Consider the following 115343-nt stretch of genomic DNA (forward strand, 5'->3'; position numbering starts at 1 on the left):
ATCAGATCAAGTAACAGAGATCACCGTGGTTGCTGATATATATGCTGAAGAACGTAATGCAGATGACTATGAATTAACCTTAACTAAGTCAGGTAAAAATGCGACTTTAGTGGCTAAAATTAACAGCAATGGTTTTTGGCAGGGTGATTCGCCACATATTGATATTAAAATAATAATGCCAAGCCACTTAATGTTGAACGTAGACGATGGCTCTGGCGCCATAAACATCAGCAACATTGCTAGCAGCGTTGAAGTGAAGGACGGCTCAGGTGAACTGACCATCAAAAACATTAAAAGTGACCTTGATATTAACGATGGCTCAGGTGGACTTTATATTAGTCAGGTCATTGGGAATGTAACTATTATTGATGGCTCTGGGGAAATAGAGATTAATGACGTTGATGGTGATATTGATATTGACGATGGTTCCGGCGGTATTGTTGTAAAAGGTATATCTGGTGATGCGGTTTTTGAAGATGGTTCAGGAGACTTAACGGTTAGCAAAGTTGATGGGGTAATAACTATCGATGACGGCTCTGGCGATATCGATGTTGAGCAGGCTGGCGGCTTAAAAATACTTGAAAGTGGCTCAGGTAACTTACGTATCAAGCAGGTTAAACAAAGTGTTGAAATCGATAGCTAAGCTATAAAAACTTAAGTCATCACATCGAGTTAAGAGCAGCCTAAAATATCATTTTTAGGTGTTTTAAGCTGTTTTTAACGTTAAGTAGCGCTAAATGTACATTATAACTTGTATAAATTAGTAGTGTCTGTATAATGCGCGGCTCTGTAATCGTGAATCGAAATAGTTTCTAAGAGAAACTCAGATAATTGCAGAATTTTTAAAATGAGTGGGGTATATCCGCCCATAGACTTGCCCAGTTAACTTTTCAACGTTAACGTAATGAATGTGCCTTAAGTCTTCCTGGTGGTTTCCTCGTATATGTACGTAGGAGCTTTGGCGTATAGCCAGTTTCTACCATGAGAAGACAAAATTATATGACTGATCTTAACAATGCCTCTGTAGGCTTTGACGCCCTTGGTTTGCCTGAAAACTTAGTATCTGCTGTAAAAGCACTAGGTTTTGAATCATCTACTCCAATCCAAGCGCAAACAATTCCACCTTTACTTCAAGGTAAAGACGTTCTTGGTGAAGCACAAACCGGTACAGGTAAAACTGCTGCTTTTGGTTTGCCTGCACTAGCAAAAATAGACGTAACTATACGTAAACCACAATTAATGGTGCTAGCGCCAACACGTGAGTTAGCCATTCAAGTAGCAGAAGCGATTGAAACTTTTGCCAAAGACATGAAAGGTTTGAAAGTTGCGACTTTATACGGTGGTCAATCTTACCAACCACAATTTCAACAACTAGAACGTGGTGCACAAGTTGTTGTGGGTACGCCGGGTCGTTTAATGGATCACTTACGTCGTAAGAGCCTTAAATTAGATAACTTATCATTTTGTGTGCTTGATGAAGCCGATGAAATGTTAAACATGGGCTTTTTAGAAGACATTGAGTGGATCCTTGAGCATCTACCTAAAGAAACACAAATGGCGTTGTTCTCTGCAACCATGCCACCGCAAATTCGCAAAGTAGCGAATCGCTTTTTGAAAAATCCTGAGCACATTAAAGTTGCTGCAGTGAAAAAAGAAAAAGCCAATATTACACAATACGCTTGGAAAGTTAGCGGCATTAACAAAATGACCGCTTTAGAGCGTATTGCTGAAACTGTTGAATATGATGCAATGCTAATCTTCGTTCGTACTCGTAACGATACTATTGATGTTGCTGAAAAATTAGAACGTGCAGGCTATGCCTCTGTTGCTTTAAACGGTGATATGAACCAAGCACAGCGTGAACGTACTGTTGACCAACTTAAATCAGGTGTTTCATCAATTCTTGTAGCGACTGATGTTGTTGCTCGTGGTCTTGATATTCCGCGTCTTTCATTAGTTATTAACTATGATTTACCGGGTGACAACGAAGCTTACGTTCACCGTATAGGCCGTACAGGCCGTGCTGGTCGTAGTGGTACAGCGATTTCATTTGTTCGTCCACGTGAAATGTATTCTTTACGTCATTATGAGCGTTTAACCTCTGGTACGATTGCAATGTACGACTTACCAAATATTCAAGAAATTGGTAAAGCCCGTATTGAGCGTACTTGTAATGAGTTAGCGTCTATTGTTGCTGATAAAGAATTAACTGCAATGCGCGAAATTATTGAAACTATGGCAAGTGAGTCAGAACTTTCAATGACAGATTTAGCGGCAGCGTTACTTTATCAAAAACAGTTAAAGCAACCATTACAACCGAAAGAAGATCCTAAGCCTCGTCGTGATGCACGTGAAAGAAATGATCGTGATAGCAGTGGTCGCAATGATGCACGTGGTGGTCGTAACGATAGTCGTGGCGGTCGTAACGAAGCTCGCGGTGGTCGTGCGGATAGTCGCAACGAAGGTCGTGCAGAGCGCGCTCCTCGTAAAGCGAAAGTGGCACGTTCAGATGTTGATTGGCAGACTTACCGCTTAGAAGTGGGTAAAGAGCATGGTGCACGTCCTGGTGATATCGTTGGCGCAATTGCTAATGAAATATCATTAGACAGCAGCTACATCGGTGCTATCAACTTGCATGACAAACATAGCTTTGTACAGTTACCTAAAGGTATGCCTGAAAAGTCTTTTACACAATTAAAGCGTGTTCAAGTTCGTCGTCAAGCACTTGCTATTACGGTATCAGATGTACAGCCAGCTGCTGAGCGTCCAGCACGCGCACGTAAAGAGCAACGCACTAACTAATCATTTGTGTGACTAGGATTCTGAAACGCCAACTCTTCATTAGAGTTGGCGTTTTTTTTCGTCTGATGAATGTAAAGCCCAAACGAAGGAAGATGACTTTTAACCGTTTGTTTGATAGATAAATAACACCATAGCTTTTCAATTAGGCATTATGTTAATAAATACGGTTGTTATACCAAGTTGTTGAATTAGCTTTAACACTGACTAGGAAATGGAACGGGTGCAGTTAAGGTTATTGGCGTTTATCAATATTATTAGCGGTCTGTTTTGACGAAGATTTTGAGGGTTATCTGAACGATTTGTAGCAGCATAAATTTACTGTAAATATAATGTTACACCTGTGAGCGGCGCTAGCTATAGCTTAGATCATCAGCGCTGACAATTCGTCCGCTTTGCACGTAAAAATAGATTTACGCTGCAAAAAATGTCAGTTTTTTCATTCACTTCCTCTATGTTGAATTCACGGTAATAATCGACTTATTGAGACAGTGAGAGAAACAGCTATGACAGAAGTATTAAACCCACTAAATTTACGTGGTATCGAATTTATTGAATATGCATCGCCAGATTCTGACTTTATGGCAGATGCGTTTTATGGTTTCGGCTTTTCAAAAACAAAAAAATTCAAAGGCCGTGATATTGATTATTTTAATCAGAATGATATCCATTTTTTCTTAAATAATGAACAAGCCGGATTTTCAAAAGAATTTGCGAAAAGCCATGGTCCAGCCATTTGTTCAATGGGCTGGCGTGTAGAAGATGCTGACTTTGCTTTTGAGCAAGCGGTTGCTCGTGGCGCAAAGTCAGCAGAAAACGTTGATAAAAAATTACCTTACCCCGCTATTTTTGGTATTGGCGATAGCTTAATTTACTTCATCGAAAAATTTGGCGCTAAAGGCTCTATATATGAAGATGACTGTGAAGATATTGCTGAACCCGTTTTAGTGAAAGACAAAGGCTTTAAAGCTGTTGATCACCTAACTAATAACGTTTACCAAGGTACAATGGAGCATTGGGCTAATTTCTATAAAAATATCTTTGGATTTACTGATATTCGCTATTTTGATATTAAAGGTGAAAAATCTGCCTTGGTTTCATACGCTTTACAGTCGCCTTGTGGCACCTTCTGTATTCCCATTAATGAAGGTAAGGGGCAAAGTAACAACCAAATTGACGAGTATTTAGATGAATATAATGGTCCTGGAGTTCAGCATTTAGCTTTTATCTCAGATGACTTATTAGGTTCATTAGACCAATTAGATAAAGGTATTATTGACACTTTGAATATTGTGCCTGAATACTATGACGATGTATTTGACCGTATTCCTTGGGTAAAAGAAGACCAACAACGAATTCGTGATCATCAAGTGTTAGTCGATAGCCAAAAAGAAAATTCGTACTTATTACAAATTTTCACTAAGAATATCTTTGGGCCTATCTTTATCGAAATGATCCAACGTGTTGATGACCAAGGTTTTGGTGAAGGCAATTTTACGGCTTTATTCAAATCAATTGAATTGAATCAAATAGAACGTGGTGTGCTTTAAACGCCTGTTCTTTTCATAACTTCCAGATGATTTAAAAGCCAGCTTATGCTGGCTTTTGGCTTTATGCTTCAGGTAAAGCTATATGAGCGTAACCGCCCTTATAATCAATAGTAATTAAAAAGTGTTTAAGGACGTCATAACCGATTATGCCTTGAACCTTTTTTCCTTTGATTCGAGACCCTGCTTTTTGATATTGGCTCTCTAAATTAGAGTTATTTCCTTCAGCTGGAATAGTGACAAGTACATTTTCTAATTCGAACGGACCAAACTTTAATGATGGAATTCTAAAGCTTTCTGTTTCTACCACAGAGTTGACTCCCATTGAGACAGTTGCTTGACTATCTAACTCGTCTAACCAGCCCATTTTATTGGCTACTTTGCGCTCAATAACCATGCCTCCAGAATTTCCAGTATCAAATAAAAGCCATAAGTGTTTATCATTAGGCAGTCCAATTTTTACTATAGGCATACCTGTACCTTTTTGACTTTTTATTTCGATGTTTTTAAATTTAGCTACATCGATAGAATCTGGACTAATTATACGCATTCTTTTATTTGGATAATCTAGTTGAGTGACAAACTGATCAAAAAATCCACCCCCTAATAAAAAGCCATTAGTATGGTAACCCAAACTCACTTCAGTCATTTTATCTAGCTCAGTTTCTATACCGAAAAAGCCAACAGGGACATTATTAAAAGTAGTTTTATTATCAGTACCGAAAACGCCTTTTACTCTTATTTTGCTACCTTTATCAAAAGTTAAGTTATGCTTGGCGATGAAGGCTTTATTAATGGCATTGAGTTGAGCACCGGTATCAAGAATGGCATAAGTATCAATTCCTGCGATAGTAGCAGGGATTTTTACATGACCTCCGTCTAAATTAAAATCAATCCATTGAGTAACACCTGCAGTAGATTCAAGTGTTAATAATAAGAAAGTCAGAGATAATAATATTTTCAAAAATAATCCTTTATTTTTAATCAATTTAAATTATTTATAATAAGAGCTGAGCTTTGTATTAGAAAGCTTAGTGTCTGTTACTCACTTTACAGACCATAGCAATATCAATCTATTGAGTCAAAAAGTGCTATTAGCGTTTAGTGACTAAATTTCAATGCTAGTAATGAGCTTGCCGCTAGCTGTCCGATAAAGTTAACACCCGATATTTCTCATCGTTAGTTTTAGTCTCAGTGGACTTCCCATATTTCAATTAGCTGAGTAAATTCATTTATTACAGACATAAAAAAAGCGCCAGAAGGCGCTTTTTAACGGTAAGCATTAACTTTACTTGCTTAATGCTTCACCTAAGTGAGGACGAATATCTTTTAAGATTTCTTTGGCTAAACGTGGGCTACTTGCAACAATGTTACCCGAGTTGCTGTGATTATGACCGCCAACAAAGTCAGTGACTAAACCACCTGCTTCGATGACCATTAATTCACCGGCAGCTGTATCCCATGGCTTTAAGCCAATTTCGAAATAACCGTCAACGCGTCCAGCAGCAACATAAGCTAAATCTAACGCGGCAGAGCCAGCGCGACGCATATCTGATGTTTTACCGAAAAGTGTTTTAAACATTTCTAAATAAGCATTAGTGTGTTGCTTATGTTTGAAAGGGAAGCCTGTCGCCAAAATAGAACCTTTAAGTTCTTTAGATTGTTTCACGCGAATACGGAAACCGTTTAATTGAGCACCTTTACCACGACTTGCCGTAAATAACTCACCACGGATAGGATCGTAGATCACTGATTGATCTAATTTTCCTTTAACTTTTAAAGCGATTGAAACCGCAAAGTGTGGAATACCTTTAACGAAGTTAGAAGTACCGTCTAATGGATCAATAATCCACTGATAGTCACTTTCTTTACCTTCTATAACGCCACACTCTTCACCAATAATGGTGTGGTGTGGGTAAGATTTTTGAATTGTTTCAACAATAGCTAGTTCAGCACTTATATCAACATTAGTAACGATATCGTTAGTACCCTTAGATTCAATTTCAATCTTATCTACTTGTTCAAAAGCGCGCAGAATTACTTTGCCCGCAGCACGTGCAGAGCGCACGGCAATATTTAGCATCGGATGCATTATCGACTACCCTATATGTTGTAAAATGTCATAAACAGCTATGTAAAAGAACGAGGTTAATTTTAAAAGTCATACTGGGATGAACCCCCAAAATTAAGCGCGCGAATTATAGCAAACTAATTATCAATTTGCGACACTCTTCTTTACTAATAAGCAACGGATGTTGATGAGACTAAATAAAGTAATAGCATAAGATGTATAAGTTACTAAGTTTTCGTTAGCTTATAAGAAAAAGAACTAACCCAGATTGATAAACACGCAAAAGGGCTGATTTTTTCGCAGTACAAGGATAATGTTCTGTGTTAACATTATCGACAATTTTAGCCGTCTAGATAGGTAATAACGTTAGCTAATAAAATAATGCTAATGGAATATTGCCTTCGAATTAAGTAAGTGTAGATAATGTCAGATTCTTTATTAAGTAAAGTACGTATAGTTCTCGTTAATACCTCAGATTGTCGTAATATTGGCTCGGCCGCTCGTGCCATGAAAACAATGGGTTTAACAGATCTTGTTTTAGTTGATCCGATTGAAATGCCTAATGGCCAAGCACAGGCTTTAGCCGCAGGTGCAACCGATGTGTTAAAAAATGCCAGAGTAGTATCGACGCTTGAAGAGGCGATTGATGATTGTGGTTTAGTGGTTGGCACAAGTGCTCGGTCGCGCACACTACCTTGGCCAATGTTAGAACCACGCGGTTGTGGCGAAAAACTGATCACAGAAGCACAAGAGTACCCTGTAGCGTTAGTCTTTGGTCGAGAGAGCAGTGGTTTAACGAATGAAGAATTACAGCTATGTCACTTTCATGTACAAATTCCAGCTAACCCTGAATATAGCTCATTAAATTTAGCGATGGCGGTACAAACGTTAAGTTATGAAGTGCGGACTAGCTTCTTAATTCATCAAGAGCAAGCTTTCACGTCAAATGACAGCGAAGAGTATCCACTTGTTGATGAAACAGAGCGCTTTTATCAACATTTTGAAAATGCACTAAAGTTAACCGGCTTTATTGTGCCTAGTCATCCAGGCTTGGTGATGACTAAGCTGCGTCGTTTGTTTAATCGCGCACGACCAGATGTAAAAGAATTGAAAATGATGCGTGGTATTTTAGCCTCAGTTGATCGCGCTGCGAAAAGATCTAACACTGAAGAAAATAAAGATTAATCATAGCTTTGGTTGGAAATTTAATTAAGTTATTCACCATGGCTTTTGGCTAGAGAATTAAGGAACGTTGTATGTTTGACCGCATGAAAGAAGATATAAACAGTGTATTTGACCGAGATCCTGCAGCACGCAATGTATTTGAAATTTTAACAAATTACCCCGGTTTACATGCTGTCTGGTTTCATCGCATAAGCCATCGTTTGTGGAAATATAATTGGAAATGGTTAGCGCGTTCGTTGTCGACTTTTTCTCGTTGGTTAACCGGCATTGAGATCCATCCGGGTGCTACGATTGGTCGACGATTTTTTATTGACCATGGTATGGGCGTAGTTATTGGTGGCACAGCAGAAATAGGTGATGACGTAACACTCTACCAAGGCGTTACGTTAGGCGGCACAAGTTGGAAAGAGGGTAAACGTCATCCGACCTTAATGGATAATGTTGTTATTGGTGCAGGCGCTAAAATTTTAGGTCCAATTACTATTGGTAAACACGGAAAAGTGGGCTCTAACTCTGTGGTAGTAAAAGATGTACCTGAAAACGCAACCGCGGTGGGCATTCCAGCGCGTATTGTTAATTCAAGCAAGGATAAAGGTGACGCTGATAAACGTGAGAAAGTAGCAAAAAAATATGGCTTTGATGCTTATGCTGTTGCTACCGATAACCCTGATCCGGTTGCTAAAGCTATCGGTCGTTTACTTGATCATATGCATTTAATGGACAATAAAGTCTCTGACTTATGTCGAGAAGTTAATCAACTCGGTGGTGAAGTTTGCCAAGAAGCATTACCTGAATTAAGGGTTGGTGAGTTTGACGAAGATGAAAAAGCAGCAGCAAAGCGTCGAGAAAGTGTTACGGAATCTTTTGACCCAACAATTTAGCGAAATATTGTTATTTGCAAGGTAAATATATTTTGACTAGTGTCAGTATATTTTCCTTGTGAAAGCACTATTTATGCACAGAACACTTAAATATTAGGATGATAAAAACCCCTAATTTTATTCCTTTTGATTGACTAATTATTTAACCCGAGTAGAATACTTGAGTAAATCACTCGGGTATTTAGTTGACTATTTTATAGGGATATGTAAAATTGCGCAGCAAATTGATAGGGGTAATAAATGAAATTGACGTCTAAAGGCCGATATGCAGTAACAGCGATGCTTGATGTGGCTATACATGCCGTAACAGGTCCTGTGCCATTGGCTGATATTTCTGAACGCCAAGGCATCTCTTTATCATACTTAGAGCAACTGTTTTCTCGGCTTAGAAAATACGGACTTGTTAATAGTGTCCGTGGCCCCGGCGGCGGCTATCGTTTAGGCCAATGTTCAGCGCAAATTACAGTGGCTGATGTTATCAACGCTGTAGATGAAAGTATCAATGCCACTAAATGTGGTGGTACAGGTAACTGTCAAGACGGTCAACAATGCTTAACGCATTATTTATGGACTGATTTAAGCGATAGAATTGAAGATTTTTTAAAAAGCATTTCACTTGCCGAGCTCGTCGAGCAACGAAATGTAAAGATAGTGTCACAACGACAAGATGAAGCCACAGCGAAAGCTCGGAAATCACCTTCGTTAGAGACCTTAATTACCACCCGCAATATTATGAATGACTGGCATTAATGGCTAGTACAATTGGAGAATATTAATCAATGAAGCTTCCTATTTATTTTGATTATTCAGCGACCACACCGGTAGATAAGCGTGTAGCTGAAAAAATGATGCAATACATGACCACTGATGGTTTTTACGGAAACCCAGCATCACGTTCACACAAATTCGGCTGGCAAGCAGAAGAAGCGGTTGATATCGCTCGTAATCAAATTGCTGATTTGATTAATGCTGATCCACGTGAAATTGTTATTACCTCAGGTGCTACAGAGTCAAACAACTTAGCCATTAAAGGTGCAGCTAAGTTTTACAGCAAAAAAGGTAAGCACATTATTACCTGTAAAACAGAACATAAAGCTGTTTTAGATACGTGTCGTGAATTAGAGCGTCAAGGTTTCGAAGTCACTTACCTAGACCCAGAGTCAAACGGTTTAATTGATTTAAATAAATTAAATGACGCGATCCGCGAAGACACTGTGTTAATCAGCATTATGCACGTGAATAATGAAATTGGTGTTATTCAAGACATCGCTGAAATTGGCGAGATGTGTCGTGCTCGTAAAATTATATTCCATGTTGATGCCGCGCAAAGTGCTGGTAAAATTAACATCGATTTACAGCATTTAAAAGTTGATTTAATGTCGTTTTCTGCCCATAAAATTTATGGTCCTAAAGGCATTGGTGCACTTTATGTTTCTCGTAAGCCTCGTGTGCGTTTAGAGTCACAAATCCACGGTGGCGGTCATGAGCGTGGTATGCGCAGTGGCACATTAGCAACACACCAAATTGTTGGTATGGGCGAAGCATTTAGAATTGCCAAAGAAGAACTAGCACAAGACGAAGCACACGTAACAAAAATGCGTGATCGTTTATGGGCTGGTTTAAACGATATGGAACAAGTTTTTATTAACGGCGACGCTGACAAACGTTACCCAGGTAACTTAAATGTTAGCTTCAACTTTGTTGAAGGCGAATCGTTAATTATGGCGTTAAAAGACTTAGCGGTATCTTCAGGTTCTGCCTGTACTTCTGCAAGTTTAGAACCGTCATATGTACTTCGAGCGTTAGGGCTAAATGATGAAATGGCGCACAGTTCAATTCGTTTTAGCTTCGGTCGTTTTACAACAGAAGAAGAAATAGATTACGCCATTGACCTGATTAAAAAGGCAATTGGCCATTTACGTGACATGTCACCGCTTTGGGAAATGTTCAAAGACGGTATCGATTTAGACTCAATAGAGTGGGCTGCTCATTAGAGCACTAGGAGAAATATTATGGCTTATAGCGAAAAAGTAATTGATCATTATGAAAATCCACGCAACGTTGGTTCTTTAGATAAAAACGATCCACAAGTTGCAACTGGTATGGTTGGCGCACCTGCATGTGGTGACGTAATGAAGTTACAACTTAAAATTTCAGCTGACGGTATTATCGAAGATGCGAAATTTAAAACTTACGGTTGTGGCTCTGCCATTGCTTCAAGTTCATTAGTAACTGAGTGGGTTAAAGGTAAGTCTATTGATGAAGCGGGTGAAATTAAAAACACCGCTATCGCTGAAGAACTTGCTTTACCACCAGTGAAAATTCACTGTTCAATCCTAGCGGAAGACGCAATTAAAGCGGCAATCGAAGATTACCGTAGTAAGCAAAAAGCTTAAGCTGGAGACTAACTATGAGTGTAACGATGACACCTGCCGCTTCTGACAGGGTAAAATCGTTTATCGAAAACCGAGGCAAGGGCCTTGGTTTACGATTAGGTATTAAAACAACAGGTTGTTCTGGTTTAGCTTATGTACTTGAATTTGTAGATGAGCTAAATGAAGACGACACCCTGTTTTCTATCAATGATTGTAATATTATTATTGATGGCAAAAGCTTGGTTTATCTTGATGGTATCGAACTTGATTTTATCAAAGAAGGTTTGAACGAAGGCTTTAAATTCACCAACCCAAACGCTAAAGGCGAATGTGGCTGTGGTGAAAGTTTTAATGTTTAGTGATCAGTTGACTTCACTGGAGTTGTTGTGAATTATTTTGAATTATTTGGCTTAGACATTCAATTTGATATTGACTTGGCTAAGCTTTCAACACTTTATCAAACATTACAAAAAAAAGTACATCCAGATCGCTTTGCTCATGGCTCAAGCCAAGAGCAAATGCTTGCCGTGAAGAAATCTACGCTGATTAATGATGCATACCAAACGCTAAAAAAACCACTAAAACGCGCGCAATATCTATTAGAATTGCGTGGCGTTAATATGCCTAGCGAGCAGTCATCTTTTGGTGATGTGAGTTTTTTAATGCATCAAATGGAATTGCGAGAAATGCTAGATGAAGTCAAACATGCTGATGATGTTGATGCCGCTGTATCAGAGGCGTCAAAAGTGTTTGATTCAGAATTCCAGCAGCTATTTAATCAACTGCAAACTCAATTGGCAGATAACACGGCCGAGTCAAATAGCTTAGCTTGTGACAATTTAAGAAAACTTAAATTTTATCAAAAGCTTCATGTCGATCTCGATAAACTCGAAGAGCTTTTACTTGATGACTAGGCTAGATAACTAAGCTAGAAAATTAAGACGTTGATAACTGCATGTACTTTTCTATTAAAAACAATGTAGTTATTAATAAAAAATCCGTAAAACTATTACCTAACGAGCTTTTACAATGGCATTATTACAAATCGCTGAACCTGGGCAAAGTACAGTTCCTCACGAGCATCGGCTAGCCGCAGGTATTGACCTCGGTACGACCAACTCTTTAATTGCTAGCGTAAAAAGTGGCTTAGCTGAAACTATTGTTGATACTAATGGTCTTGATATTTTACCGTCAGTAGTGAGTTATCAAAGCAATGGTATTCTAGTTGGGCATGACGCAAAAGCGTTCGCTGTGAGTGATCCTGAAAATACCATCGTATCGGCAAAGCGTCTAATTGGTCGCTCTAAAGCCGATATTACGACAAAATATGCATCACTTCCTTATGCTTTTTGTGGTGATGAAAATCATCCATCAATAGCTACCCGTACTGGTGACGTGAACCCAGTACAAGTGTCGGCAGAAATACTCAAAAGTTTAGTGCAACGCGCTGAATCATCGTTAGGCGGCGAGCTTACCGGTGTGGTCATTACTGTGCCTGCTTATTTTGATGATGCACAACGTCATAGCACAAAAGACGCAGCTAAATTAGCTGGCGTTAATGTACTTCGTTTACTGAACGAGCCAACAGCGGCTGCAGTTGCTTATGGCTTGGATACTGGACAAGAAGGCGTCGTGGCTGTTTATGATCTTGGCGGCGGCACATTTGATATTTCAATATTACGTCTAAATAAAGGTGTATTTGAAGTGCTAGCGACCGGTGGCGACTCTGCACTCGGTGGTGACGATTTTGATGGCATTCTGGTTGAACATCTTATTAATAAAGCTGGTTTAGTGCGTCCATTATCGACGTCAATGGAGCGACAATTAACCCAGCAAGCGTGTTTGGCCAAAGAGCAATTGTCGAACATCGATAATGTTGAAGTTACGCTATCACTTGCAGAAAATAAGTCGTGGACAGGTAGTTTAACAAGAGTTGAGTTTGAGCAACTTATTGCACCATTGGTAAAGAAAACATTGCGAGCATGCCGTCGTGCAGTTAAAGACGCAGAGCTGGTTATTGATGATGTGATTGAAGTTGTGATGGTTGGCGGGTCGACACGCGTGCCATTAGTGCGTGCTGAAGTAGAAAGTTTTTTCAAACAACAACCCTTAACCTCAATTGACCCTGACAAAGTGGTTGCTTTAGGTGCGGCTATTCAAGCGGATATATTAGCGGGCAATAAGCCAGATAGCGATATGCTGTTGCTAGATGTTATACCTTTATCATTAGGCCTAGAAACTATGGGCGGATTAGTTGAAAAGGTCATAACGCGAAATACCACCATTCCAGTCGCTAAAGCGCAAGAATTTACCACTTTTAAAGATGGTCAAACTGCAATGGCAGTGCATGTACTTCAAGGCGAACGTGAGCTAGTTGACGATTGTCGTTCGTTAGCACGTTTCGAGCTTCGTGGTATCCCAGCAATGACCGCGGGTGCTGCTCATATTCGTGTAACTTTTAAAGTAGATGCCGATGGTTTGCTAGAAGTATCGGCTATGGAAAAATCAACCGGTGTAGAGTCGAGTATCACTGTTAAACCAAGTTTTGGTTTAGAAGCTGATGAAATCACGAACATGTTGAAAGACTCTATGGAAAATGCTGAACAAGATATGCAAGTGCGTATGTTGAAAGAGCAGCAAGTTGAAGCTTTACGCGTTATTGAGTCGATTCAGGCAGCGCTTTTAGCTGATAGTGCTTTATTAGATGTCGCAGAGAGTAGTGCAATCAATAATGCTATTGCAGCACTTAAAAAGATAAGCGAAACAGGTAATGCCGATGAAGTTGAAGCGGCAATAGAGAAATTAAATAATAGTACTGCCACATTTGCTGAACGTAGAATGGATTCTTCTATCAAAACAGCACTTTCTGGCCATTCAGTAGACGAGGTTTAGTTAAATGCCACAGATTATATTTTTACCCAATCAAGAACTTTGCCCAGACGGCGCAGTAGTACAAGCCGAAAAAGGTGAAAGCGTGTTAAATGTAGCGCTTAGAAATGATATTAACGTTGAACATGCGTGTGAAAAAGTTTGCGCTTGTACTACTTGTCATATGATCATTCGCGAAGGTTTCGAGTCTATCGAAGAGGGTGATGAACTCGAAGAAGATATGCTTGATAAAGCTTGGGGATTAGAGCCTGAGTCACGCTTAAGTTGCCAAGCTTTAGTTGGCGATGAAGACTTAGTCGTCGAAATTCCTAAATATACTGTTAATATGGTTTCTGAAAACCACTAGTATTTCAGTTAATAAAATATAATTAAAGGGTAATAACAGTGATGTTATTACCCTTTTTTGTTTCTGATCAAAACGGCTGACAAACCATGTTGTATTTGCGCTTTTGAAAAATTAATGGCTATTAATACCAAGTTGATTAATTAACGGCTCATTTTTAATGGTTAAAATTACTAATGACAGCGTTAATTAATTTATAAGTAGCATAACTATTGAGTAAATTTTATGCCTTGTAATTATCCATTTTCCCTCATGAAAAAGTAGATCACTTAATGAATCAAATTGGTATGAAATAGTCTAAGGATAGGCTTATATTTTATTAGCGATTAAGTGTTACTTAACCGCATAAATTACTCGTTTTAAAAAGTAAGGCCCGATGACTAAAATTGCCTTTTTAATGGTAATTAACTATTCCATTGATATACTTTAACAAGTAATTAACAATCTGGTAGTATAAAAATAATACCAAATAATAAGGAAAGTTTATGCTAGGAAAATGGTTCAAGCCAAGCACAATTGCTATTGCTGCTACACTAAGTATTACGTCATTAAGTTCAGTGGCCTTCACACAAGAATTAAAAAAAGTTACCGAAGTAGAAGGGATAAGTGAGTACCGTTTAGATAACGGTTTACAAGTATTACTCTTTCCTGATCAAACCAAAGAGACAGTAACGGTGAATGTCACTTATCATGTTGGTTCAAAGCATGAAAATTATGGTGAAACAGGCATGGCGCATTTACTTGAGCATTTAGTGTTTAAAGGTACGCCTAAGCATAAAGATATTCCAGCAGAGCTGAGTTCACATGGCGCTCGTCCAAACGGTACAACATGGACAGACCGAACTAACTACTTTGAAACCTTTGCCGCCACAGAAGAGAATATTGATTGGGCATTGAGCATGGAATCTGATCGTATGGTCAATTCATTCATTGCCAAAAAAGATCTTGATAGTGAAATGACGGTTGTCCGTAATGAATTTGAACGAGGTGAAAATAACCCGTTTCGAATTACATTACAGCGCATGCTTGCTGCTTCTTATGAGTGGCATAATTATGGCAAATCTACGATTGGCTCTCGTGCCGATCTAGAGAATGTGCCAATTGATCGCTTACAAGCGTTCTATCGTAAATATTATCAGCCAGACAATGCAACATTAACGGTAGCCGGTAAGTTTGACTCTGAAGAGATGCTGAAAAAAATTAACGCAACTTTTGGTCAAATAAACAAGCCAGAGCGCGTTATTAGTCCCTTGTATACGGCTGAGCCCGCGCAAGATGGCGAGCGTGAAGTAACGGTTCGCCGTGTTGGTGATGCCCAGATGATTGGCTCTATTTATCACGTACCTGCAGGGTCACATCCAGATTTTTCTGCTATTGATGTGTTAAGAGAAATACTTTCTGCTGAAGCAACAGGTCGTTTACATAAAGCACTGGTAGAAAATAAACTTGCCAGTACTGCTTTTGGTTTTAATTTCCAATGGGCGGAGCCGGGTGTCGCTATTTTTATGGCTGAAGTCGATAAAACAGGCGATTTAGCTAAAACAGAAGCGGCATTAATTAATACCTTAGAGAATGTTGCCGCTAAACCTGTGACAGCAGAAGAAGTAGAAAAAGCTAAACGTACGTTGTTAAAAAATACTAAGCTAGCGTTTAATTCATCAGAGCGCACTGCCATGGAGTTAAGTGAATGGCTGGGTATGGGCGACTGGCGTTTAGTATTCTTAAACCGTGACCGTGTTGAGCAAGTGACGGCTGAAGACGTGAATCGTGTGGCTAAGAAATACATTACACGTAACAATAGAACATTAGGTAGGTTTATTCCTGCCGACAAACCAGAGCGTGCTGAAATTCCACAAGTGGACAGTGTTAAAGCAATGGTTAAGGGTTATAAAGGCCGTGAGCAAGTTGCTCAAGGTGAAGCTTTCGACCCATCTCATGACAATATCGACGCGAGAGCTGGTATCAGTAAATTAGATACCGGTGTTAAAGTCGCGTTATTGCCGAAGAAAACACGTGGAGAATCAGTTGTTGTTCGTATGTCTATGCAAATGGGGGATTTATTATCTCTGCAAGGCTTAAATATGGTGGGCGATGTAACGGGTGCTATGTTAATGCGTGGTACTGAAAATTACTCACGTGAGCAGCTAAAAGAAGCATTTGATAAATTAGAAGCACAAGTCAGTATTGGAGGTGATAACACTAGTGCTTTTGTGACGGTTAATACAACTCGTAAAAACTTAAACGATACCTTAAAGTTAGTTGCTGAAGTATTGCAAAAGCCTACTTTTGATGAGAAAGAGTTTGAGTTATACAAAAGCGAGGCGAAAGTTGGCATTGAACAGCAATTACAAGACCCACAAGCGATTGCATTTCGCGCTTACAGCCGTCATCAAAGCCCATTTCCAAAAGGACATCCTAACTATACAGGAACTTTTGAGGAAGATTTAGCTGCATTAAATGCAACAACCTTAGCTGATATTAAACGTTTTCATGACGACTTTTATGGTTCAAATAGCATGCAAATCACCATTGTTGGTGACTTTGATAAAGTTGAATCTACTAAAGTATTAGATGAAGTAACGGCTAATTGGCAGAGTTCAAATGCATATAATCGTATTGATGCTCCGTATAAAAAGCTTTCAAACGCAGCGATGGACTTTAATACACCAGATAAAGAAAACGCCACTTTTGTCGCTTCAATAAGTCTTCCTGTTGGACAAGAGCATGTTGATGCACCGGCTTTGACTATTGGTAACTATATGTTAGGTGGTGGTTTCTTAAATAGCCGCTTAGCGATGCGCTTACGTCAAAAAGACGGTCTAAGCTATGGTGCTGGGTCATTTATCAATATCAGTGATTTTGACGAGCGAGCTTCATTAGGTGCATATGCTATCTGTGCGCCACAAAACTTAGCGAAAGTTGAATTAGGCTTTAAAGAAGAAATTGCACGTTTATTAAAAGACGGCTTTACTGACAAAGAAGTAACCGCTGCTAAGTCTGGTTTATTACAAGGGCGTAAAGTTAGTCGCTCGCAAGACCGAGAATTAGCTGGCGCTTTAAACTCTAATTTACGTTTAGATCGCACCATGCAGTTTGCTAAAAAGTATGAGCAGAAAATTGAAAAACTATCTGCTGACGACATCAACAAAGTAATGCGCAAGTATTTATCTGTTGAAGCTTTTGCCATCATTAAAGCTGGTGATATGAGTAAAGTTGAGCAGTAATTAATTCAATGTTTAAGAACAAAAGGGAAGCTTCTGCTTCCCTTTTTTTTTGGTTAAATATTTTTACAATTAATAGTCGTTTGTAAATATAAAATATAGCCATAGCGTAAAATACAAAAGTTAATATATTGTAAATTTTTAATGTGTGGTTAAATAGACACCAGATAAAAAATTTGCTCTAATTGAAAAAAATAATAATTCGCACGTTGAGTTTGTAAATATCGATAAAGCGAAGTAAGTGTATACATAACTTAGGCATAATAATTTGTCCGAACTCTCTAAATCACAAACGATAAAAAGCTTAACTATTACTAATCAGTTTGCGACTGATATTTTGTTACTAAATACGCCTAATGAAGTCTGGCAATATTTAGCACAAAATATTATCGAAAAGCTTGGCTTTGACGATGCTGTTATTTATACCTTAGACGAAGGCGGCAAAACACTAAGTCGAATGTCAGGCTTTAAAAAGAATAAAGTCATTAACAATGATAACACCCGTAATACCCAGCTAAATGATACTTCGGCTAACTTGATGGTTATTCCTTTTAATCAAGGGGTTATTGGTAAGGTTGCGGCGACTAAGCAACCCATATTAGTTAGAGATACTCGAGAATTTGAAAGCTATATTGCTGATGGTGAAGTAACGTTGTCGGAATTAGCCGTACCTATTTTATTTAAAGATCAATTATTAGGCGTAATAGACACTGAACATGCTCAGGTTGATTTTTACACTGAATATCACCTAAAAACACTGACCGCGTTAGCTTCTATTGCGGCGATGAAAATATCTCATATCATTAGAGAAGATGGTTTAGCTGAGATTATTGAAAATTTAGAATATGCCAATAAAATTCAAGATGCCTTATTCGAAATAGCCGAACTGACTTTTAAAACCAACACTATGGGGGAGTTTTATCGGAGTTTGCATCAATGTATTGGGCGTCTTACTTTTGCAAAAAACTTTTTTGTTGCCTTGCTTAAAGACGATGGAGAAACCATTGAATTTCCTTATGCGGTTGACGAACTTGATCAAGATGCTGTTGATGAGTTTGATCTAGGTGAAATCTTTGAAAAAGTTAGGATTGATCCGGAAAATTTAAGTATTACTGGTTATACCTTGTCAAAAGATACGCCTTTTTTATTGTATGAAAAAGATATTCAAAAAATGTTGGATAACAAAGAGCTTTATATTCTAGGTAGCATTCCAAAAGCATGGTTAGGCGTACCTTTTGGCTCGGGCGATAATAAAGGTATTGTAGTTGTACAAAGTTATAGCACTGATTTTTTATTCCAAGAGAAAGATAAACAACTTCTATCATTTGTCGCAAAGCATATTAACGATGCGATAGAAAGAATGGAGGCTAAGCAGAAACTTGAGTTTTTAGCATTACATGATCCACTTACCGACCTGCCTAATCGATCACTTTTTAAAGATAGGATCCAACATGCTTTTTTACATTGTCAGAATAATCGTCAGGACAATATAGCGATTTTGTTTATTGATGTGGACAGGTTTAAACAAGTTAACGATACTTATGGTCATCATGTTGGCGATAAACTTCTTATTGAGATTGTAAAGTCTATAAAATCCACATTAAGAAATACGGATACATTGGCACGTCTAGGTGGTGATGAGTTCGCTATATTACTGGATGGTAAAATTGATCATGATACTATTTGTCGCATAACTGAAAGTTTAATTGCCGCAATGGCTGAGGCATTCAATATTGATGGCTTGAATATTTCTAGTAGTCTTAGTATCGGCATAGCAACCTATAATAATTCCACTGAAAATGCAGAGCAATTATTGATTGATGCCGATCATGCGATGTATCAAGCCAAGTTGAAAGGGCGTAATCAGTATGTGTTTTTTGAATCACTACAAGAGACAAATAAATCAACCAATATTAAGCTTGAATATGACTTTGAACATGCGATTAAGAACCAAGAATTTATTGGCCGTTATCAACCTTTAATTGGTTTTGATAGCGACGAGGTAGAGGGGGCGGAAGTTTTAGTCCGTTGGCAACATCCTAAATTAGGACTTTTACAGCCAGATACTTTTATTCCTATTTTAGAGAAATCAGGACAAATAGTTCAACTTGATCTTTATATGCTGAAGTTGGCGATAAGTAATTTAAACCTTTGGACTGATTGGTTACCTGATAAATTTAAGCTTAATGTTAATGTTTCAACTGCCGGTTTTGCGTCAAAAGAATTTATTACCTATTTACAAGAGCAACATCTGAAATCTGCAGAGATCACCAGCCGCCTATGCGTAGAAATTACTGAAGAAAGCTTAATTTTAAACGTTGATGCAGTGAAAAAGCATTTAGAGATTTTAAAAAGTCTCAATATTCTAGTCGCATTGGATGATTTTGGTACCGGTTATTCGTCGTTAAGTTACTTACATCAATTCTCTTTAGATTATTTGAAAATAGATAAAAGCTTCGTTGATGATCTAAATGAAGTGAATAATAAAGTCTTGATATTAGATGCTGTGGTTAATCTAGCCAAAGCATTAAAGATAAAAACTACCGCAGAGGGTATAGAAACCGTAGAACAATATCAAAAGCTTAAAGAAATTGGTTGCGATGTAGGTCAAGGATACCATATTTCAAAACCGCTGCTTGATACCGATTTTAAATGTTTTATTTTTCATAGAGGTAATCCAAGGAAAATCGCTTAGCCTTTAATCCATTTACTTTTTAGTGCTCAGAAATTACTGAGATGAAGCAATAATAGTGCATTATTTATAATATCTCCCTGCCGGTAATGATTGATAACATGGCGTTGGGAGCATAAATAATGCATTAAATTTTTTACTGAAATAATGTTGAATGTATCGTTCAACAAGTAAGGCTAATAACAGTGACGTTATCAGCCTTTTTTATGACAGTTAACAGCGTTTACCTATTTTGTCACTTTAACTTGTTCAATTAAACTTTCCCGCTTAGCTGAATTTTCATTCATGGCAAAATCTAATTGAACGAGGTTATTTTTGTGATACGAGTTTGATGGCTCATATTGCCATTGCTCTAGTGCAGTTTTTGCGACTTTATCGAACACGTAGGCGGGTGAGCCGTTAACCACTTCAACATTTTTCACCATGCCAGTGCGGTCAATATCGAACTTTAATACTACTGAACCTTCAATACTTTCTGCCGCAGCCTTAGCAGGATATTTTGGCTCAACTCTGTAAATAGGTTTTACCGAATTTTCCTGCTTAGGTGGCAGTCTTCGTATTTGATCTTTTCCAGACAGGTCTTCACGATATTGTTGTTCTGTCGACTGACCTTGGTTACCTGTAAAACTAACGCCTGATAGATTAGTCTATGCTGACTTTTACCACTTGTTTGCCAGTGAAACCACCGGCTAACTGAGTTTTCAGCGCTGTAGAAATATGCTCTGCATTAAATTCGATGAGATCAATTTCCGGTACTTTTAACTCATCTTTAGCGACACTTTCAAGCAGTAAATTACTCATAAAACTCATTCGCTGTTGTGCACATAAACTATTGGCTAGCCATGCACCAGCAAGCGATACTATGCTAATGTTAGGTGCCTTTCTAAACAGTAATTCTTGTTCAAATACAGGTAATGGTTTTAAACAAGCAATGCGACCACAAAAACGCATGAGTTCGATATTGCGGGCGGTAACTTCACCACCAAGGGAGTCGAGTACCGCATCAAAACCTTGTGGTCCCAGTTCTCGGCGAATTTTCTGACAAAGGTTTTTATCTTGATAATCAAAGACGGTGTCAGCCCCTAAAGACTTGACTAATTTATGATTTCGTTTCGCTGCAGTGGTAAATACATCGGCACCACGTTGTTTAGCAAATTGAATCGCAATTTGGCCTACTGCGCCAGCACCTGCTTCAATTAATAAAGTATCACCCTCCGTAATTTGTAATTTGTCGAGTGAAATCAATGCAGTCATACCAGCACAAGGTAGTGCTGCTGCCTGTTCTGGTTTGACACTTTCTGGCACAACAGATACGGCATAGTTAGGGACTTTGGCGTATTCACTGAGTACGCCTTGTTCACCCATACTCGCATGCCACATAACACGTGCGCCGATATTGGGATAAATACCTTTCGGCGCGTTAACGACTATACCAACAGCGTCTAAACCAAGCACATGTGGATATTGCCAATGACAAAACCCGGTTTTTGCATATTGTGCATCTAGAGGATTTAGGCCAACATACTCTACTTTTATTAAAAGTTCGTTTTCACTGCATTCAGGTACTTTTAGCTCAGCATTATTTAACCGAATTGCTTCGTTAGCTTCGGGTAAAACAATGGCTCGCATAGTTTTAGGTACTTTGAGTGCTGGTAAAATATCTGTATTTGGCATTAATTTAACTCTATTTATTCGTATGATTTAAAGCATAGCTCCATTGCCCGTTAAACGACTGGTAGGCGTTTACTTTCGCAAGCATGGATGAAATGGTTAAATCAACTGCATTTTCTTGTGCTATTAAAACATCCTGACGTGCATCTAACAACTCTAAGTAAGGAATTTGCCCTTCTTGGTACATGGCTTCTGCTTGTAAAAATGCATTGTTAGCAAAGCCATAGCGTTCATCGGCAAAGCGTTTTTGCTGGGCTTGATTAACCAACAATTGTAGAGCAAGTTCGCTCTCACTGAGTGCCTTAAGCACGACTTGTTGGTAATCACTATAAGCGGCTTCACTTAAAAATTGTTGTGCATCTCGTTGTGCTAAAAGCGCCGGGTAACTGAGAATTGACCACTGAAGTTGCGGCGCTACTTGCCACTGCTGTTGTGTATCGCTAAAGCCTGTGCTGTTTATACTCAGAACGCCGGCAAATCCGCTCAAGCTTATGTCTGGTAATAATGCTTTGCTTGCTGAAACACTTAAGCTATTCGCTTGACTAAAGTCATAAATTGCACGGCTAATATCAGGTCTAAGGGCAATGGCGTTATTAGGTTCACTAAGCGTTACATTAAACTCATGCGCTAAAATAGCTTGTTCATCAGCTAACTTAACATCTTGCGCTAAACGGCCGGTAAGTACGGCTAAGGTCGATAAATCGCGATATTTAGCGTATTTAATCGCCGGTATTAATGCTTGCTGCTGCCTAAGTTGGGCCATGGTTCTGTTTAAATCGAGATCGTTAGCTACGCCTTCATCAACCCGTGCTTGCAATACATCAATGCCTTGCGTAAGTGCATCAATTTGCATGGCAATTATGTGCTGCTTTTCAACATTACCTTGATAGCTCACGAAACCTTTTACTACAGAAGATACGACTTCTATTTGTAATAAACGTACTTGTTCCGCTTGGCTCATGGCCGATGCATTTGCTGCATCAACCAAGGCGGTAATTCGTCCAAATAAATCTAATTGCCAGTTAAGTGCTAAATTAGCGCTTGATTGACGATCATAAGTAGAAATCACATCACTACGTTTTGCACCAATGGCAACACCACCTTGCGGTAAGTATTGCGCTTTTTGTTCGCCTAGTCGTGCTAAGGCACTTTTCAACGTTAATTGACTGGTTTGTAAATCGTAGTTATTGGCTAACGCGTCTGCTACTAATTGGTTTAGCTGACTTGAATCAAGCTTTATCCACCAGTTTATTTCATCTTCAGCGCTTAACTTGCCACTTAACTCGCTCGCAATGTTGGCTTTAGCGATTAACTCGCTAACAAGGTTTTGCTCTTGAACAGTGTCAATTTTACTCGCACAGCCTGATAAAAACACAACGGCTAAAATCGCACTTGCTGTAAAGCTTTTTTTAAGCAGTTTTTGTCCTAATTTAGTCATGAGATATCTCCTGCACTTTAGCTTTTTTACTTGTTACAAGCATATAAAATACGGGGGTAAACAATAAACCAAATACAGTGACACCAATCATGCCAGAAAACACCGCATTACCCATGGCGTGACGCATTTCTGCACCGGCACCGGTTGCTAACACTAATGGCACTACACCAGCAGTAAAGGCAATTGAGGTCATTAAAATTGGGCGTAAACGCATACGACAAGCCTCGAGTATCGCTTCTAAATGCGACAAACCGTTATCGTGCCTATCTTTGGCAAATTCGACCATTAATATAGCGTTTTTCGAGGCTAAGGCCACCAGCACGATTAACGCGATTTGGGTAAATATGTTGTTGTCAGAGCCGACAAACCAAACCCCTAATAACGCGGAGAAAATAGTCATGGGCACGATTAATATAATCGCCAATGGCAAGCGCAAGCTTTCGTACTGTGCAGCAAGCACCATAAATACCAGTAACACGACTAATGGGAATATATAAACCATAGTATTACCTGCCAGCACTTGCTGGTACGTAACTTCTGTCCACTCATATTCAATACCAGCGGGTAATGTGTCAGCGAGTACTTTTTCAATAGCGAGCTGTGCTTGGTCAGAGCTGAAACCTGGCGCAGGGCTGCCGTTAAGTTCTGCACTTGGGTAACCGTTGTAATGCATTACTCGGTCGGGGCCAATGGCCGGTGTTACCGTTAATACCGAGCCTAATGGCACCATGTTACCGGCACGATTACGTACTTTTAAGTTTAGAATCTGTTCTGGATCTAACCTAAAGTCAGCATCGGCTTGGGCATTCACTTGATAAGTTCGACCAAACAAGTTGAAGTCGTTTACATACACTGAGCCTAAGTAAATTTGCAACGCGTCAAATACTTCATTTAACGGAATGCCTTGAATAAGTGCTTGCTCACGGTCAATATCAATATCCATTTGTGGCACTTGAATACGAAAGCTTGAGTAAAGTCCCATTAATGCAGGATCTTTTTGCGCTTTACCAATAACGGCTTGCAAGCTATTAAATAAGGCTTCAAAGCCTTTGTTAGCTCTGTCTTCAATTTGGAGCTTAAAGCCGCCAGTAGTTCCTAACCCTTGAATTGGCGGTGGTGGGAATACCGCAACAAAAGCTTCGTCAATGGCAGCAAAACGTTGGTTTAATTGCGCCGCTATAGCTTGAGCCGATAGGCTTGGATCGTTACGTTTATCGAAGCTATCCAGTGGCGTAAAGACAATGCCGCTGTTAGGACTATTGGTAAAACCGTTCACCGATAAACCAGGAAACGCGACCGTGTGCGCTACACCCGGCACATCTAAAGCAATACGTTGCATTTGTGCCAAGACATCTTGAGTACGATCTAGACTTGCCGCATCAGGTAACTGGGCAATCGCGACTAAGTATTGTTTGTCTTGTTGTGGGATAAAGCCACCAGGTACCGCGTCAAATAACTTAATCGTGCCGCCAACTAAGGCGATGTAAGCGACCATCACAACAACAGTCATACGGATAAGTTTTTGTACTAGCTTTTCGTATCCTTTAGCACCACGGTTAAATACGCGGTTAAATGGTGTAAACAACCAACGACCGAATAATTTATTCAATAAGCGGGTAAAGGCATCTGGTTTTGCATCATGCGGTTTTAATAATAATGCCGCTAACGCTGGCGATAACGTTAATGAGTTAAAGGCTGAAATAATGGTTGAGATAGTAATGGTCAACGCAAATTGCTTATAAAATTGACCTGATAAGCCGGTAATAAACGCAGTCGGAATAAATACCGCACACAATACAAGTGCAATCGCAATAATAGGTCCGGTGACTTCAGTCATGGCAACGCGGGTTGCTTCAAGCGGTGATAAGCCTTTTTCGATGTTACGCTCAACATTTTCTACTACAACAATGGCGTCATCAACCACAATACCGATGGCGAGCACTAGGCCAAATAGTGACAGAGTATTTATCGATACACCTAGCCATTGCATGACAGCAAAGGTACCAATCAATGAAACAGGTACGGCAATTAATGGAATGATAGACGCACGCCATGTTTGCAAAAATACAATAACAACTATAACAACAAGCGCAATAGCCTCTAGTAATGTGGTGATAACCGCGTCAATAGAGCCACGTACGAATACTGTTGGGTCGTATACAATGTCGTATTCAACACCGGCAGGAAAATCTTTTGATAAGCGCGCCATGGTTTCACGTACTTGATCAGACAGTTCGATAGCATTTGAGCCCGGACGTTGAAAAATAGGCATAGCTAAAGCGGGTTGGTTATCAAGCTCAGCTCTAAGCGAGTATGAGTCTTGGCCTAATTCAACACGAGCCACGTCAGATAAACGGGTTAACTGACCTTGCTCACCGACTTTAATAATAACTTGTTCAAATTCTTCAATGCTATTTAATCGACCTTTAACATTTAATAATATTTGAAATTGGCTGTCATTCGAAATAGGTTGCGCACCTAAACTACCTGCAGCTACTTGTTGGTTTTGAGCACGTAAAGCCGTAACAACATCCGTCGCGGTAAGTCCACGTGATGCCAGTACATCTGGGTTTAACCATACACGCATTGCATATTTACCACCGCCAAATAAGCGGATGTCGCCAACGCCCGGTAAACGCGCAATTTCATCTTTAATGTTTAAATCGGCATAGTTAGATAAATAAGCGGTATCGTGCGTTTTTTCAGGTGAATATAAATGTACTACCATGGTTAAGTCAGGTGATGACTTCTCGGCGACTACACCTAAACGCTGAACTTCTTCAGGTAAACGCGGTAATGCACTGTTTACACGGTTTTGTACTTGCACTTGTGCTCGGTCTAAATCGGTACCTAATGCAAAGGTAACCGTTAAGGTCATGCGGCCATCACTGGTGGCTTGTGAAAACATATACAGCATGTTTTCAGTGCCGTTAATCTCTTGCTCAAGTGGTGTGGCTACTGTTTGTGCAATAACGGTTGGGTTTGCGCCAGGATAACTAGCCGATACAACAACCGTAGGCGGTACAACTTCAGGGTATTCACTGATCGGTAATTGGAATAATGAAATACCACCACCGATCAAAATAATGAGCGATAGTACGGCCGCAAAAATAGGGCGCTGAATAAAAAAGTGAGAAAAATTCATGATCAGCTCTTAGTGTTTAGCTATAAGGCTTACATCGTCCATTGAAGACAAAGTAAAGGCTATATCGGTTGTATCAATGGTGACGGTCGTCGGATTTATTGGCATGCCAGGTCCAACGCGAGCGGGGCCGTTGACAGCGATAATGTCGCCTTTATTTAAACCTGAAGTAATCGCACGTAATTTTCCGTAACGTTCACCAACTTCGATAAGCTTATATTCCAAAACGTTGTTTTCACCGACCGTAAGTACAAAGCGATTTTTCAAGTCTGTACCTATGGCACGTTCAGGAATAATAATTTGCTTCGTTATCGCGTTAGCAGCGAGCTTAATACGAGCAAATGATCCAGCACGTAATTGGTCGTTTACTTCACTATGTTGCCCCTCAAAAATAGCACGAACTCTTAAAGTACCTGTTGACGCATTAATACGGTTATCAATGAAGTTGATGTAACCTTCATGGGTAAAGGCTTGTTGTCCTATTTTTTGCATAACAACTTGCTGTTTGCTTGCCGCAGTAACATCAGCAAATGAATTATTCCAAGTACGCTCATCAATATCAAAATAGGCATACATTTCATGATTAGAAACGATTGACGTTAGTATGCTTTGACCCGCAAGTACGTTATTACCACGGGTGATATTTGCTCTTGAAATAACACCATTTATAGGTGAACGAATAGCCGTAAATTCTAAATCAAGTTGTGCTGAGGTTAGCTGAGCTTGTAATGCCGCTAATTGTGCTTCACGCTGATGTAAAGTTGAAGTGCGAGCTTGTGCTTGTTCTGTTGATATAGCATTGCGTTCTGTTAAGCGTATGGCACGTTTGGCTTCACTTTTTGCTTGGTCTAATGCTGCATTTGCACTAAGAATTTGAGCTTCTAGGCTCGCAACTACAGCTGCAAAAGGGCGGTTATCAAGTTGAAACAATAAATCGCCTTGTTTTACGTTATCACCTTCTTTAAAAGCAATACGGTCAATAACACCAGACACACGTGGCATTAACGCTACTTCTTCAGGAGACTCTAGACGGCTAGTATAAACATGCCAGTTTTGTACGGGTTTAACTAATACCTCGGCAACATCTATAGGTTGTAATGGCTGCGATGCTGTCTTTTTCTCAGGCTCTTCAGTACAGCCTGTTACAGCTAAACTAATGGTGATGATAGCGGCAATAAAAATGTGTTTGTTCATAAGAGTTCTCGTCTGGCTCGAAATAATATACTTAAGTTTCATGGCGTGCATGATACGGAACCAATGTGTGGATAAAAAGCATAGATTTTTAATTTCATTAGTGCCAGAATGACACCAATAAGATTATTAAAGAGTGGGTAATGGATACTACAAGTCGGTTATTAATGTTGTTAGATGTAGTTGAATTAGGATCATTCTCCAGTGCTGCAGAAAGCAGAAACATTGACCGCTCGGTGATTTCAAAGCAAATAAGTCGACTGGAAGATGACTTGGGCGTAAGGCTGCTAAATAGAACAACACGTTCTTTTTCGCTTACGGCTGCTGGCGCCGAAATGATAAAAAAATCTCGTGAATTACGAGAACTGCTTGGGCATACCATCAGGTTAGCTGAAAACTATCATCAAGAACCACGAGGGGTGTTAAAAATCACCTCGTCTACCATCATAGCAAAACTCTATTTACAACCGGTTATTAATGATTTTCAGAAACGTTTTCCTCAGGTTGAAGTCGAATTACGTTTGGAAGACCGTGTTGTTGATATTGTTGCCGAAGGCTTTGATTTGGCTTTTCGTGTGGGAGAACCCAAAGACTCGACCTTAATTGCGCGAAAGCTAGCCCGTAATCGTCTGGTTATTCTTGCATCTCCCGAGTTTATTGATACTTATGGTTTACCTAATACCATTGACGATCTCGCATTACTACCTGCAGCAACTTATACCAGCAATGCTTTGCGAGTTACAAGTATCAGCTATATAGATAAAAAAGGTGATAGAAATGAAAAAATGATAAAAAGCGTATTTCGTGCCAATGATGGTGAGGTACTGTTATTAAAAGCACTTTCAGGTACTGCTTTTGTTGTACTGCCGGCGCTTATCTTAGGTAATGAAGTTATAGATGGGCAACTAGTCCCACTGCTCACGGACATACAGTTATCAGACTTCAGTGCCATGTACGCAATATATCCACATCGAGACTTGCCCGTAAGAACTCGGTTATTTTTTGATGCAGTGCAAGAATATATTGGTAAAGATACGCCCATTTGGGAAAGTAATATTCCAGACTTCGACTCTTTATATCAAGGTTAGTATAAGTATAGTAAAACCCACCTAGCAAATATCTCATGAACAAAGCTTTTATAAAGTTCGCATTTAAATTTTTATATTTAAATAAAAACATATGCTAAATACCCCATTTGTATGAATGCTGACTACTGCTAGTAAACAGATAGAGCTATATTTTCCGTGAAAGTAAGCAAATTTTTGATGAATATTACCAAATAATAATCATTTGAGGTTGATGGTTTATTGTGCAAGTATGGCGAGGTAAGTAAAGTTTAACGTATGATAAAAATAATAGAAGTTAAAGGGAGTTTATTTTGAATTATTCAATAAAAAATACAATAAAGCCTATTTCAATCATAGGGTTAATTTCAGTATTATCCGCATGTGGAGGCGGTGATTATACCTATATAGGAACGCCAGAACCTGAAATTCCTACGCCAATTGCGCCACCAGTAGTCGCTACACCTGTGCCATCATTTGATGATGACGGCGTATTATCGGCAAATATTCGTTGGACAGATTATGGTGTGCCTCATATTAAGGCCGACAATCTAGAAAGTATGTCCTATGGTGTTGGCTATGCTTTCGCTAAAGATAATATTTGTGTGCTAGCCGACCAAATTATCAAATATAATTCACAGCGAGCAAAATATTACGGCCCAGACTTGGTGCCTGCTTCGGGTGATTCTGAGCACTTAATTAATGACTTTGGCTTTCTAACATTAGGCATAAGAGCGCATGCAGAACAAAATATAAATGCACTTTCAGCTAATAGCCAAGCGTTATTATCGGGTTATGCGCAAGGTTATAATAAATACCTAGCCGATACCGGGGTAGCTAATATAGACGCTGCATGTGCCAACATGCCTTGGGTTCAGCCGATCAGCAATATCGATATGATGACATACTCGCTTGGTATCGCTTTGTTGCCAGGGGCTGCAAATTTTCTTGGTCCAATGTTTTTAGCTGCTCCTCCAGGAGAAAGCTTCGCACCTTATGCGCAAAATGTTGCGGCTAATAATTATGTTGTTAATGCCAAGCCTGTTATTACAATGCCTGAAAAAAATCCAAGTGATTTAGGATCAAACGGCTGGGGCTTAGGTAAAGATAAAACAGAAAACGGCAAAGGAATGGTGTTGGCAAACCCACACTTTCCACATACAGGTAATTTACGTTTTTGGCAGTTTCATATTACTATACCTGATCATTTAAATGTGATGGGCGGTTCGCTTACCGGTGTTCCTGGTGTGGTAAATATTGGTTTTAATGAAAATGTTGCTTGGACACATACCTTTTCATCGGCTGAACATTTCGTGGTTTATCAGCTAACATTGAACCCGAACGATGCTGCGCAAATGTCGCAAGTTATAGATGGAACCAATCGTTTAATCACCAGTAAAGAAATTTCCATCGATGTTGCAGTTGCACCTGGCCAAACCATCAAGTTATCGAAAATGACTTATGCTACTCATCATGGTCCTATGGTGGTTGTACCAGGGAGTTTTGAATGGGGCCCCGGTGGTAATGCTTTTGCTATTAAAGATGCTAATTTGGGTAATGTCGATATAATTGATCATTGGTTAGCGATGAATTTAGCCGGTAATATTGCTGAATTTAAACAAGCTTTTAAAGACTACGACGGCGTAATTTTTAACAATACAATGTCGGCCGATAGCGAAGGTAATGTTTTCTATATTGATGATTCAACGGTGCCCAACTTAACCGCTTCAGCAATTAATGAAATGACCACTAACCCTTTACTTATTGGCGCAAAACAAGCCGCTGGCTTTACTATTTTACCGGGTTTTTTATCTGCATTTGATTTTGAGCGTGCTGTTCCTTATGAAAATGCACCACAATATTCAGGTACTGATTATGTACAAAACTCAAATGACAGTTATTGGCTTACCAATATTAATGCACCAATAACCGGCGTTTCTCCTTTATATGGTGACGTAGATAACCAACAGTCATTACGCTCTCGTATGGCACACAAGTTATTAGTGGATGCTGCTGGCAGTGATGGTTTATTTAATCCTACAGAGGTTGAACAAGCCTTATTCAGTAATCGAAATTATCTTGCTGAAAATATACTGACAGAACTATTAGCTATATGCCAAGCGCAAGGTAGCACAGCTGTTACTGTTGGTGCTGAGAATGTCGATATAAGCGCAGGTTGCACAGCTTTGTCGTTATGGGATGGCACTATGAATAAAGATAGTAGTTCAGCGCATTTATTTAGAGAGTTTGCTTTTCTATTCGATAAAAACCCACAATGGCTTAATAACTTCAATGTTGAAAACGCAACAAGCACTCCGAATGGCTTAATGAATAACAACACAACGTTAGAGCAATTTGCACAAGCTATTCTCAATGTTGAATCAGCGGGCTTAGCTTTAGATGCAACATTGGGCTCTGTGCAGTTTGTTGAACGTAGTTTACCTGATGGTAGTGCATCGGGCGTAAAAATACCTTGGGCTGGCGCGCACAATATAGAAGGCGGTTTTAATGTCTTTAGTACGAGAACAGGAAATGATGGCTCATTAATCCCCCGTCATGTTTACCCAGCACAAAATAGCGACTCTATTTTAAGTGCTGAAGGTAGCGGTTATCACATTAATTATGGCAGTAGTTGGATGACAGTAGTCAACTTTACCGATGAAGGCCCAGTAGCTAGGGGTTTATTGAGTTACTCACAGTCATCAGAATACGGCAGCGACCATAACTTAGATCAAAGCTTACTCTATTCACAACAACCGCAACTTAGGCCTTTACGTTTTACTGAAGCGGATATTGAAGCGAATAAAGTGACGGAAATGACGATAAGCTCAGCTCCAGAATAATACTTTTACATCGTGATCAAAAAAGCCCGCTTAACTTTACAGGTTATGCGGGCTTTTTATTCGCGATAGTTTGCTAAGTATTAACTTGCGATTGAAGCAAGTTCGAGGGTGACTTGGTCTAAGCCCAAATCAGATATTCTACGGTTCAACTCAGATTGTTTACTGCTAATTAAGGATATACCTTCAACAATCATATCGTAAGCCTTCCATTCTTGTGATTGTGTGTCTTTGCGCATTTGAAAAGTAATTTTTATATCAGGCTTGCCTGAATCGATAATTTTAACATCAACAGAAGCTGATTTTGCATTCTCTTTTAACTTAGCTTCCGGTTCAAATAATACTTTTTGGTTGCTGTACTGTGTTAATGCATTCGCGTAAGTGCGAACCAAGTATGAGCGCATGGCGGTAATAAAGTTTACGCGTTGCTCTTTGGTTGTATTTCGTAAATGTTTACCTAGAATTTTAAAGGCTGCATATTGGTAATCAACCGATGGCATTAATTCTTCTTCAACAATATCTCGCATTAGTTCAGGGAATTTTTTTAAAGCATCTTGATTACTAGCAATTTTAGTGAATAGGTTATTACCTGTTACTTCTATTACTTGATAGGGCGAAACTGCTGGCGTAGTCTCAGCTGCGATACTACTTTGTATAAAGTTAGTGAGTAATACAAACAGTACTAAGAGCTTTTTCATGATGGTCCTTGGGAAATACAGTTAAATTAAAGTGATTCAGAATTGTGGTTATTATACATACCGACCGCTCGGTCTGTAAATAGCATTTAGGATTAAGATAGTCGATAAAGTGTTAAGAATTGTTATCTATAGGTGGAGTTAATTTTAACTTAGCGTTTTAATTGTCGCATGTAACGACAAAGCTCTTTAATGACTTTGACAAATAACTCTTTGTTTAATGAGCTTTTACTTAAACTTGAAGAGCCATGAAATGTTGAGACAATAAAGTAAGCAACCTGACTAAAATCAAGCTCGGGTTGTAATTGCTGGCTAACACGTGACAAGTTGGTGGCAATTAATAAATTTAATTGCTGTTGCATCGCAAGTATTCTAATTCGAAAGCCTTCATCTACACCAGACATCTCCTGACATAGGTTGTTTAAAGGGCATCCGCATACTAGTTCATCGCACGTCATGTTTTTAGACATCGCACTGAAAAACTCGCACAAGCCTTCTATGGGATCGTCGGCTTCTACCGTTGGTTGCCATAGTTTAATAAATGCAGGGGCGTAAACCTCTTCAAATACCGCGTAGCCAAGTTCCATTTTATTAGCGAAGTGGTGGTATAACGCTCCTTTTGATATTTCACAGCGCGCTAAAATACAAGATAAGCTGGTTGCGGTGAAACCTTTTTTATGGATTTCATCGGCGCTAACTTCTAATATTTTTTGACGAGTTTGCTCTGAGTCTCTCATGAGGATACCTTAAAACACCTTAGTAACAGAATAGCGTTAGTTTAACCGACCGGTAGGTCGGTTGCAAAGCTAAAGTATGAACAAAGTGTATAAAAATTGTTACCAAGGTATTGGCTTATTAAAACTAAAGTACTGTTTTATGTTGTGCTCAGTTTAATTAATTTTCCGATGGGATCATCCAACGATGATGGCGGCATAGTGAACCATTGCGGGCCCTTTTTGGTCATATAAATGCAGTCTTCTAGGCGAACGCCGAACTCGCCTTGAATATAAATGCCGGGCTCATTCGAAAAACACATGCCTGGTTTTAATATGGCCGTTTCACCATGGACAAAGTTTACGCTCTCATGTCCTTCCATGCCAATACCGTGTCCGGTTCGATGCGATAATCCAGGCAATTTGTAGCCTGGGCCAAAACCTTTACTTTGATAAAATTCACGTACGGCATCGTCAACTAAACCCGCTTGTGTGCCTATTTTTGCTTGTTCAAAGGCTATTTCTTGGCCTTGTCTAACGGTTTGCCAAACATCACGTTGACGCTTGCTTGGCTCTCCAAAGACAAAAGTTCTGCTGATATCAGATTGATAACCATGAACATTACAACCGCAATCCATTAAGACAACGGAGCCTTCGGTTAATGTCTGCTTTTGTTTAGTGCCGTGCGGATAAGCACTGGCTTGATTAAAAAGCGCCATATTCCATGCACCTTTTCCGCCTAATTGCCCTTGGGCTGTGTGCATTAATGACTTTACATCGCTTTGGCTCATACCAGCCTTGAGCTTTGAAAATACATCGGCATAGGCAAGTAAAGTGACTTCGTTCGCTTTGTGCATTAACTCAAGTTCGTGTTGGCTTTTATACATTCGACAGCCTCGAGTTACGGGCTCGGCACTGACATGTTGCATGTGAGAAAGCTGTGCCATAATACCGCTCATAACGAAATACCGCACAGAGTTTTCAAAGGCTACTTTACCCTTATCCAAGCCTGCATCTTTTAATATTTTCTGGATTAATATGAACGGACTTTCGTGCTCTTGCCAAACACGAATATCATCACCTACCGCTAAACTTTCACGCACGCTAGGCTCTTCAAAAAAAGGGCAAACAACAGATATGTTGCCTTCACGTGGGATAATAACGGCTGTTAAGCGTTCACTACGCCACCACTGTACTCCTGAAAAATAGTCCATGGCAGCACCAGGCTCAAGGATCAGCGCAGAAATATCAAGTTGGTGCATTAATTTTTGTGCATGGCTAATGCGCTCGAATCGCTCGTTTTTACTAATGCCTTTGACTGTATTTGTTATTGTTTTTAGTGCTGATGATTGGTTTTTATTTGTATTAGCTTGAACATTGGAAGCTGCAGCAAGGCTAGAAGATGTAAGCGTTTGCCCTGCAATTGTCATAGTGGCAACACTTGCAGCACTGGCTTTTAAAAAAGTTCTTTTATTAAAGTTCATATTGTTTCCTGTCTGGCGTCAATGTGCTGCCTCGTTAGAGCAGTCAGATTTATAACTTTACGCTAGCGTTTATTTTCTTAATGGGCAAGCTGTTACCGATAAATAGCCACTTTCATGGGATGTATGAAGTTAATTAAAAATTCGTATGGTTGATAGCTTTAATTTATCTGTGTTCATGATGGTGATATGTATTATATTTTGGAGTTCCAAATATGGTAAAATTGCTACACCTATTAGAAACATAAATTATTCCGATGTTGGCGTAAATCAACCCGAAATATAGCGTACCCGAGTAAAATTATTTTATGGCAAAACCTAATAAAAAGGGCCCAACTAAAACAGTCGATATTTTTTGCGCTAGCTGTAATTTCTTATTATTTAAATATCGGAAGGGCGGCAAAGGCGCACTAGTCAAAAGTTTTAAAGAACGGATAAATCAAGATTACACGCTTGAGTCTTGTATTTGCCCAAAATGCCAAAAACCATTTGCTCGAGAGGCTTTGATTCGGGGTTTGCCAGCTTATAAGTTTATTGGCGGTAAGGTGTGGTTTAAATAGCCATAATTATTTTTTTTGTAAAAAGGCCAAAAAAACGCCATCGAAGTTAAATCGCTATATTTGAATTTGTAAAACTTCCCGCCCCAAAACAGAGCTTTATCAAGTTACATATTGCTATTCATTTTTAATACTATATCCAACCGATCTGATTCATAGTTCTTTCATTTAGACATCGATAAGAATGACATCGCTATTAAAAAAATATCAAACTTATCTATTGATTAGTCCTAGTCGATAAATGTTCAGGTTATAAGGTGTAATTTAATCTTTACACCTTATGTTGTTCATCAATATTTTTATAGAGATAAGTTATGGTTTAGTTACGCATATAAATCAATTCATTAAATTATTTTTACTGTAAAGGAATTATACGTTTTTGAAGTTTGATTCCGTCTTTAACTCATCATTTTATTCATTTTTATTTATTAAAAATATTTTTATTTATTTTTTTACTTTTTAAAATTTTGATCTAGGCTTTAATAATACGTTGAGCAATTTTTGATGTGTTATAGCTGTTTCAAAATGCAGGTGGTCAATAAATATGGATGTTTATTTTAAAAAAGTACTAAGAGTTTTTCGTTTTGTTCTAGTTTTTCAACTGTTGATTACATCATTCTATGTAAAATCAATTGAAACTTGTGAGTCGGTTTTTGTGGCGAGTAGCGGTGTGGCTACAATTAGTATCTCAGATGCAGAGTTACTCAACTTTATTACTGGTGGGCTGCTAGGATTAAATGTAAAGCTTTCAGTTGCCGATACCGAATATAGTAGTTTGCTAAGTGCTGGAATAGATTTAGAAAGTTATCTTGATACATTAGTGGTTGATCTGAGTGTCGCTAATAAATCAGATGCTGTTGCTGCCAACATAACCCTCACGCAAGCAATTGATGCTGCGATTACTGTTCTGCAAAGCCAAGGTGGTAACACGGTTGCCATTGCCACACTGGAAGATATTAAACTTGTGGTGCCTGCCAATACTTTTTCATTACTCGATGTTATTAATTTAAATGTTGAAGATAGCGCGGTATTGTCGACAACAGTCAATGTTCTCGATTTTCATATGCTGATTTTACAGGCATTTAATCATCAAAATGCCATTAGTGCAGAAGATATTTCTTTAAATTTATCCGCACTTGGGCTTGATGGCACTTTTGGTGGCTTGTCTGTTTCTCTTAGCGATATCTCTGCCGCTATCATCGCTGTTGAAGGGCCTAAGTTAGTCAGCGGATCTGTTGGTACAGCATTTACTACTTCATCTATCAGACTGAAGATATTCGCTGATCTTGTAGACGTAGCTGCAGCTCCTTTATCTTTAGGCTTAGCAAATGTTGCCGTAAATCTTACTGATTTTGAATTGTATGCCGATGTTTCAAGAGCCAATGGCACAGTTGAACAGCTGTCATACTTAACGCAAACTTTACGCTTAAATGTAACCCCAGGAGTTGCAAGTTTATACTTAGGTCAAATTAGTGCTGTCGATTTTAATGATAGGAGCTTAACCAGTGATATTGATTATGCAACCGAAGTCGCACCAGTAGTTATAGGTAGTATTAATATTCACTTAGGTCTTGCTAATGAAACTATAGCATTAGAAGCACGTGCTAATGCGAATGTTAATGGGGCTCTAGAAAGCCTTGATTTTATAGCTCCTTTTCCTGAAAGCAAAACTACTACGGCGGGTGTTGGAGTTATTAATTCACTGCTGTCTTCTCTACTAAGCAATACAGTGCTTTCAACGACTCCAGATCCTACATTGGTGGATACGACATTGCTTTTAGCTTTGATTCGTAGCCTTGTTGTTGATGATATTTTATCACCCGTTATTAGTGATATTGTGACTAATTTTGCTGACCCAACTGCTGAAGGGTTAGGTATCAGTATCGGTAATGCTACACAGAAAGTCTTTGCGCTAAATGGTGATAGTTGTATCCCAACAGTTAATAGCGCAAATACATCTGATACCACTCCTTTGCTCAGTGGTTTGGCTTATCGTTCGACAGTAGATTCAGAGCAGTTAAATATTGTATTGAACAACATTACCTATCAGGAAGGTATCGATTTTGTCGTCACTGAAAATCAATGGTCGTTAACTGTACCTCCAGAAGACTCTATGCCAGAAGGTGTTTACAATGTTGACGCAACAGTAACTAATGGTGTTGATAGTGTTTCTGATCAAAGCACGTTTGAATTAACAATCGACTTAAGCCAACCTACCGTACAAATTCAAAATGTACCGACTAATAGCAACAGTCCTTTTACGGTAACTTTTGCCTACAGTGAACCAGTGACTGATTTTATTCTTGCTGATATCTCAGTGGGTAACGGCACTGCTAGCAATTTTACGACAGTTGATAGCAGCAACTATACCGCCTTGATCACACCGGCGGCTGATGGCGCAGTGACTTTAGATGTCAACGCCAATGTCGCACAAGATACAGCTGGAAATCTCAATACGGCGGCCACACAAGTGAGCAGTACATTTACTGCCGGTCGTCCATCAGTACAAATTCAAAATGTGCCTGCCAATTCGAAAATTGTTTTTACCGCAACCTTTGCGTTTAGTAAGCCTGTGACTGGCTTTATTCTGACTGATATATTGGTAGGTAACGGCATTGCTAGTAACTTTAGTGATGTTGACGGTAGTAACTACACGGCGTTGATTACACCAACTGTTGATGGCGCAGTGACTTTAGATGTTAATGCTAATGTTGCACAAGATAGCGGCGGTAATCTTAATACCGCAGCAGTTCAGGTTTCTAGCCAATATGATGCGACTCGCCCATCAGTCGCTATTCAAAATGTACCTGCTAATAGCAGCGGTGCTTTTACCGCAACCATTGCATTCAGTGAGCCGGTATCTGACTTTATTATTACTGATATATTGGTCGGTAACGGTATTGCCAGTAACTTTATCGATGTCGATAGTAGTAACTACACGGCGTTGATCACACCGACTGCTGATGGCGCAGTAACTGTAGACGTTAGTGCCAATGTCGCACAAGATACGGCTGGAAATTTCAATACGGTCGCCACACAAGTGAGCAGTACCTTTAATAGCACGCGTCCGTCAGTACAAATTCAAAATGTACCAGCTAATAGTAACAGTGCATTTACCGCAACTTTTGCGTTCAGTAAGCCAGTGATCAATTTTATTCCCACTGATATTACGCTCTCCAATGCGACGGTAAGTACCTTCATTATTGTCAGTACCAGTAGCTATACCGCCTTGATCACACCGACGACCAATGGCGCCGTGACTATAGACATCAATGAGAATGTCGCCCAAGATCTTTTTGGTAATCTTAATACGGCGGCCACGCAAGTGACCAGTCAATATGATGCCAGCCGTCCATCGGTTGCTATTCAAAATGTCCCTGAAAACACCAAAGCGGCGTTTATCGCCACCTTTGCCTTTGATAAAATTGTCACCGGTTTTATCATCGGTGATATCAGTGTCAGTAACGGTACGGCCAGTAACTTTATTTCTCTCGGTGGCAGTCTCTATACCGCCTTGATCACCCCTACGGCGAACGGTGTGGTGACCTTAAATGTTAACGAAAATGTTGCCCAAGATCTCAGTGGTAATCTGAATACCGCGGCCGCGCAAGTGAGCAGTAATTATGACACCCTGCGCCCATCGGTTGCGATTCAGAATGTTCCTGAAAACACCAACGGGGCATTCACCGCCACCATAGTGTTCAGTGAGCCAGTGAGCAATTTTATTCTCAATGATATTAGTGTGTCTAACGCGACGGTCAGTGACTTTATACCGGTCAGTGGCAGTAATTATACCGCGTTGATCACCCCTATAGCCGAGGGTGTGGTGACGTTGAATATTAACGAGAATGTGGCAGAAGATCTCAGTATTAATTTAAATACGGCGGCCACGCAAGTCAGCAGTACCTTTAATGGTACGCGTCCGTCAGTACAAATTCAAAATGTCCCGGCGAATAGCAGCGCACCATTCACCGCGACCTTTGCCTTTAGTGAGCCAGTGATTGACTTTATTCCCACTGATATTACGGTTACTAATGCGACGGTCAGTACCTTCATTATTGTCAGTACCAGTAGCTATTCGGCCTTGATCACCCCAACAGCCAATGGCGCGGTGACGTTAGATGTGAATGCCAATGTCGCACAAGATATCGCGGGTAACCTTAATACGGCGGCCACGCGAGTGACCAGTCAGTATGATGCCACCCGTCCATCGGTTGCTATTCAAAATGTGCCTGAAAACACCAAAGCGGCGTTTATTGCCACCTTTGCCTTTGATAAAATTGTCACCGGTTTTATCGGCAGTGATATCAGTATCAGTAACGGTAGGGCCAGTGATTTTCTTTCCCTCGGTGGCAGTCTCTATACCGCCTTGATCACGCCAACGGCGAACGGTGTGGTGACCTTAAATGTTAACGAAAATGTTGCCCAAGATCTCAGTGGCAACCTGAATACCGCGGCCGCGCAAGTGAGTACTAATTATGACACCCTGCGCCCATCGGTTGCGATTCAGAATGTTCCTGAAAACACCAACGGGGCATTCACCGCCACCATAGTGTTCAGTGAGCCAGTGAGCAATTTTATTCTCAATGATATTAGTGTGTCTAACGCGACGGTCAGTGACTTTATACCGGTCAGTGGCAGTAATTATACCGCGTTGATCACCCCTATAGCCGAGGGTGTGGTGACGTTGAATATTAACGAGAATGTGGCAGAAGATCTCAGTATTAATTTAAATACGGCGGCCACGCAAGTCAGCAGTACCTTTAATGGTACGCGTCCGTCAGTACAAATTCAAAATGTCCCGGCGAATAGCAGCGCACCATTCACCGCTACCTTTGCGTTTAGTGAGCCGGTGATTGACTTTATTCCTACTGATATTACAGTCACTAATGCGACGGTCAGTACCTTCATTATTGTCAGTACCAGTAGTTATACCGCTTTGATCACCCCAACGGCCAATGGCGCGGTGACGTTGGATGTTAATGCCAATGTTGCCCAAGATATCGCGGGTAATCTTAATACGGCGGCCACGCAAGTGACCAGTCAATATGATGCCAGCCGTCCATCGGTTGCTATTCAAAATGTCCCTGAAAACACCAAAGCGGCGTTTATTGCCACCTTTGCCTTTGATAAAATTGTCACCGACTTCATCATCGGTGATATCAGTGTCAGTAACGGTACGGCCAGTAACTTTATTTCTCTCGGTGGCAGTCTCTATACTGCCTTGATCACCCCTACGGCGAATGGTGTAGTGACCATAGACGTCAATGCTAATGTCGCACAAGATATCAGTGGCAATCTTAATACGGCTGCCACGCAAGTGAGCAGTAATTATGACACCCTGCGCCCATCGGTTGCGATTCAGAATGTTCCTGAAAACACCAACGGGGCATTCACCGCCACCATAGTGTTCAGTGAGCCGGTGAGCAATTTTATTCTCAATGATATTAGCGTGTCTAACGCCACGGTCAGTGATTTTATACCGGTTAGTGGCAGTAATTATACCGCGTTGATCACTCCGATTGTTGACGGTGTGGTGACGTTGAATATTAACGAGAATGTGGCTGAAGATCTCAGTATTAACCTCAATACGGCGGCCACGCAAGTGAGCAGTACCTTTAATGGTAAGCGTCCGTCAGTACAAATTCAAAATGTCCCGGCGAATAGCAGCGCACCATTCACCGCTACCTTTACGTTTAGTGAGCCGGTGATTGACTTTATTCCCACTGATATTACAGTCACTAATGCGACGGTCAGTACCTTCATTATTGTCAGTACCAGTAGTTATACCGCCTTGATCACGCCAACGGCCAATGGCGCGGTGACGTTGGGTGTTAATGCCAATGTTGCCCAAGATATTGCGGGTAATCTCAATACGGCCGCCACGCAAGTGACCAGTCAATATGATGCCAGCCGTCCATCGGTACAAATTCAAAATGTTCCGGCTAATACCAATATTGAATTCATCGCGATTTTTACCTTTAGTGAATCAGTTATTGATTTTACTATGAGTGATATCAGCGTAACAAATGCAATCATCAGTACCTTTATCGATATTAATGGCAGTAGCTATACAGCATTAATTTCACCGATAGCCGATGGCGAAATCACCTTGAATGTCAATGCTAATGTGGCACAAAACAACAATGGCAATCTCAACACGATGGCGGCTCAAGTGACTAGCCTATATGACACTGAACCTCCTGAGTTAACTATCTTTAAAACCGTGACAGTTAATATTGTTAATCAGTCAAATTACAAATTTGAAGGAACATGTAGTGATGATGGCAACTCGGTCGTTGTAAAAATTAATAACTTAAATTCAAATTCTGTAAATTGTGACGCAGGCCAGTGGGCCTTAAATAAGAATATGAGAGCTGTTACTGATGGCTTATCAGTAGTGACTATTAATGCGAACCAAACTGATAATGCTGGAAATATAGGGAGTGCCTCTCCAGTTGCAATTGATAAAGATACAGAAAAGCCAATATTCACTATTGATAGAGTTATTTATAGTCAAGAAAATGCGCTGATATTTAGTGGTACATCTGACACAGAAGATGGTACTGAAGTAACAATTATAGAATCAACGGACAATACCTTATGTGTCGCCCCAGTTAATGAAAATTCATGGGTCTGTGAAAGTTCAGTTATTTTACCTGAAGGAACTTACGATCTTAGAGCAGAAGCTGAAGACAAAGCAGAAAACTTGAGCATCATTTATTTTTCTAAAACTGTAAGTCTTGACGAAGACAATGATGGTATTTCAAACCTAGATGAAGGCTATGGTGACACAGACAATGACGGCATTCCGGACGCTCAAGATACAGACTCTGATAGTGATGGTGTTCTAGATAGCGTAGAAGGGATTGGCGATGATGACGGCGACAACATACCCAACTTCCAGGACTCAAGTAGTGATGAAGATATGGATGGCATCCCTGATGTAATTGAAGGTAATACCGATGTTGATAATGATGGCATTATCAACGCCCTAGACCCAGACAGTGATAATGACGGCATTGTTGATGGCTTTGAAGCAAGACTGTCTGGCAATGATAGTGACCAAGATGGTATTGATGACATATTTGATGCCGACATAGGTGGAGATGATCCTGACGGTGATGGCATTACCTATCAAGCGATAGATACGGATAATGACGGTATTGCAGATTACTTGGATAAAGATTCAGATGGTGATGGTATTCCTGATGCAATTGAAGCTTTTATAGGCTTCACAGACATAGATAATGACGGTATTTGGGATAGATATGACCAAAGTGTAACCGGTGATGCAGATAGTGATAATGATGGAATTATCGATTCCTATGACGCTGATCAAACCAATGGTTTAGATGCTGATAATGACGGTATCAATGATTTGTTAATCTTACTTAATGATCACAACCAGAACTTTATACCAGACCACCTTGATATAGATAGTGACAGCGATGGTATTCGAGATGGCATTGAAGCTCAAGTATCAGGTTTCGATCATGATAATGATGGCATTGACGATACGTTTGACGCTGATCTTTCAAACGCGATAGATGCAAACAGTGACGGAATTATCGATAACTTTACTTTCATAGATACAGACGCTGATGGCGTTATAGATATGAATGACCTTGATAGCGACAACGATGGTGACACTGATACTTTAGAAGCGAATGTTCAAGATGATAATAGAGACGGCATTATTGATGTTGGTGCACCTTTAATTACACAAGTTGTTGATACTGATGAAGATAACATTCCTGACCATTTAGACTCAGACAAAAACAATGATGGTACTTATGATATTCAAGATAATGCCCATGGCGCCTTTGACAACAATAATGATGGTCAAGTTGATATAACAGCAGATATCGATGGCGATGGGATTGATGACAGTGTTGATGGCGATACCCAAGTACTGGGTCACGGAAGTAATGCTGACAGCGATAACGACTCAGTGCTTGATGTAATCGATAAAGATGATGATAACGATGGTATTGCTGATATTACTGAGCGTTCATTTGTTGATGATGGCAATGAAACCGCGGGTATTAATAAAGTTTTAAGTACTAATACGGCTAGTGTGCAAACGACTAAAGTTCTACGCGCGCTAGATACGGACAATGATGGCATTATCGATGAAAAAGATCGCGATAGTGATAACGACGGTATTTCTGATTTAATTGAAAATGGCAGACCGAATTTATCAGGATTCGACCACGATATGGATGGTATCGACGATATGTTTGATGCCGATTTTACCGGTGGAGAAGACAATGACCTTGATGGCGTTGACGATATTTATAACGTTAAGGATACAGACGGAGATTCAGTACCTGATTACTTAGATCTTGATAGCGACAATGACAAAATTAGTGACAATGTAGAACAACTGACTGTTGCACCGTCAGGGATTGATGCTAATAGAAATGGTATTGATGATGCATTTGATCCCGCTTTTAATTCAAATCAAGATGATAATTTGGATGGCATTGACGACACACTCGTTATTTTAACTAACCCAGACGGCGATGACATATTAAACTTCCAGGACGTTGATAGCGACGGCGATAGTATCAGAGATATTGATGAACAAGCTGTCGACTTTGACGGTGATGGAACACCTAACTATCTTGATCTTGATAGCGACAATGATGCTATTAGTGACGCTATAGAAGGTCTTAATGATTTCGATACGGATGGCGCGTCTAACTTTTTAGACCTTGATAGTGATAACGATGGTATTAGTGATGCTACTGAAGGAGTAAATGACTTCGACTCTGATGGTGCATCTAACTTTTTAGACCTCGACAGTGACAATGATGGTATTAGTGACGCTAGAGAGGGGGAGAATGATTTTGACAGTGATGGAGCGTCCAACTACTTAGACCTTGATAGCGATAACGATGGAATAAGTGATGCCATTGAAGGGGAAACAGACTTTGATGGTGATGGCGCGTCTAACTTTTTAGACCTTGATAGTGATGGTGACGGCATCAGTGATGCGATAGAGGGACAGAATGACGCTGACGGTGACGGTTCGTCTAACTACTTAGACCTTGATAGTGATGGTGATGGTGTCTCTGATATTGACGAAAATGGCGATTTTGATGGTGATGGTGTGAGTGATGCTATTCAAGATAAGAGACATGTTCAAAGTTCATTAAAAGGCTCAGGAAATGTTGGTACGATATTAATTTTTATGCTGATATTATTTAATTTAATGCGCTATAGAGCTAGTAATAACACCTGATTGAGGAAATGAAGCGACAGCTGTGTAGTGTAGGATTTAGTAGATAGTGCTGAAAAGTAATCATACTGTCAACGAAATATATTATTACTTACAGTGAGTTGGATATTGTTTTAACTTTTATTTTGACTATTAATTATAGCAAAGTTGGCAATTATAAAAATTGCTCTGAAAAATATAAAATATCAGCTCTGTAGAAAAATGTTAGAAGCAGGCTAATTCAAATTGAATAGTGGCAGGAGAAAAGGGATTTTGTTGCTTTAAAAATGACTAGTTTAAAATATCTATTTTTAGGGGAGAGAATTCAGTAAATAAGTGAACTCAAATTAAGAAACCCACTTGTCTAAATGAGTTAAATAATTTGAGTGACTTAGCGTTAAATATCTAAATATATTAGCTTAGCCTTCTTTTGGAAGGACTTTAATCGCTTCATAATAGCTAGCTTCTAACTCGTCATTAATACAAGTTAATAAGTAACTATTCATTTCTGATTTTGTGATCTCATCTTCCACAGCATCGTTTTTACACTGTGCTAAAAGGCTTAAAACATATTCAGGCGATGCAGCCATTAACTCTGGCTCATCGTCTTGACTAAACGCTGCATTTGACGTTAATGCCAGAACAGCCAATGCTAAAATTAATTTTTTCATGTTCAATCTCGTTAATGTATACCTGTTACATGTCCCAATAGTCACTTAAGGAGTTAAGTTGTCTATCAAGAAATTTTTTTTCGTTTAGTGAATCTAATCGTTGTCTGATCTGATATGTTTGTTTTGTTGTCTTTCTAATTGCTTTCTTATTGGCTGAACCATAGGCAATTTCAAAACCAGCAATACCAGTATCAAAATTTGAATCTTCATCAATATCAGTGTCTGCATATGTATCAATGTTCATTTCTTTACCTTATAAAAACATCATATTTGGATTTTCCACTAGATAATGTGCCGTTAATTGGAAATAGAAAAGTGAAATATTTTGCTGTTATTAATCAAAATTTTTAATCAAATTAAAATAAGAACTAAAATGCAGAGACAAAAAATATTCGTAAAAAATATAAAGTAATATGGAAATGAATAATCGTGAAATAAAGCCATATAAAACAATGTGTTGTAATAACTTGTAACGTTAGATGTCTTGGAGGGATATGTATTTACAGTAAACCGCTATAGTAGCAAACTGGCCGAGGCAGCTTTAACAGTAGGCTTTTTATGTTAGTTATTATTTGAAATTTAAATTATTTTAATTAATTTTTACTCTACATCTCCAGTCAACGTGAAGCCGTGAGTCGTTATGGTAAGCACAGAGGAAATTTACGTCTCTGTAATTAAGCTTAAGTAAAAGACAGTAAAACCAGCAGCTATTCTTAACAGGGAGTTTACAGTTCTGTTTTTTTAGCTTGATTGCGCTGTTGCGCTAGCGCTTGTAGTTGTTTTGATTGCTGATGCAAACTATTACGCACTAATGCTTCTTGATCTTCTTCACGAATATGATGAAAAATCACTTTATGCTGACTTTCGCCGTCAATTAATTCACTATTGACGATTTCGCCAATACAGTACAGGGCCGTATTATCGTCAGAAAAAAATAACTTTAATTCAATAAAATCACTCGTGCTAAAGGTTTTTGGATTTTTGGCTTTAAAAATAATGCCTCCACCACCAAATTTAATCGCTTGAAATCTCATACTTGCTTCATTTTGCTGACTCAGAATATAACCAATGAGGAAGTCCATTTTTTTTGCTTGATGATTTAGGTATTCCATTAATTGATTAGCAACACCAGGAGCAGCTTGCAGCGGGCGCAGTGCATTTTGATCGATGGAATTTACTTCGGATGCTATTTTAAATGGTGCCGGCATATTTTCTATAAACTGCGGATAAGTTGGCAATTGCGCTAACTCGATAACACTCGCGTTAATATGAAAGTCATAGTTTATGGAAAAAAACTCATCAAATTGGGCTAATTTAGTTTGATTGCCAGCGGTAGTCATAAATAAATCACCTTATATTTTGCCTAAGTAGGCTAATCCATTATTCAATGGGTATTATGTGTACTAGCGAGAAAGACATTCACCGCACATTCACACATTTCATCAATTTGGTTTTCTTGTGCATATATGCCGTCAATAACTAAACGTGCGATGCCATGTAGGGTTGCCCAAGTTACTTGAGCCAATCTTAAAGAATTTTCATCTTGTATAATAATACCTTGTTCTTGCCATAACTTAGTCATTTCAACTTGGTAGTTGAAGCTTGCATAGGCAATTTTCTTCAATGCGTCAGTACTATTATTCTCTTTCCAAATAATGCGACCAAACATCAATTCGTATAGCGAAGGATTATTCGTTGCAAAACCGATATAAGCATGAACAAAGTTGCGATACTTCTCTTCATTCGACAGTTTTTCTTCAGAGAAAATTTCACTAACACGTTGATGCCACTGTTCAAAACCTTGCTCTGCAATGGCACAGAGTAAATCATTCTTATCGGTAAAGTGATGATAAGCTGCCGTTCTTGAAACGCCAATGCGCTCAGCAAGTTTACGTAACGATAAGCCTTCAATGCCGCCGTCAGTCACCATTTCGGTTGCCGTACTGACCAGCGATTTTCGTAAATCACCGTGGTGGTATTTTGTTTTGGTCACCATAAGTTTAGCAGCCTATTTTTAGCTCTGGTCGTCAAAGGATCTTTCTCGATGGAAAAGCGACATTAGCAAATATTAATCCAGCCACTAAAGACATAAAAATTAGAAATGTTTGTGAGCCTATATCTGTAGCGTTTAACATGGTTTGTCCGGATACCGCGTTGCTTAAACCAATATACACTTTACTTCCTGGTACCAGAACAACAAGGCCCATTAATTTAACAATGCTAGAGGGGAGGTTCATAATGCGTGAAAAAATACTGCTGTATATACCCAAAGCAAAAGCGCCAACAAATGCCCCAAGGGCAACACCTAAATACTCAGCGCCAACTATACTGGCACCAAAGGCGACATAACCTGAAATAATTCCCCATGGGGCGTCTTTTTTTCGACATTTAAATAAGATAACTAAGCTAATTGATAGAGTCGTAACTGCCGCCCATGAGGTCCAATTAGGGGTATTAGGCGGTTGAATAAAAATGACTTCTCCCCACATCATTTTTCCTAAAGCGATTCCTAAAACACCACCGAAGTAAATTTTAAACAAAATCATCAAGGCGTCCATCAATCTTGCGGTACCTGATATTAAATTTCGAGCGGCAAGCTCTGATAATGCTAGGGTTAACGACAAGCCTGGAATAAACGCGATAATGCTAGATAAAACCACTAATGGGATATTTATGCTGGGATCAATTAAGGCAATTGCCGTCGCTAAAATAGCGGTTGTCATTGCAGCAATGGGCTCTAACATATCCGTTACACGGCGTGAGCGTTCAGCCCAAAAAGTAAATAAGCAAACAACCAAGCCTAACAAGCTAGACCAAAATACGTCATTCCAACTGGTGTGCATTAGCATGGCGAAAGCACCACTGGATGCACCAAAAGCAAGAAACGTTAAAAACCGGCCATAAGGGTTAGGCTTATTAGCAATTTCATCTAAGCGTTCAATAGACTCTGCAAGTGTGCGTTGGCCTGAGGTTAGTTCATCAACTAATTCGTCGGCACGAGCCAATGAACCTAAATCGAGTTCGCCCGGCGCAACACGAAGAATATGGTTGTAGTCTTGATTTTCGTCATCTTCTGATAAAACAAAAGTTAACGATGTCGGTGTAATAACAAAAGAGCCAAATACATTTAAGCTATTCGAAACATCGGTTAAATGAGCTTCTAATCGATAAGCAGGCGTACCAAATTTATGTAAGGCTTTGCCTAAGCGAATTATAAATCGACGTTTATCGGTGAAGTTATCTGTATCTGCCATAGCAAGTTTGTTCAAATTTTAGAGAGTTGTATATGGTAAATGATTAATTTTAAAATGAAAGCATAGATGCATGTTCTGAATGAATTTGTTTTCTAAATGTATTTTAGTATTGTTTCGGAAAGTTTGCAGATAACATTAATCTCGGTATGATACTTCAACTTTCGTGACTGCTTCTTGCTAAAAACTTAACAGTCGCCAATAAAATTTCCCCCAATAGGATAGTAACCCCAATGACTTTATTGATTATTTTATTTTGTGTATTTGCAGCCGTTGCTCTAATGGTCATTATAGGGGAACGTTACGGCAAGCCCATGGAAGCAGAGCAGCAGCAAAAGTACTCAAAAATACTGTGGGTAGTGGTTTTTATTGCTATTATTGCCGCTATAATACGCCAAATGCTGTAAATTCTGCACAAGTAAAACTAACACCTAGATTCTACAATTTACTGCTTATTTGGTTTTCCTCGCGCTAAGCTCGGGTGTACAGTACTGGCTATATTTTGTAATGGCTTAATTGCTGGCTATTTATTAAGTTGTTCTAGATAATTTGGAACCTCTTTAGCAGGTAAAGCTTTGCTAAAGAAAAACCCCTGAATATAATTACACTTTCCTTGGGTTAAAAAATCAAGTTGTTCTTGTGTCTCAACTCCTTCAGCAACTACTGTATGGCCCAAAGCATGCGACATTTGAATAATTGCGGTTACAATAGCCGAGTGATTACCCTGATTAATCTTATTAACAAATGTACGATCAATTTTAACCGTATTAATTGGGAAGTTAGATAAATAGCTTAACGATGAAAAACCGGTACCAAAGTCATCAACCGCAACAGTAATTCCTAAGGCTTGTAGTCTTTGTAAATTTTCTATAATGCCTTTAGAGCCGTCAACAATACTAGATTCGGTAATTTCCACTTCAAAATACTCAGCTGCTAAGTCATGAGTTGATAATGCCGACATAATCATCTCGCTTATGTCTTCCCTCATGATATGAGTACCAGAAAAATTTACAGCAATCGGTATTTTAAATAGATTGTTTTTCTGCCAATAAGCATTTTGCCTACACACCTCATTCACAATCCATTCGGTTAAGGGAATAATAAGGTTTCGTTGCTCTGCCACACGAATGAGTTTTTCTGGGTTGACCATTTCACCATCATCCAATTTCCAACGAATCAGTGCTTCAAAACCACTTACCCGGTTCGGATTAGGAGTGATTTTTGGTTGATAATGCATTTCCAAGCCTGTTTTTGTTTGAATCGACTTACGTAGCGCTGCTTCAAGCTGATTAATTTCATCCTGTTCTTCTCTCATGTTATGAGAGTAAAAATGATAAGTGTTTTTGCCCATTTTTTTTGCATGATACATGGCTATATCTGCATTTTGAATCAAGCTTTCTATAGTGAGACCATCGTATGGATAAACAGAAACTCCCAAACTCGTTGAGCCAAAATGTTCATACTCATTCAACATAATAGGCTCGGAAAGTGTTTTTATAATCCGTTGAGCAACAATTGAAATGTCATTACTTTGTTTAATATCATTGAGGACAACAATAAATTCATCACCACCTAATCGGGCAATAAAGCCCTTAGAGTCTTCTTTAAATGGGGAGGTGACGAAATCTTCCAAGCGCACGGAATCACTAATTCGCCGGGCAAAGTTTTTTAATAACATATCCCCCATATTGTGTCCTAGGTTGTCATTCACCACTTTAAAGTCATCTAGGTCAATAAATAGCAAAGCGAACTGTACATTGTTTCTTTTAGAGTATGCTAACAACCGACCAAGGTAGTCATTAAACATTAAGCGATTTGGCAAGCCAGTTAAAATGTCGGTATAGGCTTGTGTTTGCAGTTCTTTAGTCGCTTGTAAAAGTTTTTTATTCATACTTTCAAAAGCGCGTGCTAAATGGCCTAATTCATCTTGTGTTCTAACTGGAATACAAACTTCTTGATTATTGTCACCTATTTCTTGTGTGGCATTATTGAGAATATCAAGTGGTGATAATACAAAACGTTTAAGGCCAAAAACCAACAAAACAGTGAGAATAATAATGGATAAAACAATAAGTATCAGTAATATCTTTTGAACATTAGCGCCATCTTGCAAATATAATGATTGCTGGTAAACAGCGTTGAGCGAATAGTTATCGTTAAGTGGATATGTTTGAACATCGTAAATATCCAGCATAAAGTCTAATTGGTGATGGTCATATTTTTTAGCGCCATTCCCTTGGGGATTTGACTCTTTAATGGCTTGGGCCAACTGTGCAATGGGTAAGGTATTAAAGGGACTATTTGTAATTTTTGTAACTTGTGACATCAATAGAGGATTTTGCTGTTGATCAACTAGCATAAATAGCATGTGTGAATCTTCAGCCATTTGATTTAAATGTTGTTGTAGTTCATCTAATGAGGTGGTTAAAAGTAAATAACCTCTTAATATTGGTTTTGTACCATAATTATCTGAAGCAAAATTATTCAATGTAATACTACGGGCAAAATATATTACAGGCTTTTGATTGTCTGGATTGACACTAAACAAAAAAGTACTGCTGACTTGTAACCGATGCAATTGCTCAATAGCTGGATGATTCAACTCCTCTTCGCTAATATTGTGTTCATCATTTGAATAACGGACATCCTCATAACCGTCAGGTAAAATAAAGCGAATTTCAGTGTACTCGGGATAAGCGTTATTAAAGGCATGAAAAACATTGAGAAGAATTGGGTGTAAAAGATTGTAGCGCTCATTTTCAGAAGCAAGTGCATACTGATTAACAAGATCATGCTGTGCAAACAACTCGACATTAGATAAGCCAACAGAAACTGCTTTTTCTAATAATCCCTGAGTTTGATTTGCATAGCTGCTAATGTTTTTTTCAATATTGTCATGAGCAATACTGACTATTTGTTGACTTGAAATCCAACCGAAAAGCATTATTGGCACTATTACCATAGGTAATGTTAGTGCCAGTAATTTAGTTCGCAGTTGTTTCTTTATCATTTTAACTCTTTAATTTATAACTTTATTGTATATTTTGCTCCGCGTTCTTAGCATTCGTCCTTGAAGCTTAAGATGCGGCTCTAACGTTTTTAATTGTTCGGCACTCGGATGTATTATTGAGTCGCTGAGAAACTCCGGTGAGAGAAACTCTTTAGCTGCAATGTTTGGGGTCGCCATATAGATGAATTCCGCATTTTTCGCGGCGTTTTTTGGCTCATTCATAAAGTTAAGAAATTTATATGCTAGTTGTTTGTTTTTTGATTGTGAGAATACTACCCAATGGTCGGTCCAAATACTGCTACCTTCTTTAGGTAAAACATATTTAACATTGGGATCTAATTTACTTAATGTCAAAGCATCGCCACCGTAGGCAATAGTTGCCGCTGCGGCACCTCGAATTAATATGCTTTCAGTTGTTAGTTGAATATAACCATATTTGAGTACATGCGGTTTTTGAGCTAGTAGCAGTGACTCAGCTTCTGCGAGTTCTTTCTTGTCCATACTATTTATAGAATAGCCCTTAGCATTCAAAGCTGCTCCTAGTAGCTCTCTCGCGCCCTTAATCATCACTATTTTTCCCTTTAGCGACGCTTGTGGCTGAAAAAGATCCATCCAAGTCTCAATTGGCTTTTCCACTAGGTCAGATCTATAAGCAATGCCCATGGTACCCCAAGTATAAGGTACGCTATAACCATAAGTACCTTGGTGAGAGTTTCTTATTTTATCATCAATATATTTCAGGTTAGGTACATCTTGGGTGCTAATTGAGTCAATCCATCCCTTGTTACTATAAATTTGCATCATCATTCCACTAACGATGCCGACATCATAGCCAATGCCATTTGTTTGATTGAGAAATTTATCTCTAGCATCATCAGTTTCGTAATACACATCAACAATTTTAACGTTAAATTCTGTTTCAAATGCAGAAACAATACTCGGATCAATGTATTCAGACCAATTAAGTATGGTTAAAGTAGGTATGTTTTTTTGTGCAAATACTGAGGAAGTAAGCAGAGAGTAAGCTATTAAACACAATGTAATGAGACTGGTGAGTTTGTGTTTACTATGTTGTCTAACCATAAAAGAGGATTCCCTATTAAATACGGTAGTCGTAAATCATATAAATAATTTGTAGTCAGCCACTTTACTACTTGAATATAATGTTTTTTATTAATTAATTAATCTTAGAATTTGATGAATAACAATGACACAATTAAAGTTGATTGACTATATAAACAATAGTCCATATTTTAATTAATTTAGAAATGTTATTTACTGTAAATTTAAAATTCGGTGCTCGGTGCTTGGGGTTAGCTGAAATTTATTTTGCTCAACGACTTCACCGTCAGAGTTATAGCTACAATCATTAACTTCAATTTCACCTGCGTTTGTTTGTAATATAATGGTGGTTGAACGTGTGCCATAGTCAGTGGAATTGATAAATATGCTACTCAGTAGTGATTCCAATTCTGTATTTAGGCCAGTATCAGGTAATTGTTGATTATCGGCGACTTGTTGATTCATCATCACAGCTAACAGTTCAGTTACGTTGACTTTATTTGACGTAATCAAACGTTCTAAATTGTTTATTCCTAAAGCCATTTTCGGCCAAATATCATCTAATGCGCCATTACACACACTATGAAAGCCTGAATTTAGTGCGACAAATTTTTTATTTACACTGTCAAAAGCTTGCAGCTTATTTAAAGGACCAAAAATTAAGTTAAAATCGTTATATTGGGCTGAGTTTTGTGTTAAATATTCCACTGTTTTATGTTCATCGTTTTGCAGTGCTTGTAACACTAAATCGCCACGTGAGCGTTTATTGACATCAAAACTATCTGGTCTTCGAAAGTTAGTTAAGGCTGAGAAGTTACCTGTAGGGCTTAGTCCAAGCCAAGTACCACCAGCTTGTAAATCTTTACCAGCTAATATATTTCTCTCTGGCCAATAATGCATATTTTGTGTTGGTCGTTGATGGAATTCATCACGGTTCGCGCAAATAATGACCGGGTAATCTGGGTGTTGATCTATGGCGATAAATAAAATACACATAATTAGCCTTTTTAATTCTATCTAAGAATATCTGGTGCTTTCACTCAAGGTCATCATAGGATAAGGTTTGTAGCAATAAAATCACAGATACCACTAACGTATTTTTCAAGGAATAATAGTAGAAGCTGATGTTAACACTTCCGGTAATCGATTTAAAAAATAAAGTATCAGCACAAGAATGGCAACTTAGAGTAGATTTAGCTGCATGTTATCGACTCATTGCTCTGCATGGCTGGGATGACCTAATTTACACCCACGTTTCAGTGCGTATTCCAAATACTGAGCATGTCCTGATCAATGCTTTTGGTTTGCGCTTTGATGAAATAACCGCGTCAAACTTAGTTAAAGTTGATATGGACGGTAATATTGTTGATGCCGATAGTCCATTCGACTTTAACCCTGCAGGTTTTACTATCCATAGTGCGATTCACGCAGTACGACACGATGCACTTTGTGCACTGCACGTACATTGTAATGAAGCGATCGCGGTGGCAAGTTTAGAGCAAGGTTTACTGCCGATTAGTCAATATTCTATGTTCGCATTAGCCTCATTAAGTTATCACGACTATGAAGGTCTAGCGGTTAATGACGATGAAAAGCTGCGCATTCAGCAAGACTTAGGCGATACAAATTTTATGTTGCTACGTAACCATGGCGCTATAACTTTGGGTAATACCATTGGTGATGCGTTTATGCATATGTACGACTTGATACGTGCTTGTCAAATTCAAGTGCAAGTGATGTCAACGGGCATGAAACCCTTGTTGGTTGATCAAAGCATTGTGGATGGTATTAAAGCCCAAGCAAATGTTGTACATACCGGTTCAACCGGTGGACAAAAAGCTTGGCCGGCGATGTTACGCCGAGTGTATAAAGAAGACGCAAGTTTTGCGCTATAAGCCTTAAGCGCTAAGTCCTTAATAACTTAGTTTAGTCATTTTAGAACCGCATTAAAAAGTATATAAAGAGAGCATAATGAAAGTAACTCACGTAGAAATTTTTGATATTGAATGTCCAAAGCGTCCAGGTTGGAACCCCGTTTTTATTCGTGTTCACACCGATGAAGGCATTAGCGGTGTTGGTGAGGCTGGCCTAGCATATGACTGGGGTCATAGCGCAGCAGCCGCCATGTTAAAAGAAATTAGCGAAGCGGTGTTAATTGGTTTTAATCCTTTTAATACTGAATTACTGTGGTCGCGTATGCTGCGAGAAAGCTTTTGGGGTTTAGGCGGCGGACCGGTACTTTATTCTGCAATGAGCGCAATTGACACCGCTTTATGGGATATAAAAGGTAAAGCACTTGGTTTACCGGTTTATCAATTATTAGGCGGTAAAACCAATGAAAAACTGCGCACTTATGCTAGTCAATTACAGTTTGATTGGGATGAAAAAATTAATAAACTGATTGAGCCAGCGCAATATGCAGAAGCGGCACTAAAAGCAGTGGCACAAGGTTATGACGCAGTAAAGGTTGATCCGATTGTTTATAACCAAGACGGTAGCTCTTCATTCGATCGCACGAAATTATTTACCCCAAAACAAATGCGTTTGTTTGGTAATCGTTTACGGGCTATTCGTGATGCTGTTGGCGAAGATGTCGATATTATTTTTGAATCGCATTCGTTAATGGGCGCGGCATCAGCGATTCAAATGGGAAGAATTGTTGAAGAAGTTGGTTGTATGTTTTATGAAGAGCCAGTAAATTATCTTAACTCAGCGGTGCATAAAAAAGTTGCTGATAACGTTAATGTGCCGATTGCTGGTGGTGAGCGATTGTATCACCGCTGGGATGTAAGGCCTTATTTTGAAGATCAAAGTATTGATGTTTTACAACCTGATATTGGCTTATGTGGTGGTTTTACTGAAGCTAAAAAGGTTTGTGATTATGCTGATGTTTATGATATTCGCATTCAAGCCCATGTTTGTGGCGGCCCTGTTGCCACGGCAGCGTCTTTGCACCTTGAAACGGCGATCCCTAACTTTTTAATTCATGAACATCATACCTATGCTATTAAAGACTGGAACCGTGAGTTATGTTTACAAGATCCACAACCGGTAAATGGCTTTTTTGAAGTGTCTGAAACGCCAGGTATTGGTATTGAGTTAAATGATGAAATTGTCAAACGTTCGCCGAATGTTACGGTTAATGCATTGAAATAAATGGACAGGTAGCGGTCAGTTTAAAGCTGTCAGCTCTAAGAAAAGTCAAAGTGTTTTTTAATTTAGAGGTATCAGTAAAAAGCACTTACAGGCTGCTATTGGCGTTAGTGATTAAGTAGTGATTAAAAGGTAGCTTTTGCTACCTTTTTTAATGCGTTCGTTAAATATAGTCAATAGGTAGGGCGGTGGTGTATTTAATTTCTTCCATGGCAAAGCTTGAGCTGATATCGGCAAAACTCGCTCGGGTAATTAAGCGCTGATAAAAGCTGTCGTATGCTTTCATATCAGGCACCACAACACGCAATAAATAATCAACTTCGCCGCTCATTCGGTAAAACTCTAGTATCTCAGGAAAGTCTATCGCGACTTTCCTAAACTCACTCAGCCAGTTTGGATTATGCTGATTGGTTTTTATTGTTACAAATACCGTTAAACCGACATTAAGTTTTTCAGGATCTGCCAGTGCCACGCGGCCTTTAATAATGCCTGACTTTTCCATTGCTTGAATACGTCGCCAACAGGGCGTGGTGGACAAACCCACTTGACTGGCTACTTCACTGACCGAGGCTGTGCAGTCATGTTGTAAAATGTTGAGTATTTTTTTATCGAATGCATCCATAAGCGTTAAACGGAATAGTTTTACCTAAATTAAGATTTATAAGGAATTATTTTGCGCTAAGTATCGGGGTATTACGAGTTTTATTTTAAATGAAAGGTAAATTATTGTCAGTCGACGTTGGTTAAAACTGGTAAAAATCCTGCGCATTACTAAAGCATAATTGCTGTAATTGCTCTGGTTTATAGGGCAGTTCAGTATTGTGCAGCCAAGTCTGTTGATAACTGGCTCGAAACAAGTTTAACGGAAAGTTACTCGCTAACATCACCCGTTTAATACCAAAGCTTTCAATGCAACGACTAATGATTTGCTGTGGCCAACCAGTCGGGTAATGTCTATCTGCCATTTCATAACCCGAGCATTTAATCAATACCTGCTCAAACGTTGCCAAGCGTTTAATATTGGCTAACCAGCAACTCGGCTCTTGTTCGGCTACTCTTGGCCAACCTGCATGATTAATACATACTTTTAAACGGGGTACTAAGGTCAACATTTCAACTAAACAATCGACAGCAGGTGTATCGGTAAGCGGCATTTGAAGTTCAAAGCTTAGTTTATGGACAGCTAAACTTTCAAGGTTTTTATGAATGGTTTTATCGCTAAGAATAGCGAGAGCATCATCATCTAAAATATAGCGCACACCAACAACACTTCGATAAACCGTTAACTTTTTGAGTTGCTGTAAAAATACTTCGTTCGACAAGGTAATATCGATCATAGCAATGCTTTTAAATGGCAAGTTGCAGCTGTTTTCTAGCCAAGCAATTTCACGCCAAGGTTGTTGATTGTCAAAGCCGGCTTCAATATGAACAAAACCTGCCAACACTAATGGTGCTGTTAGCACTAAGTCTTGCTCAGAGAAGTTTTTTTCAATCAAAATTTTATCAGGCCAAAAGGGCGGATTTTCTGGCTTTAGCCACTGATAATTACCTTGTGAAAGATCAAATAAATGCAGGTGAGGATCAATTATTTTCATCATCATTTTACTTCGTGTTGGCTTGGGCTGCTTTGCAGTAGGGGCATAGTAAGTTTTAGCATTACTGGGCGGTATAGCCGCCATCGATAACTTGTAAGCTACCCGTGATAAATTTAGCTTTGTCTGAAGCTAAGAAGTACACTAACTCGGCAACTTCTTCTGCTTGTCCTAATCTACCTAAAGGTTGCAGCGCGGCTTCTTCAGCGTGTATATTTGTTTTATTCGCGCCTGACTTTGCACAGTAATTATCAATAGCTTGATGATACAATGGTGTTTCTATAGTGCCGGGACAAACGGCATTGGCGCGAATATTAAACTGGGCGTAATCGAGCGCGGTAGTTTTCGCCATTGAAGCCAGTGCAGCTTTGCTGAGGTTATAGGCAAAAGAGTTATGCTTGGCAATAAGTGCTTGGTCGGAAGCCATTAAAATTATCGCGCCATTTTGCTGTGCTTTCATCGCAGGTAGTACGGATTTAACGGCGGCGTAAGCCCCTTTTACGTTAATATTAAATACTCGTTCAAACTCAGCTTCCGTGGTATTTTCAATTGAGCCTGAAAAATGAATACCGGCGTTAGAAACTAACACCTCAATGCTGCCTTGCTTGGCAATATCAGCAATTATTTTACCAACCTGATCAACATTAGTCATATCACACTGACAAAACTCACCAAAAGTTGAAGCACTAATATCGAGATTAAATACTTGATAATCATTGGCTAAAAACAACTTAACAATACTTAAGCCAATTCCAGAGCTGCCACCGGTAACTACACAAACTTTTTTCATAACACTCATACATTAGTCATTTTGTTAAATAATATCGCGTCAGTGTACTAAACACCAAAGCATTAAATTGTTTACTGCACTAGGCCGCTACAAACGGAGAGTTTTCCGTTGGCTACTGCTGGGCTAATTCAACCAATACTGCGGTATACATTTTTAAGTTCAAAACAAACTGCTCCATGGTAATAAACTCATGCTCTGAGTGACCGGTATATTCGGTATTCGGCATTGATGGCCCAAAACTTACAGCATTGGGAAATAACCGTGAATTTGTACCGCCGCCAATAGCGATTGGCTTAGCGTCTTTTATACCAGTGTAATGGGTAAATACTGATAATAAGGTATCAATATGCGGCGCATCTTTTTGGATAAATGGTTCACCAATATAATGTTCTAATTCGGTAACGTTAGCATCAAACTTATTGTTCCAGTTCACCACCGCTTGATGAATTTCATCGTTTAATTGCTGCTTAGTTTTTCCTTGTGGGCGACGTAAGTTAATGTTCAGCTCTAGGTTGGTGTTATGCTGTTTAATAACGGTAGGAGAGAAAGTCATTGCGCCCATAAAGTCATCTTCATAAGCGATGTTGCCAAACTTTTTACCTTCTAATCCGAGGCCAATATTATCATTAATAAAATTAACCAAAGTGCCAGGACCGTTATTTACCCAACGCGTACTCGAAAGTAAATCAGCTAAATATGGAATGGCATTAACACCTTCGTCAGGCTTTGAAGAGTGTGCTGATTTTCCTAACGCGTTAACCGTTAAGGTGCTGTCTTTTAATTCAAGATCAAAATTAACACCTTGATAGCTCCGCGCTTTTCGCATTAACCTTTGCAGCAGTACAATATTCGCATTTTCGATAGTTGCACTGGCGTCTTCAGGAATTTGGCTGCCAAAAAAACCGCCACTAAATTCACTAACATAAGGCGAAATAGTGGGCTTTTCTTGCTTGTTAAAAACTAACTTAACCGTGCCGTAACCTTTTTCTGCTGTTACGACTGGGTATTCAGCATCGATGGTAATATTTGTTTGTGGCAACTCATGGGTTTTTATATAAGCTTTTAATGGTTCCCAGTCAGACTCTTCTGCCATGTAAATGTATAATTCAATGCGCTTATTGAGGGCGATATTTTTATCTTTAATGGCTTTCATAGCATAGAGTGCTGTGGAAATAGGGCCTTTGTCGTCTTCAGTGCCACGGCCAATTAAACGTCCAGGCTCGGTGATGGTATCAAGCTCAAAAGGCGAGTTTTGCCATTTCTTAGGGTTAACTGGTTGGACATCGCCATGAGTAATAATGCCAACACGCTCTTTTTGATCGCCTAAGCCAATGATAACGACATAGCCGTCATCACTAAAGTCTAATCCGAGTGTTTGAGCTTGTTTTTTTAACTCAGCTTTAAAGGCAATATGAGCCGGATTGTCATTAGCTGACATACCTTCTTTAGCCACAGTATTGTGTTTAACTAGTGCACGTAAACTATTAACCATATCATTCTGATAGCTTGTTGCAGCATATTCAGCAGTTGTTTGCGCGATACTACTTACTTGGTTGTTTTTTGCGTTAACCGATAAGCTTAATGTTAACGATAAAAGTGATGTGGTAATGAAAGTTACTGATAAAAAGGGGAGTTTATTAAGCAAAAGTTGCTCCAATGATTAACTATTAAAAAATGTTCAAGTTCATTTTAACGTAAGTAAAACTTATCTGATAGTAAACCACAATAAGCTAAAGCTTAATTTTTAGCTTTGCTTTACTGTGGCTTCACTTTGGTTTTTACCTTTTTTATGACCAAATAATAACGAAATTGTTCATTAAACTGTATCATCAGCGTCAATTAACCGTATTTTAAAATCATTATAAACGAGTGTTTTTAAAGTACAGTCAGGAATTTACAAAAAAACTTAACCTCTCATACTAATATCGTTAAGAATTCATACTAAATTATTATTGTGTTATTAGCTGTTTTTCGTGCATGCTAGTGAACAGCGTTTTGAATAACGAAAAAGGCACGAGTTTAAGTCACTTTTTCGTCATATTGTTCAGTTAAAAAGGAAAGTTAAATGTTTAGTCATATTATGGTCGGCGCAAACGATGTAAACGCATCAAAAATTTTTTACGATGCTATTTTAGGTGAACTAGGCCACGAGCCGGGTGTTATTGATGAAAAAGGCCGTTGTTTTTACTTTACTGACACGGGTATATTCTCAATAAGTAAGCCAATCAATGGTGAAAAGGCCTGTCATGGTAATGGTAGTACTATTGGCTTTGCTGCATCTTCTCCTGAGCAGGCTGATGCATGGCAAGCTGCGGGTGTTGCTAATGGTGGTGCTGCTTGTGAAGATGCACCAGGTGTTAGAGAAGGACCAGTGGGTAAACTCTACCTTGCTTATTTGAGAGACCCATCAGGTAACAAAGTTTGTGCTTTACACCGAGTAGGTTAAGTGATGTTAACCTTTCTGGAGTGACTGATTAGAACGGGCTTTTAATCAGATGAAAAAGACGCATTATTGCGTCTTTTTCTTTTTTAGAGGTTGGCCCGTACTAAATAAAGTTGGTAAATAGATATTTTACTTTTCTATTCTACTCAGACACTTGTGTGACGTCGCCTGTTAACCAATCATCTATAGTCGTTTTACCAAAAACAATTGCCATACTTTTAAGTTGTCGAGCAATGCTTGGTTTAATGAAGCCTCTGGCTACACCTATGGTAAAAATAGCGGCTAACCCTTTTGGTGATGTTATCAGTGCCAAAGACCTTACTTTTGCACGGTGACTTTGGGATTTGTCTAGCTTTTGTAATAGTTTTAAATCAGCTTCACATTGGTCAGCTTGTTTAGCTTTTTTAAATAATGAAAATATCATAAATCACCTTTTAGCACTCGTTTAGTGCGGTTAAAACCTACTTCACGTTTAACCTTTCTCATTAAGCTAAAGCAAAAAGCAAAGAGCAGAGTATTAATGCCTGCTGCAACGAGCAAGCCCAACCAAATGGAGGAAGATAATTGCATTACAGCAATCACTATCGCCACATTTATTAAACACCAAAGTGTTGCAACTATTATGAAGGTTAATAAAATTAAAATACCAAATACAGCAATTGCTTGAATGGATATTTTTCCCTCTAAAAGTGCGAGTTCAAAGGTTTTTTGATACTTTTTTTGTTTGACTTTAAAAAGGTTAGCTATCGCTGAATATGTGGCATGAAACGACGCTTCTGCCTCTTGCGCTTGCGCTTGTGAAATGCGTAAGCTTTCAGCCTCAGCACTGTCATGCTTAGGCTGATTTTCTGAGTCTGCGCTTATCGTCACTATATTCGCTTCCTATTCAGTTGCTATTATTTTCTGCGGAATATGCTTGTTAGCAGTACGCCTGCAGCAAAAGCAATACCCGCTGTAGCTATTGGATTTTCAGTGGCATATTTTTTCAGAGAAGACTGATCCCATTTTGCTTGTACTTCTTGCTGCTTAGCTTCAAAATTTTCACTGCTAGACTGCGCAGCATTGCGTAAACGGTCTTCTGTGTGCGCTGCTTTTTCAGCCAGTGTATCTACAGACTCGTGTAAAGCGTCTTGCACTTTATCCGATAATGGATGAGTTGATTGTGCTTTTTTCTCATTGTTTGAGGTTGTACTAGCCATGTGATGTTTCTCCTTTTGACATAACAGTTGTTGTTACTTAATAATTCAATAGTTGCAGTATTAAGATTGCAAACATTGAGCCAAATTATAAAAAACTTTAACTGTTAATATTCATGCACTTAAAAAAAACAAATAACTTGGGTTTTTAATAAGTGAAATATTAACACGTAATAATGAAAATTTTACTTAACCTAAATGTCTCTGTTACATAAACGGTGTTTTTAAACGCATAGTGTGGTGTTAATAACCGCAGCATAAGTATGCTACGGTTTATCTGATCAATAATGAATGAATTACCCTTTTGCTTCAATAAAGCTTACCCAGTGGCTGAGTAAATTTAGTCGCTCAAGCGTTAACTTAATACAAACTAAAATAGGCACCGCGAGTAGCACTCCTAACATTCCCCATAACCAACCAAGAAAGAACAACCATAAAATAGTCACTAGTGGATTTAGCTGCATTTTGGTACCTAATACCATAGGTGTTAGTAACTGTGACTCCAACACATTGATAACTAAAAACACGCCGGCTGGAACTAGGGCAATCAGTGTAAAACCAAATTGAACGCAGCCAACTAACGTTAAAATTGCAATACTAATAGCGGAGCCGATATAAGGTACAAAATTAAGTAAACCCACCAAGGCGCCCCATAAAATAGGGTCGTCTAAACCCAGTATGGCAAAGGCAATTGCTGTGGCAACACCAAGAACAAAGTTAATAAGGCTTATGGTGACAATATATTTAGATAAAACTTTTTGTACTTCGTAAACAATGGAGTCGAGCTTCTTTTTATTGGCAATTTGGGGGAATCTTCTGGTGGCAATATATACCGATGGTCCGTAGGTAAGTAAAAAAAGAATTAATATTAAGCAGCCGAAACATTGGGCTAAAAATATGGGCGCACTACTGAGCCCGTTAATTATTAGCTCTATACCACCTTGTTTTATATGCTTTTCAACGGTATTTTCTTCTAATTCATCAGATTTTTCTGGCTTTGGTTTATCATTTGAAAATAAACCAAAAAAGCTAAAGCCTTGGTCTGTATTATTTCTAGCCGCAACTTCAGCTTCAGCTATCTCTTTTTGATTAGCAAATTCATCACTTATTGTGTCAATTTTTTGATTTAACTGGACGGTAATTTTAGGTAACAACTGCGCCCACTTTTGCGCTGGCTCGATTAACTCTGAAGCTAAAAAAGTAAACGGTGTTACCAATAAAGCTAATAAAACAAATGAAGAAATCGCACGTGGAATATAAAAAGTTCTTAAAAATTTTACGGGTGGGCTTAATAACAAAGCAATAAAGCCAGAAAATAGTATAGGTATAATTAACGACTGCGCAAGATAAAGCGTATATAAAGCGGCGAGGGCTAATAACCACCTAAGAGGTTGATGATTGTTTATGGCTGAACTCACAACAAAATATCCTTTTAAAAATAGGGGGATAAAAATAGATTGTATACCAAATAACCTTATCTGCACTAATTTTACCTCAGAAAGAGCGCCAAAAATTATTACTTGTTTATTTTCAATTCTTTAATGGGTGATGATTGCATTCCCATTGCAAAAGTCATCATAAAAATTTCTCACCTGATTATGGTCCACATTGTGGCAGTAATTTTATGTAAAACATATTGAAGGTCAGGCCAATATACGGCAGTATCATGCTATAAATACTTACTAAGAGACCCTAACATGGCTGGATTGCTTCCCAATATTGACCCTGATGGATTATTAGAATATTCCGTTGTATACACAGACCGCTCTTTGAACCATATGTCTGGTTCGTTCCAACAGGTTATGAATGACATTTCTGCGGACTTAAAATCTGTTTACCAAGCTCATAGCACGATTGTCGTACCTGGCAGTGGTACCTTTGGTATGGAAGCGGTTGCTCGTCAATTTGCGCGCAACAAAAAAGTTTTGGTTGTGCGTAATGGTTGGTTTAGCTATCGCTGGAGCCAGATTTTTGAGATGGGCGATATTCCTAGCAGCGAAACTGTACTAAAAGCCAAGCAAACCAGCGATGATGCCCAAGCACCTTTTGCTCCACCAGCTATTGCTGATGTAGTCGCCACTATTTTAGCTGAATCTCCTGATGTTGTTTTTGCCCCACATGTAGAAACTTCTGCGGGCATTATTTTGCCTAACGACTATATTACAGCAATGGCAGAAGCCGTACACCAAGTGGGCGGTATTTTGGTGCTTGACTGTATTGCTTCAGGTACTATTTGGGTAGACATGAAGGCAACGGGTGTAGACGTGCTAATTAGTGCGCCGCAAAAAGGTTGGAGTGCTTCACCTTGTTGTGGTTTAGTTATGTTAAGCGAGTTAGCGCGCCAAAGAATAGAGTCAACCACGAGTGATAGTTTTGCTTGTGACCTAAAAAAATGGCTTCAAATTATGGAAGCCTATGAAAATGGTGGTCATGCTTATCACGCGACTATGCCGACCGATGGTTTGACCCGCTTTAGAGATATTATGCAAGAGACCAAAGCCTATGGCTTTGAAAAAGTATGTCAAGAACAACTAGAGCTAGGTCAACGTGTTCGGGAGTTACTTACAAAGCATGGCATTAAAAGTGTTGCAGCAGAAGGGTTTGCAGCACCCGGTGTGGTGGTCAGTTATACAACCGATGATGAATTCCACAATGGTAAGAAGTTTGCCTCTGTTGGTTTACAGATTGCTGCTGGCGTGCCTATGCAAGTTGGCGAACGTAATGACTTTAAAACCTTCCGGATTGGTTTGTTTGGTTTAGAAAAACTGCACAATATTGACCGAACGGTTGCTGAACTTGAAAAAGCACTGAAGAGTATTTTGTAGTATAGAGCTTGAGTGTGTTCAATTGATTTTTTAATGTAAAAATATTTAGAGATAAAAAACCGCTATTAAGCGGTTTTTTCATTTTAACAGTTATCAATTAATTGCTACATATAAAAGTGACTAGGTAAAACTCATAGGTAATAAAATAGTTTATGTTTGAGGGGAAGAGGAGTTTAATCTTCGTTTTTAAGTCTCTATGCTAAACGAGTTTCTTAAGTATTTGATTTCAAGGTAAGTGAAATTATTAAATCGATTTATAGCAGAACGAAAAAAACTAATTAGGCTTCAGGTGCTGTTAATTGTCGGATGAGCCCAGTCAATTGAGTTATCTTTATATTTGATAGCTGTCGATAATCGAAATAAGGGCAAATAATAAGCCCTAATTCAATATTAATGGCAAAATCATGACTGAGCCAAGTACAGTCGTTACAAATGCCGAGTTGCTCAGCATAGCCTTTACCTAATATAACATGCAGCTTTTTAGTGGGCTTAATTTCTGTAGAGTCGTGTATTTTAGATACGGTTGTTCTGGCGACACTATCTCTTGTTATTGGTAAATTTGGTACTGAAAAAAGTAAGCAGCTATCACTGTGTTTCTGTAGAAGAAATTCATCTCTCAATTTCTGCCAACTGGTAAAGTGTTTTGGTGTTAATTCAAATAACAATTTAGCATAAACATTAAAAATTTTGCGCCAATGATTGCCAGTTTCATCACAAATATGAGTAATTTCGTTAGGCACTAATGCTTTTACACTAGTTAGGTTTTGATAAATATCGAGAGGTGGGCGGTTTCTGATATAGAAAATGATTTTGGCGTTACTATTACCAAAACCTACGACTTCATTTACCATTTATTATTCCTAATAAAAGCTAATAAAGCTAAAAAAAGCCAATAAAAAACCCGGTATTGTCCGGGTTTTCGGTCGTTTTAAATGTTTTTATTAGCATTAGTATGCTTGGTTAAAACTCTTTCAACATGCTTTCTAAAGAATCATCATATGCTTTTAATTCTCTTTCCAGTTGAAATTTTTCTTTCAGTTGTTCAATCTCACGCCACTTTCTTTTCTTATTATTACTCGAACTTGATTTTGGCTGTGTGCCTAAAGAGTCCAATACTTGTTGAAATTTTTCCATGGTATGCTCCCTGTTTCTACAACTGCAGCTTTTTAATACCACAGTTACTTATATAAGAGAAACATTATTTTGCATTTTAGTTACAAAACCTTACATTACAACAAGTTTTAATATGAAAAATTTATAGCATTGCCTGTAATTGTTGCTCAAGTTTAACTTGGTCAATGGTGAAATTGCGAATACCTTCGGCTAGTTTTTCCGTGGCCATCGCATCTTCATTCATTTGCCATCTAAATTGTGCTTCGCTAAGTGGCGATTCTTTGGCTAATGGTGCTTGATCGCTAAAGAGTTTTTGTTGAACCGTTTCAGTTGAGTTGGCTAACTCGTCCATCAAGTTAGGGCTGATGGTTAAACGATCACAACCCGCTAATTCAAGTATTTCACCAATATTACGGAAACTCGCACCCATCACAACCGTATTATGGCCTTTAGCTTTGTAATAATTATAAATACTAGTCACTGATACTACGCCGGGATCTTCGCTGGCTGAATAGTCATTACGGCCAGTATCTTTTTTGTACCAATCTAAAATTCGGCCAACAAAAGGTGAAATTAGGTAAATACCGGCTTCAGCACAAGCTTGCGCTTGGGCAAAACTAAACAATAAAGTTAAGTTACAGTTAATGCCTTCACGCTCTAATTGCTCTGCTGCTTTAATACCTTCCCAGGTAGAAGCTATTTTGATCAATATGCGATCATTGCTAATACCTGCTTCGTTGTACATAGCGATAAGTTTATGTGCTTTTGTAATAGAAGCTTGGGTATCAAATGAAAGACGTGCGTCAACTTCCGTTGATATTCTGCCCGGGACTATCTTTAAAATTTCTAAACCAATTAATACCGAAAGCTTATCTGCTGCGTCAATAACTTGTTGCTCAGCATCTGCAGATTGAGTTTTTGCCCACTCTACCGCTATCGTTAGCAATTGCTGATAATTAGGTAAAGAAGCGGCTTTTAATAATAAAGACGGATTTGTAGTGGCATCTTGTGGTTGAAACTTAGCAATAGCTTCAATATCGCCGGTGTCTGCAACAACAGTTGTCATTGCTTTTAATTGAGAAAGTTGATCGGTCATAATATGTCCCTTGGTATTAATAATGGAATCAGATGAGTGTATTCGTAAAATTTGGTGAAATATTACAACGTTTTTCAAGCAAGATAGGTTGAAATTGCTAGGTATCTGTTTTATTCATCTATATTTGTATCAAATTTTCATAATTTAGCAAGAGTGATAGCGAAATTATTTAGATAAAACCCACGATTGTATGCTGTGTGGGTGATAAGTTAGATGATCAATGCATAATGAAGATAATTATATTCGTTTTTGCCTGTGTTATAGTGACAAAAACTTTTTAAGATAGAGTAGATATATAATGTTGCTTGTTGTTTCTCCTGCTAAGAATCTAGATTATGAATCCCCCGTTGCGACTGAAAAATATACCCAACCTGAACTATTAGCCGACAGTAAAGTGTTAATGAAGAAGTGTAAAACGCTGACGCCTGCCGATATTAGTTCATTAATGGGCATTAGTGATAAATTAGCGGGTTTAAATGCAGCTCGCTTTGGCGAGTGGGCAACTCCTTTTACGCCGGAAAATGCACGCCAAGCAATATTAGCTTTTAATGGTGATGTTTATACAGGCCTAGATGCTCCATCTTTTAGCGAGAAAGACTTTGAATTTGCGCAGCAGCATATGCGTATATTATCTGGCTTATATGGGCTATTAAAGCCGCTCGATTTAATGCAAGCCTATCGCTTAGAAATGGGTAAAAAATTAGATAATGATCGCGGCACTAATTTGTATCAATTTTGGGGCGATATTATTACCGAACATTTAAATACAGCGTTAGCTGCTCAAGGCGATAATGTTTTAATTAACTTAGCGTCAAATGAATATTTTAAATCGGTTAACAAGAAAGTATTAAACGCTGAAATTATTACCCCCGCATTTAAAGATTGGAAAAATGGCCAATATAAAATGATCAGTTTTTTTGCTAAAAAAGCCCGCGGATTAATGGCGCGCTATATTATAGAACACCAAATCACGGATGTTGAAAAACTGAAAGATTTTGATGTGGCGGGTTATCAATATTCTAGTGATTTAAGTAAAGGAAATGACTGGGTGTTTTTGCGCAAAGAAGTCGATTAAGTTAAATCGACTACCTTAAGTCGATTACCTTAAGTCCATTGAACTGAATATAAAAGCTATAAAGGCAAAAATAGCCCTTTATAGCTTTTAGAGAATAGCCCGCTGAACAGTTAATTACAGCAAACCTACTTCATTTTTTTAGCCATAAGAGCTTCTTGCAGGCTTTTTAAGTAACAAAATAAAACGACTAGCAGTGCTTAAGCTAATGCTCGTATTTCGCTTAATGCTTTTTCAATTTCCTGCTCATTGTTTATTAGTGACGGAGCAAATCGCGCGTAGCTATTCCTATAAGGCGTGCTACTCATAATAATTCCCTTGCTGTGTAACGTCTTTACTACATTACCCGCGTTCATGCCTGCAACGTCGAAGCATACTAACCCTGAAGAAAGTGCACTGGATTGCGGGGTGTATAGCGTTACATGGCGCATTTTTGCCAAGCCTTCTTTTGTTTGAGTATTTAATTGGTGAATGCGTTGTTGCACATTGGCTTTGCCCAGTTGCATATGGAGCTTAAAAGCCTCTGGTAGGGCCCAACGGTGTTCAAAAGAGTGAAAGCCACCTGGCGACATATGCTCACCCATAGGGACTTGCTCTTGAACACTATTGCCTAACCACACATCATATGAGGCACTAAAACTAGGAATAACAGGCTCAGTATTTGCCCAAGCACGATCGTTTCCCCAAATAACTCCAGTACCACGTGGTCCAAACAGCCATTTATGTGTGCCAGCGACAAAAAAATCGCATCCTAAAGCGGCAATATTTTCATTTTCAATGCCAAAACCGTGGACTCCGTCGACACAAAATAGTATCTGTTGATCTTTGCTTCGATCTTGGTTAATTAAATTAATAGCATTTGCCATTGCTCTAATGGGCAGCTTTACACCGGTTGACGAATGCACCCATGTCGCTGCAACCACACGAGTATTCTTGTTAATTCCTTCTCTTAATAGCTTAATTACATCGGCTATGCTAACGGTTGATGGGTTTTCGTAAAGCGCTATCCGTCGGACTTTCGCACCAGTACGCCTTGCTCGGTAGGCTAATGACATATCTGTTGAGTAGTGATCATGGACTGTTTGTAAAATTTCTGTTCCTGGTGCCAATTTTAAACCACTGTAAATCAAGGCAAGCCCCATGGTCGTGCTGTCCGTTAATGCTATATTTTTAGCTTTACCTCCCATATATTCTGCAGCTGTCTCAGCGATATCATTATCAATTGTTTCAAATCGATGGTGCCAATAATCGGCAGGATTTTCATCTAAACCGCGTCTGTGCATTTCTATAGCATCGGAAACAGGTTTAGGGTGGGACGTTAATAAAAATGTAGATAACTGAATGTATTTTTTGGTTAATGGAAACAAGTCACGTAATGCTGTCCAATCGGCTGGCGCGATAGTATTGCTTTTATAGACCGGCAATTGGGTTTCTGCCAGTAGTTGTTTTGAAGCCAATAAACTTGCACCAACACTGATCCCTAAACCAGTCAAAAATTTCCGTCTTAGCATGTGATGATCCTCTTGTTAGCCATACCAATATGTTATTTTCAATAAAGCACGCTGTTAGTAAAAATAGTTGAGGTTAGCCAATTTACAGGAGAGAGCTCAATAATCTGGCTGTTTAAAACGTAGTGCATAAATTGGAGATTTTCCAGTTTGGAATACTAGAGTAAGTACTTAAACTTTAAATAATAAAACTTGTCTACGGTACTGCTAAGTGATCTTGCTACCAGAGCTACTTAACGCTCACTAAGTTATGAAATTTGCGCTTATAAACCTGAAGTTAACGATAGCCTTAACAAGGAAGGGGGATTATCTACAATTATTTTTAAAAAACGTGAACGAAGGAGTTTATTTAAGGTAAATGAAAAGTAAAAAGATGAAAAGTAAGTGCTTGGTTAACCAAGCACTTTGTTACATTTTATGGTGCAATTAAGGGCAGGATTACAGCTTGTTATAATCTAATACCCAATTGACATAAAGCTCAGTACCGGTTTTTAATGATTTTTCGTCTGCATAGAAAAACGGTGAATGATTGCTTGGGGCACTTACCGCATTTTCACCTTCTGGAGTTACGCCTAAAAATACAAAGAGCCCTGGCACTTCAAGAGCGAAAAATGAGAAGTCTTCTGCGCCGGTAACTAAGTCGTTAACATGGACTTTGTCTTTACCTGCAACGCGCTCAATAGTGGGCAGCATGTTTCGTGTCAGATCTATATCATTAATGGTAACAGGGTAGCCTTCGTCAATGTGAACATGTGCTTCAGCACCGGTTGCTTTGGCAGTCATTTCAGCCGTGGTTTTTAGGTTTTTAAATATTTGCGCACGATTGTCCATATCAAAATTACGAATAGTCCCTTCAAGATAAACTTCATCTGGAATAATATTATTACGCACGCCACCTTCTATAATACCAAAGCTGATAACCGCAGGGGCTTTAGTGATATCGACTTGGCGACTGACAATTGTCTGTGTGCTACCAATGATTTGTCCTGCAGCTACGATAGGGTCAACGCCGCCCCATGGACGAGAACCATGAGTTTGGCGCCCTTTTACGGTAATTTCAAAACGATCTGAGGAGGCCATAAGCGGCCCTTCGCGATAACCAATGTGGCCGGTATTTCCAGCAGACCAAACGTGTATACCAAACACAACTTCTGGCTTATGCTTGGTAAATAAACCTTCTTTTAGCATAAGTTCAGCGCCGCCTTCTTCTCCATTCGGAGCGCCTTCTTCGGCAGGCTGAAAAATAAATACGATAGTACCAGCAACCTCATCTTTCATCGATGTGAGCTTTTCTGCTGCCCCCATTAGCATTGCCATGTGCAAGTCATGACCACATGCATGCATTACACCCACCTCTTTGCCTCTATACTCTGATTTTGCAATGGATTTAAATGGCAGGTCAGTTTGTTCTATAACAGGTAACGCGTCCATGTCGGCGCGCATTGCTATTGTAGGACCAGGTTTTCCACCTACTAGCACACCGACAACGCCAGTATGTGCAATGCCGGTTTGCACTTCTAAACCTAAGCCTTTCAGATGTTTAGCTATAACTTTAGCGGTGCGAAATTCGCGATTGCTTAGTTCGGGATGTTGATGTAAATCACGACGCCATTCGATTACCTTTTGCTCAAGTTGAGCTGAAATGGCTACGGGTTGTTGCGCCTGCGCACTGCTGAAAGTAGAAATACCCAGTAGAAAAGCCAAACTCATTGATGAACACTTCATGTGAAACTCCTTAACAGTAAATAGGATAAACGGATATATATCCGTTTTAAGTCGATTGATTTTTGCTCATTTTTGATGGTTAGAATGAAAAAAGACAGTACTATAAAATTTATCGTTAACATCATTACTGCTTAAATTTTATGTCATGGGTTAATCCATTTATCCTCATGAAAAAGTAGAACACTTAATTCTTTAAAATTTATAGTAAAGATTCATCTCACCCTATACAAGTAATTATTTCTGCTGACATTAGCCTTGGTATCTATCCAAAGAAGATGATTGAAAGTCTCAACAATACTGAATTGATCTATTGTTTTACATACAAAAAAACCTAAACGAATGCGTTTAGGTTTTTGGTGTTTAAAGCGTGCTTTATAAGTGAGCTTTAACTTTTTGTTCGTTTCGCCATTTTTTTCGCTTTAGCTTTCTTTTGTGCCACAGTTCTTTTCACTTTGGTCTTTTTGGTGGCAACACGTGCTTCTTTATATTTCGGTCTTAAGGTCTCAATCACACGACGTGGCAAGCGCTCTTTAATATAGCGTTCGATTTTACCTATAACGGTCATGTCGTGTGCTTCAACTAATGAAATAGCGGTGCCTTTGTTGCCTGCGCGACCAGTTCGGCCAATGCGATGCAAATATATATCAGCAGTGCGAGGCATATCAAAGTTTATAACATGGGTTATATCGTCAATATCAAGCCCACGTTCAGCAACATCGGTTGCCACTAAAACATTAACTGTACCATTGCGTAAACGTTCTACTGAGGTGTTACGTTTATCTTGTTGCATTTTGCCTTCAAGCCACACACAAGGCATGTTTTCAGCGTAAAGTTTGCCTGAAAGATACTGTACGGTTTCGCGCTTATTAGCAAAAACAAGTGCACGTTCAACTTCTTCTTGTTGCAATATATTCATCAATAACGCGAATTTATGCTCTTTGTCGTCAGCTAAGTGCATCCACTGGTGTATTTTTGCTTTTTCTTTACGAGAAGGATTTGCTTCTAAAAACACCGGGTCGTTTAAAAGTTCGCGAGAAAAACGCACCACGGCAGCACCTTCTAGTGTTGCAGAAAATAACATGGTTTGTTTACGCCAGCGAGCTTCGCCAACAATGCGATTAATGGTTTCAGCAAAGCCCATTGCAAGCATGCGATCAGCTTCATCTAAAATCAAAATTTCAATTTCACGGCTATCAAACTGCTCGCTTTCAATGTATTCCATTAAACGACCAGGTGTAGCAACTAAAATGTCGGTGTTACCTGTAAGCACTTCTTTATGGCTGCCATAATTAACACCACCGGTAATAACGGCAGATTTAAGACTGGTTAGCGCGGTTAATTTCTCACATTGTTCATGAGTTTGTATGGCAAGTTCGCGTGTTGGTGACAAAATTAGTACACGCGGAAAACCTTGACCTCGACGAGGATAGTCGAGTAAGTGCTGAGCAGCGGGTAAAAGGAAAGCCGCTGTTTTACCGGTTCCTGTTGGGGCTGAAGCTAATACGTCTTTACCTGTCATAGCGACTGGAAGTACTAATTCTTGGATAGACGTTGGCTTTTTAAAGCCTGCATTTTCAACGCCGCCTAATAATGCGGAATCTAGGTCAAACTGCTCAAACATGTAATAATTTTCTTTAGGGATTAATAACGCGGATTATAATGGCAAAATACAATTTATCCTAAAGATCTTGCCAAATTTGTCTATTTATTATGATATTTAGCTTATTCCGCTAGAATATCCGTGATTTCATGGTTAATTTGTTGGCACCAAAGTTTTATGCGTTCTTCACTGGCATCGTATTGGTTGTCTTCATCAAGGGCTAGACCAACAAATTTCTGTTTGTTTTCGGTCAAAGCTTTTGATTCTGCAAATTCATAACCTTCATTTGGCCAATAACCGATAACATAACCACCTTGAGCCAGTACTTGTTCATGTAACATGCCTAATGCATCTTGAAACCAATCGGTGTAGCCAATTTGATCGCCCATGCCAAAAAGCGCAATAATTTTACCTTCAAGATCAATATTGGCAATTTCAGGCCAGTGTGACTCCCAATCTTCCTGAATTTCACCATAATCCCAAGTAGAAATACCTAAAATCAAAATATCGTGATTTGCCATTTCGGCCAATGGGGTATCTTTTATATTAAATAAACTGACAATATCAGTGCCAAGTTCTGCTTGAATTTTTTCTGCTGCTATTTCGGTATAACATGTGGTTGAGCCGTAAAATAATGCGATGTTCATTAATAAGTTACCGAGGTTTATTCGAACCACTTTCGGTGGTTGGTGAGCTAATGACAGGATTTTAACAAAATCTCAGTAAATAAGAAGCTTTGCATTAACGCAGATATAAACATTTTATTGCCGATATTAGCTATTGGAAGACTTAGTGTTATTGCAATTATGGCTTTTTCACTGTAATTTTAGCGGGATTAAAGCGGTCTTTGTATTTAACTAAAAATTGCAAATGTAATTTTCCGCTCATTTCCGCTTATTAAGGTATGGAACTACTTATGTCTAAGAATTTTTTATTGGCCGCTGCACTTGGTGTTTTAAGTTTAACTTACAATGTTGCCGCCTATGCTGAGCCAGCAACACCATCAAACAACAGTGTTATGTTATCGGCCGCACAATCGCCTGAGATTGAAGCCGTTAAAGCAAAGCTTTCACAAACTTTAGGCTTCAATGTTGCCAGTATTAAGCCATCTAAAATGGCGGGCGTGGTTGAAGTGTTAACGGATCAGGGCTTATTTTATGCAAGCGCCGATGGTAATTTTTTGTTACATGGGAAAATGTACGGATTAGGCGAGAACGTCAGTAACTTAACTGAAGAAAGCCTAGCGCAAGTGCGTGTTGAAGGTATGGTTAAGTTCTCAGATGCTATGATCGTCTACCCAGCAAAAAACGAAAAGCATGTAGTGACAGTATTTACTGATATTACCTGTGGTTACTGTCGTAAAATGCATGAACAAATAGACGATTATAATGATAAAGGTATAACTGTCCGCTATTTAGCGTATCCGCGTGCTGGTGTGAAAGACCGTTCTGGTGGTTATTCACAGGGCTTTAAAGATTTACGCTCAATATGGTGTCATGAAGATGCGCAGTCGGCGCTAACAAAAGCGAAAAGTGGTTCTACGGTTGCTGCACGTATTTGTGATATGCCTATTGAAGAAGAGTTTGACTTTGGTCGCCAAGTTGGCGTTACTGGTACGCCTGCAATTATACTTGAAAATGGCATGATGGTGCCAGGTTATCAAGACCCAAGTAAATTATTTATGCTATTAGAAACCTCTCAACAAGGTGGTTAATAGCAAACAAGTTAATCAGTTTTGTGAATTGGTATAACTTAATTTTTTAATAAAATGGCGAGTATTCTACTTGCCATTTTTGTTTCTAGCGTTTCAAGTATAAAGGTTCATTCATGCATAAAGAGATTATTCGTCGAGAGCAAGTCAACGATGAGCATTTACCCGCTACGCTCCATCCTATTATTCGACAAATATATGCACGGCGCGGTGTTACTAGCAAAGAGGAACTTGAATTAACCGCGTCACATTTATGCGCTGTTGATTCGTTAAAAGGTTTACCTGAGGCTTGTGAACTTTTATACCAGGCGCTGCAAGAGAACAAAAACATCACGGTGATTGGCGACTTTGATGCCGATGGTGCTACAAGTACCGCGTTAATGATGGAAGCATTACATATGCTAGGGTCGACGAATCATCATTTTTTAGTACCAAATCGTTTTAAGTATGGTTATGGACTAACGCCTGAAATTGTTGATATTGCGGCCTCACAAGGTGCGCAGGTTTTGGTGACGGTTGATAACGGTATAAGTTGCATTGCGGGGGTCAAAAGGGCAAAAGAGCTTGGATTACAAGTTGTGGTAACTGATCATCACTTGCCTGGCGCGGATACGCCACCAGCTGATGCCATTGTTAATCCAAATCAGCGAGGCTGTAATTTTGCCAGTAAGTCTTTGGCCGGAGTGGGGGTCGCTTTTTATTTTATGTTGGCGTTAAGAAAATATTTACGCGAACAACAATGGTTTGAACTACAGAGTATTAAAGAACCTAATATTGCGCAATTGCTTGATTTAGTCGCGCTAGGAACGGTTGCTGACGTGGTGTCACTCGATGCTAATAATCGCATTTTAGTTGAACAAGGACTAAAACGTATTCGCGCAGGTGCCACACGCCCCGGTATTCAAGCATTAATTGAAATTGCGGGTAAAAATCAGCAAAAGTTAGTGGCCAGTGATTTTGGCTTTGCGCTAGGACCGCGTATTAATGCCGCCGGTCGATTAGACGATATGGCCTTTGGTATTAACTGCTTATTAGCAAAAGATTTATCAACCGCACGAGTTATGGCAGCCGACTTAGATGATTTAAACAAAGCGCGCCGAGAAATCGAGCAGGGTATGCAAATTGAAGCAGAGCAAGTACTGGCAAGCTTAAAGTTTAGCGAAGACAATTTACCTCATGGCATTAGCTTGTTTCATGGCGATTGGCATCAGGGGGTTATAGGTATTGTCGCGGGACGATTAAAAGAAAAATATCATCGCCCTAGTATTGTATTTGCCAAAGGCAATGATGACATTGACGAAAATAGCTCGGCTCTAAATGCCAGCGCCGCCAATAGCAATGATATTGATATAAACAATAATGAAATAAAAGGCTCTGCTCGTTCAATTCCCGGTTTACATATTCGTGATTTATTAGAGTACATTGACAGTCAACATCCCGGTATTATTATAAAATTTGGCGGCCATGCTATGGCGGCAGGATTGTCGATAGCAGCGAATCAATTTCAACAATTTTCATCATTGTTTGAAAAATATGCTGAGCAGTGGTTAAGTAAAGAAGCACTAACGGGCATTTTATCTTCAGATGGTGAGCTATTAACCAATGATATGACCTTAGCTTTTGCAGAAGTATTACGTGCAGCCGGCCCGTGGGGACAGAATTTTCCAGAGCCAATATTTGATGATGTTTTTACGCTTGTTCAACAGCGCATTGTGGGTGAAAAACACTTAAAGCTTGTGGTAGAAAAAGACCAACAAATATTTGATGCTATTGCTTTTAATATTGATATAAAACGTTGGCCAGATAATAAAGCTAAACAAGTTAAATTGGCCTATCGTCTCGATATTAACGAGTTTCGTGGTAAGCAATCGGTGCAATTGATGGTCGAGCAATTGGACTGAGATTTATACAAAGTATTAACCGCTTTATTCTTTATATTATTAGTGACATAAATCAGCTGAAAAAATATAATAAAAATGGTATTTCAATGCACAAGCAAACATTTATTTCACCGTATAATTAAGCTACAATGCGCGACTGTTTTTTTGTTATTTTTCCTTAATCAGTAATTATAATCAGCATTTAAATTCATTCATGACGGCGTAACAGTTAAAAAGTATGTTAGAAGTTAATCCAGTACTCAATAAAATTAAAGAAATTCGCGAACGCACCAATTTGCTTCGGGGGTACCTTTGACTACGATCAAAAGTCAGAACGTTTGGTTGAAGTTTCACGCGAATTAGAGTCGGCCGAAGTTTGGAATGATCCTGAGCGTGCACAAGCATTGGGTCGTGAACGCGCAGCATTAGAAGCCGTTGTTGAAACTATTGACGAAATGGATTCAGGCTGTGAGGACATTGAAGGCTTGGTTGAACTTGCCGTTGAAGCCGAAGATGAAGAAACCTTTAATGATGCCGAAGCAGAAACTAAAACCTTAGAAGCTAGCCTTGAGAAATTAGAATTTCGTCGTATGTTCTCAGGTGAGCATGACGCCAATAATTGCTATTTAGATATTCAGTCAGGCTCAGGCGGTACAGAAGCGCAAGATTGGGCAGAAATGCTGATGCGCATGTACTTACGTTGGGGTGAAGCGAATGGCTACAAAACTGAAGCTATTGAAGTCACCGGTGGTGATGTTGCGGGCATTAAAGGTTGCACGATTAAATATACTGGCGAATATGCTTTTGGTTGGTTACGCACCGAAACTGGCGTGCATCGTTTAGTACGAAAATCACCATTTGACTCAAGTGGTCGTCGACATACCTCGTTTGCTTCTGCATTTATTTACCCAGAAATTGACGACAATATTGAAATCGATATTAACCCTGCAGATCTGCGCATAGACACCTTTCGTGCTTCTGGTGCAGGTGGACAGCATGTTAACAAAACAGATTCTGCCATACGTATTACGCATGTACCAACGGGTGTTGTAGTCGCTTGTCAGGCCGATCGTTCTCAGCATAAAAACCGCGCTACAGCGATGAAGCTTTTAAAAGCCAAATTGTATGAAATGGAAATGCAAAAGCAGAATGAAGGTAAACAAGAATTAGAAGACGGAAAATCTGATATTGGATGGGGTAGTCAAATTCGCTCTTATGTTTTAGATGACAGCCGTATTAAAGATTTACGCACCGGAATAGAAAACCGTAATACGCAAGCCGTATTAGACGGCGATTTAAACAAATTTTTAGAAGCCAGTTTAAAGTCTGGTTTATAAACACCTTAATTAATTTTAAAATATTTTTAATAGAATATTACGTTAAACACGAGAAATAAAATGACTGATCAAGCACACCAAGACGAAAACAAATTGATTGCCGAGCGTCGTGGCAAATTAGCAAAAATTCGCGAAAACTGTCCGGCTAATGGCCACCCTAATAAGTTTGACCGAAAACACTATGCTGCTGATTTACAGGCTGAACACGGTGAAAAAGATAAAGAAACGCTTGAAGCTGAAACGGGTCTTTACAGCATTGCTGGTCGTGTAATGGCAAAACGTGGTCCATTCTTAGTATTACAAGACATGTCAGGTCGTATTCAGGCTTACGCACATAAAACAGTGCAAAAAGATATTAAAGAGCGTTGGGGCACGTTAGACATTGGCGATATTATCGGTGTTACCGGTACTATGCATATGTCAGGTAAAGGTGACTTGTACGTTAACATGGATAAATACGAGCTATTAACAAAATCGCTGCGTCCATTACCAGAAAAATTTCACGGTTTATCAGACGTTGAAACAAAATATCGTCAACGTTACGTTGATTTGATCATCAACGAAGATACCCGTAATACCTTTAAAATCCGTTCAAAAATTGTTGATGGTATTCGCAAGTTTTTAACTGACCGTGATTTCATGGAAGTTGAAACGCCTATGCTACAAACCATTCCAGGTGGTGCTTCAGCTAAGCCTTTTGAAACCTTCCACAATGCCTTAGACATTCAAATGTATATGCGTATTGCGCCAGAGCTTTATTTAAAGCGCTTGGTTGTTGGTGGTTTTGAAAAAGTATTCGAAATTAACCGTAACTTCCGTAACGAAGGTTTATCAACGCGTCATAATCCAGAATTCACTATGATTGAATTCTATCAAGCCTATGCTGATTACCATGACTTAATGAACCTTACTGAAGAAATGCTTCGCACACTAGCAGAAGACGTTATGGGTACTTCTGTTATTCGTAATACGGTTAAAAACGCTGATGGTGAAGTGGTAGAAGAGAAGTTCTATGACTTCGGACAAAAGTTCACTCGTTTATCAATGGTTGATGCGATTTTATTGCACGGTAATGATTTAGACGAAAATATTTTACGTAACCCAGAAGCTAACTTCGACGCACTTAAAGCCATGGCAAAATCTGTCGGCGTGAAAGAAACTGATGCCTCTAAAGTTTGGGGTGCTGGTAAATATATTTGTGAAATATTCGAAGAAGTTGCCGAGCATATGCTTGATCAACCAACATTTATTACTGAATATCCATGGGAAGTTTCACCATTAGCACGTCGTAATGATGACAACCCATTCATAACTGACCGTTTTGAATTTTTTGTTGGTGGACGTGAATTAGCCAATGGTTTCTCAGAGCTGAACGATGCTGAAGACCAAGCCGAACGTTTCCAAAATCAAGTAGCAGGTAAAGACGCGGGTGATGACGAAGCAATGCATTATGACGCTGATTATATTCAAGCACTTGAATACGGTTTACCACCAACCGCGGGTGAAGGTATTGGTATTGATCGATTAGTGATGTTATTCACTGATTCACCGACCATTAAAGACGTTATTTTGTTCCCACACATGCGTCCACTTGCTGAATAAAACAATCGAAATAATTTGAGTTACGGCTCATATAAATGAAAAAGCACCTGAGGGTGCTTTTTTTATGTCCCTATATTGTCAAATGACTGGAGAGATTATAATCAATATAAACAATGACTTAATGAATGTTGTTTAAGTGGATAAATTTACATAATTTATAGTAATACGACTAATTATCAGTTGGTTAGGGTTATATTGTATGATTGTTAAGTGCATTAAAGATAACGCTAATTCATGCAGCTAAATTGTTAGAATTTGTGAGTGTAAAGTGGTGTATTTATAATGTTCTGTTAAGTTTAAAAGGTTGCTGTTCAAAAACAAGCCAATTGTAAGGAGAATTATAATGGCATTTGAAGTTACCTTTGAGTTGAAAGAATCTGATCTTGAACATTTTCGTAATGTTATGCGAGAAGCAAAATCTGAGGCAAAAAACTTAACCGATGCTGAAATTTTAGCAAACGCAAAAACCCTTAGTTTAGACATCATTAAAAGCGATGTTCCGCCATTCGTTAGTGAACGTATTAAAAAGTTAGAAACCTTAGTTGCTATGATTGAGGATGCAGAGTGGAATATACCTGATGAAGCCCGAGCTGATGTATTAAGCGCTTTAGCTTATTTTAGCGATCCAGAAGATTTAGTACCTGATCATATCCCGGTGCTAGGTTTTTTAGATGACGCGATTATGATTGAGTTAGTTGCTGAAGAACTTAAAGATGACATTGAAGCTTTCTTAGAGTTTTGTAATTACAGATCACGTGAAGAGGGACGTCATGGCGATGTGGCAGTTACCCGTGATGAATGGTTACATGCTAAGCGTAAGGAGCTGCATAGTAGAATAAGGAATAGACGTTCTAGTCGCAGCAGTGGTCGATCCGGATTCCGTTCTGTTTTTTAAATGCTAAGCTTTAAGTTTGACTCCCTGTCAATGTAGCCTGTTTAAAAAGCCGCGGTAAGCGGCTTTTTTGATCAGGGATAAGCGCTAATGCGTGACAAATAGCATTAAAATGAAAAATGCGATAATAATGCCATTAAAAGCAAATATATAGCAAAAGCCTTTTAAACCTTCCTTGAGCGTGTAGTTATTACTTTTTAAATACCAATACCAAATAGCACACATTAGTATGGGAACGAGAAAAAATAGTTTGATCATATTTACGCAATCTCCTGCGGTGCTTGTTTTGTTGGTTCATGCCATGGTGCAACTTTTAAAAGCATTAGCATGCCGGGTATCGCTAATGCCGTGCATATAAAGTAAAAATTAGTCCAGCCTATTTGTTCGACAATAACGCCTGTTGTGGCATTTGCAAATGTTCTTGGTAATGCGGTTAATGCCGTAAATAGTGCAAATTGTGTTGCCGCAAATGCGGGATTAGTCGCTCTAGCAATGAAGGCGGTAAAAGCTGCTGTACCAAGGCCAACGCCCAAGTATTCAAAGCCCATTGCAAAAGCTAAAGCGTATGTGTTGTGGCCAATCTCTGCTAGTGCGGCAAAGCCTAAAATACTGATTATTTGTACAACACCAAATAACCATAATGCTCGATTAATACTTAGTTTAATCATTACTATACCACCAACGGCTAAACCTATCGTCATCGCAATTAATGACGCCGTTTTAGCAACCACACCTATTTCGGTTTTCGTAAAGCCTAAATCAATGAAAAATGGTGTTTGTAACGCCGTCGCCATACTATCGCCGAGCTTATATAAAAATAAAAAAGCCAGTATTTGTAATGCTGATTTTATGCCTTTTCTGTTGATAAAGTCTTTAAACGGCAAGACAACAGCTTCTTGCAATGTTTTCGGCGCTTGTGAGGCATTATTCAGCTCTTTAATTGTTAGACTGAGAAAAATACCAATAAGCATAAATGCTGAGACAATAAGAAATACTGCTTGCCAGCTGATGTGATCAGCTAGAATAAAAGCTAATGAACCCGGTACTAAGCCTGACAATCGATAAGCTTGCACATGGATAGAGTTACCCAAGCCAAGTTCATGTTCGGGCAGTAATTCACGGCGATAAGCGTCGAGCACTATGTCTTGACTAGCACTGAAAAATGCCACCGCAGCGGCTAAATAAGCAACGCTCCAAATATTCATTACGGGGTCAACATAGCCGAAGCTAGCGATAGAGAATAGCAGTAGCACTTGAGTTAGTAACATCCAACTTCGACGACGTCCAAGTACAGGTAATGAATATCGGTCCATTAATGGAGACCAAATAAACTTCCAAACGTAAGGTATACCAATCAGTGAAAATAAGCCTATTTCAGTGAGGCTAACGCCCTCAGAGCGCAACCAACCCGGTACAAGTTGATAAAGAATAAACAAAGGTAGCCCGGAGCTAAAGCCAGTGAATATACAAATTAGCATGCGACGATTTAATATTGCTTGCTTAAAGGTTGGAGATTGCATTGCTCAAAGCCTAATGAATGCGAGAAGATAATGCTGATAGGCTATCAAAATGCATTAGTAAACAGAAGTTTAATCTGGTGAAACAGGTAATTAGTTGTGCCCATCACCTGTATATTTTCGGCTTAATATCGCGTGGCTATGGCAGGGGACGCCAACCAATACAATCGATAGGATAACTGCCGGTACCAGAGAAAAAATCCAAGCAAGTCGATATTTCACTTTTAAAATACAAGTCACGCTCAAGATCATTTGCACTGTGGAGGCTAAGTTCATGCATTATATGCCAAAATACACGCTCTCTAGCATTACTGGGAGTTTCATCACTAACGTGCAGTAAAGTCCATTCTGCCATGGTATTATCAACGAATTGATCAAGCTCTGTATAATGCAAAGAATGATTTATTACCGCTGTAATATAGGCTCTTATTTGTGTGATTTTTTCATTGATAAACTGCTCAATTATCATGATATTCCTTCCATACAATTTAGCTAGTAAAGTTACTTAGCTCAGGGGAAATAAAAGTGTAAATCGCCTTGTTATCTTACTTAACACAATTTAGTTATCGTAGAGAAAACTGTAAATGTCAAAGTTACAACCTTGCTAAATTGTAACCGAATACTGGTTGAGTAATTGTATTAAGGTGATTTAAATAACGCTATGCCAGGTTTTTTTATTTTAATTATAAGTAATGCCTGGTCTACTTTTATATCCAAAAAATTCTTTAAAATAAGCACAATATACATACGATAAAGTGCTTATAAGGCCGGTAATAAACTGGCCTTGATTAACATGATAGGCTTAACAGGGACGTTTTCCCAGCCCATTTCTTCATTATAATTTGTTGTTACTAATGCCATCGCATCAACGACTTCTTGACCTTCAATGATCGCGCCGAAAACAGCGTAACCCCATTTTCTGCCAGGGTCTAGACTTGAATTGTCAGCAACATTAAAAAAGAACTGTCTATTCGCGGTATGAGGACGGTTTTCTTTTGCCATCGCAATCGTACCTATTTCATTTTTTAAACCATTACCTGATTCATTTACGATAGTTTTATTGACTTTTTTTAGTTCAAAATTTTGGCTGTAGCCACCACCTTGCACAATAAAATCAGACACAATACGATGGAAAATTGTGTTGTTGTATTCACCGGTTACTACATAAGTTAAAAAATTATCGACAGTGAGCGGCGCACGTATTCTATCAAGCTCAACAATAATGATCCCCATTGACGTTTCTAACTTTACTTGTGGAAATAAATTGTCAGGTTCAATAGCCAAATCTTTCGCACTACAGGTAACTGAAAGTAATAATAATATAACTGAAAAAATTCTCATGTAGCGATCTCTATCTTAGTGTTAAGAAGTAAATTACTGAATAAATTGCTGTAACTCTTCGCTTTGCACTATTTGTGTTAATAATTTTGCCAACTGTTGATTAAAATCGCGCTCTAATACTGCAAGATCTGCTTTAAGTGGCCCATTGCTTATACCTGTTATTTTAAATGCTTTTGTTAAGCTACCTTGATCATTGTCGATAACTACACGCACATTCATTTGACTTTTAGCGCTATATTTAACCATTTCTTGCTGAACACTCACCAAGGCATGGTCGATAATTAATTCAACTTGATTAGCTGCTTGTGGTTGAATTTGTAACCCATTTGCTTTTAATGCAGAGCTAAGCGACATTTCCACTGTTTCTACAAGGGCTTGTTGAGGTGAAAATAATTGTGCCGCTTCGCCAGTACGTAAAATTTGCACGATATGTGGTGAGGAACGTAAATCACTAAAACGCAATTGTGCCAGTTTTTGTTGGTAGGCATTACTGTTGCCAATATTTAGCTCAGGGCTAACAATAACCTGTTTTATTGGCGTACTACAGGCGAGTAATAAAGTTGTAGCGCTTAAAATGATAAACGTAAATAGTGTTGATTTCATATGAGCTTCTTCAGAGTTAAGTGAGTTAATTAACGTTTTATTGCTGAAATAGTGACAAACTTATCATTGCTAGCGATCAGTGTTTGATTGCCGAAAATACGTTTTAATTTTATATGGTAACCAAGCTGACGATTACCGATAATGCGCAATTCACCGCCTTTTTTCAATACTCGGTGACTGTCTTTAAACATCTGCCAGGCAATATGATCTGTGGTGGCGGTTTGTTGATGAAAGGGTGGATTACATAAAACAAAATCAACACTGCCACCTTCAACGCTGGTTAAACAGTCATTGACTTGAAAATGGCATTGCTCAATCGTAGATGGTAAATTTTCAGTTATATTCAACTTTGCCGATGCAATGGCCATATACGATTCATCAATAAAATGCACTTGCGCTTCTGGCTGCTTTGATAATACATGCAAGCCAATAACGCCATTACCACAACCAAGATCGATAACCTGTTTATTAGCCGCAATAGTGGGCAAGTTTTCCATAAAATAGCGCGCACCAATATCGAGTTTTTCTCTGGCGTAGACATTAGCGTGATTATGTAAAGTAAAGTCGGTATTTTCTAACGGCCAAGAGGTTGTAAAGTTAGCTGTTGTAGCTTGTTCATTATCAAGTTCGCAAAACACTAGTCGGGCTTTCTTTACGGCTAATGACGTTTTTGTGGTGCCTAAATAGTTCTCAAATAATTTTAGTGTCGAGCTGTGTATTTCTTTGGCACGATCGCTGGCAATAAAAACAACATCTTTACTGAGTTGTTGTTTTATTTTGCTGAGCTGTTGGCAGAGTAAACCTTTGCCTTTTGGAATTTTATATAGCACGATATTAATATCACTTGGCAACTCGTCAAGGCTGGTGAGCAAGGTGATATTCTCATTTGATAAACCATTCTGTTCTATATTAAGTTCAATACCTTGGTGACTTAAAAAAGAGTCATTAACACAATACAATTGATGCTCAGTTAAGTTACAGGCTATAGCGCCAAAATTATCGTTGAAGATAAGGATTTTTTGTTTTGAGTCACTTAAAGGCTGTTGTTCTAAATAACTAATAATATATTCATCAGCGGCATCCCAGGCTTGCAAGCTTCGGTTAACTTGTCCGGTGGGGAAACGATCGAGAAAAAGATTTTTGTCGTTGATAATAAAAGGGCTGATCATAGCGATAAATACTTGGTTGGCGTAACGGATATTGTGTCAAAATTTCTCACTGCGAGCCAGTTAATTGCAGAATTTATCGTGATAAATAATATCAATTGGCTGATAAAAGCTAGATAAGGAACCTAATAGTTTGAAAATTAACTGTCCAGATGCCGACATCGAATATATTGAAGACTTTTATTCTGCCGATGAAGCACATTTAATTTTTAATGCACTAACGCAACACTTAGTTTGGCGACATGATGATATTAAAATGTTTGGAAAGGTGATGAAAATACCGAGGTTACAAGCTTGGTATGGTGACAATAGTCTCCGTTATCGTTATTCAAACATAACTTTAACCGCTGAGCCTTGGACGGCAGCTTTACTGGCGATAAAAGAAAAAGTTAGTGGTTACTGTCGTCATGACTTTAACGCTGTTTTAGCTAATTTATACCGTGATCAGCATGATAGTGTAGGTTGGCACAGTGATGATGAACCTGAGCTAGGCGCAATGCCTACTATTGCCTCACTATCTTTTGGCGCTGAACGAGAATTTCAACTTAAGCACATTATAACCAAGGAAAAAATGAGTATATCGCTTGCTTCTGGAAGTTTATTGATCATGCGAGGTAAAACCCAGCATTACTGGCAGCACTGTCTTCCAAAGAGGAGCAAATTAATAAAGCCGAGGGTAAATCTCAGCTTTCGAAAAATATGTAATGAAAGCTAATTTTATTTTGTCGGGAAAGAGGTTTGTAAAGTGAATTTATTGGCAACCGTTAGAAGATAAAAATATTAAAAATAACACTGTCAGCCATCTAGATAGATGGCATAATTACCAACAACGACTAAAATTAAAACTGATCCACAAGCTGATCAATCTCAGGGAATATACTATGAAAATAGAAGCTGTTATCGAAGAAAAGTTACTTTCTGCTTTCTCACCCATTCATCTCGATGTCATCAATGAAAGTCATCAGCATAATGTTGCACCAGGCAGCGAGTCGCACTTTAAAGTTATTATTGTTTCAAAAGATTTTGAAGGCGAACGATTAATTAAGCGTCATCGCGCCATTAACTCGATCCTAGCAGAAGAGCTTGCTGATAAAATTCATGCCTTGGCACTACATACCTACACAGAAAAAGAGTGGAAAACCTATTACGCAGAAAATACTCCGCTATCACCTAAGTGCTTAGGAGGAGGTAAAAAGGCAGGGTAAATTATTGACGTTTCTCTGATAGATATCGTTATTATATTTTGCCCCATTAATCTAAGGTTAACGGAGTGTACTTACAGGCTGTACAGCCTGTAAGGTCAGTTTTTTTTGTTCCAGACAAAAAACTAAGTACCGACATCCATGTCGGCAATATCGGGGGTATATGGTTACTCCTAATTACCTAAGTTAATGCTCCATATATTATTTAATGGCTTGCATACTTTCAGAACGTGGTATCACGGTATTAATGTGACTTTACATGTCATAACACAGAAACGGATATTTACGTGAGGCGATATTACTTACTTTTTGGCAATTAATTTTCAAATAATAATAAAAAAATGGAAAAATATGTTGTTAACATTCGCGAATAAACTTGTTCAATCGATAGATGCTTTTACCGAGCTGCTTGGGAAGATGATTGCTTGGTTAACGCTTTTAATGGTGTTACTGACCTTTAGTATTGTCGTACTTAGATATGGCTTTAATCTTGGCTGGATTGGTATGCAAGAGTCTGTACTTTACTTTCATGGTCTTGTTTTCATGCTCGGTGCTGCCTATACCTTGAAACATGAAGGTCATGTCCGCGTTGATATTTTTTATCAAAAATACACGCTTAAGCAAAAAGCTTTACTGAATTTATTTGGCAGCGTAATGCTGTTACTACCGGTCTGTATTTTTATCTTTTTTATCAGCCTTAATTACGTGATGTCGTCATGGGAAATCATGGAAAGTTCGCCTGAGGCCGGTGGCTTACCTTTAGTTTATCTTAATAAAACACTTATTCTTATGCTTGCTATCACGCTTACCTTGCAAGGAATAGCCGAAATAACACGAAATTTACTCATACTATTTCAAGACTCCCCTGATACCAACCATGTTGCAGGGGCGAAATAATGGAATATTTAGCCCTTTTAATGTTTATTGCTGTTTGTGGCGTATTATTACTAGGCTACCCAGTGGCATTGTCGTTGGCGGGTACAGCCTTATTGTTTGCTGGTATTGGTATAAGTTTTGATGTCTTTGAAAGCTCCTTTTTATATGCTTTGCCGAATCGACTTTATGGTGTATTGAATAACCAAACTTTATTAGCCGTGCCGCTGTTTGTTTTTATGGGCGCTATGCTTGAACGCTCGAAAGTAGCAGAGAATTTACTGAATGCGATGGCATTGCTGTTTGGCCGTTTTAATGTTGGTTTAGCTATTTCGGTGACTTTAGTCGGTATGTTATTAGCAGCGAGTACCGGCATTGTAGGCGCAACAGTCGTGACTATGGGGCTATTGTCTTTACCGACCATGCTAAAAAGAGGCTATAGCCCGGCATTTTCTTCCGGTATTATTTGTGCAACCGGTACGTTGGGTCAAATAATACCACCGTCAATTGCCTTGGTTTTGCTTGGTGATGTTTTATCAAGTGCCTACCAAAAAGCCCAATTAAGTATGGGGATTTTTAGTCCTAAAACCGTATCAGTCGGTGATTTGTTTGCAGGTGCGGTAATTCCTGGTCTGATACTTGTGTTATTTTACATTTTATATTGTATCGCTGTAGCGGTGTTTAAACCTGATGCTATTCCAAAGCGCGCTCCAGTAGAGTCAAATGCAGAGCCGGAATCGCTAACAGTGATGTTATTTATTTCAGCTTTACTACCCCCATTATTGCTAATGTTCGCGGTATTGGGCTCTATATTATTTGGTTATGCCACCCCAACGGAAGCGGCAGGTGTTGGTGCTACGGGCTCATTACTGTTAGCGTTATGGAAAAACCAGCTTTGCAGAGTCAACCTAAATGCTGTGATGCAAACTACGGTTAAAATTACCTCCATGGTGTTTTTGATCTTGATTGGCGCCAGTCTATTTTCGTTAGTATTTAGAGGTTTTGGCGGTGAAGAGTTAGTACATGGGCTATTTCAGCAGATGCCTGGTGGTGTTGTCGGCGCAACCTTAATTGTTATGCTAGTCATTTTTTTACTCGGCTTTATTTTAGACTTTATAGAAATAACTTTTGTTGTGGTACCGATTGTTGCACCGGTTTTAATGGCGATGGGCATAGATCCAATTTGGTTAGGCATTATGATTGCGGTGAATCTACAAACGTCATTTTTAACCCCTCCATTTGGCTTTGCGCTATTTTATTTACGCGGTGTGGCAGATAAGTCAGTAACCACTTCCGCGATTTATAAAGGCGTTATCCCTTTTATTTTTATACAGTTAATATTACTGTGTACTTTAGCTTATTGGCCAAGTTTAGTGACTTGGTTACCTAACGTAATATATGGATAAAATTATGATAAGAAACTTTGCTCGTTCGTCGATTTTAATAATCATTACTTTATTTACCTTGGTAGCGTGTGGTGATAAACAAAACACCACTAGAAGCGAAAAAAGTGTTCAGCCACAAGAAAAATTTACCTGGAAGCTTGTAACGTCTTGGCCTAAGAATTTCCCAGGTTTAGGCATGGCACCAGAAAAGTTCGCTAATTACGTTAACGCCATGAGTAATGGACGACTAACGGTAAAAGTTTATGGTGCCGGTGAATTAGTGCCTGGATTTGAAGTTTTTGATGCGGTATCTCAAGGTACGGTTGAAATGGGGCATAGTGGCTCTTATTATTGGAAGGGAAAAATCCCCGCATCCCCTATTTTTAGTGCTATCCCTTTTGGTATGACCGCAACAGAATTCAATGCTTGGCTGCATTACGGTGGTGGAATGGAGCTTTGGCAAGAGTTGTATGCGCCCTTTGGTATTAAGCCAATGCCGGGGGGGAATACTGGGGCCCAATTTGGTGGTTGGTTTAAAAAAGAAATTAATTCAGTCGCTGATCTGCAAGGTTTAAAAATGCGTATTCCGGGGCTTGCGGGTGAAGTACTTAAAAATGCTGGCGCCATTCCTGTAACCTTAACCGGTGGCGAAATTTTTTCTTCATTGCAAAGTGGTGCTATTGACGCGACAGAGTGGGTTGGTCCATACAATGACTTAGCATTTGGGTTTTATCAGGCTGCCGATTATTATTACGCTTCGGTATGGCATGAACCTGGTACAGGTCTCGAGTTATTAGTGAACCAAAAAGCTTTTGACACCTTACCCGCAGATTTACAACACATTGTTGAAATAGCGGCGAACGCGGCGAATGAGTCAACATTGGCAGAATATAATGCCCGAAATAATGCGGCTTTAAAAACTTTGATTGAAGAACACAATGTGCAATTGCGTCAATTTCCGACTGAAGTTATGCAAGCACTTAAACACCAAACTGACTTATTAATTAAAGAACAGGTAAAAGCAGATAAAGACTTTGCCCGCGTTTGGCAGTCATACAGTGAGTTTTTAGCGTCTATGCAAGAGTACAATAAATTAACCTTGCAAGCATATTACGAAAACCGTTAATTTTTCGTAATATTAATGAAAAATGTCGAATATTGTCACTGGTCGCACCTCTTAAAGGGCAAAGCAAGAGTAAACTAGGCGGCAATTTCATTTTGTAAATCAATTTTTCACTAAACAATCAAAGTAATTGAGCAAAAAATATTAGCTTTAAAGCTTGGATGTTAACGTGATATTAAGAAGGTATAGTTATGGTTATTAAGCCAAAAATTCGTGGTTTTATTTGTACTAATGCTCACCCTGCTGGTTGTGCAGCGCATGTCAATGAGCAAATTGCTTATGTGAAAAGTCAGCCTCAAGCCGATGCTAAACCTAAAAACGTATTAGTGATTGGTGCTTCAACAGGTTACGGTTTGGCATCTCGAATTACTGCTGCTTTTGGTAACGATGCTAAAACATTAGGTATTTTCTTTGAAAAACCACCAACAGAAAGAAAAACAGCATCAGCAGGTTGGTATAATACGGCTGCTTTTCAAGCGGCTGCCGACGAAGCCGGATTATGGTCAAAAAATATCAATGGCGATGCGTTTTCACATGAAATTAAAGCTAAAGCGATTGAGACTATTAAAGCCGAGTTAGGTGAAATTGACCTGATCGTATACAGCTTAGCGTCACCACGCCGCACTGATCCTGACAGCGGCGAAGTATACTCATCAGCACTTAAACCTATTGGTAAAAGCGTTACTACGAAGAACTTAAATACCTCGAAACGTATTATTGACTCTGTGTCAGTTGAAGCGGCAACAGAAGAAGAAATTCAAGGTACCATCGATGTAATGGGCGGCGCTGATTGGGAACTTTGGATTAAAGCGCTTGGCGAAGCGGGTGTTTTGGCTAATGGTTTTAAAACCGTAGCTTATACCTATATTGGTAAAGAATTGACTTGGCCGATATACGGTCATGCGACCATTGGCCGTGCGAAAGAAGACTTAGATCGTGCGTCAACAGCGATAAAAGCAACTACAGCAAATATTAAAGGCGAAGCTTATGTTACGTCCCTCAATGCTGTTGTTACGCAAGCAAGTTCAGCGATTCCAATTATGCCATTATACATATCAGCCATGTTTAAAGTGATGAAAGCTGATGGCACATATGAAGGCTGTATCGAGCAAATTCAAGGCTTGTTTAGAGAAAACATCTACGGTGTAAACCCGACTATTGATGAAGCAGGACGTTTACGTCAAAACAATAAAGAACTTGAAGATAGTGTACAACAACGTGTAACAGATATTTGGAATACCGTTGATAGCGATACTATTGACGAGTTAACTGATTATGTTGGTTATCATCAAGAGTTTTTGAAATTATTTGGGTTTAACGTTGCAGGTGTTGATTATGATGCAGACATTAGCCCAGAATTAGCTATTAACAATTTGCTATAAAATAACGGCTGTTAGTGAATTAGCAGATTATAGTCATAAATAAACCGACAATAAGTCGGTTTTTTTTTGGCTATCAGGCTTATAAATAACGAATAATTAAAATTTATTTTCTAGGATAAATAGCTAAAATAGGACATAAATTTATCCTGTATCGTCCGCAATTTATGCTATTAAAGAGAGTTTTGTTCGATTATTGCCTTAAATATAGATTTTTCGTCTAAATTGTCATTTATTGTGGTGCTTAAGATAGAATCAAAATGTGGTTTTGTGCTAGAATCGCGCCAGAAATTTTAACTAGAGCCAGTGAACCTTAATTTACTTAAAATAAATTAAGACTTTGCTGAAATACACTGAAATCGGTCATTTATGTTAGTTGGTCGCATTAATTGTTGTGATGTTTGCAATAAGGAATTGCCGTTAAGTAGCGAATTAATTGATTTTGATTACTCCCATCAAAAGTAGTGCAAGTGTTTATGATTACGATAAAAAAAGGTCTGGATGTTCCTGTAGTAGGTGCCCCCCAGCAGGTAATCCATGATGGTCCGTCCATCAAAACTGTTGCAACATTAGGTGAAGAGTTTGTGGGTATGCGCCCAACCATGTTTGTTAAGGTTGGAGATAGCGTTAAAAAAGGTCAGGCACTTTTTGAAGATAAAAAGAATCCTGGCGTTAAATTCACAGCTCAAGCTTCAGGTGTTGTTAAAGAAATAAATCGTGGTGAAAAGCGCGTATTGCAATCTGTTGTCATCGAAATTGGCGGCAATGAGCAAGAAACGTTTACTAGCTATGCCGCTAACGAACTTAATTCAATCGCACGCGAAGACGTTGTTTCAAACCTAGTTAACTCAGGTTTGTGGACTGCATTGCGTACGCGACCATTTAGTAAAGTTCCTGCTATAGATGCTGTCCCTGTTGCTGTATTTGTTAGTGCAATGGATACTAATCCTCTTGCTGCAGATCCAGCGGTTATTATTGCCGAGCAAAGTGAAGCCTTCGTTAATGGTTTATCTGTGCTTGCTCGCTTAACTGACGGTGAAGTATTTGTAAGCAAAGCACCTGGTAGCGATATTGCTGTTAATTCAACCTCTACGGTTAATGAATTTTCTGGTAAGCATCCTGCTGGTCTAGTTGGTACACATATGCACTTTTTGAAGCCTGTTAGTGCTGATAAAGTTGCATGGCATGTTGGTTACCAAGATGTTATTGCCTTCGGTCAGTTATTTACTACCGGTGAGTTAGATAGCAGTCGTGTTATTTCTTTAGCTGGTCCTGCTGCAAAAAATCCTCGCTTAATTCGCACTACCTTAGGTGGAAGCGTGGCAGAAATTACTGCCAATGAAAAGCTTGATGGTGAGTTACGTGTAGTTTCGGGCTCGTTATTATTAGGCTCTGTTGCTTCAGGTGTTAAGGGATATTTAGGTCGCTATCACACACAAATTTCTCTGATCCGTGAAGGCAGAGAAAAAGAGTTTGTTGGCTATATGTACCCCGGACCTAACAAGTTCTCAGTAACGCGTGCTTACATGGGGCACTTCTTCTCTAAGAAGTTGTTCAACATGACCACAACAACTAATGGTAGTGCTCGTGCTATGGTGCCAATTGGCAACTTTGAACGCGTTATGCCATTAGATATATTGCCAACAATGTTATTGCGCGATTTATGTGCCGGCGATACTGACGGCGCGCAACAACTTGGTGCCTTAGAGCTTGATGAAGAAGATTTAGCCTTGTGTACGTTTGTTTGCCCTGGCAAAACAGATTACGGTGTGATCCTTCGTGATTGCCTAACCACAATTGAGAAGGAAGGTTAGTCATGGGCTTGAAAAAGTTTATTGAAGATATCGAACCGCAATTTGAAAAAGGCGGTAAACTTGAAACTTGGTATGCGCTTTACGAAGCCGTTGCTACGGGGTTATTTACTCCTGGCCAAGTGAATAAAGGTCAAACACACGTTCGTGACAGTATTGATCTTAAACGTATCATGATCACAGTATGGTTAGCGGTTTTCCCTGCCATGTTCTGGGGTATGTACAACATAGGTTTTCAAGCAACTGACGCATTAGCGGCTGGTTATGCTTTACCTGATACGTGGCAAGTAGGTTTGTTTGAAATGTTGGGCGGTAGCTTGTCGGTTGAATCGGGTTGGTTCAGCATGATGTTTTACGGTGCTATGTTCTTCTTACCTATCTATGCAACTGTGTTTGTAGTGGGTGGTTTTTGGGAAGTATTGTTTGCCTCAGTTCGCAAACATGAAGTTAACGAAGGTTTCTTTGTTAGTTCAATACTTTTCGCCTTAATCCTGCCTGCAACTATTCCATTGTGGCAAGCTGCTATCGGTATTACTTTTGGTATTGTTATTGCCAAAGAAGTATTTGGTGGTACAGGTAAAAACTTCTTAAACCCTGCATTAGCAGGCCGAGCGTTTTTATTCTTTGCTTATCCAAGTGAAATCTCTGGCGATGCTGTTTGGGTTGCTGCTGATGGTTTCTCTGGTGCAACTGCACTTAGTGCAGCGAACCAAGGTTTAATTGAATACACTGTTAATGCTGATTGGTGGAATGCATTCTGGGGTTATATTCCAGGCTCTGTTGGTGAAGTGTCTACCGCGATGATTTTACTCGGTGGTGCATACATCCTTTATAAAGGTATTGCTTCATGGCGTATCGTTTTAGGTGTGTTTGCCGGTATGGTTGTTATGTCAATGCTATTGAACGCTATTGGTTCTGATACTAATAACATGTTCGCGATGCCTTGGTACTGGCACTTAGTTACGGGTGGTTTTGCCTTTGGTATGATGTTTATGGCAACTGATCCGGTATCAGCTTCATTTACTAATACCGGTAAATACTGGTTTGGTGCTTTAGTGGGTATCATGGTGGTATTGGTACGTGTTGTTAACCCAGCATTCCCAGAAGGTATGATGTTAGCCATTTTATTCGCTAACTTGTTTGCACCTCTTTTCGACTACTTTGTTGTTCAAGGGAATATCAAACGGAGGCTTGCTCGCAATGTCTGAGACTAAAAAGAAAGAAACTTTCGGCAGAACAGTCGGGTTTGTATTTATTATTTGTTTAGTTTGTGCTGCTTTAGTATCAACTTCAGCGGTGGTTTTAAAACCATTACAAACAGCTAATAAATTGCTTGATAAGCAAACTAAAATTCTTGAAACTGCGGGTTTATTAGAGCTTGCAGGTGACGATATCGTTGGCCTTTATACCCAACGTGTTGAAGCTAAAATGATCAGTCTTGAAACAGGTAAAGTTGTTGAAGGTGATGTTAACTCGTTTGAAGAGCGTGCTGATGCACGTGACCCTGCTAAGAGTTTTAAACCTGAAAATGATATTGCTAGTTTAAACCGCGTTGCTAAAAATGCCGTGGTTTATCTTGTTAAAGATGAGCAAGGTAAAGTAACTACAATCGTTTTACCGATTGTTGGTTCTGGCTTGTGGGATCTTATGTACGGTTTTGTCGGTTTAGAATCTGACCTTAATACTGTTAAAAGCGTAATCTATTCTGACCTTAAAGAAACTCCAGGTTTAGGTGCTGAAGTACTTAACCCTAATTGGAAAGCTTTATGGCCAGGTAAGAAAATGTTTGATAAGCAAAACAACATAGCAATTCAAATTGTTAAAGGTGGCGCTAAAGCTGGTGATGTTCATGGCGTTGATGCTCTTTCTGGCGCGACATTAACCAGTAACGGTGTTGAAACAACTTTACATTTTTGGCTTGGTGAAGAAGGTTATGGTCCATTCATTACTAACTATCGCGCTGGAGGGTTGAACTAATGGCTACTGATACTAAAAAGGTTTTATTTGGACCGGTTGTTGATAATAACCCTATTGCTTTGCAAGTGCTTGGTGTTTGTTCTGCGTTAGCCGTTACCAGTTCTATGGCAAATGCTATGGTAATGACCATTGCGGTAATGTTCGTAACAGGCTTTTCGAATTTGTTTATTTCACTTATTCGTAATCAAATCCCATCAAGTGTGCGTATTATTGTGCAAATGGCGATTATTGCCTCGTTGGTAATTTTAGTTGACCAAGTCTTAAAGGCTTTCTCTTATCAACTATCAAAAGAACTATCGATGTTTATTGGTTTGATCATTACTAACTGTATTGTTATGGGTCGTGCTGAAGCTTTTGCCATGAAAGAAAAGCCAGGTGTGAGCTTTTTAGACGGTATTGGTAATGGCTTAGGCTACGGTGCTGTATTGATTATTGTTGCATTCTTCCGTGAACTATTTGGTTTTGGTACGTTATTTGGTTATGAAATTTTTGCCTTGGTGCAAAACGGTGGTTGGTACCAAGGTAATGGCCTACTCGTTTTACCATTTAGCTCATTCTTCATTATCGGTTTAATCATTTGGTCTATTCGCCAGTGGAAACCAGCACAAGTAGAGAAGGACTAAACAATCATGGAACATTATTTAAGTTTATTTGTTAAGACCATATTTATTGAAAATTTGGCATTAACCTTTTTCCTTGGTATGTGTACTTTCTTAGCGGTTTCTAAGAAAGTTAGCACGGCGATAGGTCTAGGTGTTGCAGTTGTTGTGGTATTAGGTATTGCGGTACCTGTTAACCAAATCATCTATCAAGCGATTTTAGCGCCAGGTGCGTTAGATAGCTTGATGGGCGTAACTGAGGCAAAAGACTCTATTGATTTAAGCTTCTTGTCTTTCATTACCTTTATTGGTGTGATTGCGGCATTAGTACAAATCCTTGAGATGGTTTTAGATAAATACTTCCCTGCTCTGTATCAAGCACTTGGTATTTTCCTACCCTTGATCACCGTTAACTGTGCAATCTTCGGTGGTGTTTCATTTATGGTCGCGAAAAACTTAACCTTAGGCGAAAGTTTCGTTTATGGCATCGGCTCAGGTATTGGTTGGATGTTAGCCATCGTACTGATAGCGGGTATTCGTGAAAAAATGAAATACTCGGATGTACCTGACGGCTTAAAAGGCTTAGGTATTACGTTTATTACTGCAGGATTGATGGCGTTTGGCTTTCTTTCTTTCGGTGGTATTTCACTTTAGGTTAATGTCGGTTTTAGCTAGCACTTGCTTAAATACAATGAGCTTAGCTAAAACCCTTAAATAAGATTAAAGGAAAAGTCGATGGAAATTATTATTCTCGGCGTATCGATGTTTACCGTGATAGTACTAGCTTTGGTAATGGTGATTTTATTTGCCAAATCTAAGTTAGTATCTTCAGGTGACGTTACGATTAGCATCAACGGTGACCCAGAGAAAGCAGTAACAACTGCGGCTGGTGGTAAGCTTTTAGGCGCACTTGCTGACCAAGGTATTTTTATACCTTCAGCTTGTGGTGGCGGTGGTACTTGTGGCCAATGTCGCGTAGAAATACATTCAGGTGGTGGTGATATTTTACCGACTGAGTCTGGTCATATTAATAAGCGTGAAGCAAAAGAAGGTTGTCGTTTAGCGTGTCAAGTGGCCGTTAAACAAGACATGGACATTGTACTTGAAGATGAAATCTTCGGAGTTCAACAATGGGAATGTGAAGTTATCTCTAACGATAACCAAGCAACGTTCATTAAAGAGCTTAAGTTACAAATTCCTAATGGCGAATCTGTACCGTTTAAAGCCGGTGGTTATATTCAAATTGAAGCGCCTGCGCATCATGTAAAATATAGCGATTTCGATATAGATGACCAATACAAAGGTGATTGGAATCATTTTGGATTTTTTGATGTTGAATCAAAAGTTGATGAGCCTACGTTACGTGCTTACTCAATGGCGAATTATCCAGAAGAAGAAGGCATTATCATGCTTAACGTGCGTATTGCTACGCCGCCTCCCGGACGTTTACATTTACCAGCAGGTAAAATGTCGTCTTATATTTTCAGCTTAAAAGCTGGCGATAAAGTGACTATTTCAGGTCCATTTGGTGAATTCTTCGCGAAAGAAACTGAAAATGAAATGGTATTTATCGGTGGTGGTGCTGGTATGGCGCCAATGCGTTCACATATCTTTGATCAACTTAAACGTTTGCAGTCTAAACGTAAAATGTCGTTCTGGTATGGTGCTCGTTCTAAACGTGAAATGTTCTATGAAGATGATTATAACGGCCTTGCGGCTGAAAATGACAACTTTGAATGGCATGTTGCGTTATCAGATCCACAACCAGAAGATAACTGGGATGGCATGACTGGTTTTATTCATAATGTATTGCACGAGCAGTACTTGAAAGACCATGAAGCGCCAGAAGATTGTGAGTACTATATGTGTGGTCCTCCAATGATGAACGCCGCAGTTATTCATATGTTGAAAGATTTGGGTGTTGAAGATGAAAACATCATGTTAGATGACTTCGGTGGCTAATTAAGCGCGCGAATTCATATAATGAAAGGCGGCTTAGGTCGCCTTTTTAATTTCTATTGTTTATATCCAGCTTGTTCGGTTATCAATAGAAAGAGGAGTTTATTTAGCTAAAGCACATTGTGTTTTTACAGACAGACAATTGTTTTAGCTAAATGAAATTTTATTAAGGGTATTGTTATGCAATATAGTTGTAACTTAAGCAAATATGCATCAGCGGTTAAGTTGTTTGTAGTCGCAAGCACACTGTTAGTGCTTAGTGGTTGTTTTCCTAGTAATGATCTCGGTCGTGAAGAGTATCTTCTTCGAGGAAACACCATGGGCACCACTTATAATATTAAAGTGGTAGGTGAGAGCTTAGACGCAGAAAAACTACAACAAGGTATTGATGCAAAACTTGTGCAGTTGAATCAAGAGATGTCGACTTATATCAAGGATTCTGAGTTATCTATATTTAATCAATCAGCGTCGCTTGAACCTGTCAAAGCATCAACAGGTTTAGCACGAGTGGTGAAAGAAGCTATTCGTTTAGGCGAACTGAGTAATGGTGCACTTGATGTTACTGTTGGGCCTTTAGTGAACTTATGGGGCTTTGGACCTGAGTATCGTCCAGAGACTGTGCCAAGTGAAGCATTACTTACAGCGACAAAAGCCAGAGTAGGCTTAGATAAGCTTAAATTAGAAAATGGCATGTTGAGTAAGCGCACGGCAGATCTATATGTAGATTTATCAACCATTGCTAAAGGTTACGGCGTTGATTTAGTTGCTGAGTATATTGAGGCTAATGGTATCAATAATTATTTAGTTGAAATCGGTGGCGAAATGCGACTTAAAGGCTTTAAACATACTGGTGAACTGTGGCATGTGGCGATTGAAAAACCTTTGAGCGATGAACGCTCTGTACACCAAATTATTGTGCCCAAAGATAATGCTGTTGCCACTTCAGGCGACTACAGAATATATTTTGAGGCTGATGGCCAACGATTTTCGCATATCATAGACCCAAAAAGTGGAAAGCCAATTAACCATAAACTGGTCTCTGTTACGGTAATTCATCCATCTTCAATGACTGCGGACGGTTTATCGACTGCGATGATGGTTATGGGGGAAGAGAAAGCATTAGCGTTTGCTGAAGCTAATGATCTTGCGGTATATATCATTGCGAAAACAGATCATGGCTTTGTCGAGCAAAGCACGGTAAAATTCATGCAATATCTCAAATAGGTTTGCATTCTTTTACCTTAAGTTATTTTTAAATTATTTAAAACTAGACTGCTAGTTAAAGTTTTATAATTAAATCTTGAATATTATTAAGTAGGTAGGCACTCATTATGGCTATATTTTTAATTACATTAGGCTTTTTTCTCGTTATTGTTATGGCAATGGCTGTAGGATATATCTTTCAAAGGAAAACCCTGGGTGGTAGCTGCGGTGGCTTAGCTAATGTCGGTATCGACAAGTCTTGTAACTGTGATAACCCCTGTGAAAAGCGTCAAGAGCGTGATCGAGTTGCAGCGTTGAAAATCGGCGATATTAGTGTGAAAAATATTTAGGTTTTAGATCTAAATACCCTAAGACAACGTGCTGCTGTCAGTATGTTTTCAGTAAGTTAAAGATAAATAAAAGGTGAGCTTAGCTCACCTTTTTTGTTATTTACTGTTTCAAGATTATTCGCTCGAGGCTACAGGCGCTTTAGCAATATCAGGTAAGACGTTCAATCAGCCAGTACGTTGCGATTACAGCAATGGCTATGTTCAGCGCCAAGACTAATTTTGTTTGATACCAAGTTTTATGCTTAAAAGGGTATAAAGACAAAAAAGCGAGAGCAATTACGGTTAGCTGGCCAAGCTCAACACCTACGTTAAACGAGACTAAACTCATCAGGTATTGGCTAGGCGGTAAACCTACATCACCCAATACCGACGCAAAACCTAATCCGTGTAACAAGCCAAAGGCAAAGATAATAGGTAAACGGGTATGACTACTTGTCCCTTTTTTCGCTCGGTAAATATTTTCTAATCCTACGTAGACAATAGATAAGGCAATAAGGGGCTCTACAATAGCGCTAGACAGCGTTACAATCCCGTAAATACCTAATGCAAGTGTGATGGTATGCGCTAAGGTAAACGCGGAAACTTGCCATATTAAGGCCGAACGGCGTTTAGCAAATAGAAAAAGTGCTAAAACAAAAAGGATATGGTCTAACCCTCGCGGTAATATATGCACAAAACCTTGATAAATATAATCAGCTGCTAATTGAATTTTTGTGGTTACTGTATTCGCACTTGCCCTTGTATTAGGGCTGTCAGCACTTATTTGATAACTATTACTGAGGGATCCTGAGCTAATCATGGCTTGCTGAGGTCGTATGACGTTAAGTAAAACGTCGCCAAACAAGGGGGGAAATCGCACGGCAACTTCGTTAATCTCTTGGGGAATATCTCCTGCTGCGCGTAATTGCGTTTTATAGTCTGCTAAATTTGCTTGTTGAGATAATATTTGTTTTAAATGTTGTAATTGTAAGCCTTTAAAAACGACATTTTTTTGCTGAAGGTTTTGGTCAGTGCTCTCTTTAATGCTCTCTTTAATGCTCTCTTTAATATTCTCATCAGTGCGTTTTTCAGTGTCAGTAAAATAGAGCTTTGTTTGCCGACTTAAAATAGCTTCAACGTTTTCGAGGAGTTTTTTTTGCTCAATAAAAGACAATTGATTGAGTGCCTCAATCACTTTGTAGTCATCGCCTGTAATGTCTAAGTGTTTTTTTAATAAATGTATAAAATCAACAGTAACAATAAGTTGGTATCGTTCGTGATTATCTAACGATAAAGTCGCCTGATTAATGTCTTCACTGTGTGCAAAACTTGATAATGAAAACAATGATGTTGTTAATAAAACAATGAAAAAATATAGCGGAGAAATTCGTCGGGATAACAAAATAAAAACCTTAATTATGAGTATTAATGTTGTGAGTTAAAATAGCGTTTAGCTATCGTATTTTTATAAAACTATTGCCTGCATGCAGGCGAGTGAGCACTTTAAACTTTCGTATTACGACACCATTCTTGGATTTATTGTTAACTAGATAGCATTGTTGATACAAAAATTAAACAGACGCGCAAAGCAAAATAACTTAACTGATATAAAGCGTGAAATAACAGCGCTGTATATTATGTTTTTAACTAAAAGTTTATAAAAAAATATAAGTCAGATTGTTAGGTTAAGGATTATAATATCGACGGCTTCATTCCTTCAATACTTTACTTTAGTTAAGCGAGAAGGAATAGGGCTTAGAACGCTATTAATCTGCACTCATTTTGTCGTTCAATAGGCTTGATTTTGAGCGTTTAAAGAGGAGGATATAGCCGGGTTTTGGATAAGCGTCTTGTAAGTAACTGAAATAATGACGGATTAGTTCACTTATCCAAAGTTCAGGTTAAATATTAGCATAAAATCGACATTAGCCTTAACTCCATGAAAGCACTATTTTAATCATGGGTTAATGGCATTAACCAGAACAAAATAAAGTTCATTAGGTCCTTATGTTTAAAAAATTATTATTAATCTTTCTGCTTTCCTGTCTTTCTTCTACTTCTTGGGCTGCAGGCCCTGGTAGTATCGATTTAACTAATTCGATCTTTGGCTTCACCGCCATCATTCTTTTTTCAATTGCTTATTTGTTGGTTATCGGAGAAGACTTAATACATTTAAGGAAGTCTAAACCTGTATTGGTTGCCGCGGGGATTATTTGGCTCATTATAGGTTGGGTATATACCCAGCATGGCTTTCCTGTAGAAGCAGAAGAAGCGTTTAATCACAACTTACTTGAATATGCACAATTGTTGTTATTTCTTCTGGTGGCGATGACCTATATTAATGCCTTGGAAGAACGAGGGATTTTTGATGGTTTGCGCTTGTGGATGGTTTCAAAAGGATTAAGCCTGAGATCTTTGTTCTGGTTAACCGGTATTTTAGCATTCGCTATTTCTTCTTTTGCTAACAACTTAACGACCGCGATGTTGATGTGCGCCATTATATTAAAAGTAGCGTCAAAAGATAAAAAGTTTATCAATATTGCCTGTATTAATATTGTTGTTGCCGCTAATGCAGGGGGTGTTTTTAGCCCGTTTGGCGATATTACTACTTTAATGATTTGGCAGTCTGGGCTAGTTAAGTTTGAACAATTTATCGTACTGTTTATTCCGTCTTTAGTGAATTTTTTAGTACCGGCAGTCATTATGAGCTTTTTCATTTCGAACGAAAAATCGATCCCAGATGTTAGTGAGACCTTTCAGATTAAGCGAGGAGCAAAAAGAATAGTGGCCTTGTTTATGCTAACGATAGCAACGGCTGTGCTATGCCATAGTGTTGTTAATATGCCGCCAGTGCTTGGTATGATGATGGGCTTGGGCTATTTAAAGTTCTTTGGCTTTTATTTACGTATGAGCCTACCACGCTCTTTAGATAAAAAACGCAATAAAGCTGAAGCTGAAAATGACTCAGAAGAATTAAAAAAGCTTGGCAACATAATACCTTTTGATATTTTTGACAAAATCGCGCGTGCAGAGTGGGACACTTTACTTTTTTTCTACGGCGTAGTGATGTGTGTTGGCGGTCTAGGCTTTATGGGCTATTTAAGCTTAGTATCAGAAGCCCTATATAGTAACTGGAGCCCAACCTATGCCAATATTGCCGTCGGTGTGTTGTCGGCCATTGTAGACAATATTCCGGTAGTATTTGCTGTGTTGAGCATGAATCCTGAGATGGATCTTCAACAATGGTTATTAGTTACCATGACCGCAGGTGTTGGCGGTAGCTTATTATCAATTGGCTCTGCGGCAGGTGTGGCGTTAATGGGTCAAACCAAAGGTGTTTATTCATTTATGGGACACTTAAAGTGGAGTTGGGTTATCGCTCTGGGATACGCGGCGAGTATTGGCGTCCACTTTTTAATTAATGGCTAATATGCCAGCCTAAGTTAATTCGTCCGCAGGGATCTGTTTAAACCCCCGTCTTTAGACGGGATAGCTTTCAGCTACTAGTTGCGTTTATTATAGGGTATGAAATATCGTCATGGTTCAGACACTAAATATACAATCGAATACCATCTTGTCTGGGTAACTAAGTATCGCTATCGAGTTTTAACAGGCGCTGTAGGGCTAAGAGTTAGAGAACTGGCAAGGCAAACTTGTGAGCACTTAGAGATTGAAATACTACGAGGTGTGATCAGCCAAGATCATGTTCACTTATTAGTTTCAGCTCCGCCTAATATATCGCCGTCATAAATCATGCGTTGAATAAAAGGACGAACACCGACAAAGTTGTTCCAAGAGTTCCCTCAATTGAAGAAAAGATATTGGGTGAGCACTTTTGGGCTAGAGGTTATTTTTGTGTAACCGAAGGAGAGTTAACGACAGAGATGATCAAAGAATATTTGGAGCATCACTTCGAGCGCAACTTATTAACATGGACTATTAGCTGAGCAGTTCGGTAATAAGAAAATGATGCCGTATAAAAGTACTGTTTACGCAAGGTGTTTTGATTATTTTGGATAATGGGTGCGACACGAAGGTGAAGAGATCTTGTTGGTACTAGAAGGGGAGATGCAATTCCTCAGCGAATTTTATGAAGCGGTAGCCTTAACCAAAGGTGACAACCTATATTATGACGCAACCATGGGACAAACGTTAGCCAGCACTTGCCAAACTGTTGATAAAAAACCTGTACCAGTTCGCCTGTCTACACACGACAAAGCAGCAATGAATTTATGGTGTACACGATTGTCAGAAATGCGAGGGAAAAGGTTAGTGTAGCTAAATTATTGCGGGAGCTGATTGCGCTTAGCGGTAAAGTTGACGATAACCAATGATTTGATGCGATAAGGGATATTAGCTAACAGTTTAATAACGGTGTAATTATCATGCGCAATAGAAATTAGCATCCTTTAGCTAAATTATTTGTAATAATTCAGCTAATATGAATGAAATTAGACAGTATCAATATATCTGAAATCGTTGAGAAAACAAAAGCTCAACTCAAGACGATATCACTATAACTCCATCACTTAATATGTCACTTGAGCTTATTCTCATGGTGGTTGTCATGGTCGCTTTCAGTACGATGAAGTGATGGAAGTACTACAGCAAGTTGCAAATCAAGGTGAAGTCGTTGGTATTGATTTATGTGAGGTTGCACCTGATTACGATCAGTCAGATACCACTCGTATTTTAGCCGCGCAAGTTTTACTCAATCTATTAGGCTATATATTTCATGCAAGAGCGAAACGCAAGGCATCGGAAGATTAATAGCTGAAATATTAGTGAATAAGCATTGAACGCCAAATGGATCCATACTGTTACCGGAGCTAAACAAGATAAATATTGAATCTACAGCCACTAAAACTTTCCTTCCATTAAGTCTTTTAACATCGGTACAAAGATTGCTATATTTGGGCTTGTACGTAGGTAAAGATATCTCAAAATAGTAGCTATAATTTCTATCTGGGTGCCTATCATATCACTACTTGTCTCCTTTGGCGGTAGCCAAGGTATCTTTGGCTTTAAATTTTGGAACCGTTGTTTTATATTTGTTTTGTAAATGTAGACATAAAAACTATTGATTTCTATTATGGTTCGTGTCCGTATAGTCTGAGGTGACTGTAAAGAGATGATTTATTTTAAGCAGAGCACTACCTTGCAAAATTGTATTTCGCCTTAGCTTCTAGCGTAAAGTTATTAGTGCTTCGAGGACTGAAGTAGCCATCCCCACCAGTTAACATCAACACTGTCTGCGCCAACGAGCTAACCGTGAGCCTGACTATTGCATCTTTATAAATATCCAACATGATTTGCAGCAAGCAAATCTCACAACAGGAAAATCATTATGACAATTAACTTTCGTGCCGCTGAAATACCTGCCGAAAAACTCGATGAAAAGCTTCTCGAGCAACCGACTGCTGAGTCATTATCCGGTGAAATAAAAACCCGTAGCCAAGTATTCTTCAATGACGAAGAGCAAAAAATCACATCTGGTACCTGGGAGTGCGAGCTAGGTCGTTCTCGTTGGGAGTTTACAACTCGCGGAGAAGTCATCCATGTATTGTCTGGACGAATGACAGTAGAACGCGATGGAGAAGAAGCGGTAGAACTAACCGCTGGCTCAAGTGCTGTATTTCCCGTCGGCTGGTGTGGTACTTGGACTGTGCACGAAACCTTGCGTAAAGTTTTCGTCATCTACGGCGCATAAACGTCTAGGGACATTCAGACCTAGTATTGTCCGTCAATCTCGGTATTTTTTCCGGACGGCATAGTAGGTCAGTTTCTTAACTTAACGGTGTAGATCTTCTCTAATCTGCCAAGTTGAGTCAGAAGCCACCCTAAGGACGCCCCATCCTGATACTCGCCCTTAATAGACAAGTAACTGATATCAGTTAAATAGATCCGTTTACCCTGCTCTACATACCAATTACTGCGCATGATATGGGTTATGAACTCGGCCGTTTTATTCTTATTCACTAAGCAATGTAGCTTCTGAACTTGGATACAATTCTTGGCATTATGCAAATGAATTGATCAATTAGCTTACCAAGGATACAGGTAAAAATATTAAGACCTCTGATGATAAATACCATAAAGCTATTAAAGCAGAAAATAAAATTCAAACGCGTAATTACTCACAAGCATGTGTCTTTAGACGGGATAGAATTCAGCTAGGAGTTACGTTTATTATTGGGTATGAAATATCGTCATGGTTCACACACTAAATATAAAATCGAATTCCATTTTTTCTGGGTAAAGAAGTATCGCTATCGAGTTTTAACAGGCGATGTCGGGCTAAAATTTAGAGAACTGGCAAGGCAAACTTGTGAGCACTTAGAGATTGAAATACTTCGAGGTGTGATCAGCCAAGATCATGTTCACTTATTAGTTTCAGCTCCGCCTAATATATTGCCGTCAGAAATCATGCGTTGAATAAAAGGACGATCACCGACAAAGTTGTTCCAAGAATCCCTCAATTGAAGAAAAGGTATTGGGTCAGCACTTTTGGGCTAGAGGTTATTTTTGTGTAACCGCAGGAGAGTTGACGAAAGAGATGATCAAAGAATATTTGCAGCATCACTTCGAGCGCAAAGCGAATGACAACTTTGAGGTGGAGTGATCGGCTTTAGCCGAAATGCTGGACTTTCAGTCCGCTATCTTTTAACCCATCGTCTTTAGACGGTGGTTGTTTAGTAAATACTTTCAACATTTTTAACTGCCTACCATTACTATGAATCAAGCCTAATGGTAGGTGTTTTTATTTCATATATTGCTGGTTTCCTTCTTCCTCTCTCGCCAGAACACGCTGCTTCAGTAAAGTCTTTCGACTATTTTTCGCAAGTTTTAAAAAATTTTACTAGTAAGTATTTATCATATTGCTAGCAACTGCATTATTGATTGATATTACTGTATTGACGGTAGCTTTTTATATGTTAAAGTAACTGTGTTTATATACAGTTCACGTATACAGTTAAGGTGTGTTAGGCGTGGTTGATTACACTTTAACGTTTATTATTAAATGGAATGATAAATGTTCAATGCTAACCATTCACAGAAGAAGATAATCCATATAGACATGGATTGCTTTTATGCGGCAGTTGAAATGCGCGATAATCCTGAATGGCGCAATGTACCTATTGCTGTTGGTGGTAATGGGCCGCGCGGTGTTCTGTGTACCTGTAATTATAAGGCGAGAGAGTTTGGTGTGCGCTCTGCTATGCCGAACTCGAGGGCTAAGGCGCTTTGCCCGGAACTGATTATTGTTAATGGCAGAATGTCTGTTTATCAGCAAGTGTCAGAACAAATTAGAGCCATATTCCTTCGTTATACTGACTTAATTGAGCCTTTGTCGTTAGATGAAGCCTATCTTGATGTGACAGATTCGCCATTGTTTTATGGCAGTGCTACTTTAATTGCAGAACAAATTCGCCGCGATATTTATAATGAGCTTAATCTCACGGCGTCTGCCGGAATTGCACCGAATAAATTTATTGCTAAAATTGCCAGTGATGAAAATAAACCTAACGGTCAGTGTGTGGTTGCCCCTGAAAATGTTAGCGCCTTTGTTGCCGATTTATCGTTGATAAAAATCCCCGGCATCGGCCCCAAAACTAGCGAAAAATTGAAAGCTTATGGCTTTGAAAGTTGCGCTGATGTAAGGGCTAGTTCGGTAGCAAAACTTCACACGATTGTGGGTAAGTTTGCTAATGCTTTATATCAGCGTAGCTTTGGCATAGATGATAGAGTTCTTGAAACAAAGCGGGTGAGAAAGTCACTAGCAATTGAAACCACGATGGCAGAAGACATCGACTCCATTGAGCAATGTCAGGTAATTTTAATCAATTTATTTAGCAAACTTAAACTGCGCCTTGCTAAGCATGACGATCGTCAGATTAGTAAACAAACTGTAAAAATTAAGTTTGCAGACTTTCAGCAAACCACGGTTGATATCCAATCAAAAGCTTGTATAGAAGCTGTTTTTATTGAGTTATTGCAAAAAGCCATGACCCGTTCTAATAATCGAAAAGTTAGATTAATTGGCTTGTCATTAGGTTTTGCGGAGCAGAAAAGTATGGATAACCAATGTCAGTTAGCCTTGTTTTAGGGGCTTTAATTTAACACTCATCTAGTTTTTACCTTACCTTCACAACTATTTCGAAACCGTCTGTCACTATTTTGCCTAACTATTATTTATGCTTTTCAAATTGGTCTAACATGTATTGTTTGAGTAAAGCCAATTTGATTAATTAGCTTGGTATAAGTTGTTGATAGAATATAACTGATGGCTTTTGAATCTGATAATCTCAAATTTTCAAGCCTTAATAACAACATATTGTTAATTAACAACAACTTTTTTTTATGAAAAAGTAGTACACTTCATTAATCAATTTTTACTTAATTTCAAAATACAGCAGGTAATTATGTTTAAAAAATTTTTAGTGACAATAACAATGCTTTTCAGTGTCGTAATAAGCGTTTCAAGCAGTGCGCAAGAAATGACTGAAGCAGAGATAACAGTACAATCCGCAGGGGGTGACGTCTACATGTTACAAGGCCCTGGAGGTAATATTGGTGTATTAGCAACGGATAAAGGGTTATTGCTAGTTGATGATAAGTTTGCTCCGCTTGCTGAAAAAATTGAAACAGCGATGAAGGGTATCGAGGATAAAGAGCTTAAGTATGTGATCAACACCCATTTTCATGGTGACCATACGGGCAGTAATGCGTTTTTCTCACATAAAGCACCGATATTCGCGCACGAGAACGTGCGTAGTCGCTTGAGCAGTAAAACTGATCATCACGCCAATAGCTTGCCCGTAGTAACCTACAAAGATGGCATTACTATTTATTTAGATAATGAAGAAATTCAGTTAACACATTTAGCAAAAGGCCATACTGATGGCGACACTTATGTATATTTTAAAGAAGCGAATGTATTACATACCGGTGATTTGTTTTTTGAAGTTGGCTTTCCTTATGTTGATTTAAAAAGTGGCGGCAGTGTAAAAGGTTATTTAGCGGCTGTTAAGCACATGCTAAAAAATACACCTGATAATGTGGTTATTATTCCAGGTCACGGCAAATTAACGGATAAAAAAAGCTTAGTAGCTTTTGCAGAGATGATGGAGTTTAGTATCAACAAAGTTTCTATCGCACTTGCTGCAAGCAAATCAGAACAACAAATACTTATCGAAGGTATTGGTGAAAAATATAAGCATTTGTCTTGGGCTTTTATCAGCGAAGAGAAATGGCTTCAAACCTTAGTTGCAGACTTAAAATAATGGCTTGTTATTGATGTGGTTATTTTTTAGCTTAGTCGCTGTGGTATTGAGAGTTAATGCAAGACAATTAAATCCACAGGTTGACTAATTATGATGAACATGGATTGTCATTCAAAAGTATTTTAGCACCACTGAAATGGTATCATTGCGATAAGTCATTTTAATCTTTCATCGGTTATGGAAAATAGAAAACAACGTTTTTACTAAGTAGACAGATTTAATTTTTTCTGAATTACCCGTAGCGCAAACTTAACCGAAGAAGTTAGAGTTAAGATTTTTAACTTTATCAGTAGCAATAATCTCATTTACCTATAAGGACCACTGTGGTTATTAAGCTCTGACAAAGAATGCAAAGTACTATGATTTGCTAAATATGCTATCGATGCACATAAGTCATTTGTACGCCAACTTAGCTTTTTCGCCTTTCCTATATAGGACAGTCGTTTAACTTACCGAGCAGAATCGCCAAATAATCCCCCTAGATTTAAATCTGCTTAAATCTATTTGTTGGTTGCTATGGTATTCGGTAAGCTTAATTTCGCTGTATTGCAGAACAAAGTTATTCATAAGCGGTAATATTTGTTGCTCTTGATAGGTGACAGGAGCGGTCAGTTTGAGCGTAAGTTAGTGATGGCTGCCATCTAGCACGCTACAACACTGTTGATAAAATATACGGCCTTCTTCCCTTAAGGGCACTTTACGAGTGGTACGGTAAAATAACTTTATGTTAAGGCGTTTTCTAAAGCACTGATCTATCGACACACTTGATCAGTAGATATGGGTATCTTAAGAGAAACGAGAGCAAAGCTCTCGTTCTCAGCCACTAAACAAATTTACTAATACTTCCTTGAGTATGATTGTTACCATTCAGAATAAATAACTTCATAACCAATAACAATTAACAATGTAAAGCTATAGGAAATATGAATGCAGCCATAACGGCTTTATAAATTTGGCGGTGTGCCTTCAGCATTAGACACTACAGCATCAATTTGTAGCAATGCACCCATAGGGATTTCTGCAACGCCAAAAGTAGTCCTTGCTGGCAATTCATTTTTAAAAAAGTTAGGGTAAATATCGTTTACTGCGTCAATATCGGCAATATTTTTCAACTGAATATTCACTTTAACGATATCGTCCATCTCGTGACCAATGCTCTCGACAATTGCCTTGATATTATTTAAGCACTGCATCGCTTGCGCTGTGGCATTACCTGCAACCAATATGCCTGTTTTAGCATCTAAAGGTAACTGGCCTGAAATGTGATTGTAATGAGAGAACGCCACTGTTTGTGTCGATAAAGCACACTTAGGCGCCTTGTTGGTATTATTTGCCTTGATCACTATGCCGTGTCTGTCTTCAACTGCCTGTGGTGGCGTGCCATCACCGTGTGAAACGACGGCGTCAATTTGTACTAAAGCGCCTAAAGGTAATGCTGACACTATTGTCGTCGTTCGTGCTGGAACATAGCCTAGCGTTCTAGCAATGGCAGAGTCTGGAAAAAATGTGCTATAAACTTGATTGACAGCATCAATATCCGCGGCGCTAGTTAGCATAAGGTTAATTTTAACAATATCGTCAAAAGGTACGTCAATACTGGTTAAAATGGCTTTGATATTGCTTAAACATTGCTCAGCTTGTGTTTTAACGTCAACTGCTACTAGCTTGCCGGTTTTAGCATCTATCGGTAATTGCGCTGAAATATTATTGTAATGAGAAAATGCAACTGTATGTGTCGATTGCGAGCAATGTGGCGCATTTTTCGTGTTTTTGGCGATTTTAACCAGCTCACAGGGCGCTTGAGGAGCTGTGCCTTCACCGTTTGAAATAACTGCATCGATTTGCACTAACGCGCCGTCGAGTGGCAAAGCTGCAACAGCAACTGTGCTTCGTGTTGGTAAATAGCTTGAAAAGAACGTTGAATAAACCTTGTTTACCGAATCAAGATCAGCAATGTTTTGTAAAAATATATTCACTTTTACCACATCGTCCATTTCGTGATTGATACTTTCAACTATGGCTTTAAGGTTGTTCAAGCATTGCTTGGTTTGTTCGCTGATATCACCGATAACAAGCTTATTGGTTTTAGGGTCAATCGGCAGTTGCGCCGAAATATTGTTGTAATGTGAAAAAGCCACGGACTGCGTCGCTATTGAGTTTTTGGGTGCTTTGTCTGTATTTCTCGAGGCTTTTATGATCTTGCTACTCATATTGAGATTGCTCCTAGTTGAGGTCATGGAATGCGTTTTGCGTGTAACCACGCTTGAGATGCATCTTTGTGTATATTTAAGAAGTTGTTATCGCCAACTATCGGACTGCGGTCGATAGTTGGCGATTTTGCGTCGCCCTTGCAAGGGAGTTAGATTTTAATGTGCTGCCAGTTTTTAACCAGCGGCTAAAACACCGCCGATCACGGCAACTACACCACCTAATGCTCGGCTGATGCGATTATCTGCATTTAGCATTAAAGTCCCTAAACGACGACCAATCATGGTTATCGCTAATGTTGCGATGATAAAACCGGCCATATAGATAAGTAAACTAGTTCCTGCAGCCATTTCTGTGCCGTGCGCATAGCCGTGAGTGACCATAAACATAACGACTAAAGTACCACCGACAACGGTAGGCAGTTTTGTCATAGTGGCAATTAAAATACCGGCCAGTAATACCGTCATAGCAATACCCATTTCAATGCCGGCTAAGTTAAGGCCGCCCCACGCAAGCGTTGCGCCCAAGACCATACCGCCAATAACAAATAATGGCGCGTTGCGTTTCATAACAGCGCTTTGGCGGATACTCCAAAAACCTATAGCTGCCATGGCAAGAAGGTGATCAAGGCCCATCAATGGGTGCAATAAACCACTCAGGAAGCTGCTTTGCACATCTGCGCCATGGCCAGGATGTGCTAACGCTGCCGTTGTGGTTAGCATAAGGGCTAGCGACATCATTAATTTGTTGATTACTTTCATGGTGTTCTCCAATTATTTATTCTGTTTACTAAAAATTTATTTAACTACTATTTTCTAAGTTATACAGACTTAGGCTGTACAACCCATTTTTTCAGGTCTACGCTCTGGTAACATGCCCTGTTTTAAGATGAAACTGATGATTTCTTCTAAACCGACGCCATCGTATAGGTTAGCAAAAACAAACGGACGTTCACCGCGCATTTTTTTCGAGTCGCGTTCCATTACGTCTAGCGAAGCATGAACGTATTGCGCGATATCTATTTTGTTAATGATTAATAAATCGGATTTAGTAATGCCTGGACCGCCTTTACGTGGGATTTTGTCACCAGCTGAAACGTCAATTACGTATAGTGTAAGGTCAGATAACTCTGGACTGAAGGTGGCCGATAAGTTGTCACCACCGGATTCAACTAACACCAATTCCAGTTTTGGATGTCGTGCTTGTAAATCGTCAATCGCTGCCAAGTTCATCGAGGCATCTTCGCGAATAGCGGTGTGCGGGCAACCACCGGTTTCTACACCCAAAATACGGTCTGCAGGTAGGGCATCGTGCTTGAGGAGAAAGTCGGCATCTTCGCGAGTATAGATATCGTTAGTGACCACAGCGATATCGTAGTGATCTTTTAGCGCTTTACATAATTGGCGTAACAAAGCTGTTTTGCCAGAGCCAACTGGCCCGCCAACGCCTATTCGTAAACAATGTGTCATGGTAATATTCCTTCTGTAAAATTTAAGCCTAATTAGCTTCGAAATAATCTTGAGTATTGGGTTTCATGCTGAGCACTAGCGAGTGCTAAGCCAGGTAAAATTGCACCTAGTTGCTGATCAGGTAATGCCAGTGCTGCTTCAACGGCATCGACCAATTTTGGTCGTAGCTGTTCGGTTAAACGTTGCGCGGCAGTGTGCCCTAAAGGCATCGCTTTACACGCTACCGATAGTTGGTTTTCTAGCCAGCCCCAAGCAAAGCCGAGCAAGCTTTGACGCACTGGCACAAGCCGTTGGTGTGCGACCCAAGCGAACACGGTGACGTAACCGGGCTCTTCTGGCAGTAATGCGTGCCCTTGTTTGGTTTGAGGTTGCAAGTCCAGGCTAGTTAACAAACGCATTAATGCTAGGCCTAATCGAGTATCCTCGTCACTAAGTTCGGCGGTTTCGCGGTTGGCGTGTAACCAGTCATTCCAATATGCTAGGCCATTGTTATCGCCCTCGGCCCAACAATTTTGTAACCGCGCTAGTGCCGGCAGTTCACAGCGACTTAGGCCATCGTCTAGCACACCTTCAAGCCACTGACCTATGTCCTGTTCATTGCGCACCCAGCCCAGTTCTAGCGCGCTTTCTAAGCCTTGTGACCAAGCAAAAGCACCGATAGGGAGTGCGGGACTAATGAGTTGCATGAGTCCCAATAAAGCCAGATCGTTGATTTCGGTTGACTGATGGTTAGTGTGCATGATCATGTTCATCAGCATGAGAGTGCTCATGGGCATGGCTGTGAGAATGTTCACGACCTGCATGGGCATAGGCACCAGATTCTGGATCAAACGGTGCTTGATGGTTACTCAGGGTTGCGCCCAACAGTACTGCTAGCTCTTCCAATACATGATCCGGTGGGAAACGCACCCAGTGACGACCATCTGCGTCTACGCCAATGGCGAGAGAAACATGGCGGTTACCTAAGTGGTAGCATAATCGAGCCAACGGTAAACCGTTGTCAATATATGCCGTGGTTACGGGCTCATCGGCAGCACAAATACGGATCACTTCACCGCTACTTGCGCGTAGCAAATCGCCATGACGCAACACCGGACCGCGGTCGAGGAACAAACCCACCTCGAGGCCACCGTCAGTGACAGCGCGTAATCGCCCGCGAATACGTAGTTCATACGCTAAGGTCAGAGTGTCGTGCACATCGGCTTGGATATGGCCGTCGATTCTCTGTGTTAATTCAAGCATTTTTAAGTCCTTAAAACAGTTTAAAACAAGTGGTAACGCTGAGCTAATGGTAACTCAGTCGATGGCTCACAGGTCAGCAATACGCCATCAGCGTATACTTCATAGGTTTGAGGATCGACAGTAAGATCAGGGCAAGCATCGTTTAGCTTCATATCGCTCTTGCGCATCTGTCGGACATTTTTAACCGCTACTAGCTGACTTTTAAGCCCTAGCTTTTCTTCCAGTCCCGTATTCATCGCAGCTTGACTGACAAAGGTCATCCGAGTTGCTGCTGCCGCTCTGCCTAAGGCACCGAACATGCGGCGATAATGTACAGGTTGTGGTGTGGAAATAGCAGCATTAGGATCGCCCATAGCCGCTCCGGCGATCATGCCGCCTTTGATAATGATCGATGGTTTAACACCAAAGAAGCGGGGTTTCCACAAGACTAAATCTGCCAGCTTACCCACCTCAATCGAGCCAACTTCATGGCCAATACCGTGGGTAATTGCCGGGTTAATAGTATATTTTGCAATGTAACGCTTGGCGCGGAAGTTATCGGTGCCACGTGCTTCATCTTCCGGTAATAGGCCACGTTGCAATCGCATTTTATGAGCGGTTTGCCAAGTGCGACAGACCACTTCGCCAATACGACCCATAGCTTGAGAGTCAGAAGACATCATTGAAATCACCCCCATGTCGTGGAGAATATCTTCGGCAGCAATAGTCTCGCGGCGGATACGCGAATCTGCGAAGGCGACGTCTTCCGGAATATTTGGGTCGAGGTGATGACATTCCATCAACATATCAAGGTGTTCATCAATGGTGTTAATGGTATAAGGCCGAGTCGGATTAGTGGACGAGGGCAATACATTAGGCATAGCACAGGCGACGATAATATCAGGTGCATGACCACCACCAGCGCCTTCTGTGTGATAAGTGTGAATACAACGGTCTTTGAACGCCGCTATGGTATCTTGCACAAAACCGCCTTCATTTAAGCTATCGGCGTGAATAGCGATCTGGATATCGTAACGGTCGGCGACATCCAATGCGTTGCTAATCGCGGCGGGTGTTGCGCCCCAATCTTCGTGAATTTTCAAGCTCATCGCACCGGCTTTAACTTGTTGCTCGAGCGCTTCTGGTGTACTTGCGCTGCCTTTGCCGAGAAAACCAATATTGACCGGTAAATCATCCACTGCTTGCATCATTTTACCCAGATGCCAAGGACCGGGCGTGTGTGTGGTGGCAACCGAGCCTGTAGCTGGACCGGTACCACCGCCAATCATAGTGGTAAGTCCACTCATTAGCGCTTCGTCAACCTGTTGAGGACAAATATAATGGACATGGGTATCGATTCCACCAGCGGTAAGAATTTGACCTTCACCCGCAATAATTTCGGTACCTGGGCCGATGACAATATCGATATCAGGTTGGGTATCTGGGTTGCCGGCTTTTCCTATGGCAGCGATTCGGCCATTTTTTAAACCGACATCAGCTTTCACTATGCCCCACCAGTCAATAATAATGGCGTTGGTAATAACCGTGTCCATCACAGCATCGTCGCAGCGTTGGCTTTGGCCCATGCCATCACGAATAACCTTACCACCGCCGAAGACAACTTCTTCACCATAATGGGTATGGTCGTGTTCTATCTCTATCCATAACTCAGTATCACCTAAGCGGATCCTATCCCCTGTGGTAGGTCCATACATATCGGCATACGCTTGACGAGAAATTTTCATGATACTTCCTCCGGTGTGGGCTTTTTATCTATTGGACCCATGACGTCACCGTGAAAACCATACAGCCGACGTAAACCTGCGTAGGGAATTAAAGATACCTTACGGCTCTGGCCGGGCTCGAAACGAATCGATAAACCAGCCGCGATAGCTAAACGATAGCCGTAAGCCTTTTCACGATCAAAACGAAGCGCGTGATTGGTTTCGGCAAAATGATAGTGGGAACCGACCTGTACGGCGCGGTCACCTGTGTTAGCAACATCGATGGAGATACTCTTGCGTCCTACGCACAATGCAATGTCACCACTTTGTAGCAGATATTCACCAGGGATCATGGCAGTCTCCTCAGACAATAGGGTTGTGAACGGTCACCAGTTTGGTGCCGTCGGGAAAAGTTGCTTCGATCTGTACAGATTCAACCATTTCGGCAATGCCGTCCATGACGTCGTCTCGGGTCAAAATTTCACGGCCAGCGCTCATCATTTCTGCCACTGTACGGCCTTCACGAGCACCTTCCATAATGGTACAACTGATCAAGGCGATTGATTCTGGGTAATTGAGCTTTAAGCCTTTGGCCTTCCGTCGTTCTGCCAGCAGGCCGGCAGTAAATAACATTAATTTATCTTTATCTCTTGGTGTCAATTCCATCGCTAACTCCTTTGTTTTCGATGTCACTTTGTTGATGACCATTGTTTTATAGACATAGGTAAAACTTGCCGACGTCTAAGGCAACGGCGTGAAAAATTAGATTCGTCGTGTCCTCAGTGTTGAGGACTTGCGGTATTCAGTTAACAGTTCTTCGTAAATAATAATTAGTTTATATATTTACAGTAGATATCATCGATACTTAGCAGTTATCGATATAATTATTGTTAATAACCTATGCTTTGATGCCTAAGGTTTGATTTTTTACAGTCAGGGGAGGCCTGAGCTGTAAAGTTAAGTCAGCCAGATACGCGGCACTGTGGCCTGATGTCCGGTTAGTCGGGGACGAAGAATATCTCTAGCTTGTTGAAATAAATCCCAAACTTGGTTCCGCTCGTCGCCGAGGTAACGTAAGAGTAATACACCACGCCTAAAGGTTACTGCCCAATGTTCGGTAGCGGTTATATGCTCACGTAATGCTGTTATGGCTTCCATCGGATCATTCAAACCAACCGTCCACAAGGTAGCGTGTACTGTTGTACCACCTTGTCCCCACTTGCCGTTAAATCGGCTGTGCTTTGGATCTAGAGCCTGACGCTCTAACCACAATGGTCGGTCATTACGGCTAAGTTGAAAGCGTTGTTCAAGATGGCCGCTGGCAAATGGCAATTCGCTAGCGGGCCGGCCCAAGCAGAGAATTTCCCAACCTAAGCATTTGGCATTTTCCGCCAGTTCAATGTTAAAGTTTTGTACCCCG

At 39.4% G+C, this 115343-nt stretch carries 96 protein-coding genes and 3 pseudogenes (2 of these 99 cut by a window edge); 51 read left to right on the plus strand and 48 right to left on the minus strand.

The annotated features are described in order from the left end of the window. From B5D82_RS02390 to hppD, 3 genes are all read left to right on the plus strand, one after another. Positions 1 to 643, plus strand: partial view of a DUF4097 family beta strand repeat-containing protein gene (locus tag B5D82_RS02390; RefSeq protein ID WP_081148919.1) — the 3' portion only. Its footprint begins 176 nt before the window's first position; only the last 643 of its 819 coding nucleotides appear in the window; its start codon lies off the left edge, out of view; its stop codon occupies positions 641 to 643. A gap of 356 nt (positions 644 to 999) precedes the next feature. Continuing rightward, positions 1000 to 2802: a DEAD/DEAH box helicase gene (locus B5D82_RS02395; RefSeq protein ID WP_081154254.1), complete on the plus strand. Its 1803-nt coding sequence runs from the start codon at positions 1000 to 1002 to the stop codon at positions 2800 to 2802. Between the two features lie 503 nt (positions 2803 to 3305). Then, positions 3306 to 4349, plus strand: a complete 1044-nt coding sequence (hppD, locus tag B5D82_RS02400; RefSeq protein ID WP_081148920.1) for a 4-hydroxyphenylpyruvate dioxygenase — start codon at positions 3306 to 3308, stop codon at positions 4347 to 4349. A 61-nt stretch (positions 4350 to 4410) separates the two neighbouring features. On the opposite strand, the gene B5D82_RS02405 is transcribed toward hppD, so the two are convergent. Both B5D82_RS02405 and suhB read right to left on the minus strand, forming a co-directional pair. After that, complete coding sequence (locus B5D82_RS02405) at positions 4411 to 5310, minus strand: pepsin/retropepsin-like aspartic protease family protein (protein ID WP_081148922.1); 900 nt, start codon at positions 5308 to 5310, stop codon at positions 4411 to 4413. Positions 5311 to 5634: 324 nt separating this feature from the next. Continuing rightward, positions 5635 to 6438 (minus strand): inositol-1-monophosphatase, encoded by an 804-nt coding sequence (gene suhB, locus B5D82_RS02410; RefSeq protein ID WP_081148923.1) that lies wholly within the window; start codon positions 6436 to 6438, stop codon positions 5635 to 5637. A gap of 402 nt (positions 6439 to 6840) precedes the next feature. Here suhB and trmJ point away from each other — a divergent pair, with 402 nt between their 5' ends. The 11 genes from trmJ to B5D82_RS02465 all read left to right on the plus strand — a co-directional run bounded on the left by trmJ (position 6841) and on the right by B5D82_RS02465 (position 20006). After that, positions 6841 to 7602, plus strand: coding sequence for a tRNA (cytosine(32)/uridine(32)-2'-O)-methyltransferase TrmJ (gene trmJ / locus B5D82_RS02415; RefSeq protein ID WP_081148925.1), 762 nt, complete (start codon positions 6841 to 6843; stop codon positions 7600 to 7602). 71 nt (positions 7603 to 7673) lie between these two features. Then, positions 7674 to 8483, plus strand: a complete 810-nt coding sequence (gene cysE / locus B5D82_RS02420) for a serine O-acetyltransferase (protein ID WP_081148926.1) — start codon at positions 7674 to 7676, stop codon at positions 8481 to 8483. Positions 8484 to 8723: 240 nt separating this feature from the next. Beyond that, complete coding sequence (iscR, locus tag B5D82_RS02425) at positions 8724 to 9233, plus strand: Fe-S cluster assembly transcriptional regulator IscR (RefSeq protein WP_081148931.1); 510 nt, start codon at positions 8724 to 8726, stop codon at positions 9231 to 9233. Between the two features lie 29 nt (positions 9234 to 9262). Further along, complete coding sequence (locus B5D82_RS02430; protein ID WP_081148932.1) at positions 9263 to 10477, plus strand: IscS subfamily cysteine desulfurase; 1215 nt, start codon at positions 9263 to 9265, stop codon at positions 10475 to 10477. Positions 10478 to 10495: 18 nt separating this feature from the next. Then, positions 10496 to 10879 (plus strand): Fe-S cluster assembly scaffold IscU, encoded by a 384-nt coding sequence (gene iscU, locus B5D82_RS02435; RefSeq protein ID WP_081148934.1) that lies wholly within the window; start codon positions 10496 to 10498, stop codon positions 10877 to 10879. Positions 10880 to 10893: 14 nt separating this feature from the next. Then, positions 10894 to 11217, plus strand: a complete 324-nt coding sequence (gene iscA / locus B5D82_RS02440) for an iron-sulfur cluster assembly protein IscA (protein ID WP_081148935.1) — start codon at positions 10894 to 10896, stop codon at positions 11215 to 11217. A gap of 27 nt (positions 11218 to 11244) precedes the next feature. Further along, on the plus strand, positions 11245 to 11772 hold the full coding sequence (hscB, locus tag B5D82_RS02445; RefSeq protein WP_081148936.1) for a co-chaperone HscB: 528 nt from the start codon (positions 11245 to 11247) through the stop codon (positions 11770 to 11772). A gap of 115 nt (positions 11773 to 11887) precedes the next feature. Next, positions 11888 to 13750 carry a Fe-S protein assembly chaperone HscA gene (gene hscA, locus B5D82_RS02450; RefSeq protein ID WP_081148937.1) on the plus strand — a complete coding sequence of 621 codons (1863 nt, stop codon included), beginning with the start codon at positions 11888 to 11890 and terminating at the stop codon, positions 13748 to 13750. Between the two features lie 4 nt (positions 13751 to 13754). Continuing rightward, positions 13755 to 14093 (plus strand): ISC system 2Fe-2S type ferredoxin, encoded by a 339-nt coding sequence (gene fdx / locus B5D82_RS02455; RefSeq protein ID WP_081148938.1) that lies wholly within the window; start codon positions 13755 to 13757, stop codon positions 14091 to 14093. Between the two features lie 482 nt (positions 14094 to 14575). Further along, a complete protein-coding gene (locus B5D82_RS02460; RefSeq protein WP_081148940.1) occupies positions 14576 to 17314 on the plus strand; it encodes a M16 family metallopeptidase in 2739 nt (912 codons plus the stop codon). 265 nt (positions 17315 to 17579) lie between these two features. After that, positions 17580 to 20006, plus strand: a complete 2427-nt coding sequence (locus tag B5D82_RS02465) for a sensor domain-containing diguanylate cyclase (RefSeq protein WP_081148941.1) — start codon at positions 17580 to 17582, stop codon at positions 20004 to 20006. A 224-nt stretch (positions 20007 to 20230) separates the two neighbouring features. Here the strand turns inward: B5D82_RS02465 and B5D82_RS02470 are convergent, their stop codons facing one another. From B5D82_RS02470 to B5D82_RS02490, 5 genes are all read right to left on the minus strand, one after another. Beyond that, positions 20231 to 20581 (minus strand): energy transducer TonB, encoded by a 351-nt coding sequence (locus B5D82_RS02470; RefSeq protein ID WP_081148943.1) that lies wholly within the window; start codon positions 20579 to 20581, stop codon positions 20231 to 20233. A gap of 64 nt (positions 20582 to 20645) precedes the next feature. After that, positions 20646 to 21677, minus strand: a complete 1032-nt coding sequence (locus B5D82_RS02475) for a zinc-binding dehydrogenase (protein ID WP_081148945.1) — start codon at positions 21675 to 21677, stop codon at positions 20646 to 20648. A gap of 10 nt (positions 21678 to 21687) precedes the next feature. Continuing rightward, positions 21688 to 23112 (minus strand): TolC family protein, encoded by a 1425-nt coding sequence (locus B5D82_RS02480; RefSeq protein WP_081148947.1) that lies wholly within the window; start codon positions 23110 to 23112, stop codon positions 21688 to 21690. Further along, on the minus strand, positions 23105 to 26257 hold the full coding sequence (locus B5D82_RS02485) for an efflux RND transporter permease subunit (protein WP_081148948.1): 3153 nt from the start codon (positions 26255 to 26257) through the stop codon (positions 23105 to 23107). Before B5D82_RS02485 ends, B5D82_RS02480 begins: the two co-directional genes overlap by 8 nt. Before the next feature lie 9 nt (positions 26258 to 26266). Then, complete coding sequence (locus B5D82_RS02490) at positions 26267 to 27448, minus strand: efflux RND transporter periplasmic adaptor subunit (RefSeq protein WP_081148950.1); 1182 nt, start codon at positions 27446 to 27448, stop codon at positions 26267 to 26269. Between the two features lie 140 nt (positions 27449 to 27588). Here B5D82_RS02490 and B5D82_RS02495 point away from each other — a divergent pair, with 140 nt between their 5' ends. Further along, positions 27589 to 28533, plus strand: coding sequence for a LysR family transcriptional regulator (locus B5D82_RS02495; RefSeq protein WP_081148951.1), 945 nt, complete (start codon positions 27589 to 27591; stop codon positions 28531 to 28533). Between the two features lie 287 nt (positions 28534 to 28820). Next, complete coding sequence (locus B5D82_RS02500) at positions 28821 to 31352, plus strand: acylase (protein ID WP_081148953.1); 2532 nt, start codon at positions 28821 to 28823, stop codon at positions 31350 to 31352. 80 nt (positions 31353 to 31432) lie between these two features. Here B5D82_RS02500 and B5D82_RS02505 read toward each other — a convergent pair whose 3' ends face one another. From B5D82_RS02505 to B5D82_RS02515, 3 genes are all read right to left on the minus strand, one after another. Continuing rightward, positions 31433 to 32047 (minus strand): MlaC/ttg2D family ABC transporter substrate-binding protein, encoded by a 615-nt coding sequence (locus B5D82_RS02505; RefSeq protein ID WP_081148955.1) that lies wholly within the window; start codon positions 32045 to 32047, stop codon positions 31433 to 31435. Positions 32048 to 32196: 149 nt separating this feature from the next. Beyond that, complete coding sequence (locus B5D82_RS02510) at positions 32197 to 32781, minus strand: TetR/AcrR family transcriptional regulator (RefSeq protein WP_081148957.1); 585 nt, start codon at positions 32779 to 32781, stop codon at positions 32197 to 32199. 137 nt (positions 32782 to 32918) lie between these two features. Then, positions 32919 to 34241 carry a M24 family metallopeptidase gene (locus tag B5D82_RS02515; protein ID WP_081148958.1) on the minus strand — a complete coding sequence of 441 codons (1323 nt, stop codon included), beginning with the start codon at positions 34239 to 34241 and terminating at the stop codon, positions 32919 to 32921. A gap of 305 nt (positions 34242 to 34546) precedes the next feature. On the opposite strand from B5D82_RS02515, the gene B5D82_RS02520 reads away from it, so the two are divergent. Both B5D82_RS02520 and B5D82_RS02525 read left to right on the plus strand, forming a co-directional pair. Continuing rightward, a complete protein-coding gene (locus B5D82_RS02520; protein ID WP_081148960.1) occupies positions 34547 to 34798 on the plus strand; it encodes a hypothetical protein in 252 nt (83 codons plus the stop codon). Between the two features lie 667 nt (positions 34799 to 35465). Then, positions 35466 to 44045, plus strand: coding sequence for an Ig-like domain-containing protein (locus tag B5D82_RS02525; protein WP_157673826.1), 8580 nt, complete (start codon positions 35466 to 35468; stop codon positions 44043 to 44045). A 395-nt stretch (positions 44046 to 44440) separates the two neighbouring features. Here B5D82_RS02525 and B5D82_RS02530 read toward each other — a convergent pair whose 3' ends face one another. The 5 genes from B5D82_RS02530 to B5D82_RS02550 form a co-directional block, all read right to left on the minus strand. Then, entirely contained in the window at positions 44441 to 44692 is a 252-nt protein-coding gene (locus B5D82_RS02530; RefSeq protein ID WP_081148963.1) for a hypothetical protein, read from the minus strand. Between the two features lie 25 nt (positions 44693 to 44717). Further along, positions 44718 to 44936 carry a hypothetical protein gene (locus tag B5D82_RS02535; protein ID WP_081148965.1) on the minus strand — a complete coding sequence of 73 codons (219 nt, stop codon included), beginning with the start codon at positions 44934 to 44936 and terminating at the stop codon, positions 44718 to 44720. 481 nt (positions 44937 to 45417) lie between these two features. Further along, complete coding sequence (locus tag B5D82_RS02540) at positions 45418 to 46032, minus strand: hypothetical protein (RefSeq protein ID WP_081148967.1); 615 nt, start codon at positions 46030 to 46032, stop codon at positions 45418 to 45420. 44 nt (positions 46033 to 46076) lie between these two features. Beyond that, positions 46077 to 46688, minus strand: coding sequence for a TetR/AcrR family transcriptional regulator (locus tag B5D82_RS02545; protein ID WP_081148968.1), 612 nt, complete (start codon positions 46686 to 46688; stop codon positions 46077 to 46079). 31 nt (positions 46689 to 46719) lie between these two features. Continuing rightward, positions 46720 to 47946 carry a threonine/serine exporter family protein gene (locus tag B5D82_RS02550; RefSeq protein WP_081148970.1) on the minus strand — a complete coding sequence of 409 codons (1227 nt, stop codon included), beginning with the start codon at positions 47944 to 47946 and terminating at the stop codon, positions 46720 to 46722. Positions 47947 to 48176: 230 nt separating this feature from the next. Here B5D82_RS02550 and B5D82_RS19825 point away from each other — a divergent pair, with 230 nt between their 5' ends. Then, the gene (locus B5D82_RS19825) at positions 48177 to 48350 is read left to right on the plus strand and encodes a hypothetical protein (protein WP_157673827.1); all 174 of its coding nucleotides are present in this window, start codon (positions 48177 to 48179) and stop codon (positions 48348 to 48350) included. Positions 48351 to 48466: 116 nt separating this feature from the next. Here B5D82_RS19825 and B5D82_RS02555 read toward each other — a convergent pair whose 3' ends face one another. The 3 genes from B5D82_RS02555 to B5D82_RS02565 all read right to left on the minus strand — a co-directional run bounded on the left by B5D82_RS02555 (position 48467) and on the right by B5D82_RS02565 (position 53011). Beyond that, positions 48467 to 50953, minus strand: a complete 2487-nt coding sequence (locus tag B5D82_RS02555) for a bifunctional diguanylate cyclase/phosphodiesterase (RefSeq protein ID WP_081148971.1) — start codon at positions 50951 to 50953, stop codon at positions 48467 to 48469. Positions 50954 to 50962: 9 nt separating this feature from the next. Further along, entirely contained in the window at positions 50963 to 52036 is a 1074-nt protein-coding gene (locus tag B5D82_RS02560; protein ID WP_081148973.1) for a polyamine ABC transporter substrate-binding protein, read from the minus strand. A 192-nt stretch (positions 52037 to 52228) separates the two neighbouring features. Beyond that, complete coding sequence (locus B5D82_RS02565) at positions 52229 to 53011, minus strand: NRDE family protein (protein ID WP_081148975.1); 783 nt, start codon at positions 53009 to 53011, stop codon at positions 52229 to 52231. Between the two features lie 128 nt (positions 53012 to 53139). Here B5D82_RS02565 and B5D82_RS02570 point away from each other — a divergent pair, with 128 nt between their 5' ends. Both B5D82_RS02570 and B5D82_RS02575 read left to right on the plus strand, forming a co-directional pair. Beyond that, the gene (locus B5D82_RS02570; protein ID WP_081148977.1) at positions 53140 to 53910 is read left to right on the plus strand and encodes a class II aldolase/adducin family protein; all 771 of its coding nucleotides are present in this window, start codon (positions 53140 to 53142) and stop codon (positions 53908 to 53910) included. 76 nt (positions 53911 to 53986) lie between these two features. After that, complete coding sequence (locus B5D82_RS02575) at positions 53987 to 55171, plus strand: mandelate racemase/muconate lactonizing enzyme family protein (protein WP_081148979.1); 1185 nt, start codon at positions 53987 to 53989, stop codon at positions 55169 to 55171. Between the two features lie 160 nt (positions 55172 to 55331). Here the strand turns inward: B5D82_RS02575 and B5D82_RS02580 are convergent, their stop codons facing one another. The 4 genes from B5D82_RS02580 to B5D82_RS02595 all read right to left on the minus strand — a co-directional run bounded on the left by B5D82_RS02580 (position 55332) and on the right by B5D82_RS02595 (position 59195). Beyond that, complete coding sequence (locus tag B5D82_RS02580) at positions 55332 to 55790, minus strand: Lrp/AsnC family transcriptional regulator (protein WP_081148981.1); 459 nt, start codon at positions 55788 to 55790, stop codon at positions 55332 to 55334. A 121-nt stretch (positions 55791 to 55911) separates the two neighbouring features. Then, a complete protein-coding gene (locus B5D82_RS02585) occupies positions 55912 to 56847 on the minus strand; it encodes an amidohydrolase family protein (RefSeq protein WP_216629013.1) in 936 nt (311 codons plus the stop codon). After that, positions 56825 to 57550 (minus strand): SDR family NAD(P)-dependent oxidoreductase, encoded by a 726-nt coding sequence (locus tag B5D82_RS02590; protein WP_081154257.1) that lies wholly within the window; start codon positions 57548 to 57550, stop codon positions 56825 to 56827. Before B5D82_RS02590 ends, B5D82_RS02585 begins: the two co-directional genes overlap by 23 nt. Before the next feature lie 112 nt (positions 57551 to 57662). Further along, the gene (locus tag B5D82_RS02595) at positions 57663 to 59195 is read right to left on the minus strand and encodes a dipeptidase (RefSeq protein ID WP_245807543.1); all 1533 of its coding nucleotides are present in this window, start codon (positions 59193 to 59195) and stop codon (positions 57663 to 57665) included. A gap of 420 nt (positions 59196 to 59615) precedes the next feature. Between B5D82_RS02595 and B5D82_RS02600 the strand changes: the two genes are divergently transcribed. Next, a complete protein-coding gene (locus tag B5D82_RS02600; protein WP_081148983.1) occupies positions 59616 to 59996 on the plus strand; it encodes a VOC family protein in 381 nt (126 codons plus the stop codon). A gap of 139 nt (positions 59997 to 60135) precedes the next feature. Here B5D82_RS02600 and B5D82_RS02605 read toward each other — a convergent pair whose 3' ends face one another. From B5D82_RS02605 to B5D82_RS02620, 4 genes are all read right to left on the minus strand, one after another. Further along, entirely contained in the window at positions 60136 to 60417 is a 282-nt protein-coding gene (locus B5D82_RS02605; RefSeq protein WP_081148985.1) for a hypothetical protein, read from the minus strand. Continuing rightward, on the minus strand, positions 60414 to 60863 hold the full coding sequence (locus tag B5D82_RS02610) for a hypothetical protein (protein WP_081148987.1): 450 nt from the start codon (positions 60861 to 60863) through the stop codon (positions 60414 to 60416). The genes B5D82_RS02605 and B5D82_RS02610 overlap by 4 nt, the downstream gene beginning before the upstream one ends. A gap of 26 nt (positions 60864 to 60889) precedes the next feature. Continuing rightward, on the minus strand, positions 60890 to 61192 hold the full coding sequence (locus B5D82_RS02615; protein WP_081148988.1) for a DUF883 domain-containing protein: 303 nt from the start codon (positions 61190 to 61192) through the stop codon (positions 60890 to 60892). A gap of 293 nt (positions 61193 to 61485) precedes the next feature. Continuing rightward, entirely contained in the window at positions 61486 to 62607 is a 1122-nt protein-coding gene (locus tag B5D82_RS02620; RefSeq protein WP_081148990.1) for an AI-2E family transporter, read from the minus strand. A 279-nt stretch (positions 62608 to 62886) separates the two neighbouring features. On the opposite strand from B5D82_RS02620, the gene B5D82_RS02625 reads away from it, so the two are divergent. After that, positions 62887 to 64014, plus strand: coding sequence for an aminotransferase class V-fold PLP-dependent enzyme (locus tag B5D82_RS02625; protein ID WP_081148992.1), 1128 nt, complete (start codon positions 62887 to 62889; stop codon positions 64012 to 64014). A 278-nt stretch (positions 64015 to 64292) separates the two neighbouring features. Here the strand turns inward: B5D82_RS02625 and B5D82_RS02630 are convergent, their stop codons facing one another. The 3 genes from B5D82_RS02630 to tal all read right to left on the minus strand — a co-directional run bounded on the left by B5D82_RS02630 (position 64293) and on the right by tal (position 66223). Next, on the minus strand, positions 64293 to 64865 hold the full coding sequence (locus tag B5D82_RS02630) for a DUF6942 family protein (RefSeq protein ID WP_081148993.1): 573 nt from the start codon (positions 64863 to 64865) through the stop codon (positions 64293 to 64295). A 109-nt stretch (positions 64866 to 64974) separates the two neighbouring features. After that, the gene (locus tag B5D82_RS02635; RefSeq protein ID WP_081148995.1) at positions 64975 to 65148 is read right to left on the minus strand and encodes a DUF3545 family protein; all 174 of its coding nucleotides are present in this window, start codon (positions 65146 to 65148) and stop codon (positions 64975 to 64977) included. Positions 65149 to 65269: 121 nt separating this feature from the next. After that, positions 65270 to 66223, minus strand: a complete 954-nt coding sequence (tal, locus tag B5D82_RS02640) for a transaldolase (RefSeq protein ID WP_081148997.1) — start codon at positions 66221 to 66223, stop codon at positions 65270 to 65272. A 298-nt stretch (positions 66224 to 66521) separates the two neighbouring features. Between tal and yaaA the strand changes: the two genes are divergently transcribed. Continuing rightward, complete coding sequence (yaaA, locus tag B5D82_RS02645; RefSeq protein WP_081148998.1) at positions 66522 to 67298, plus strand: peroxide stress protein YaaA; 777 nt, start codon at positions 66522 to 66524, stop codon at positions 67296 to 67298. Positions 67299 to 67495: 197 nt separating this feature from the next. Here the strand turns inward: yaaA and B5D82_RS02650 are convergent, their stop codons facing one another. From B5D82_RS02650 to fldB, 4 genes are all read right to left on the minus strand, one after another. Beyond that, positions 67496 to 68806 carry an aminotransferase class V-fold PLP-dependent enzyme gene (locus tag B5D82_RS02650; protein ID WP_081149000.1) on the minus strand — a complete coding sequence of 437 codons (1311 nt, stop codon included), beginning with the start codon at positions 68804 to 68806 and terminating at the stop codon, positions 67496 to 67498. Positions 68807 to 69241: 435 nt separating this feature from the next. Beyond that, entirely contained in the window at positions 69242 to 70528 is a 1287-nt protein-coding gene (locus B5D82_RS02655; RefSeq protein WP_081149002.1) for an amidohydrolase, read from the minus strand. 385 nt (positions 70529 to 70913) lie between these two features. Next, positions 70914 to 72149, minus strand: a complete 1236-nt coding sequence (gene srmB / locus B5D82_RS02660) for an ATP-dependent RNA helicase SrmB (RefSeq protein WP_081149006.1) — start codon at positions 72147 to 72149, stop codon at positions 70914 to 70916. Between the two features lie 101 nt (positions 72150 to 72250). Next, positions 72251 to 72775, minus strand: coding sequence for a flavodoxin FldB (gene fldB / locus B5D82_RS02665; protein ID WP_081149009.1), 525 nt, complete (start codon positions 72773 to 72775; stop codon positions 72251 to 72253). Between the two features lie 269 nt (positions 72776 to 73044). On the opposite strand from fldB, the gene dsbC reads away from it, so the two are divergent. From dsbC to B5D82_RS02690, 5 genes are all read left to right on the plus strand, one after another. Beyond that, positions 73045 to 73842: a bifunctional protein-disulfide isomerase/oxidoreductase DsbC gene (dsbC, locus tag B5D82_RS02670; RefSeq protein ID WP_081149011.1), complete on the plus strand. Its 798-nt coding sequence runs from the start codon at positions 73045 to 73047 to the stop codon at positions 73840 to 73842. A gap of 113 nt (positions 73843 to 73955) precedes the next feature. Continuing rightward, positions 73956 to 75740, plus strand: a complete 1785-nt coding sequence (gene recJ / locus B5D82_RS02675) for a single-stranded-DNA-specific exonuclease RecJ (RefSeq protein WP_081149013.1) — start codon at positions 73956 to 73958, stop codon at positions 75738 to 75740. 217 nt (positions 75741 to 75957) lie between these two features. Next, a protein-coding gene (prfB, locus tag B5D82_RS02680) for a peptide chain release factor 2 (RefSeq protein ID WP_172820616.1) occupies positions 75958 to 77056 on the plus strand; the annotation gives its coding sequence in 2 pieces (ribosomal slippage) (positions 75958 to 76032 and positions 76034 to 77056; 1098 coding nt in all). A 60-nt stretch (positions 77057 to 77116) separates the two neighbouring features. Continuing rightward, complete coding sequence (gene lysS / locus B5D82_RS02685) at positions 77117 to 78658, plus strand: lysine--tRNA ligase (protein ID WP_081149016.1); 1542 nt, start codon at positions 77117 to 77119, stop codon at positions 78656 to 78658. Positions 78659 to 79001: 343 nt separating this feature from the next. After that, a complete protein-coding gene (locus B5D82_RS02690; RefSeq protein WP_081149019.1) occupies positions 79002 to 79553 on the plus strand; it encodes a YkvA family protein in 552 nt (183 codons plus the stop codon). A 257-nt stretch (positions 79554 to 79810) separates the two neighbouring features. On the opposite strand, the gene B5D82_RS02695 is transcribed toward B5D82_RS02690, so the two are convergent. The 5 genes from B5D82_RS02695 to B5D82_RS02715 all read right to left on the minus strand — a co-directional run bounded on the left by B5D82_RS02695 (position 79811) and on the right by B5D82_RS02715 (position 84180). Next, entirely contained in the window at positions 79811 to 81070 is a 1260-nt protein-coding gene (locus B5D82_RS02695) for an AmpG family muropeptide MFS transporter (RefSeq protein WP_081149022.1), read from the minus strand. A 136-nt stretch (positions 81071 to 81206) separates the two neighbouring features. Then, positions 81207 to 81536: a hypothetical protein gene (locus tag B5D82_RS02700; protein ID WP_081149024.1), complete on the minus strand. Its 330-nt coding sequence runs from the start codon at positions 81534 to 81536 to the stop codon at positions 81207 to 81209. 290 nt (positions 81537 to 81826) lie between these two features. Further along, a complete protein-coding gene (locus B5D82_RS02705) occupies positions 81827 to 82408 on the minus strand; it encodes a peptidylprolyl isomerase (protein ID WP_081149027.1) in 582 nt (193 codons plus the stop codon). A gap of 33 nt (positions 82409 to 82441) precedes the next feature. Next, the gene (locus B5D82_RS02710; RefSeq protein ID WP_081149030.1) at positions 82442 to 83011 is read right to left on the minus strand and encodes a YajG family lipoprotein; all 570 of its coding nucleotides are present in this window, start codon (positions 83009 to 83011) and stop codon (positions 82442 to 82444) included. Between the two features lie 29 nt (positions 83012 to 83040). Further along, positions 83041 to 84180, minus strand: a complete 1140-nt coding sequence (locus B5D82_RS02715) for a methyltransferase (protein ID WP_081149032.1) — start codon at positions 84178 to 84180, stop codon at positions 83041 to 83043. A gap of 130 nt (positions 84181 to 84310) precedes the next feature. Here B5D82_RS02715 and B5D82_RS02720 point away from each other — a divergent pair, with 130 nt between their 5' ends. The 14 genes from B5D82_RS02720 (at position 84311) to nqrM (ending at position 98038) form a co-directional block, all read left to right on the plus strand. Then, positions 84311 to 84892: an alpha-ketoglutarate-dependent dioxygenase AlkB family protein gene (locus B5D82_RS02720; protein WP_081149035.1), complete on the plus strand. Its 582-nt coding sequence runs from the start codon at positions 84311 to 84313 to the stop codon at positions 84890 to 84892. A 166-nt stretch (positions 84893 to 85058) separates the two neighbouring features. Further along, on the plus strand, positions 85059 to 85382 hold the full coding sequence (gene bolA, locus B5D82_RS02725; protein ID WP_081149037.1) for a transcriptional regulator BolA: 324 nt from the start codon (positions 85059 to 85061) through the stop codon (positions 85380 to 85382). Between the two features lie 348 nt (positions 85383 to 85730). Next, a complete protein-coding gene (locus B5D82_RS02730; protein WP_081149039.1) occupies positions 85731 to 86276 on the plus strand; it encodes a TRAP transporter small permease subunit in 546 nt (181 codons plus the stop codon). Beyond that, the gene (locus B5D82_RS02735) at positions 86276 to 87658 is read left to right on the plus strand and encodes a TRAP transporter large permease (RefSeq protein WP_081149041.1); all 1383 of its coding nucleotides are present in this window, start codon (positions 86276 to 86278) and stop codon (positions 87656 to 87658) included. The genes B5D82_RS02730 and B5D82_RS02735 overlap by 1 nt, the downstream gene beginning before the upstream one ends. A 4-nt stretch (positions 87659 to 87662) precedes the next feature. Further along, complete coding sequence (locus B5D82_RS02740; RefSeq protein ID WP_216629014.1) at positions 87663 to 88763, plus strand: TRAP transporter substrate-binding protein; 1101 nt, start codon at positions 87663 to 87665, stop codon at positions 88761 to 88763. Between the two features lie 188 nt (positions 88764 to 88951). After that, on the plus strand, positions 88952 to 90142 hold the full coding sequence (fabV, locus tag B5D82_RS02745; protein ID WP_081149044.1) for an enoyl-ACP reductase FabV: 1191 nt from the start codon (positions 88952 to 88954) through the stop codon (positions 90140 to 90142). A 473-nt stretch (positions 90143 to 90615) separates the two neighbouring features. Continuing rightward, the gene (locus B5D82_RS02750; RefSeq protein ID WP_081149047.1) at positions 90616 to 91953 is read left to right on the plus strand and encodes a Na(+)-translocating NADH-quinone reductase subunit A; all 1338 of its coding nucleotides are present in this window, start codon (positions 90616 to 90618) and stop codon (positions 91951 to 91953) included. A gap of 2 nt (positions 91954 to 91955) precedes the next feature. Beyond that, positions 91956 to 93158 (plus strand): NADH:ubiquinone reductase (Na(+)-transporting) subunit B, encoded by a 1203-nt coding sequence (locus tag B5D82_RS02755; RefSeq protein WP_081149051.1) that lies wholly within the window; start codon positions 91956 to 91958, stop codon positions 93156 to 93158. Next, complete coding sequence (locus B5D82_RS02760) at positions 93151 to 93927, plus strand: Na(+)-translocating NADH-quinone reductase subunit C (RefSeq protein ID WP_081149054.1); 777 nt, start codon at positions 93151 to 93153, stop codon at positions 93925 to 93927. Before B5D82_RS02755 ends, B5D82_RS02760 begins: the two co-directional genes overlap by 8 nt. Further along, the gene (locus B5D82_RS02765) at positions 93927 to 94550 is read left to right on the plus strand and encodes an NADH:ubiquinone reductase (Na(+)-transporting) subunit D (protein WP_081149057.1); all 624 of its coding nucleotides are present in this window, start codon (positions 93927 to 93929) and stop codon (positions 94548 to 94550) included. The genes B5D82_RS02760 and B5D82_RS02765 overlap by 1 nt, the downstream gene beginning before the upstream one ends. A 6-nt stretch (positions 94551 to 94556) precedes the next feature. After that, entirely contained in the window at positions 94557 to 95180 is a 624-nt protein-coding gene (gene nqrE, locus B5D82_RS02770; RefSeq protein ID WP_081149060.1) for an NADH:ubiquinone reductase (Na(+)-transporting) subunit E, read from the plus strand. A gap of 81 nt (positions 95181 to 95261) precedes the next feature. Then, positions 95262 to 96488: an NADH:ubiquinone reductase (Na(+)-transporting) subunit F gene (gene nqrF / locus B5D82_RS02775; RefSeq protein ID WP_081149063.1), complete on the plus strand. Its 1227-nt coding sequence runs from the start codon at positions 95262 to 95264 to the stop codon at positions 96486 to 96488. A 177-nt stretch (positions 96489 to 96665) separates the two neighbouring features. Continuing rightward, the gene (locus tag B5D82_RS02780; protein ID WP_081149065.1) at positions 96666 to 97709 is read left to right on the plus strand and encodes an FAD:protein FMN transferase; all 1044 of its coding nucleotides are present in this window, start codon (positions 96666 to 96668) and stop codon (positions 97707 to 97709) included. A gap of 107 nt (positions 97710 to 97816) precedes the next feature. Then, a complete protein-coding gene (gene nqrM / locus B5D82_RS02785) occupies positions 97817 to 98038 on the plus strand; it encodes a (Na+)-NQR maturation NqrM (RefSeq protein ID WP_081149068.1) in 222 nt (73 codons plus the stop codon). 148 nt (positions 98039 to 98186) lie between these two features. Here the strand turns inward: nqrM and B5D82_RS20040 are convergent, their stop codons facing one another. Beyond that, positions 98187 to 99419, minus strand: a complete 1233-nt coding sequence (locus B5D82_RS20040) for a HupE/UreJ family protein (RefSeq protein WP_216629015.1) — start codon at positions 99417 to 99419, stop codon at positions 98187 to 98189. A 605-nt stretch (positions 99420 to 100024) separates the two neighbouring features. Between B5D82_RS20040 and nhaD the strand changes: the two genes are divergently transcribed. The 8 genes and pseudogenes from nhaD (at position 100025) to B5D82_RS02830 (ending at position 107301) form a co-directional block, all read left to right on the plus strand. Beyond that, positions 100025 to 101446, plus strand: a complete 1422-nt coding sequence (nhaD, locus tag B5D82_RS02795; RefSeq protein ID WP_081149070.1) for a sodium:proton antiporter NhaD — start codon at positions 100025 to 100027, stop codon at positions 101444 to 101446. A 96-nt stretch (positions 101447 to 101542) separates the two neighbouring features. After that, positions 101543 to 101964: pseudogene (tnpA, locus tag B5D82_RS20370) on the plus strand (IS200/IS605 family transposase). 76 nt (positions 101965 to 102040) lie between these two features. Further along, a complete protein-coding gene (locus tag B5D82_RS02805) occupies positions 102041 to 102295 on the plus strand; it encodes a cupin domain-containing protein (RefSeq protein ID WP_157673829.1) in 255 nt (84 codons plus the stop codon). A gap of 309 nt (positions 102296 to 102604) precedes the next feature. Continuing rightward, positions 102605 to 102787: pseudogene (locus B5D82_RS02810) on the plus strand (arginase family protein); the annotation flags it as partial. 577 nt (positions 102788 to 103364) lie between these two features. Continuing rightward, positions 103365 to 103727, plus strand: coding sequence for a cupin domain-containing protein (locus B5D82_RS02815; RefSeq protein WP_081149077.1), 363 nt, complete (start codon positions 103365 to 103367; stop codon positions 103725 to 103727). A 488-nt stretch (positions 103728 to 104215) separates the two neighbouring features. Beyond that, positions 104216 to 104639 (plus strand): annotated as a pseudogene (gene tnpA / locus B5D82_RS02820) (IS200/IS605 family transposase). Positions 104640 to 105050: 411 nt separating this feature from the next. After that, positions 105051 to 106124 carry a DNA polymerase IV gene (gene dinB, locus B5D82_RS02825; RefSeq protein ID WP_081149079.1) on the plus strand — a complete coding sequence of 358 codons (1074 nt, stop codon included), beginning with the start codon at positions 105051 to 105053 and terminating at the stop codon, positions 106122 to 106124. Positions 106125 to 106440: 316 nt separating this feature from the next. Then, positions 106441 to 107301 (plus strand): MBL fold metallo-hydrolase, encoded by an 861-nt coding sequence (locus B5D82_RS02830; protein ID WP_081149081.1) that lies wholly within the window; start codon positions 106441 to 106443, stop codon positions 107299 to 107301. A gap of 944 nt (positions 107302 to 108245) precedes the next feature. Here B5D82_RS02830 and B5D82_RS02835 read toward each other — a convergent pair. The 9 genes from B5D82_RS02835 to B5D82_RS02875 all read right to left on the minus strand — a co-directional run. Further along, complete coding sequence (locus B5D82_RS02835) at positions 108246 to 109511, minus strand: RidA family protein (protein WP_081149082.1); 1266 nt, start codon at positions 109509 to 109511, stop codon at positions 108246 to 108248. Between the two features lie 174 nt (positions 109512 to 109685). Further along, a complete protein-coding gene (locus tag B5D82_RS02840) occupies positions 109686 to 110270 on the minus strand; it encodes a HupE/UreJ family protein (RefSeq protein ID WP_081149084.1) in 585 nt (194 codons plus the stop codon). Between the two features lie 69 nt (positions 110271 to 110339). Beyond that, entirely contained in the window at positions 110340 to 110978 is a 639-nt protein-coding gene (gene ureG / locus B5D82_RS02845) for an urease accessory protein UreG (RefSeq protein WP_081149086.1), read from the minus strand. 32 nt (positions 110979 to 111010) lie between these two features. After that, positions 111011 to 111718, minus strand: coding sequence for an urease accessory protein UreF (locus B5D82_RS02850; protein ID WP_081154261.1), 708 nt, complete (start codon positions 111716 to 111718; stop codon positions 111011 to 111013). After that, positions 111708 to 112220 carry an urease accessory protein UreE gene (ureE, locus tag B5D82_RS02855; RefSeq protein ID WP_081149087.1) on the minus strand — a complete coding sequence of 171 codons (513 nt, stop codon included), beginning with the start codon at positions 112218 to 112220 and terminating at the stop codon, positions 111708 to 111710. The genes B5D82_RS02850 and ureE overlap by 11 nt, the downstream gene beginning before the upstream one ends. Positions 112221 to 112240: 20 nt before the next feature. Continuing rightward, positions 112241 to 113944, minus strand: a complete 1704-nt coding sequence (gene ureC, locus B5D82_RS02860) for an urease subunit alpha (protein WP_081149090.1) — start codon at positions 113942 to 113944, stop codon at positions 112241 to 112243. Then, positions 113941 to 114276, minus strand: coding sequence for an urease subunit beta (locus B5D82_RS02865; protein WP_081149093.1), 336 nt, complete (start codon positions 114274 to 114276; stop codon positions 113941 to 113943). Before B5D82_RS02865 ends, ureC begins: the two co-directional genes overlap by 4 nt. 10 nt (positions 114277 to 114286) lie before the next feature. Then, the gene (gene ureA, locus B5D82_RS02870; RefSeq protein WP_081149096.1) at positions 114287 to 114589 is read right to left on the minus strand and encodes an urease subunit gamma; all 303 of its coding nucleotides are present in this window, start codon (positions 114587 to 114589) and stop codon (positions 114287 to 114289) included. Positions 114590 to 114880: 291 nt separating this feature from the next. Continuing rightward, positions 114881 to 115343: the 3' portion of an urease accessory protein UreD gene (locus B5D82_RS02875; RefSeq protein WP_081149100.1), read on the minus strand. Its footprint extends 452 nt past the window's final position; the window shows 463 of its 915 coding nt (coding positions 453-915); its start codon lies off the right edge, out of view; its stop codon occupies positions 114881 to 114883.

Origin of the sequence: Cognaticolwellia beringensis (assembly GCF_002076895.1) — a bacterium.
GTDB classification, from domain to species: Bacteria; Pseudomonadota; Gammaproteobacteria; order Enterobacterales; family Alteromonadaceae; genus Cognaticolwellia; species Cognaticolwellia beringensis.

What these genes read in the sequence shown, in the direction of transcription:
- B5D82_RS02395 (WP_081154254.1), top strand. Translation starts at nt 1,000, where the DNA reads ATGACTGATCTTAACAATGCCTCTGTAGGCTTTGACGCCCTTGGTTTG.
- hppD (WP_081148920.1), top strand. Translation starts at nt 3,306, where the DNA reads ATGACAGAAGTATTAAACCCACTAAATTTACGTGGTATCGAATTTATT.
- suhB (WP_081148923.1), bottom strand. Translation starts at nt 6,438, where the DNA reads ATGCATCCGATGCTAAATATTGCCGTGCGCTCTGCACGTGCTGCGGGC.
- trmJ (WP_081148925.1), top strand. Translation starts at nt 6,841, where the DNA reads ATGTCAGATTCTTTATTAAGTAAAGTACGTATAGTTCTCGTTAATACC.
- cysE (WP_081148926.1), top strand. Translation starts at nt 7,674, where the DNA reads ATGTTTGACCGCATGAAAGAAGATATAAACAGTGTATTTGACCGAGAT.
- iscR (WP_081148931.1), top strand. Translation starts at nt 8,724, where the DNA reads ATGAAATTGACGTCTAAAGGCCGATATGCAGTAACAGCGATGCTTGAT.
- B5D82_RS02430 (WP_081148932.1), top strand. Translation starts at nt 9,263, where the DNA reads ATGAAGCTTCCTATTTATTTTGATTATTCAGCGACCACACCGGTAGAT.
- iscU (WP_081148934.1), top strand. Translation starts at nt 10,496, where the DNA reads ATGGCTTATAGCGAAAAAGTAATTGATCATTATGAAAATCCACGCAAC.
- iscA (WP_081148935.1), top strand. Translation starts at nt 10,894, where the DNA reads ATGAGTGTAACGATGACACCTGCCGCTTCTGACAGGGTAAAATCGTTT.
- hscA (WP_081148937.1), top strand. Translation starts at nt 11,888, where the DNA reads ATGGCATTATTACAAATCGCTGAACCTGGGCAAAGTACAGTTCCTCAC.
- fdx (WP_081148938.1), top strand. Translation starts at nt 13,755, where the DNA reads ATGCCACAGATTATATTTTTACCCAATCAAGAACTTTGCCCAGACGGC.
- B5D82_RS02460 (WP_081148940.1), top strand. Translation starts at nt 14,576, where the DNA reads ATGCTAGGAAAATGGTTCAAGCCAAGCACAATTGCTATTGCTGCTACA.
- B5D82_RS02475 (WP_081148945.1), bottom strand. Translation starts at nt 21,677, where the DNA reads ATGCCAAATACAGATATTTTACCAGCACTCAAAGTACCTAAAACTATG.
- B5D82_RS02480 (WP_081148947.1), bottom strand. Translation starts at nt 23,112, where the DNA reads ATGACTAAATTAGGACAAAAACTGCTTAAAAAAAGCTTTACAGCAAGT.
- B5D82_RS02485 (WP_081148948.1), bottom strand. Translation starts at nt 26,257, where the DNA reads ATGAATTTTTCTCACTTTTTTATTCAGCGCCCTATTTTTGCGGCCGTA.
- B5D82_RS02490 (WP_081148950.1), bottom strand. Translation starts at nt 27,448, where the DNA reads ATGAACAAACACATTTTTATTGCCGCTATCATCACCATTAGTTTAGCT.
- B5D82_RS02495 (WP_081148951.1), top strand. Translation starts at nt 27,589, where the DNA reads ATGGATACTACAAGTCGGTTATTAATGTTGTTAGATGTAGTTGAATTA.
- B5D82_RS02505 (WP_081148955.1), bottom strand. Translation starts at nt 32,047, where the DNA reads ATGAAAAAGCTCTTAGTACTGTTTGTATTACTCACTAACTTTATACAA.
- B5D82_RS02510 (WP_081148957.1), bottom strand. Translation starts at nt 32,781, where the DNA reads ATGAGAGACTCAGAGCAAACTCGTCAAAAAATATTAGAAGTTAGCGCC.
- B5D82_RS02515 (WP_081148958.1), bottom strand. Translation starts at nt 34,241, where the DNA reads ATGAACTTTAATAAAAGAACTTTTTTAAAAGCCAGTGCTGCAAGTGTT.
- B5D82_RS02520 (WP_081148960.1), top strand. Translation starts at nt 34,547, where the DNA reads ATGGCAAAACCTAATAAAAAGGGCCCAACTAAAACAGTCGATATTTTT.
- B5D82_RS02530 (WP_081148963.1), bottom strand. Translation starts at nt 44,692, where the DNA reads ATGAAAAAATTAATTTTAGCATTGGCTGTTCTGGCATTAACGTCAAAT.
- B5D82_RS02535 (WP_081148965.1), bottom strand. Translation starts at nt 44,936, where the DNA reads ATGAACATTGATACATATGCAGACACTGATATTGATGAAGATTCAAAT.
- B5D82_RS02540 (WP_081148967.1), bottom strand. Translation starts at nt 46,032, where the DNA reads ATGACTACCGCTGGCAATCAAACTAAATTAGCCCAATTTGATGAGTTT.
- B5D82_RS02545 (WP_081148968.1), bottom strand. Translation starts at nt 46,688, where the DNA reads ATGGTGACCAAAACAAAATACCACCACGGTGATTTACGAAAATCGCTG.
- B5D82_RS02550 (WP_081148970.1), bottom strand. Translation starts at nt 47,946, where the DNA reads ATGGCAGATACAGATAACTTCACCGATAAACGTCGATTTATAATTCGC.
- B5D82_RS19825 (WP_157673827.1), top strand. Translation starts at nt 48,177, where the DNA reads ATGACTTTATTGATTATTTTATTTTGTGTATTTGCAGCCGTTGCTCTA.
- B5D82_RS02555 (WP_081148971.1), bottom strand. Translation starts at nt 50,953, where the DNA reads ATGATAAAGAAACAACTGCGAACTAAATTACTGGCACTAACATTACCT.
- B5D82_RS02560 (WP_081148973.1), bottom strand. Translation starts at nt 52,036, where the DNA reads ATGGTTAGACAACATAGTAAACACAAACTCACCAGTCTCATTACATTG.
- B5D82_RS02565 (WP_081148975.1), bottom strand. Translation starts at nt 53,011, where the DNA reads ATGTGTATTTTATTTATCGCCATAGATCAACACCCAGATTACCCGGTC.
- B5D82_RS02570 (WP_081148977.1), top strand. Translation starts at nt 53,140, where the DNA reads ATGTTAACACTTCCGGTAATCGATTTAAAAAATAAAGTATCAGCACAA.
- B5D82_RS02575 (WP_081148979.1), top strand. Translation starts at nt 53,987, where the DNA reads ATGAAAGTAACTCACGTAGAAATTTTTGATATTGAATGTCCAAAGCGT.
- B5D82_RS02580 (WP_081148981.1), bottom strand. Translation starts at nt 55,790, where the DNA reads ATGGATGCATTCGATAAAAAAATACTCAACATTTTACAACATGACTGC.
- B5D82_RS02585 (WP_216629013.1), bottom strand. Translation starts at nt 56,847, where the DNA reads ATGGCGGCTATACCGCCCAGTAATGCTAAAACTTACTATGCCCCTACT.
- B5D82_RS02590 (WP_081154257.1), bottom strand. Translation starts at nt 57,550, where the DNA reads ATGAAAAAAGTTTGTGTAGTTACCGGTGGCAGCTCTGGAATTGGCTTA.
- B5D82_RS02600 (WP_081148983.1), top strand. Translation starts at nt 59,616, where the DNA reads ATGTTTAGTCATATTATGGTCGGCGCAAACGATGTAAACGCATCAAAA.
- B5D82_RS02605 (WP_081148985.1), bottom strand. Translation starts at nt 60,417, where the DNA reads ATGATATTTTCATTATTTAAAAAAGCTAAACAAGCTGACCAATGTGAA.
- B5D82_RS02615 (WP_081148988.1), bottom strand. Translation starts at nt 61,192, where the DNA reads ATGGCTAGTACAACCTCAAACAATGAGAAAAAAGCACAATCAACTCAT.
- B5D82_RS02625 (WP_081148992.1), top strand. Translation starts at nt 62,887, where the DNA reads ATGGCTGGATTGCTTCCCAATATTGACCCTGATGGATTATTAGAATAT.
- B5D82_RS02630 (WP_081148993.1), bottom strand. Translation starts at nt 64,865, where the DNA reads ATGGTAAATGAAGTCGTAGGTTTTGGTAATAGTAACGCCAAAATCATT.
- B5D82_RS02635 (WP_081148995.1), bottom strand. Translation starts at nt 65,148, where the DNA reads ATGGAAAAATTTCAACAAGTATTGGACTCTTTAGGCACACAGCCAAAA.
- tal (WP_081148997.1), bottom strand. Translation starts at nt 66,223, where the DNA reads ATGACCGATCAACTTTCTCAATTAAAAGCAATGACAACTGTTGTTGCA.
- yaaA (WP_081148998.1), top strand. Translation starts at nt 66,522, where the DNA reads ATGTTGCTTGTTGTTTCTCCTGCTAAGAATCTAGATTATGAATCCCCC.
- B5D82_RS02650 (WP_081149000.1), bottom strand. Translation starts at nt 68,806, where the DNA reads ATGCTAAGACGGAAATTTTTGACTGGTTTAGGGATCAGTGTTGGTGCA.
- B5D82_RS02655 (WP_081149002.1), bottom strand. Translation starts at nt 70,528, where the DNA reads ATGAAGTGTTCATCAATGAGTTTGGCTTTTCTACTGGGTATTTCTACT.
- srmB (WP_081149006.1), bottom strand. Translation starts at nt 72,149, where the DNA reads ATGTTTGAGCAGTTTGACCTAGATTCCGCATTATTAGGCGGCGTTGAA.
- fldB (WP_081149009.1), bottom strand. Translation starts at nt 72,775, where the DNA reads ATGAACATCGCATTATTTTACGGCTCAACCACATGTTATACCGAAATA.
- dsbC (WP_081149011.1), top strand. Translation starts at nt 73,045, where the DNA reads ATGTCTAAGAATTTTTTATTGGCCGCTGCACTTGGTGTTTTAAGTTTA.
- recJ (WP_081149013.1), top strand. Translation starts at nt 73,956, where the DNA reads ATGCATAAAGAGATTATTCGTCGAGAGCAAGTCAACGATGAGCATTTA.
- lysS (WP_081149016.1), top strand. Translation starts at nt 77,117, where the DNA reads ATGACTGATCAAGCACACCAAGACGAAAACAAATTGATTGCCGAGCGT.
- B5D82_RS02690 (WP_081149019.1), top strand. Translation starts at nt 79,002, where the DNA reads ATGGCATTTGAAGTTACCTTTGAGTTGAAAGAATCTGATCTTGAACAT.
- B5D82_RS02695 (WP_081149022.1), bottom strand. Translation starts at nt 81,070, where the DNA reads ATGCAATCTCCAACCTTTAAGCAAGCAATATTAAATCGTCGCATGCTA.
- B5D82_RS02700 (WP_081149024.1), bottom strand. Translation starts at nt 81,536, where the DNA reads ATGATAATTGAGCAGTTTATCAATGAAAAAATCACACAAATAAGAGCC.
- B5D82_RS02705 (WP_081149027.1), bottom strand. Translation starts at nt 82,408, where the DNA reads ATGAGAATTTTTTCAGTTATATTATTATTACTTTCAGTTACCTGTAGT.
- B5D82_RS02710 (WP_081149030.1), bottom strand. Translation starts at nt 83,011, where the DNA reads ATGAAATCAACACTATTTACGTTTATCATTTTAAGCGCTACAACTTTA.
- B5D82_RS02715 (WP_081149032.1), bottom strand. Translation starts at nt 84,180, where the DNA reads ATGATCAGCCCTTTTATTATCAACGACAAAAATCTTTTTCTCGATCGT.
- bolA (WP_081149037.1), top strand. Translation starts at nt 85,059, where the DNA reads ATGAAAATAGAAGCTGTTATCGAAGAAAAGTTACTTTCTGCTTTCTCA.
- B5D82_RS02730 (WP_081149039.1), top strand. Translation starts at nt 85,731, where the DNA reads ATGTTGTTAACATTCGCGAATAAACTTGTTCAATCGATAGATGCTTTT.
- B5D82_RS02735 (WP_081149041.1), top strand. Translation starts at nt 86,276, where the DNA reads ATGGAATATTTAGCCCTTTTAATGTTTATTGCTGTTTGTGGCGTATTA.
- B5D82_RS02740 (WP_216629014.1), top strand. Translation starts at nt 87,663, where the DNA reads ATGATAAGAAACTTTGCTCGTTCGTCGATTTTAATAATCATTACTTTA.
- fabV (WP_081149044.1), top strand. Translation starts at nt 88,952, where the DNA reads ATGGTTATTAAGCCAAAAATTCGTGGTTTTATTTGTACTAATGCTCAC.
- B5D82_RS02750 (WP_081149047.1), top strand. Translation starts at nt 90,616, where the DNA reads ATGATTACGATAAAAAAAGGTCTGGATGTTCCTGTAGTAGGTGCCCCC.
- B5D82_RS02755 (WP_081149051.1), top strand. Translation starts at nt 91,956, where the DNA reads ATGGGCTTGAAAAAGTTTATTGAAGATATCGAACCGCAATTTGAAAAA.
- B5D82_RS02760 (WP_081149054.1), top strand. Translation starts at nt 93,151, where the DNA reads ATGTCTGAGACTAAAAAGAAAGAAACTTTCGGCAGAACAGTCGGGTTT.
- B5D82_RS02765 (WP_081149057.1), top strand. Translation starts at nt 93,927, where the DNA reads ATGGCTACTGATACTAAAAAGGTTTTATTTGGACCGGTTGTTGATAAT.
- nqrE (WP_081149060.1), top strand. Translation starts at nt 94,557, where the DNA reads ATGGAACATTATTTAAGTTTATTTGTTAAGACCATATTTATTGAAAAT.
- nqrF (WP_081149063.1), top strand. Translation starts at nt 95,262, where the DNA reads ATGGAAATTATTATTCTCGGCGTATCGATGTTTACCGTGATAGTACTA.
- B5D82_RS02780 (WP_081149065.1), top strand. Translation starts at nt 96,666, where the DNA reads ATGCAATATAGTTGTAACTTAAGCAAATATGCATCAGCGGTTAAGTTG.
- nqrM (WP_081149068.1), top strand. Translation starts at nt 97,817, where the DNA reads ATGGCTATATTTTTAATTACATTAGGCTTTTTTCTCGTTATTGTTATG.
- nhaD (WP_081149070.1), top strand. Translation starts at nt 100,025, where the DNA reads ATGTTTAAAAAATTATTATTAATCTTTCTGCTTTCCTGTCTTTCTTCT.
- B5D82_RS02815 (WP_081149077.1), top strand. Translation starts at nt 103,365, where the DNA reads ATGACAATTAACTTTCGTGCCGCTGAAATACCTGCCGAAAAACTCGAT.
- dinB (WP_081149079.1), top strand. Translation starts at nt 105,051, where the DNA reads ATGTTCAATGCTAACCATTCACAGAAGAAGATAATCCATATAGACATG.
- B5D82_RS02830 (WP_081149081.1), top strand. Translation starts at nt 106,441, where the DNA reads ATGTTTAAAAAATTTTTAGTGACAATAACAATGCTTTTCAGTGTCGTA.
- B5D82_RS02835 (WP_081149082.1), bottom strand. Translation starts at nt 109,511, where the DNA reads ATGAGTAGCAAGATCATAAAAGCCTCGAGAAATACAGACAAAGCACCC.
- B5D82_RS02840 (WP_081149084.1), bottom strand. Translation starts at nt 110,270, where the DNA reads ATGAAAGTAATCAACAAATTAATGATGTCGCTAGCCCTTATGCTAACC.
- ureG (WP_081149086.1), bottom strand. Translation starts at nt 110,978, where the DNA reads ATGACACATTGTTTACGAATAGGCGTTGGCGGGCCAGTTGGCTCTGGC.
- B5D82_RS02850 (WP_081154261.1), bottom strand. Translation starts at nt 111,718, where the DNA reads ATGCACACTAACCATCAGTCAACCGAAATCAACGATCTGGCTTTATTG.
- ureE (WP_081149087.1), bottom strand. Translation starts at nt 112,220, where the DNA reads ATGCTTGAATTAACACAGAGAATCGACGGCCATATCCAAGCCGATGTG.
- ureC (WP_081149090.1), bottom strand. Translation starts at nt 113,944, where the DNA reads ATGAAAATTTCTCGTCAAGCGTATGCCGATATGTATGGACCTACCACA.
- B5D82_RS02865 (WP_081149093.1), bottom strand. Translation starts at nt 114,276, where the DNA reads ATGATCCCTGGTGAATATCTGCTACAAAGTGGTGACATTGCATTGTGC.
- ureA (WP_081149096.1), bottom strand. Translation starts at nt 114,589, where the DNA reads ATGGAATTGACACCAAGAGATAAAGATAAATTAATGTTATTTACTGCC.